The sequence below is a fragment of the Pseudomonas sp. TE3895 genome, assembly GCF_056278855.1.
On sequence record NZ_JBWBQE010000001.1, the window covers coordinates 2,500,794 to 2,615,146 of the forward strand.

At 62.0% G+C, this 114,353-nt stretch carries 105 protein-coding genes and 2 pseudogenes (2 of these 107 cut by a window edge); 83 read left to right on the forward strand and 24 right to left on the reverse strand.

The annotated features are described in order from the left end of the window. From ACZ889_RS11360 to ACZ889_RS11665, 62 genes and pseudogenes are all read left to right on the forward strand, one after another. A protein-coding gene (locus ACZ889_RS11360; protein WP_012051599.1) for a hypothetical protein crosses the window boundary here: on the forward strand, positions 1-39 show its end. It extends 150 nt beyond the left edge of the window; 39 of the gene's 189 nt are visible here — the last part of the coding sequence; the start codon falls outside the window, past its left edge; the stop codon is at positions 37-39. Positions 40-244: 205 nt separating this feature from the next. Beyond that, on the forward strand, positions 245-985 hold the full coding sequence (locus ACZ889_RS11365; protein ID WP_012051600.1) for a flagellar basal body rod protein FlgF: 741 nt from the start codon (positions 245-247) through the stop codon (positions 983-985). 48 nt (positions 986-1,033) lie between these two features. Continuing rightward, the gene (gene flgG, locus ACZ889_RS11370; protein ID WP_012051601.1) at positions 1,034-1,819 is read left to right on the forward strand and encodes a flagellar basal-body rod protein FlgG; all 786 of its coding nucleotides are present in this window, start codon (positions 1,034-1,036) and stop codon (positions 1,817-1,819) included. Positions 1,820-1,855: 36 nt separating this feature from the next. Continuing rightward, positions 1,856-2,551: a flagellar basal body L-ring protein FlgH gene (gene flgH / locus ACZ889_RS11375; protein WP_012051602.1), complete on the forward strand. Its 696-nt coding sequence runs from the start codon at positions 1,856-1,858 to the stop codon at positions 2,549-2,551. 12 nt (positions 2,552-2,563) lie between these two features. Then, positions 2,564-3,673 (forward strand): flagellar basal body P-ring protein FlgI, encoded by a 1,110-nt coding sequence (locus tag ACZ889_RS11380; protein ID WP_004575771.1) that lies wholly within the window; start codon positions 2,564-2,566, stop codon positions 3,671-3,673. Between the two features lie 11 nt (positions 3,674-3,684). Further along, positions 3,685-4,839, forward strand: coding sequence for a flagellar assembly peptidoglycan hydrolase FlgJ (flgJ, locus tag ACZ889_RS11385; RefSeq protein ID WP_476257381.1), 1,155 nt, complete (start codon positions 3,685-3,687; stop codon positions 4,837-4,839). 12 nt (positions 4,840-4,851) lie between these two features. Then, on the forward strand, positions 4,852-6,882 hold the full coding sequence (gene flgK, locus ACZ889_RS11390; RefSeq protein ID WP_180688652.1) for a flagellar hook-associated protein FlgK: 2,031 nt from the start codon (positions 4,852-4,854) through the stop codon (positions 6,880-6,882). Positions 6,883-6,895: 13 nt separating this feature from the next. Continuing rightward, positions 6,896-8,461: a flagellar hook-associated protein 3 gene (locus tag ACZ889_RS11395; RefSeq protein WP_180688651.1), complete on the forward strand. Its 1,566-nt coding sequence runs from the start codon at positions 6,896-6,898 to the stop codon at positions 8,459-8,461. Positions 8,462-8,588: 127 nt separating this feature from the next. Next, the gene (locus ACZ889_RS11400) at positions 8,589-12,167 is read left to right on the forward strand and encodes a glycosyltransferase (protein ID WP_180688650.1); all 3,579 of its coding nucleotides are present in this window, start codon (positions 8,589-8,591) and stop codon (positions 12,165-12,167) included. 52 nt (positions 12,168-12,219) lie between these two features. Then, entirely contained in the window at positions 12,220-14,937 is a 2,718-nt protein-coding gene (locus ACZ889_RS11405; protein ID WP_476257382.1) for a glycosyltransferase, read from the forward strand. 246 nt (positions 14,938-15,183) lie between these two features. After that, positions 15,184-15,954 carry a glucose-1-phosphate cytidylyltransferase gene (gene rfbF, locus ACZ889_RS11410; RefSeq protein ID WP_012051609.1) on the forward strand — a complete coding sequence of 257 codons (771 nt, stop codon included), beginning with the start codon at positions 15,184-15,186 and terminating at the stop codon, positions 15,952-15,954. Further along, entirely contained in the window at positions 15,936-17,012 is a 1,077-nt protein-coding gene (rfbG, locus tag ACZ889_RS11415; RefSeq protein ID WP_219341978.1) for a CDP-glucose 4,6-dehydratase, read from the forward strand. Before rfbF ends, rfbG begins: the two co-directional genes overlap by 19 nt. Continuing rightward, a complete protein-coding gene (gene rfbH, locus ACZ889_RS11420) occupies positions 17,005-18,327 on the forward strand; it encodes a lipopolysaccharide biosynthesis protein RfbH (RefSeq protein WP_180688647.1) in 1,323 nt (440 codons plus the stop codon). Before rfbG ends, rfbH begins: the two co-directional genes overlap by 8 nt. 100 nt (positions 18,328-18,427) lie before the next feature. Beyond that, positions 18,428-20,308, forward strand: a complete 1,881-nt coding sequence (locus tag ACZ889_RS11425) for a hypothetical protein (RefSeq protein WP_476257383.1) — start codon at positions 18,428-18,430, stop codon at positions 20,306-20,308. Next, a complete protein-coding gene (locus ACZ889_RS11430) occupies positions 20,271-21,911 on the forward strand; it encodes a glycosyltransferase (RefSeq protein ID WP_476257384.1) in 1,641 nt (546 codons plus the stop codon). The genes ACZ889_RS11425 and ACZ889_RS11430 overlap by 38 nt, the downstream gene beginning before the upstream one ends. A 154-nt stretch (positions 21,912-22,065) precedes the next feature. Then, positions 22,066-23,175, forward strand: a complete 1,110-nt coding sequence (locus tag ACZ889_RS11435) for an N-acetylneuraminate synthase family protein (RefSeq protein WP_012051613.1) — start codon at positions 22,066-22,068, stop codon at positions 23,173-23,175. 2 nt (positions 23,176-23,177) lie between these two features. After that, positions 23,178-25,007, forward strand: coding sequence for a thiamine pyrophosphate-binding protein (locus tag ACZ889_RS11440; protein WP_476257385.1), 1,830 nt, complete (start codon positions 23,178-23,180; stop codon positions 25,005-25,007). Then, complete coding sequence (locus tag ACZ889_RS11445) at positions 25,007-26,137, forward strand: FkbM family methyltransferase (RefSeq protein ID WP_180688644.1); 1,131 nt, start codon at positions 25,007-25,009, stop codon at positions 26,135-26,137. The genes ACZ889_RS11440 and ACZ889_RS11445 overlap by 1 nt, the downstream gene beginning before the upstream one ends. Next, on the forward strand, positions 26,137-27,090 hold the full coding sequence (locus ACZ889_RS11450; RefSeq protein WP_180688643.1) for an NAD-dependent epimerase/dehydratase family protein: 954 nt from the start codon (positions 26,137-26,139) through the stop codon (positions 27,088-27,090). The genes ACZ889_RS11445 and ACZ889_RS11450 overlap by 1 nt, the downstream gene beginning before the upstream one ends. Positions 27,091-27,160: 70 nt before the next feature. Beyond that, positions 27,161-27,757: a hypothetical protein gene (locus ACZ889_RS11455; RefSeq protein WP_476257386.1), complete on the forward strand. Its 597-nt coding sequence runs from the start codon at positions 27,161-27,163 to the stop codon at positions 27,755-27,757. Further along, positions 27,750-28,064 carry a methyltransferase domain-containing protein gene (locus ACZ889_RS11460; RefSeq protein ID WP_476257387.1) on the forward strand — a complete coding sequence of 105 codons (315 nt, stop codon included), beginning with the start codon at positions 27,750-27,752 and terminating at the stop codon, positions 28,062-28,064. The genes ACZ889_RS11455 and ACZ889_RS11460 overlap by 8 nt, the downstream gene beginning before the upstream one ends. Positions 28,065-28,279: 215 nt before the next feature. Next, positions 28,280-29,215 (forward strand): ketoacyl-ACP synthase III, encoded by a 936-nt coding sequence (locus ACZ889_RS11465; RefSeq protein WP_180690149.1) that lies wholly within the window; start codon positions 28,280-28,282, stop codon positions 29,213-29,215. 252 nt (positions 29,216-29,467) lie between these two features. Next, positions 29,468-30,319 carry a flagellin domain-containing protein gene (locus tag ACZ889_RS11470; RefSeq protein WP_012051619.1) on the forward strand — a complete coding sequence of 284 codons (852 nt, stop codon included), beginning with the start codon at positions 29,468-29,470 and terminating at the stop codon, positions 30,317-30,319. A 71-nt stretch (positions 30,320-30,390) separates the two neighbouring features. Further along, a complete protein-coding gene (locus tag ACZ889_RS11475) occupies positions 30,391-30,768 on the forward strand; it encodes a flagellar protein FlaG (RefSeq protein WP_180688642.1) in 378 nt (125 codons plus the stop codon). 81 nt (positions 30,769-30,849) lie between these two features. Next, complete coding sequence (gene fliD / locus ACZ889_RS11480; RefSeq protein ID WP_180688641.1) at positions 30,850-32,262, forward strand: flagellar filament capping protein FliD; 1,413 nt, start codon at positions 30,850-30,852, stop codon at positions 32,260-32,262. Between the two features lie 138 nt (positions 32,263-32,400). Continuing rightward, positions 32,401-32,796, forward strand: a complete 396-nt coding sequence (fliS, locus tag ACZ889_RS11485; protein ID WP_180688640.1) for a flagellar export chaperone FliS — start codon at positions 32,401-32,403, stop codon at positions 32,794-32,796. A 14-nt stretch (positions 32,797-32,810) separates the two neighbouring features. Continuing rightward, positions 32,811-33,107: a flagellar protein FliT gene (gene fliT / locus ACZ889_RS11490; protein WP_012051623.1), complete on the forward strand. Its 297-nt coding sequence runs from the start codon at positions 32,811-32,813 to the stop codon at positions 33,105-33,107. Positions 33,108-33,276: 169 nt separating this feature from the next. After that, positions 33,277-34,752: a transcriptional regulator FleQ gene (gene fleQ / locus ACZ889_RS11495; RefSeq protein WP_135198860.1), complete on the forward strand. Its 1,476-nt coding sequence runs from the start codon at positions 33,277-33,279 to the stop codon at positions 34,750-34,752. 164 nt (positions 34,753-34,916) lie between these two features. Beyond that, a pseudogene (locus ACZ889_RS11500) lies at positions 34,917-36,135 on the forward strand (sensor histidine kinase). Then, positions 36,135-37,490, forward strand: a complete 1,356-nt coding sequence (locus ACZ889_RS11505; protein ID WP_180688638.1) for a sigma-54-dependent transcriptional regulator — start codon at positions 36,135-36,137, stop codon at positions 37,488-37,490. Before ACZ889_RS11500 ends, ACZ889_RS11505 begins: the two are co-directional and overlap by 1 nt. A gap of 263 nt (positions 37,491-37,753) precedes the next feature. Further along, a complete protein-coding gene (fliE, locus tag ACZ889_RS11510) occupies positions 37,754-38,086 on the forward strand; it encodes a flagellar hook-basal body complex protein FliE (RefSeq protein ID WP_003254438.1) in 333 nt (110 codons plus the stop codon). Between the two features lie 15 nt (positions 38,087-38,101). After that, positions 38,102-39,880 carry a flagellar basal-body MS-ring/collar protein FliF gene (fliF, locus tag ACZ889_RS11515; RefSeq protein ID WP_004577671.1) on the forward strand — a complete coding sequence of 593 codons (1,779 nt, stop codon included), beginning with the start codon at positions 38,102-38,104 and terminating at the stop codon, positions 39,878-39,880. After that, positions 39,873-40,892, forward strand: coding sequence for a flagellar motor switch protein FliG (gene fliG, locus ACZ889_RS11520; RefSeq protein WP_003254434.1), 1,020 nt, complete (start codon positions 39,873-39,875; stop codon positions 40,890-40,892). Before fliF ends, fliG begins: the two co-directional genes overlap by 8 nt. A 162-nt stretch (positions 40,893-41,054) precedes the next feature. Then, positions 41,055-41,846, forward strand: coding sequence for a flagellar assembly protein FliH (fliH, locus tag ACZ889_RS11525; protein WP_180688637.1), 792 nt, complete (start codon positions 41,055-41,057; stop codon positions 41,844-41,846). Continuing rightward, a complete protein-coding gene (fliI, locus tag ACZ889_RS11530) occupies positions 41,836-43,191 on the forward strand; it encodes a flagellar protein export ATPase FliI (protein WP_012051628.1) in 1,356 nt (451 codons plus the stop codon). Before fliH ends, fliI begins: the two co-directional genes overlap by 11 nt. 6 nt (positions 43,192-43,197) lie before the next feature. Continuing rightward, positions 43,198-43,650, forward strand: coding sequence for a flagellar export protein FliJ (fliJ, locus tag ACZ889_RS11535; protein ID WP_003254427.1), 453 nt, complete (start codon positions 43,198-43,200; stop codon positions 43,648-43,650). Between the two features lie 307 nt (positions 43,651-43,957). Beyond that, positions 43,958-44,263, forward strand: a complete 306-nt coding sequence (locus ACZ889_RS11540) for an STAS domain-containing protein (RefSeq protein ID WP_003254426.1) — start codon at positions 43,958-43,960, stop codon at positions 44,261-44,263. 8 nt (positions 44,264-44,271) lie between these two features. Beyond that, entirely contained in the window at positions 44,272-45,963 is a 1,692-nt protein-coding gene (locus ACZ889_RS11545) for a fused response regulator/phosphatase (protein ID WP_180688636.1), read from the forward strand. 48 nt (positions 45,964-46,011) lie between these two features. Beyond that, positions 46,012-46,359, forward strand: a complete 348-nt coding sequence (locus ACZ889_RS11550; protein WP_004577674.1) for an Hpt domain-containing protein — start codon at positions 46,012-46,014, stop codon at positions 46,357-46,359. A gap of 69 nt (positions 46,360-46,428) precedes the next feature. After that, positions 46,429-47,694, forward strand: a complete 1,266-nt coding sequence (locus tag ACZ889_RS11555) for a flagellar hook-length control protein FliK (protein WP_476257388.1) — start codon at positions 46,429-46,431, stop codon at positions 47,692-47,694. Positions 47,695-47,913: 219 nt separating this feature from the next. Continuing rightward, positions 47,914-48,411, forward strand: coding sequence for a flagellar basal body-associated protein FliL (fliL, locus tag ACZ889_RS11560; RefSeq protein ID WP_054889678.1), 498 nt, complete (start codon positions 47,914-47,916; stop codon positions 48,409-48,411). Between the two features lie 9 nt (positions 48,412-48,420). Then, complete coding sequence (gene fliM / locus ACZ889_RS11565) at positions 48,421-49,389, forward strand: flagellar motor switch protein FliM (protein ID WP_003254418.1); 969 nt, start codon at positions 48,421-48,423, stop codon at positions 49,387-49,389. Between the two features lie 47 nt (positions 49,390-49,436). After that, on the forward strand, positions 49,437-49,901 hold the full coding sequence (gene fliN, locus ACZ889_RS11570; RefSeq protein ID WP_003254417.1) for a flagellar motor switch protein FliN: 465 nt from the start codon (positions 49,437-49,439) through the stop codon (positions 49,899-49,901). Beyond that, the gene (gene fliO, locus ACZ889_RS11575; protein ID WP_003254416.1) at positions 49,902-50,348 is read left to right on the forward strand and encodes a flagellar biosynthetic protein FliO; all 447 of its coding nucleotides are present in this window, start codon (positions 49,902-49,904) and stop codon (positions 50,346-50,348) included. It abuts the gene before it with no gap. Further along, positions 50,348-51,103 (forward strand): flagellar type III secretion system pore protein FliP, encoded by a 756-nt coding sequence (gene fliP, locus ACZ889_RS11580; protein WP_012051633.1) that lies wholly within the window; start codon positions 50,348-50,350, stop codon positions 51,101-51,103. Before fliO ends, fliP begins: the two co-directional genes overlap by 1 nt. A gap of 21 nt (positions 51,104-51,124) precedes the next feature. Continuing rightward, entirely contained in the window at positions 51,125-51,394 is a 270-nt protein-coding gene (gene fliQ / locus ACZ889_RS11585) for a flagellar biosynthesis protein FliQ (RefSeq protein ID WP_012051634.1), read from the forward strand. A gap of 7 nt (positions 51,395-51,401) precedes the next feature. Beyond that, positions 51,402-52,178, forward strand: coding sequence for a flagellar biosynthetic protein FliR (gene fliR, locus ACZ889_RS11590; protein WP_180688634.1), 777 nt, complete (start codon positions 51,402-51,404; stop codon positions 52,176-52,178). 2 nt (positions 52,179-52,180) lie between these two features. Further along, a complete protein-coding gene (gene flhB / locus ACZ889_RS11595; RefSeq protein WP_180688633.1) occupies positions 52,181-53,323 on the forward strand; it encodes a flagellar biosynthesis protein FlhB in 1,143 nt (380 codons plus the stop codon). Between the two features lie 521 nt (positions 53,324-53,844). Further along, positions 53,845-55,975, forward strand: a pseudogene (gene flhA / locus ACZ889_RS11600) (flagellar biosynthesis protein FlhA). A gap of 11 nt (positions 55,976-55,986) precedes the next feature. Then, positions 55,987-57,294 carry a flagellar biosynthesis protein FlhF gene (gene flhF / locus ACZ889_RS11605; RefSeq protein ID WP_003254409.1) on the forward strand — a complete coding sequence of 436 codons (1,308 nt, stop codon included), beginning with the start codon at positions 55,987-55,989 and terminating at the stop codon, positions 57,292-57,294. Between the two features lie 93 nt (positions 57,295-57,387). Continuing rightward, the gene (gene fleN, locus ACZ889_RS11610; RefSeq protein ID WP_003254408.1) at positions 57,388-58,221 is read left to right on the forward strand and encodes a flagellar synthesis regulator FleN; all 834 of its coding nucleotides are present in this window, start codon (positions 57,388-57,390) and stop codon (positions 58,219-58,221) included. Then, complete coding sequence (gene fliA / locus ACZ889_RS11615; protein ID WP_003254406.1) at positions 58,218-58,958, forward strand: RNA polymerase sigma factor FliA; 741 nt, start codon at positions 58,218-58,220, stop codon at positions 58,956-58,958. The genes fleN and fliA overlap by 4 nt, the downstream gene beginning before the upstream one ends. Before the next feature lie 107 nt (positions 58,959-59,065). Next, a complete protein-coding gene (locus tag ACZ889_RS11620; RefSeq protein ID WP_010955070.1) occupies positions 59,066-59,440 on the forward strand; it encodes a chemotaxis response regulator CheY in 375 nt (124 codons plus the stop codon). Positions 59,441-59,461: 21 nt separating this feature from the next. Further along, entirely contained in the window at positions 59,462-60,250 is a 789-nt protein-coding gene (locus ACZ889_RS11625; RefSeq protein WP_003254403.1) for a protein phosphatase CheZ, read from the forward strand. Positions 60,251-60,262: 12 nt separating this feature from the next. Further along, positions 60,263-62,506 carry a chemotaxis protein CheA gene (locus tag ACZ889_RS11630; protein WP_180688632.1) on the forward strand — a complete coding sequence of 748 codons (2,244 nt, stop codon included), beginning with the start codon at positions 60,263-60,265 and terminating at the stop codon, positions 62,504-62,506. A gap of 46 nt (positions 62,507-62,552) precedes the next feature. Then, entirely contained in the window at positions 62,553-63,665 is a 1,113-nt protein-coding gene (locus ACZ889_RS11635; RefSeq protein ID WP_003254400.1) for a protein-glutamate methylesterase/protein-glutamine glutaminase, read from the forward strand. Continuing rightward, positions 63,665-64,405 (forward strand): flagellar motor protein, encoded by a 741-nt coding sequence (locus ACZ889_RS11640; RefSeq protein WP_003254399.1) that lies wholly within the window; start codon positions 63,665-63,667, stop codon positions 64,403-64,405. The genes ACZ889_RS11635 and ACZ889_RS11640 overlap by 1 nt, the downstream gene beginning before the upstream one ends. A 3-nt stretch (positions 64,406-64,408) precedes the next feature. After that, positions 64,409-65,266, forward strand: a complete 858-nt coding sequence (gene motD / locus ACZ889_RS11645; protein WP_014755793.1) for a flagellar motor protein MotD — start codon at positions 64,409-64,411, stop codon at positions 65,264-65,266. A gap of 184 nt (positions 65,267-65,450) precedes the next feature. Beyond that, positions 65,451-66,239, forward strand: coding sequence for a ParA family protein (locus tag ACZ889_RS11650; RefSeq protein ID WP_180688631.1), 789 nt, complete (start codon positions 65,451-65,453; stop codon positions 66,237-66,239). Then, positions 66,239-67,135, forward strand: a complete 897-nt coding sequence (locus ACZ889_RS11655) for a CheW domain-containing protein (protein ID WP_012051648.1) — start codon at positions 66,239-66,241, stop codon at positions 67,133-67,135. Before ACZ889_RS11650 ends, ACZ889_RS11655 begins: the two co-directional genes overlap by 1 nt. 41 nt (positions 67,136-67,176) lie before the next feature. Continuing rightward, positions 67,177-67,656 carry a chemotaxis protein CheW gene (locus tag ACZ889_RS11660; RefSeq protein ID WP_003254393.1) on the forward strand — a complete coding sequence of 160 codons (480 nt, stop codon included), beginning with the start codon at positions 67,177-67,179 and terminating at the stop codon, positions 67,654-67,656. A 1-nt stretch (position 67,657) separates the two neighbouring features. Further along, positions 67,658-68,053: a DUF2802 domain-containing protein gene (locus tag ACZ889_RS11665; protein ID WP_003254391.1), complete on the forward strand. Its 396-nt coding sequence runs from the start codon at positions 67,658-67,660 to the stop codon at positions 68,051-68,053. Between the two features lie 113 nt (positions 68,054-68,166). On the opposite strand, the gene ACZ889_RS11670 is transcribed toward ACZ889_RS11665, so the two are convergent. From ACZ889_RS11670 to fliK, 3 genes are all read right to left on the reverse strand, one after another. Further along, on the reverse strand, positions 68,167-70,878 hold the full coding sequence (locus ACZ889_RS11670) for a dermonecrotic toxin domain-containing protein (RefSeq protein WP_476257389.1): 2,712 nt from the start codon (positions 70,876-70,878) through the stop codon (positions 68,167-68,169). 67 nt (positions 70,879-70,945) lie between these two features. Beyond that, entirely contained in the window at positions 70,946-71,284 is a 339-nt protein-coding gene (locus tag ACZ889_RS11675) for an EscU/YscU/HrcU family type III secretion system export apparatus switch protein (protein WP_180688629.1), read from the reverse strand. Continuing rightward, entirely contained in the window at positions 71,281-72,837 is a 1,557-nt protein-coding gene (gene fliK, locus ACZ889_RS11680; RefSeq protein ID WP_180688628.1) for a flagellar hook-length control protein FliK, read from the reverse strand. Before fliK ends, ACZ889_RS11675 begins: the two co-directional genes overlap by 4 nt. Before the next feature lie 170 nt (positions 72,838-73,007). Here fliK and ccmA point away from each other — a divergent pair, with 170 nt between their 5' ends. From ccmA to ACZ889_RS11730, 10 genes are read left to right on the forward strand one after another with little or no spacing between them, the layout of a single operon-like run. Next, a complete protein-coding gene (gene ccmA, locus ACZ889_RS11685) occupies positions 73,008-73,640 on the forward strand; it encodes a cytochrome c biogenesis heme-transporting ATPase CcmA (RefSeq protein WP_003254385.1) in 633 nt (210 codons plus the stop codon). Beyond that, positions 73,637-74,305, forward strand: a complete 669-nt coding sequence (ccmB, locus tag ACZ889_RS11690) for a heme exporter protein CcmB (protein WP_012051653.1) — start codon at positions 73,637-73,639, stop codon at positions 74,303-74,305. The genes ccmA and ccmB overlap by 4 nt, the downstream gene beginning before the upstream one ends. A gap of 46 nt (positions 74,306-74,351) precedes the next feature. After that, positions 74,352-75,119: a heme ABC transporter permease gene (locus ACZ889_RS11695; protein ID WP_012051654.1), complete on the forward strand. Its 768-nt coding sequence runs from the start codon at positions 74,352-74,354 to the stop codon at positions 75,117-75,119. Further along, positions 75,116-75,292 carry a heme exporter protein CcmD gene (gene ccmD / locus ACZ889_RS11700; RefSeq protein ID WP_003254380.1) on the forward strand — a complete coding sequence of 59 codons (177 nt, stop codon included), beginning with the start codon at positions 75,116-75,118 and terminating at the stop codon, positions 75,290-75,292. Before ACZ889_RS11695 ends, ccmD begins: the two co-directional genes overlap by 4 nt. Then, on the forward strand, positions 75,289-75,744 hold the full coding sequence (ccmE, locus tag ACZ889_RS11705) for a cytochrome c maturation protein CcmE (RefSeq protein ID WP_003254379.1): 456 nt from the start codon (positions 75,289-75,291) through the stop codon (positions 75,742-75,744). The genes ccmD and ccmE overlap by 4 nt, the downstream gene beginning before the upstream one ends. After that, a complete protein-coding gene (locus ACZ889_RS11710) occupies positions 75,741-77,729 on the forward strand; it encodes a heme lyase CcmF/NrfE family subunit (protein ID WP_003254378.1) in 1,989 nt (662 codons plus the stop codon). The genes ccmE and ACZ889_RS11710 overlap by 4 nt, the downstream gene beginning before the upstream one ends. Then, complete coding sequence (locus ACZ889_RS11715; protein WP_003254377.1) at positions 77,726-78,262, forward strand: DsbE family thiol:disulfide interchange protein; 537 nt, start codon at positions 77,726-77,728, stop codon at positions 78,260-78,262. The genes ACZ889_RS11710 and ACZ889_RS11715 overlap by 4 nt, the downstream gene beginning before the upstream one ends. Beyond that, a complete protein-coding gene (locus ACZ889_RS11720) occupies positions 78,259-78,735 on the forward strand; it encodes a cytochrome c-type biogenesis protein (RefSeq protein WP_003254376.1) in 477 nt (158 codons plus the stop codon). The genes ACZ889_RS11715 and ACZ889_RS11720 overlap by 4 nt, the downstream gene beginning before the upstream one ends. Beyond that, entirely contained in the window at positions 78,728-79,924 is a 1,197-nt protein-coding gene (gene ccmI, locus ACZ889_RS11725) for a c-type cytochrome biogenesis protein CcmI (RefSeq protein WP_476257390.1), read from the forward strand. Before ACZ889_RS11720 ends, ccmI begins: the two co-directional genes overlap by 8 nt. A 12-nt stretch (positions 79,925-79,936) precedes the next feature. Then, positions 79,937-80,353: a hypothetical protein gene (locus ACZ889_RS11730; RefSeq protein WP_003254373.1), complete on the forward strand. Its 417-nt coding sequence runs from the start codon at positions 79,937-79,939 to the stop codon at positions 80,351-80,353. 307 nt (positions 80,354-80,660) lie between these two features. On the opposite strand, the gene ACZ889_RS11735 is transcribed toward ACZ889_RS11730, so the two are convergent. Further along, positions 80,661-81,839, reverse strand: coding sequence for an integrase core domain-containing protein (locus ACZ889_RS11735; RefSeq protein ID WP_012053106.1), 1,179 nt, complete (start codon positions 81,837-81,839; stop codon positions 80,661-80,663). 656 nt (positions 81,840-82,495) lie between these two features. Here ACZ889_RS11735 and ACZ889_RS11740 point away from each other — a divergent pair. The 6 genes from ACZ889_RS11740 (at position 82,496) to ACZ889_RS11765 (ending at position 87,422) form a co-directional block, all read left to right on the forward strand. Beyond that, positions 82,496-83,434, forward strand: a complete 939-nt coding sequence (locus ACZ889_RS11740) for a 2-hydroxyacid dehydrogenase (RefSeq protein ID WP_476257391.1) — start codon at positions 82,496-82,498, stop codon at positions 83,432-83,434. A 51-nt stretch (positions 83,435-83,485) separates the two neighbouring features. Continuing rightward, entirely contained in the window at positions 83,486-84,274 is a 789-nt protein-coding gene (locus ACZ889_RS11745; protein WP_476257392.1) for a PhzF family phenazine biosynthesis protein, read from the forward strand. A 139-nt stretch (positions 84,275-84,413) separates the two neighbouring features. Beyond that, positions 84,414-84,821, forward strand: coding sequence for a GFA family protein (locus ACZ889_RS11750; RefSeq protein ID WP_161775440.1), 408 nt, complete (start codon positions 84,414-84,416; stop codon positions 84,819-84,821). A gap of 127 nt (positions 84,822-84,948) precedes the next feature. After that, a complete protein-coding gene (locus tag ACZ889_RS11755) occupies positions 84,949-85,287 on the forward strand; it encodes an FKBP-type peptidyl-prolyl cis-trans isomerase (RefSeq protein WP_003254365.1) in 339 nt (112 codons plus the stop codon). A gap of 234 nt (positions 85,288-85,521) precedes the next feature. Beyond that, complete coding sequence (locus ACZ889_RS11760) at positions 85,522-86,184, forward strand: hypothetical protein (RefSeq protein ID WP_012051663.1); 663 nt, start codon at positions 85,522-85,524, stop codon at positions 86,182-86,184. Positions 86,185-86,228: 44 nt separating this feature from the next. After that, the gene (locus ACZ889_RS11765) at positions 86,229-87,422 is read left to right on the forward strand and encodes a D-amino acid dehydrogenase (protein WP_476257393.1); all 1,194 of its coding nucleotides are present in this window, start codon (positions 86,229-86,231) and stop codon (positions 87,420-87,422) included. A gap of 118 nt (positions 87,423-87,540) precedes the next feature. Here the strand turns inward: ACZ889_RS11765 and ACZ889_RS11770 are convergent, their stop codons facing one another. From ACZ889_RS11770 to ACZ889_RS11780, 3 genes are all read right to left on the reverse strand, one after another. Beyond that, positions 87,541-88,269, reverse strand: coding sequence for an aspartate/glutamate racemase family protein (locus ACZ889_RS11770; RefSeq protein WP_476257394.1), 729 nt, complete (start codon positions 88,267-88,269; stop codon positions 87,541-87,543). 16 nt (positions 88,270-88,285) lie between these two features. Continuing rightward, complete coding sequence (locus ACZ889_RS11775; protein WP_476257395.1) at positions 88,286-89,818, reverse strand: NCS1 family nucleobase:cation symporter-1; 1,533 nt, start codon at positions 89,816-89,818, stop codon at positions 88,286-88,288. A 496-nt stretch (positions 89,819-90,314) separates the two neighbouring features. Continuing rightward, entirely contained in the window at positions 90,315-90,752 is a 438-nt protein-coding gene (locus ACZ889_RS11780) for an Lrp/AsnC family transcriptional regulator (protein WP_003254357.1), read from the reverse strand. A gap of 133 nt (positions 90,753-90,885) precedes the next feature. Here ACZ889_RS11780 and ACZ889_RS11785 point away from each other — a divergent pair, with 133 nt between their 5' ends. Then, the gene (locus ACZ889_RS11785; protein WP_010955046.1) at positions 90,886-91,809 is read left to right on the forward strand and encodes a DMT family transporter; all 924 of its coding nucleotides are present in this window, start codon (positions 90,886-90,888) and stop codon (positions 91,807-91,809) included. A gap of 31 nt (positions 91,810-91,840) precedes the next feature. Further along, positions 91,841-92,767 (forward strand): class I SAM-dependent methyltransferase, encoded by a 927-nt coding sequence (locus ACZ889_RS11790; RefSeq protein WP_375136177.1) that lies wholly within the window; start codon positions 91,841-91,843, stop codon positions 92,765-92,767. A gap of 13 nt (positions 92,768-92,780) precedes the next feature. On the opposite strand, the gene ACZ889_RS11795 is transcribed toward ACZ889_RS11790, so the two are convergent. The 8 genes from ACZ889_RS11795 to gcl all read right to left on the reverse strand — a co-directional run bounded on the left by ACZ889_RS11795 (position 92,781) and on the right by gcl (position 102,548). Then, positions 92,781-93,779, reverse strand: a complete 999-nt coding sequence (locus ACZ889_RS11795; protein ID WP_003254353.1) for a sulfate ABC transporter substrate-binding protein — start codon at positions 93,777-93,779, stop codon at positions 92,781-92,783. A gap of 209 nt (positions 93,780-93,988) precedes the next feature. Further along, positions 93,989-94,810, reverse strand: coding sequence for an ion transporter (locus tag ACZ889_RS11800; protein WP_012051670.1), 822 nt, complete (start codon positions 94,808-94,810; stop codon positions 93,989-93,991). Positions 94,811-94,855: 45 nt separating this feature from the next. Further along, on the reverse strand, positions 94,856-95,728 hold the full coding sequence (locus ACZ889_RS11805) for an urea transporter (RefSeq protein WP_012051671.1): 873 nt from the start codon (positions 95,726-95,728) through the stop codon (positions 94,856-94,858). A gap of 206 nt (positions 95,729-95,934) precedes the next feature. Then, complete coding sequence (pyk, locus tag ACZ889_RS11810; RefSeq protein WP_003254349.1) at positions 95,935-97,350, reverse strand: pyruvate kinase; 1,416 nt, start codon at positions 97,348-97,350, stop codon at positions 95,935-95,937. Beyond that, the gene (locus ACZ889_RS11815) at positions 97,347-98,621 is read right to left on the reverse strand and encodes a glycerate kinase type-2 family protein (RefSeq protein ID WP_003254348.1); all 1,275 of its coding nucleotides are present in this window, start codon (positions 98,619-98,621) and stop codon (positions 97,347-97,349) included. The genes pyk and ACZ889_RS11815 overlap by 4 nt, the downstream gene beginning before the upstream one ends. A gap of 240 nt (positions 98,622-98,861) precedes the next feature. After that, positions 98,862-99,755, reverse strand: coding sequence for a 2-hydroxy-3-oxopropionate reductase (locus ACZ889_RS11820; RefSeq protein WP_003254347.1), 894 nt, complete (start codon positions 99,753-99,755; stop codon positions 98,862-98,864). A 180-nt stretch (positions 99,756-99,935) separates the two neighbouring features. Beyond that, the gene (gene hyi, locus ACZ889_RS11825; RefSeq protein WP_476257396.1) at positions 99,936-100,718 is read right to left on the reverse strand and encodes a hydroxypyruvate isomerase; all 783 of its coding nucleotides are present in this window, start codon (positions 100,716-100,718) and stop codon (positions 99,936-99,938) included. Between the two features lie 54 nt (positions 100,719-100,772). Beyond that, a complete protein-coding gene (gene gcl / locus ACZ889_RS11830) occupies positions 100,773-102,548 on the reverse strand; it encodes a glyoxylate carboligase (RefSeq protein ID WP_003254345.1) in 1,776 nt (591 codons plus the stop codon). 257 nt (positions 102,549-102,805) lie between these two features. On the opposite strand from gcl, the gene ACZ889_RS11835 reads away from it, so the two are divergent. Next, positions 102,806-103,246 carry a GlcG/HbpS family heme-binding protein gene (locus ACZ889_RS11835; protein WP_010955037.1) on the forward strand — a complete coding sequence of 147 codons (441 nt, stop codon included), beginning with the start codon at positions 102,806-102,808 and terminating at the stop codon, positions 103,244-103,246. Between the two features lie 120 nt (positions 103,247-103,366). Here ACZ889_RS11835 and ACZ889_RS11840 read toward each other — a convergent pair whose 3' ends face one another. After that, on the reverse strand, positions 103,367-103,978 hold the full coding sequence (locus ACZ889_RS11840; protein WP_010955036.1) for a TetR/AcrR family transcriptional regulator: 612 nt from the start codon (positions 103,976-103,978) through the stop codon (positions 103,367-103,369). Between the two features lie 132 nt (positions 103,979-104,110). Between ACZ889_RS11840 and ACZ889_RS11845 the strand changes: the two genes are divergently transcribed. Further along, positions 104,111-105,025, forward strand: coding sequence for a DUF808 domain-containing protein (locus ACZ889_RS11845; protein WP_143494130.1), 915 nt, complete (start codon positions 104,111-104,113; stop codon positions 105,023-105,025). A gap of 139 nt (positions 105,026-105,164) precedes the next feature. Here the strand turns inward: ACZ889_RS11845 and ACZ889_RS11850 are convergent, their stop codons facing one another. The 7 genes from ACZ889_RS11850 to puuE form a co-directional block, all read right to left on the reverse strand. After that, complete coding sequence (locus ACZ889_RS11850) at positions 105,165-105,947, reverse strand: outer membrane protein OmpK (protein WP_003254339.1); 783 nt, start codon at positions 105,945-105,947, stop codon at positions 105,165-105,167. Between the two features lie 353 nt (positions 105,948-106,300). Beyond that, entirely contained in the window at positions 106,301-107,086 is a 786-nt protein-coding gene (locus tag ACZ889_RS11855; RefSeq protein WP_003254337.1) for an outer membrane protein OmpK, read from the reverse strand. 139 nt (positions 107,087-107,225) lie between these two features. After that, positions 107,226-108,581, reverse strand: coding sequence for a nucleobase:cation symporter-2 family protein (locus tag ACZ889_RS11860; RefSeq protein WP_003254336.1), 1,356 nt, complete (start codon positions 108,579-108,581; stop codon positions 107,226-107,228). Positions 108,582-108,766: 185 nt separating this feature from the next. Continuing rightward, positions 108,767-110,095 carry a urate hydroxylase PuuD gene (locus ACZ889_RS11865; protein ID WP_180688618.1) on the reverse strand — a complete coding sequence of 443 codons (1,329 nt, stop codon included), beginning with the start codon at positions 110,093-110,095 and terminating at the stop codon, positions 108,767-108,769. Between the two features lie 44 nt (positions 110,096-110,139). Next, the gene (locus ACZ889_RS11870; protein ID WP_003254333.1) at positions 110,140-110,643 is read right to left on the reverse strand and encodes an ureidoglycolate lyase; all 504 of its coding nucleotides are present in this window, start codon (positions 110,641-110,643) and stop codon (positions 110,140-110,142) included. Between the two features lie 49 nt (positions 110,644-110,692). Then, a complete protein-coding gene (uraD, locus tag ACZ889_RS11875; protein WP_004576924.1) occupies positions 110,693-111,208 on the reverse strand; it encodes a 2-oxo-4-hydroxy-4-carboxy-5-ureidoimidazoline decarboxylase in 516 nt (171 codons plus the stop codon). After that, positions 111,208-112,134, reverse strand: coding sequence for an allantoinase PuuE (gene puuE, locus ACZ889_RS11880; RefSeq protein ID WP_003254330.1), 927 nt, complete (start codon positions 112,132-112,134; stop codon positions 111,208-111,210). Before puuE ends, uraD begins: the two co-directional genes overlap by 1 nt. A 399-nt stretch (positions 112,135-112,533) precedes the next feature. On the opposite strand from puuE, the gene uraH reads away from it, so the two are divergent. Then, a complete protein-coding gene (gene uraH, locus ACZ889_RS11885) occupies positions 112,534-112,887 on the forward strand; it encodes a hydroxyisourate hydrolase (RefSeq protein ID WP_003254328.1) in 354 nt (117 codons plus the stop codon). A gap of 974 nt (positions 112,888-113,861) precedes the next feature. On the opposite strand, the gene ACZ889_RS11890 is transcribed toward uraH, so the two are convergent. Continuing rightward, a protein-coding gene (locus ACZ889_RS11890) for an NCS2 family permease (RefSeq protein ID WP_060546451.1) crosses the window boundary here: on the reverse strand, positions 113,862-114,353 show its 3' portion. 858 nt of this gene lie beyond the right edge of the window; 492 of the gene's 1,350 nt are visible here — the last part of the coding sequence; the start codon falls outside the window, past its right edge; its stop codon occupies positions 113,862-113,864.

The following is a 114,353-nucleotide window of genomic DNA, read 5'->3' on the forward strand; positions in this document are numbered from 1 at the left end:
GGGCCCTACAACAATGCGCGTTGCCGTGACCTGCCGTAGGCACAGGTTTGCCTGCAAATGAAACCTTTTTGCCGCCAGCGGCAAAACAGCGCCGGATAACCGGCGGCCGTCGCTGCATGGGCTTTCTCAACTGCCCGTATTCATGGGCTTTTTCCTGCTTTTAGCAAGTTGGTTCGGAACTTGCTTTAGCCCCTGTAGAGCAACGGCGAACGGCAAACGGCCGCCAGTGCAATGGAGGATGATTGTGGACAAGATGCTTTATGTGGCCATGACCGGGGCTAGCCAGAACGCGCTGGCGCAGAAGGCTCATGCCAACAACCTGGCCAACATTTCGACCAATGGTTTTCAGCGTGACCTGGAGCAGGCGCGCTCGATGCCGGTGTTCGGTGACAGCTTTCCGGCGCGTGCCTTTGCCATGACCGAGCGCCCAGGCACCGACTTCAGTGAAGGCCCGATGGTGGAAACCGGCCGTGACCTGGATGTGACTGTGAGCGGTAACGGTTTTATCGCCGTGCAGGCGCCAGATGGCAGCGAAGCGTATGTGCGTACCGGTAGTCTGAACATCGATGCTCTCGGGGTATTGCGTACTGGCAACGGTATGCCTGTGCTTGGCAACGGCGGCCCGATCGCCATCCCGCCCGAGCAGAAGGTCGAAGTCGGCTCCGATGGCACCATCAGCATCCGTTCCATGGGTGAAGACCCGCGCGTGATGGCGGAAGTCGACCGCATCAAGCTGGTCAACCCCGACACCAAAGGCCTGACCAAGGGCCAGGACGGGCTGATTCACACCTCGTCCGGCCAACCCGCGGATGCCGACGTCAACGTGCGGGTGGTTTCAGGTTTTCTGCAGGGCAGCAACGTCAATGCTGTCGAGGAAATGACCTCTGTACTGGCGCTGTCCCGCCAGTTCGAACTGCACGTCAAGATGATGAACGCAGCCAAGGAAGGCGACGAAGCCATGGCGCGTGTTTTGCAACTCGGCTAACCACATTTGAACGGGTGCCGTAATTCAGGCGCACGAGGAGAACACTAAATGCTTCCGGCTCTCTGGGTCGCTAAAACCGGCCTGTCCGCACAGGACACCAACCTGACGGTCATCTCCAACAACCTGGCCAACGTCTCGACCACCGGCTTCAAGCGTGATCGTGCCGAGTTCCAGGACCTGCTGTACCAGATCAAGCGTCAGCCAGGCGCGCAGTCTACCCAGGACAGCGAACTGCCGTCGGGCCTGCAGGTCGGTACCGGTGTGCGCATTGTCGGCACGCAGAAAAACTTCCAGACCGGTAGCTTGCAGACCACGGAAAACCCGCTGGATATGGCTGTCAATGGCCGTGGTTTCTTCCAGATCCTGCAGCCTGACGGCACCGTCTCCTACACCCGCGACGGTACGTTCCACCTGAACTCCGATGGCCAGATCGTCAACGCCGATGGTTTGGCGCTGGAGCCTGCCATCGTGGTCCCGAACGACGCCCAGACCTTCACCGTCGGGCAGGACGGCACCGTGTCGATCACCACCGCCGGCAACCCGGCTGCGCAGGTTATCGGCAACATTCAGACCGCCGACTTCATCAACCCGGCTGGCCTGCAGGCGATGGGTAACAACCTGTTCCTGGAAACCGCTGCCAGTGGTGCACCGCAGGTCGGCACTCCGGGCCTCAATGGCTTCGGCACTACCCTTCAGCAGACGCTGGAAAACTCCAACGTCAGCACGGTGGAAGAGCTGGTGAACATGATCACCACCCAGCGCGCCTACGAGATGAACTCCAAGGTCATCTCCACCGCCGACCAGATGCTGTCGTTCGTTACTCAGCAGCTCTAAGCCCTGTCGCTTTGTTACACCCGTGAGGTTTGCATCATGAATCGTCTGTTGTCCGTGTTCGCCCTGGGGGGGGCGGTGTTGCTGGCAGGTTGCGTCGCACCGACGCCCAAGCCCAACGACCCGTACTATGCGCCGGTGTTGCCGCGCACCCCGTTGCCGGCAGCGGCCAACAACGGTTCGATCTACCAGGCCGGTTTCGAGCAGAACCTGTACAGCGACCGCAAGGCGTTCCGGGTGGGTGACATCATCACCATCACGCTCAATGAGCGCACGTCCGCCAGCAAGAACGCGGGCTCGCAGATCGCCAAGACCAGCAAGACCGACATCGGCCTGACTTCGCTGTTTGGTACCACGCCCAACACCAATAATCCGTTCGGTGGCGGCGACCTTTCGCTGGAGGCCGGTTACAGCGGCGATCGCGCCACCAAGGGCGACAGCAAGGCTACCCAAGGCAACACGCTGACCGGTTCGATCACCGTCACCGTGGCCGAGGTGCTGCCCAACGGCATTATCGCCGTGCGCGGCGAGAAGTGGCTGACCCTGAACACCGGCGAAGAGCTGGTGCGCATTGCCGGCATGATCCGCGCTGACGATATCGCCACCGACAACACCGTGCCGTCCACCCGTGTGGCCGACGCGCGCATCACCTACTCCGGTACCGGTTCGTTCGCCGATGCCAGCCAACCCGGGTGGCTGGACCGCTTCTTCATCAGCCCGCTTTGGCCTTTCTGAGTACGGATGACCATGTTCAACGTAAGGCAGCTGATTGCCACAACCCTGCTTTTGTCCTGCGCCTTCGCTGCCCAGGCCGAGCGTCTGAAGGACATTGCCAGCATCTCTGGCGTACGTTCCAACCAGTTGATTGGTTACGGCCTGGTGGTGGGCCTCAATGGCACGGGTGACCAGACCACCCAGACGCCGTTCACCCTGCAAACCTTCAACAACATGCTGTCGCAATTCGGCATCAAGGTGCCGGCCGGTTCCGGCAACGTACAGCTGAAGAACGTTGCCGCAGTGTCGGTGCATGCCGACCTGCCACCGTTCGCCAAGCCGGGCCAGGTGGTGGACATCACCGTGTCGTCGATCGGTAACTCGAAAAGCCTGCGCGGCGGCAGCCTGTTGATGACCCCGCTCAAGGGTATCGACGGCAATGTCTACGCCATTGCCCAGGGCAACCTGGTCGTGGGCGGCTTTGATGCCGAAGGTCGTGACGGCTCGAAGATCACTGTCAACGTTCCGTCGGCCGGTCGTATTCCGGGTGGTGCCAGTGTCGAGCGTGCGGTGCCGAGTGGCTTCAACCAGGGCAATACCCTGACCCTGAACCTCAATCGCCCCGACTTCACGACCGCCAAGCGCATCGTGGACAAGGTCAACGACCTGCTCGGCCCCGGCGTGGCCCAGGCCGTGGATGGTGGTTCGGTGCGAGTCAGTGCGCCGATGGACCCAAGCCAGCGCGTGGATTATCTGTCGATCCTCGAAAACCTCGAAATCGACCCGGGCCAGGCGGTGGCCAAGGTCATCATCAACTCGCGTACCGGTACCATTGTCATCGGCCAGAACGTCAAGGTGTCGCCGGCGGCGGTAACCCACGGCAGCCTGACCGTGACCATCACCGAAGACCCGATCGTCAGCCAGCCGGGGGCCTTCTCCAATGGCCAGACTGCCGTGGTGCCACGCTCGCGGGTCAATGCCGAGCAGGAAGCCAAGCCGATGTTCAAGTTCGGCCCAGGCACCACGCTGGATGAAATCGTCCGCGCGGTGAACCAGGTGGGCGCAGCGCCCGGCGACCTGATGGCGATCCTCGAAGCCTTGAAGCAGGCCGGCGCCTTGCAGGCCGACCTGATCGTGATCTGAGGACGGCGCGGATGAACAGCAAAAGCCTGGTTTCCGGCAGTGCCGACAGCGGTGCCTACACCGATCTCAATCGCCTGAGTTCGCTCAAGCATGGCGACCGCGACAGCGATGCCAACGTGCGCAAGGTAGCCCAGGAGTTCGAGTCGCTGTTCATCAGCGAAATGCTCAAGGCCTCGCGCAAGGCAAGCGACGTACTGGCCGACGACAACCCGATGAACACCGAAACGGTCAAGCAGTACCGTGACATGTATGACCAGCAACTGGCTGTGAGCATGTCACGCGAAGGTGGTGGTATCGGGCTGCAGGATGTGCTGGTGCGCCAGCTGTCGAAGAACAAGGCCAGCCAGGCCAGCACCAGCCCGTTTCCACGTACCGAGGGCAACGCCCCGGCGCTGTGGGGCAACAAGGTGGCCGAGCCCGTGCATGCCACCCAGTCGACCGCCACCCGCAACGACGTCGCTGCACTCAACGCGCGTCGTCTGGCGCTGCCGAGCAAACTCACCGATCGCCTGCTGGCCGGCATCGTGCCATCGGCGGCCACTGCAAATACCGCCACTGTGCCTGCCCGTGACGGCCAGCAAGTGGCCAAGGCCTTCGCCGTGCCGGACAACGGCCTGCGCATTGTCGGCCGCGCCGTGGCCCAGCCGCCGCTTGCACCGAACAAGGCCTTTGGCGACAGCGATGAATTCGTCGCCACCATGCTGCCGATGGCCGAAGAGGCGGCCAAGCGCATTGGTATCGATCCACGCTACCTGGTGGCCCAGGCTGCACTGGAAACCGGGTGGGGCAAGTCGGTCATGCGCAACACCGATGGCAGCAGCAGCCACAACCTGTTCGGCATCAAAGCCACTGGCAACTGGGACGGCGGTGAGGCGAGGGCGATTACCAGCGAGTACCGTGATGGCCAGTTCGTCAAGGAGACGGCGGCGTTCCGTTCGTACGATTCCTACCAGGACAGCTTCCACGACCTGGTGAGCCTGTTGCAGAACAATTCGCGCTATCAAGATGCGGTGAAGGCCGCCGATAAACCAGAGCAGTTCGTGCAAGAGTTGCAAAAGGCCGGGTACGCCACCGACCCGAATTACGCCAGCAAGATCTCGCAGATCGCAAGACAGATGAAGTCGTACGAGCACTACGCAATGCTCGGTACTGCAACGAAACTTTAAGGGCATGGAACCATGGCGAGTCTGATCAACATTGGTATGTCGGGGCTGGGTGCCGCGCAATCGGGGATGTACACCCTCGGTAACAACATCGCCAACGCCGATGTCGAAAGCTACTCGCGCCAGCAGAACGTGCAGAAGACCAAGGGCGGCCAGCAGGTCGGTCAGGTTTTCATCGGCAGTGGCACCACCCTGGCGGACGTGCGCCGGGTGTACAACGCGTTCATCGAGAACCAGCTGCGCACGACCACCTCGCTGAGCAGTGAGGCGTCCTCGTACCTGGATCAGATCACGCCGCTGGATACCTCGCTGTCCAGTAGCGATACCGGTATTACCGCCGCGCTGCAGAGCTTTTTCACCTCCATGCAGGATGCGGCAGCCAAGCCAACCGAAGACGCTTCGCGCCAGCTGTTGCTGACCAGCGCACAGTCTCTGGCCAAGCGTTTCAATACCTTGTCGTCGCAGTTGAATCAGCAGTTGAGCAATATCAACAGCAACATGACGGCGATTACCGACCAGGTCAACAACCTGACCAAGACCATCGCCGGGTTGAACGAGCAAATCGCCCGCGTGGGTGCTGTTTCCGGCCAGCCCAACGACTTGCTGGACCAGCGTGACGGCGCAGTGCGTGAACTGAACAAGCTGATCGGCACGGACGTGGTCGAGCGTGACGGCACCTACGATGTCTACCTCAAGAACGGTCAGGCGCTGGTGCTGGGTAATACTACCCAGACGGTGGGCGTGGAGCCTACGGCGAGCGACCCGGGCCGTTTGAGCCTGGTGCTCAACCGTGGCTCGACCAAGATGGATATCACCAGCAGCGCTACCGGAGGCGAGCTGGGTGGGTTGATCCGTTACCGCAGCGAAACCCTCGACCCTGCGCTTAACGAGCTTGGGCGTGTGGCCTTGGTGGTGGCAGACCAGATCAATAGCCAGTTGGCCCAGGGTATCGACAAGGATGGCAATTTTGGCGCCACCCTGTTCGGTGACATCAACAGTGCCAAGGCCATGAGCGAGCGTAGCGTCGCCAAACTGGGCAACAGCATCGGCTCCGGTAACCTGGATGTCAGCATCAAGGACACCGGTAAACTGACCACCAGCGACTACCAGGTGACTTTCACCAGCGCGACCGGCTACAGCGTGCGCAAGTTGCCGGAAGGCACCGAAATGGGCAGTTATGACCTCAATGACACGCCACCGCCGGTCATCGATGGCTTTACCCTGTCGCTCAATGGCGGCGGTTTGAGTGCTGGTGACAGCTTCAAGATCACCCCCACTCGCAACGCGGCCGCCAATATCGAGACGGTCCTCACCGACCCCAAGCGCCTGGCGCTGGCGTCACCACTGACGGCCACCAATGGTGCCGGCAACAAGGGCACCGGGGTGATCACCCAGCCGACCCTGACCTCGCAACTGGATATCTACGACGCCACGCAGCGTTCGCAGCTGCAGGCAGGCCTGAAAAACTCCACCCCGGTCAAGCTGGTGTTCGGTGACGAAACCACTTCGCCCCAGGCTTACAAACTGTACGACGCCAAGGGTACGGAAATCGGCAGCGGCACCATCGTGCCGGGCCAGGCGAACAAGCTGCAGCTGTCGGTGCCGATGGTCGATGGCAGCGGCAATGCGACCGGTAGCAGCTTTACCTTCGAAATGAGCGTTTCCGGCGCGCCGCAGAACGGCGACAGCTACACCGTAGCGCTGACGGGGGCAGGCTCGGCCGATAACCGCAATGCCCAGTCGGTGATCGACCTTCAGACCAAATCCACGGTTGAAGTGGGGGCCAATGGCAAGGGCATCAGCTTTACCGATGCCTATGCCAAGCTGGTTTCAAACGTTGGCGGCAAGGCTGGCCAGGCGGAAATGGACAGTGATGCCACCAATGCGCTGCACAGTTCTGCGCTGGACAGCCGCAACAGCCTTTCCGGCGTGTCGGTCGATGAAGAGGTCGGCAACCTGGTCAAGTTCCAGCAGTACTACACCGCGTCGTCGCAGATTATCAAGGCGGCACAAGAAACCTTCACCACCTTGATCAATGCTCTTTAAGGAGGCGTAGACCATGCGCATTTCCACTTCGCAGTTCTACAACAGCAACAGCGCCAACTACCAGCGCAGCTTCTCCAACCTCGACAAGACTCGGCAAGAGGCTTCTGACGGCATTCGGGTGCGTCGGGGGGCTGACGACCCGGTAGGTGCGGCACGTCTGCTGCAACTCCAGCAGCAACAGAACATGCTCGACCAGTACACCCGCAACGTTACCAATGTGCGCAACGCCCTGGGCACCGCAGAAAGCACGCTGAATGCGATTGGCACCATCCTGCAGCGCGTCAATGAGCTGGCCATCAGTTCGGGCAACGCCGGTTTCACCGATGCAGACCGCAAGGCCAATGCGACCGAGCTGGCGTCGCTGGAGGATCAGCTGTTCTCGTTGATGAACAGCAAGGATGAAAGCGGTGCGTACCTGTTCTCGGGGTCCAAAGGTGATACACCGCCTTATGTGCGAAACGCTGATGGTACTTATACCTATCAGGGCGACCAGGGCAAACTGAACCTGCAAGTCGGTGACATGCTTACCCTGGCAGCTAACGAGACAGGCTACGATGCCTTCGAGCAAGCGCTCAATACAAGCCGTAGCGAAACCAGCCTGGTGTCGCCGGCCACCGACGATGGCCGGGTCAATTTGTCCAATGGCCAGGTGAGCGGTAGCGCGACGTATAACGACCGCTTCCGCAGCGGCGAGCCGTACACCATCGAGTTCACCAGCAGCACCCAGTTCAAGATCACCGATGCCGAAGGCAAGGACGTGACGCTGGAAGCCAGCCAGGGGGGCACCTTCGACCCCAATGGCAAGAACACTACGATCAATTTCCGAGGTGTTGACCTGCGCCTGGACATCACCCTCGAGGAGGGCGATGCAGCCGACCCTGATGCGGCCATTGCCGGTCATGTCTTTAGCCTGAGCTCGAAGGCAGATGAAATCAGCGGCACCCGTAGTGCAGGCAACAGCTCGTCGGCCCAAGTGACGGGCGCGACCATCACCGATGCGCAAAAGTACAAGTCCGCATTCCCTGAGGGTGCTGTACTGAAGTTTACCAGCGCTACCGAGTTCGAGCTTTACGCCTCCCCCGTGAGCGCCGACAGCAAACCGATTTCCAAGGGCACGCTCAGTGGCAACACGGCGACCGCCATGGGGGTCGAGTTCACGCTTTCGGACACGCCGAGCGCGGGCGACAGCTTTGGCATCAAGGTCGACACGCATCAAACTCAAAACGTCCTCGATACCATCAGCCAGTTGCGTGCGGCGCTGGCCACCCCGGTCGATAATGACCCTGCGGCTAGGCAGAGTTTCCTGGCATCGCTGGACTCGGCGATTGGCAACATCGCCAGCGCCACCAACCAGGTCAGTTCCTCAATATCGTCGATTGGCGGCCGTGGCCAGGCGATCGATGTACAGGTGGAAACCAATGAGGCACTGAGTGGCGAAAACGCCAAGACCCAGAGCTCGATTCGTGAGAGCGATCCGGCCGAGGTGATGATTCGTCTTCAGATGCAGTCCAACATGTTGCAGGCCTCGTTGCAGGCGTATGCCAAGATTGCCGGTCTCTCGCTGGTCAATTACATCTGATGTTCGCGGGCATTTGCCCGTCATGACGCAAGGACAGGCCGGCCAGGGCTGATAACGACCGGCCGGTTCGCCCTTCTGAACGCCTGCTTGTTCCCAAGCGCACCGCCCCTCCATCAAGGTCGTCATCGTGTCAGAGCAGCCACTCGTCAGCATCGCCATTCCTGCCTTCAATGCCGATTTCTTTCAAGCGACCTTGGTCAGTGCGCTTGGCCAAGACTACCCCAACCTGGAAGTCGTCATTTGCGATGACAGTGCTGGTATGGAAATCGAGGCAATCTGCCAGGCGCTCGGCAAGGGTACGGCGGTGCCCGTGCGCTATACCCGCAACCCTGTTCGGTTGGGTTTTGCACGTAACCTGCAAGCATGCTTGGAGCAGGCCAACGGGGCGTTGGTGAAGTTTCTGTGTGATGACGACCTGTTGCTCGACAGTTGCATCAGCCGGCAAGCACAAGTGCTGACGCAGTGGCCCCAGCTCAGCATGGTGATCGGGCAGCGCCTGCTCTGGTCTGCTGATGACATCCTCCTGCCTTCCCGTGCGCTCAACAGCGTGATTGCGCCGCAAAGTGCCGTGCTTGTGGGTACGGACTTGCTGGCCAGCATCGCCGAGAATGTCCCGAATCTGTTCGGCGGTATCAGCCATGTGCTGTTCCGTCGAGCCCAGGTGCTGGAGTACCTGCCGCAACTGGTCCAGGGTGGCCAGGGGTTCGCCGCACGACTGGACCTGGCCTTGTATGCATGTCTGTTGCGCCGCGGGCATCTGGCGAGCCTGGAGCGCATACTGAGTGTGGAGCGCATCCACCCAGGCCGGCTCAGTCATCACTCCAGCATGACCGAGGCCTACAGGCATGAAACCGAATGGCTGCAGCAGATGCTGGCGGCGCGCACCGGCGAGTCGGCGCCGGCCAATGGCTGGGTCCGTTACCTGCCGCTGGAGGCTTACGACCCTGAGGCCGACCAGGCCTGGGAGGAGTTGGACATCCGCCGCTTCCATGCCGGCCAGGTCGCCAATTTCTCGCAGCAGGTAGGCACTCACGCACTCAGCTTCACCGAGCTCTATGCCGAATGGCTGGCCTGCCGCAACCTGTCTGACGGGCAGTTGCGGTTGCTGCCAAAGCGGATCGAACAGTGGCCAGCACAGCCCGGCATCGTTCCGATCGTAACCTGTCGCGAGGGCGATGAAAGCGCACTGCGTGCCACCCTGGACTGCCTGGCTGCACAATCCTATGCCGCCAGCCAGGTGTTGGTGCTGGTGCCTGATTGCTTCGACAGGGTTGACGCGCCAGGCGTGCACTACCTGGCCTTGAGCGGTAGTGGGTACGCTCAACTCAACCAGTGGCTGGCAGATACGCGCGTAGCCGACTGGGTGCTGCTGTTGCGTGCCGGTGATCGCCTACGGCCGCATGCGCTGGTCGTCATGGCCGAGCGTATGGCGCTGCGCGCCGAGAGCATGTGCCTGTACACTGATGAAGATACCTTTGGAGCCCTGGCACCCGGCAACCCGATTTTCAAGCCGGACTTCAACCTCGATTTGATGCGCAGCGTGCCCTACGTGGGCCGTACCCTGGCATTCAAGCGTACGGCGCTGCTGGCACTGGAAGGGTTCGACACCCAGTTCGAGAGCCTGGCGCCACAGGACCTGCTATGGCGAATGGTCGAGGCTCATGGCTTGCACGTGGTAGAGCATGTCGCGCAGATGCTGGTGCAGTGCCAGTGGGGGTACACAGACTGGATGGGCGAGCCGGCAGGGCAGGCTGAGGCGGCGCGCGTGGTCGAGGCGCACTTGCGTCGCATAGGCGTCGACGCTTTGGTTGAGGGGGCTGCCGGCAGCTTGGTTACGCGTGTGACCTATCGGCATGAGCAGCAGGCTAGTGTTTCGATCCTGATCCCCGCAGGGGCCAACCTGAATGCGCTCAGGCGTTGCGTCGAGTCGCTGTTCCAGTACACCGAATACAGCCAGTTCGAAGTGCTGGTCATCGCCAATGGCGACGAGCCGCAGGCTGTCACCGAGTGGTTGGCGGCGATGCGTGGCCTGGGCAGTGACCAGTTGCGCGTCATCGATGTTCAGGCGCAGGGCAGGGCGGCGATCCTCAATCAGGCCAGTCAGCATGCTCATGGAGCTTACTTACTGTTGCTCGCACCGGAGTGTGCGCTGTTTGAACCGCGCTGGCTCACTACCTTGATGAGTCAGGCGCAGCGTCCCGAGGTCGGCCTGGTGGGGCCGGCGCTATGCGGCAGCAACGGCGAGCTGGTTTCTTCCGGCCTGGTGCTCGGTCTTGGCGGCGGTACAGCAGGTAGCCCATTCTCGGGCAGCTTCCTGACAGCCGAGGGTTACATGGGGCGCCAGCAACTGGTACAGAACTGGAGCGCACTGAGCCTGGACTGCCTGCTCATTCGCCGGACACTGTTCGAGGAGCTTGAGGGGCTGGACACCTCGGCCTTCCAGGTCGCGTTGTTTGACGTTGACCTCTGCCTGCGTGCGCGTGAAAAAGGCTTCCTGTCGGTGGGGACACCCTTTGCTCGCGTCATGAGGCTAGCGGGTGCTGCTGCTGTCGGGCTGGCTGACGAGCTTGCCAGAGCCGACCGGGACGTTGCTTACGACCGTTGGCTGAGCCGCATTGCCCGGGACCCGGCCTACAACGACAACCTGAGCCTCAAGTTCGCCAACTTCAACCTCGAGCCAGGCCTGCGCAGTGGCTGGGACCCCTTCATTGCCCGTGCCATGCCGTCAGTGCTGGCGTTGCCGATCAATACCACGGCAGTAGGGCATTACCGGGTAATCCAGCCATTCACCGAACTTGAGCGGGCGGGCTGGATTCAGGGGCGGGTCAACCATGTCTCCCCAGGCATTATCGAGCTTGAGCGCGAAAAACCCGATGTGATGATCCTGCAATGTCGTTACATGCCGGGCAACATCAGGGAAATGGCGCAGTTCAAACGCTTTTCGCACGCGCGGATGATCTACGAGCTGGACGACTACATCATCGATCCGCCGAAAAAGAACGACCATGCCCGCAACCTGCCCAGCAATCTTGCGGAGTTGGTGGCCCAAGGCATCGGGCAGTGTGATCGCTTGGTGTGTTCGACCGAGCCGCTGGCTGATGCGTTATCCAGCATGCATCAGGACATCCGCGTAGTGCCCAACATGTTGTCCGCCGCGCTTTGGGCTGGCCTTTCCAGTCAGCGTCAGACCAGTATCCGGCCGCGAGTCGGATGGGCGGGTGGCACTAGCCATCGTGGTGACCTGGAGTTGTTGCAAGAGGTAGTGAAGGCGCTTGCCAACGAGGTTGACTGGGTCTTCTTCGGCATGTGTCCGGACCCCTTGCGCCCCTATGTGAAAGAGTTTCACAAGGCGGTTCAATTGGCGGACTACCCGCGTAAGCTCGCCAGCCTCAACCTCGACCTGGCGTTGGCACCGTTGGAGCAGAACCTGTTCAACGACTGCAAGAGCAACCTGCGCTTGCTGGAGTACGGTGCGTGTGGTTTCCCGGTGATCTGCAGCGACACCAAGGCCTACGCCGGCTACCTGCCATGTACCCGGGTCAAGGACAACACCACCGAGCAATGGCTGGACGCGATTCGCATGCACCTGGCTGACCCGCAGGCCAGTTACCGTCAGGGTGATGCGCTGCGCGAGGAAGTGCTGCGTGACTACATGCTGATGCCGCACCATTTGCAGCATTGGGCCAACGCCTGGTTGGCAGACTGAACGTTGGCGTGGGGTGATGCCCGCGCCTGATTGACAATTGGACAGGTGCAATATGATCGATACCGCAATCGGCTCGCGCAATGATGTGACCGTTGTTTTGCTGGGCGAGGATCAGGCGCACAGCCGCGTCCGCGCGCAGCACTACTACCAGCAGGCTCAGGTGCCCTGTGTGGCGTTTGACTTGCCGCCTGGGTCGAGTTCGGCTGGGTTCGTTCAGGCCCTCGCGGAATGTCTGGCGGGGCTCGCCACGGCTTATGTGGTGCTGGCGCTGGATACCGACTTCGTGCTGGCCTCGTCTCTGGACACTGCAGCGGCGTGTCTGCACGCGCAACCTGGGGTGGTGGCTGCGCAAGGCCAGTTGTTGGGCTACAGGCCTGCGAGTGGCAAGGTCGAGTACTACCGGGTAGGTTCGGCATTTGCACCTGCCCTTGCCGAAACCGCTACAGCCAGGCTTTTGCAGTACGCCCAGTCTGGGCAGCAAGCCTGGCGTGCGGTCATGCGTGTGTCGACTTTGCAAGCCGTGTTGATGGCTTTGCCAGACAACCTGGATGCGCCTGCCGTGCGTGTGGCGATGTCCCTTGCAGTGTTGGCTCAAGGGCCGGTTGCACACCTGGCCCAGACCGATGTGGTGAGTGAGCATGAGCCCGCCGGCTACAGTCCGGTAGAGCGTGAAGAGCGCCTGACTCAGCTGGTACGCGGCCTACGCCAGTGGGACGCTGAGCTGTATCGGCTATGTGGTGACGAACAAGGCTTCACGGCCCTCAACCGGTTTGTGCGCAGCACCTACGATCTGAGTGCGGCGTCGTTGATCTTCACGTCCAGCTGGCGCAGTGTGATCGATGACCCTGAGCGGTTGTTCGAGCCACATCAGGACGTACAGCTGCCCTATTACAATGGCGCCCTGTTTGCACGGTTGACCGAGCTTGAGTTTCTCTGCCACGCATGGCCGACCAGCCCGCAGCAGCAACGTGCGCTGGAAGGGATCTGGGTGCAGCAGCGTGACTTGTTGCAGGCGCACCCCAACGATACTGCAGAAAGCTTGAGCCACCGCTATTGGCAGGCCTTGGCGTTGAGCCTGTTCAACAGCGAGGTCTGCCATCTGCTGTTGTCCATGCTGGACAGGGCAGTGGAAGCTGCGCATGTTCGTGAGCTGACGGATTGGCTTGTACGCCTCGAACAGATCCCGGGTATCCATGAGCAGTGCCGTTTGCAGGGTACCCCGTCGGGTCAGGTGATCGATGCCATCGCTGCCGCTACACCGGATGAGGCTGGGCGCCAGCGCGTGCTCCAGTACCTGGCAAAGCACCCGGCCGAGCAGATCGCCTTCGTGGTTCTCGATCTTGAAAACGACGATCAAGCGCTTCAGGCTACGTTCGACAGCCTGCTTGCCAGCGGCATACGCAATTTCAAGCTGCTAGTGCTCAAGGCTGGCAAGCCACCGGCCATCACCACCCCGCGCGACACGCTGCATTTCATTCAGGTCAGTGACAGCAATTGGGTGAATCACCTGAATCAGGCGGTGCGACAGTTGCCGAGTGCCTGGCTGATGCTGCTGAATGCCGGGGATGTGCTGCTTGCCGGCGGCCTGTTGCGTCTGTCGGTGGAGCTTGTCGATGCGCCGGCCTGCCATGCCATTGCCGCGAATGAAGTTCAGCGCGACAGTGAAGGGCGTTTGCACCGTGTTGAGCGCCCCGGTGCAGACCTCGATCTGCTGCGCAGCCAGCCAGGGTTGATGTCGCGGCATTGGCTGGTGCGTCGCCAGACGGTACTGGATCTGGGAGGGTACAGTGAAACCTGCCCAGAGGCGCTGGAGCTCGACCTGCTGCTGCGTCTGGTGGAGGCCCAGGGCTTGAGCAGCCTGGCGCACATGGCCGACTATCTGGTGATCGGACAGCAGGGCGGTAGTGTACTGGATGAGGCAGCCGCCAAAGTGGTTGGCCGACATCTGACGCAATTGGGTTATCGCGCGCAGGTGAAGATACAGGCAAATGAAGGGTTGTCTATCGACTACCGCCATTCGTCCACGCCGTTGGTAAGCGTGCTCGTCGCGAGTGAAGGCGATGCCTCGCAGCTGCAGGCTTGCCTGCGGAGCGTGCTGCAGCGTACCCGTTACCCACGCTATGAAGTGCTGGTGGTGTGTGCCGAGCATGAGGTTGCGGCGCTGCAGCAGTTCGCCGGCAAGGTGCATGTTCTGGTCGGTCAGCCGGGCGAGTCGCGCAGCCAATGGCTGAACCTGGCGGCGAGCCAGGCACGAGGGGCTTATCTGGTGCTGGTGTCTGAGCGCAGTCAGGTCATTACCCCTGCCTGGATCGAGGTACTGCTTAATGAGGCTCAGCGCCCGGAAGTGGGTGTGGTAGGTGCCTGCCTCGAGGGGGGGGATGCTGCTCTTCTGCATGCAGGTTATACCTTGCTGCAGGGGCCGCAGGTGGCTTCGCCCTGGCAGGGCCTGAAGCCGCAAGCCTGTGCTGAAGCCAGATGGCCATTGGCAGTGCGCGGTTGTCAGGCGGTCAGCGCCGACTGCCTGATGGTGAGTAAGGATGTGTTCGAGCATTGCGCGGGTTTGCAGGTTGCTCAAGGTGCCGATATCGATCTGTGCCGGGCCGTTGTCGAGGCCGGGCAATTGGTGGTGTGGACGCCGCAGGCCAGGCTGCTGCTCAGCGCCCTGCCTGAAGCGGATCATGCGTTGGCGCAGGCGTTGCTTGATCGCTGGCCCGCTGCCTTCAGCGAGCAGGCTGCGTCGACCTTGGGCTGGCTGGAACAGGTCGGATAGGCCGAGGCGGATTATTGACAGGGCTGCAAGCTCGCATGCAGCCCTGTCCTGCCTGTTTCGACAATACCCGCGAGCCGGGCCGATCAAGGCCGGCTCCACGCTTGAGCCATACATCCCGCTGCACCCGCATTTACCTTGCCCACTCAGGCTGATTGGCAATCTTTTTGCTAGATAACGGCAACGTACTGAATTGGTCAGTATTTTGTCAGCCCGCTATGGGCGTCAGCCTGTCAAGGTGTGTCGACAATGAAAGCAGTCATCCTGGCCGGTGGCCTGGGTACCCGTATCAGTGAAGAGTCGCATCTGCGCCCGAAACCGATGATCGAAATTGGTGGCAAGCCCATCATTTGGCACATCATGAAAATCTACTCCCACCACGGGATCAACGATTTCGTGATTTGCCTCGGTTACAAGGGCTATGTGATCAAGGAGTACTTCGCGAACTATTTCCTGCACATGTCAGATGTCACCTTCGACATGTCGGAAAACCAGATGCATATCCACAACCGTCATGCCGAGCCTTGGCGAGTCACGCTGGTGGACACTGGCGAGAATACGGCAACTGGCGGGCGCCTCAAGCGGGTACGCGATTACGTTGGCGACGAAACCTTCTGCCTGACTTACGGCGACGGCGTTGCCGATGTGGACCTGCCAGCCCTGATCGATTTCCACAACCGCCATGGCAAGCTGGCGACCGTGACTGCCGTTCAGCCGCCCGGGCGTTACGGTGCGCTGGATGTGCGGGGCGAGCAGGTGCATGGCTTCCAGGAAAAGCCACTGGGCGACGGTGGCTGGATCAATGGCGGCTTCTTCGTGCTCGAACCTGGGATCTTCGACTACATCGAGGGCGACGCCACCACATGGGAATACGAGCCCATGCGTGCCCTGGCGCAGGATGGCCAGCTGATGACCCACGTGCACCGTGGCTTCTGGCAGGCCATGGACACGCTGCGCGATCGCAGTTACCTGGAAGAGCGCTGGAAGGCCGATGAAGCACAATGGCGCATCTGGTCATGAGCCGTAGCTTCTGGTCGGGGCGTCGGGTTTTTCTGACAGGGCACAGCGGCTTCAAAGGCGGCTGGCTAGCCCTTTGCCTGCGCGAGATGGGCGCCGAAGTGTATGGCTACTCCCTGGCCCCCGATACCGCGCCCTCGCTTTATGACAGCGCCCGGCTAGCCGAGTGCGTGGCTGGCGAGTTTGCCGATATTCGTGATGCTGACCGATTGCTGCGCAGCGTTGCGGCATTTCGCCCAGAGGTTGTCTTGCACCTGGCCGCGCAGCCGCTGGTGCGCGAATCCTATCGCAGCCCGGCGCAAACGTACGCCACCAATGTTACCGGCACGCTCAACCTGCTTGAAGCGGTACGGCAGTGCGACACGGTGCGTGCCGTGCTGGTGGTCACCAGCGATAAATGCTACGAGAACCGCGAGTGGCAATGGCCATACCGTGAGCAGGATGCCTTGGGGGGGCATGACCCCTACAGCAGCAGCAAGGCGTGCGTCGAGCTGCTTTGTGCATCGTGGCGCGAGTCGTTCCTGCGCGAGCGCGGTGTGGCGCTTGCGACCGCGCGTGCGGGCAACGTGATCGGTGGCGGTGACTGGTCAGCAGACCGGTTGCTGCCCGATATCCTGCGCGCCTGGGAAGCCGGGGAGTCGGTGACCTTGCGCTATCCCGATGCCGTGCGCCCGTGGCAGCACGTACTCGACCCGCTTGAGGGCTACCTGCTGCTGGCCCAGGCGTTGATCGAGCGTGGTCAGGACGTGGCAGAGGCCTGGAATTTCGGCCCTGACAGCGGTGGGACGGCAACCGTGGGTGAGTTGGTCCATGCCATGGCGCAGTTGTGGCCAGGCGAAGCGGGTTGGTCTGTCGACCCGCACGTGCAGCCCCATGAAGCAGGCTTGTTGACCCTCGACTCCTCCAGAGCTCGCCAACGCTTGGGCTGGCGACCCAAGTGGGGCCTGAAGCAATCGTTGCGTCACACCCTTGAATGGCATCGCGCCTGGCGCGATGGCCAAGACATGCAGCAATACTGCCGCACGCAAATAGCGGCACACGAAGGTGAGTTCAATGACTGATCAAACGGCGCAGCAGTTGCGCCAGCAAATTACCGAGCTCGTTGGCCGTTATGCCGAGCTGGAACTGGCCGCGCCTGGTTTTGTACCTGGCCAGCATGCGGTTCCGCCCTCTGGCAAAGTCATTGGTGCACCCGAACTACAAGCCATGACGGAAGCTGTGCTGGACGGATGGTTGACCACCGGGCGCTTCAACCAGGCATTCGAAAAACGCCTGGCACGTTACCTGGGGCGGCGTGGCGTGCTCACCGCCAACTCCGGCTCTTCGGCGAACCTGTTGGCGTTTTCCGCCTTGACGTCGCCACGTCTGGGGGATCGTGCCATTCGCAAGGGGGACGAGGTGATTGGCGTGGCAGCGGGTTTTCCTACCACCGTCAACCCGATCCTGCAATTTGGTGCCGTGCCGGTCTTCGTCGATATCGAGATGGGTACGTATAACGTCGACCCGGCCTTGATCGAGGCGGCGATCAGCCCGCGGACCAAGGCGATCATGTTGGCCCACACGCTGGGTAACCCGTTCAACCTGGCCGTGGTGCGAGAACTGTGCGACCGCTACGGCTTGTGGCTGATCGAGGACTGCTGCGATGCGCTGGGTGCCACTTATGATGGCCGCCAGGTGGGCAGCTTCGGCGACCTGGGTACGCTCAGCTTCTATCCGGCCCACCATATCACCATGGGCGAGGGCGGGGCGGTTTTCACCGATTCTCCGCTGCTCAAGCGTATCGTCGAATCGTTCCGTGACTGGGGGCGTGACTGCTATTGCGGGCCAGGTGAAGACAATACCTGCAGCAAGCGTTTCTGCTGGCAGCTGGGCGACCTGCCGCAAGGTTACGACCACAAGTACACCTATTCCCACCTGGGGTACAACCTCAAGATCACCGACATGCAGGCGGCCTGTGCGTTGGCGCAGATGGACCGGGTGGATGACTTCATCGCTGCACGCAAGCGTAACTTTGCCTGGCTCAGTGAGCGCTTGTCCGGGTGTGTGGAGCAGCTGATCCTGCCACATGCCACCCCCAACAGCGACCCGTCCTGGTTCGGCTTCCCGCTGACGCTGCGTGATGGTTGTGGCGTCGAGCGGCTGGATCTTTTGCGTCATCTCGATGCGCAGAAGGTGGGTACTCGCCTGCTGTTCGCTGGCAACCTTACCCGACAGCCCTACATGAAAGACCAGCAATACCGGGTAGCCAGTGACCTGACGGTGACAGACAAGATCATGAAGGACACCTTCTGGGTCGGTCTGTGGCCCGGGCTTGGCGAAGACCATCTTGAGCATGTGGCCGACAGCATCGAAGCCTATGTACGGAGGCTGCGTTGATGGGCGTATTCGCGTGTGAACGGTTTACTGGGCGCGGCCGCAGGTTGTTCGCCCGAGCCAGCGTCGCACGCCCGTCGTTGCCACATCCAGGATGCAGCTCGTGAGTACTCAGCACTATCCGCCATTGCACGTTGTGTCGCCGCGCCCGTATTACATCGTTGCGCCCGCCTACCGGCATAACTCGGCCGGTATCCGGGTGATGCACATGTTGTGTCACCTGCTGAACCGGTGCGGCCAGGATGCCTACCTGTACAGCTCCACGACCAACCCGATGTGGCACACCCCGCTGCTCACCAATGAGCTGAGGCAGCAGCATGAGCAGGCCGGGCGCCAGCCTATCGTGGTGTACCCGGAGGTGGTCTCGGGGAACCCGACCAACGCACGGTCGGTAGTGCGTTACTTGCTCAACGTGCCAGGGTTGATCGCAGGGGATACGGAGTTTGCCGACTCGGAAATGATCTTTGCCTACGGTGAGCATCTGCTGCCCAAGGGGGCAGGGGCTGAGCGCATACTGTTTCTGCCGCCGATCGACACGTCGCTGTTCAACAACCATGGCAACCCCTATGACGGCCATCGCAAAGGTTGGCTGATCTATCCGGGGCGCCATACCCATGCACTTCAGGAACACCCCGAGCTGGCGGCGAGGTGCACGCTCATTACCAACGAATGGCCAGCCACCCCTCGGGAAATGGCTGAGCTGTTCCGGCGCAGTGAGGGCATTTATTGCTTCTCTTCCACCGCAACTGCGCTGGAAGCGATGTTGTGTGGTTGCCCGGCCGTGGTGCTCAAATCGCCCTTTTTCGATGGTACGCCGCTTGGTATTGGCGAGTTCGGCACACACGGGCTGGCCTTCGAAGACACGCCTGAGGCTATCGAGCATGCCCGATCGGGTTTGGCCATCGTTCAGCAAAAGTACGCGGACTTGCAGGGCCGGTTCTGGGAACAATTGGCCAGTTTCATCGAACAGACCCAGGCCATGCCTTGCACAGACCTGCAACCAGATGCCATGCAGGGGGCAGCAGGTCGGCCAGATGCACAGGTTGCCCAGTGGCTGCGGTCCCGTCGCCCTACTGATGCCCAGGCAGAGCTGATCGCCCGGCGTCTGGAAGACAGGCGCATGGATTTACCCTGGTTCGATTTCGTCATCATCCCGGACGGCCAGGCAGCTGCGGTCGAGGCGACGCGCAAAAGCCTGCAGGGGCAGATGTATCAGCAGGTCGCCGTCCACTTGCCAGCTGATTGCGAGCTTGCCACGCTTAACCAGTTGGTCCTGCAACAAGGGACCGGACAGTGGCTCTGCTTTGTGCGTGCGGGTACCACGTTCACACCGTTCGGGCTGTTGATGCTCGCGCTGGAGCTGCTCGAGGGCGACCAGGTGCGTGCGGTGTATGCCGATGAGCTGGTTACCACCCCACAGGGCACGCAACAGGCGCTGCTGCGCCCCGACTTCAATCTCGACATGCTGCTGGCCAGCCCGGCCCAACTGGCGCGGCATTGGTTCTATCGCCGCGAGGTATTCCTCGAGGCAGGCGGTTTCGACCTGGCCTGCGCGGGGGCGGCGGAGCTGGCGTTGCTATTGCACTTGATCGAAGATGCCGATGGCCTCGACGGGTTGGCTCATGTCAGCGAGCCTGTGTGCATTTCGCCGGGCGAGGCGCCTGTTCACAGCCCTCAGGAACAGGCGGTGCTGCTGCGCCATTTGCAACGGCGCGGCTACACCCAGGCGCAGGTGCGCATGCACCGGCCAGGCATTCATCGCATCGATTATGGTCACGCCGAGCAGCCATTGGTTTCGCTGGTTGTGCCATGCGGCGGGCGTCTCGATCACGTACAACGCTGCGTGCATGCGTTGCTTGAAAAGACCCGTTACCCCCACTTCGAGATTTTGCTGGGTAAACGATGGCAGCGGCAGCCCGGCTACCCGAGCCTGGCTGGCTGGCCTTATGGCGCGGGAGCAAAACCGTGTCAGCGTGCTGAGTGACGCGTCGGTACGTGACCATGCCACTGCCTGTAATCTGGCGGCCAGGCATGCGCGGGGCGAGTACTTGGTGCTGCTGCACGAGGATACCGTGATTGTGCATGATGACTGGCTGGATGCCTTGCTCAACCACGGCCAGCGCCCGGAAGTAGGCATCGTCGGCGCCAGGTTGATGCATCCCAATGGCACGGTCGAACAGGCTGTGCAGGTCCTGGGCTTGAACGGCCCTGGCAACTCGGCGTTTTCCGGGCTTGCGCAGGATGAGGGGTACATGCGCCGGCTTGAGCTGGATCAGAACCTGAGTGCCGTGTCTGGCGCTTGTCTGCTGATTCGCCGGGCGCTTTACCAGGATGTGGGTGGAATGGACGAGCGCCTGACGCAGCGCACGGGTGCCAGCCTCGATCTATGCCTGAAGGCGCGGCAGGCTGGTTATCTTACGGTGTGGACCCCCCATGCTGTGGTGGTGTGCGAAGGGCAGGGCGAGTGTCTGCCTGCCGAAGCGGTCGAGGCCGAACAGGAAGCGGTGTATGGCAGATGGCTGCCTGTCATCGCCCGCGATCCGGCCTACAACCGCAACCTGTCTTTGCAGGGGGCTGGTTTTGAGCTCGAGACTGACCCGGGCCTGTCATGGAACCCCCTGAGCTGGCGTCCGTTACCCGTGCTGTTGAGCATGCCGGGCGAACTTGCCGGCGCTGCTCGTAGCCGGATCGTCGATCCTGCCTTGTCCATGAGTATTGCCGGCCTGGCTGATGTCCGACTGGCCTTGCGGCCTTATCTGCCCGCCGAGGTGGAGCGGCTGCAGCCCGACAGTTGGGTCATGAGGCGGCCGGCAAACGACGCGCAAATTCAGGCGTTACGTTGCAACGCCCGGTTCTCCCGCGCATTCAAGGTGGGCGATGTGAATGCCGACTTGCCTGGCCTGGCTGAAGACGATATTGCAGGTGCGCTGCGGTGGTCTGTCGGCGTTGTGGACCGGCTGGTGGTGCCAACCCATGCATTGGCCGAAGCGCTGCAAGGCTTCTGCTCCGATATTCGTGTCATCCCGGATCGTCTGCACCCGTCCCGCTGGGGGGCGTTGGCCACTCGACGGCAGCCAGGTAGTCGCCCTCGTATAGGGTGGGTGGGTGATCAGTTCGACGCCAGCGTTCAGCGCCTGATGCTGGAGATCGTTCAGGCCTTGCGTACTGATGTGGACTGGGTCTGTCTGGGTGAATGCCCGCCCCAGTTGCAGCCCTACCTGCGCGAGTTACATGGCCCGGTGCCCTACGATGACTACCCGCAGAAGCTCATGTCGCTGGGGCTCGACCTGGCGCTGGCACCTCTAGGCGATGGCTGGCTTGACGCGTGTCGCAGCAATGTGCGGCTTCTGGAATATGCCGCGTGCGGCTATCCGCTGGTTTGCAGTGACGTGTTGCCCTATCAAGGTTTGCCCGTGACCCGGGTCAGGAACACGGCCGGCGACTGGGTCAGTGCTATCCAGTCGCACCTTGCCGAGCCTGCTGCCAGCGCAAGGGGCGCGCAAGCACTGCGCGAGCAGGTGCTGGCACGGCACATGCTGGATGAAGGCTATGCACGCCAATGGCTTGACGCCTGGCTGCCAGGTTGAGGGCAGAGCAGACACCGATAGCGAACAGTCAATCATTCCAATAGCCGCCGGGCACGTCCCAAGGCGGCGTGCACTGCCGGCATCAGCCGCACATAAAACACAGCATGCCTTGGGGTCAAATCGACCTGTCCCACGGCAACCAGGGGAGTATCCGGTGAAAACCATTAGTCAGCGTGACAAAGATCTGTTTGAAAACCTGTTCGTACTGGAGCTCGCCAACAATCATTGGGGCAAGCTGGAGCGCGGGCTGAAAATTGTCCGCGACCACGGAACGATCGCGCGTTACAACAACGTCAAGGCTGCCATCAAGCTGCAGTTCCGCGATGTCGATGAGTTCATTCATCCTGATTTCAAGGGTACTGCAGACCTTCGCTATGTGAAGAAGACCGAGGACACTCGCCTGACCAAGGCAGAGTTTGCCCGCATGGTGGAAGAAGTCCGCAACCTGAGCTGCATTCCCATGGCGACGCCATTCGACGAAGCCTCGGTTGACCTGTGCGTCGAATTCGACATGCCGATCATCAAGATTGCCAGTTCCGACATGAACGACTGGCCGCTTATCGAGAAAATCGCGTCCACCCGCCGGCCAACCATCATTTCCACGGGCGGCGCATCGGAAAAAGACCTGGACGATATCGTTCGCTACTTTGAAAAGCGTGATATCCCGCTGGCCATCAACCATTGTGTTTCGCTGTACCCCAGCGAGGACGACGAGCTGCAGCTCGACCAGATCGACTACCTGCGCAACCGTTACCCTGGGCATGTCATTGGCTTGTCTACCCATGAGTACCACGACTGGCACTCGTCCATGCTCATTTCCTACGGTAAAGGTGTACGTACCTGGGAAAGGCACATTGATATCCAATACCAAGGTGTGCCGGTTTCCAACTACTGCTCGCTCCCTGAGCAATGCGATACCTGGTACAAGGCCTTCCACAAGGCCAAGGAAATGTGCGGGGGTGTCAGCGGCACTCGACGCATCATTTCACGTAAAGAAACCGAGTACCTCAACGCACTCGTGCGCGGTGCCTATGCACGTCGGGACCTGTCGCCGGGCTACGTGCTGAACCGGGACGAGTTCGAAAAGGACTTCTACCTTGCAATCCCGCTGCACAAAGGGCAGCTGTCCTGCCGTGAAGTCATGAACGGTGAAACGCTGCTGCAGCCGATCAAGGCAAACGAACGCCTTACCATCGACCACATTGACGGGCCTTACAGTGAAACCCCGGCACTCAAAGAACTGATCCTGGGCCGGGGGCTGTGATGATGGCGACTGTATCCCAGCAAATTGCGCAATGGCTGGTTCAGCAAGGGGTCGAACAGGTTTTCACCGTCACCGGCGGCGGTGCCATGTTCCTCAACCAGGCCTTGGGTGGCCATGAGCAGCTGCGTTGCACGTTCATGCACCATGAGCAGGCTTGTGCCATGGCCGCCGAAGGTTATGCGCGCATCACCGGCAAGCCGGCCGTGGTGATGTTGACGACCGGTCCGGGCTCTATCAACGCGCTCAACGGCGTGCATGGGGCGTTCACCGACTCCATCCCCATGATCGTGCTGTCCGGCCAGATCAAGCGCGAAACCTGTGTGTCTTTCCAGGATGTGCCAGGCCTGCGTCAGCTGGGTGACCAGGAGGGGCCGACCATCGCCATGGCCAGCCCGGTCTGCAAGTACGCGCAGATCGTGCGTTCGGAGCAGGATGTGGAGGTCATGCTGCCCAAGGCGTTCGCCGAAGCAGTAGGCGGTCGCCCCGGGCCTGTCTGGCTGGATATCCCACTGGATATCCAGCAATCCAAAGCACAGCTCGATATCCCCGCGCCATCGCTGATCCAGCCGCCTCGAGCCGAGGGTTTGCGCGCCGCCTGCCGTGATATCGTCGGCAAGCTGTTGCAATCGCACCGCCCAGTGGTGCTGGGCGGCACTGGCGTGCGCCTTTCACGCACCGAGCAACGGCTGCTGGCGCTGGTGGAGCGCTACGGCATCCCCCTGGCGACCGCCTGGACCCATGATCTGATCGCGTCTGATCACCCATTGTTCGCCGGTCGCCCTGGCACTATCGGTACCCGTGCCGGCAACTTCTGCTTGCAGGCGGCTGACTTTGTGCTGGTGCTTGGGTCGCGTCTGAATGTGCGGCAGACCAGCTACAACTGGCAGGCATTCGCCAAGCACGCCTGGGTGGCTCAGGTCGATATCGACGCCGCCGAGCTGAACAAGCCCACCGTGCGCCCGGACTTCGGCGTTGCCGCCGACCTGGCAGACTTCCTCGATGTCTTCGAGCAAGAGCTGGCAAAGGCCACCCTGCAGAGTTTTGCACCGTGGGTGCAATGGTGCCAGCACATCGGGCGTACCTATCCGGCATCGGCGGAGCACACGCAAAAAGCCGATGGGCCTTTGAACCCATACCTGATGGTGCAACGCATCTTTGCGCAGATGCGTGCGGATGACATCGTGGTGTGTGGCAATGCGTCAGCCTGCATCCTGCCATTCCAGATCGGCGCCTTGCAGAAGGACCAGCGCCTGTTCAGCAACTCGGGCTCCGCGTCGATGGGCTATGACCTGCCTGCGGCTATTGGTGCGGCGACGGCAGCCAAAGCGGAAGGTGCACGCCGGGTGATCTGCTTTGCCGGTGACGGCAGCCTGCAGATGAACATTCAGGAACTGCAAACGCTCAAGACCATCGGCGTCAATGTGATCGTGATTGTGCTTAACAATCGAGGTTACCTCTCGATCTGGCAAACACACGAAAACTTCTTTGGCCGAGTGATCGGCGCCACGCCCGAATCAGGCGTGGAATTCCCGGACTTCACTGCCGTGGCCAGCGCTTATGGCCTGCGCGCCGAAAGCATCGCTACACAGGGCGACCTGGCACGGCTTGATGCACTTCTGGAAAGTGATGGCCCGATGTTGATCGACCTGCACGTCGACCCTCGGCAGGAGTTCGTGCCGCGTATCAAGTCGCGGGTCGATGCCAACGGTGCTTTCGTCACCCCGGAACTCGATGACATGCACCCGTTCCTCGAGCCTGAAACGATGGCGCAAATTCGGGCAGAAGCTGCAGGGCTACGTGCCGTCCCCAACACCGATAAAGGTGGTATGTAATGGCTGAGAAGAGAGATCGCTTTCAAGACTTCATTGCACTGCGTGACCGGGCAGCGGACGTTGTACCCGCTCGCATTGATCCAAAGCGGCCGTTGTGGATCTTCGGTGCGGGGAACTTCGGTCGTAGCCTGGCCACCGCCGCACAGCAGCAAGGTATTGCTGTTGCGGGCTTTGTAGAGACATCGCCACGCATCGATTCGGTCCTAGGGTTGCCAGTATTGAACTGGCACGCACTAGCCCTTCAGGCGCCCGAAGCGCAACTTGCACTCGGTATTTTCAACCGCGATGCGCCTTACGATGAGTTGTTGTCGATCGTTGCCGAGGCAGGCTTTGCCAAGCCATTGATGCCTTGGGAGTTGTACGAACAGTTCGCTTCGGCCCTGGGGTGGCGGTTCTGGCTGAGCAGCCGTAGTTACCTGTTGGACGCCATGGAGCGTATCGGGCGCGTGGCAGACAAGCTGGCCGATGACGAAAGCAAGCAGCTTCTTTATCGGATGTGTGCATTCCGGCTCGGGTTAGACCTGGAGTACGCCAGCTTCCTGTCGGAGGAGGAACGGTACATCAATGCGCTGACGTTGCCGGCCTTGCAGGGGCGCGATATCACGTACGTGGATTGTGGTGCTTACGACGGTGACAGCTACGAAGAGTTGATTGCCTGGCCCGAAATTTCCTGCAGCCGAGCATTTCTGCTTGAGCCTGACCCTGAAAACTTCGCTCGGTTGGTGCAGCGAGTGGGGGCTGAAGATACCCGCGCAATTTGTTTGCCATTGGCGGCCGCTGAGCATTACGGCATTCTCACTTTCAATGCTGGCCAGGGTGAAGCTTGCTCTATCAGCCAGCAAGGTGGGGGCATATCGATTGCAGCCGTTGCCCTGGATCAGATGCTGCCAAGTGCGCCGGTCGACCTGATCAAACTGGATGTCGAGGGCGCTGAAGCTCAGGTGTTGCGTGGTGCTGAACAGATTATTCGGCGTTGCCGCCCGGTACTGATCGTGTCGCTGTACCATAACCCTCAGGATGTGTGGGAACTGCCGGAGTTGCTGTTCGAGTTTTGCTCCGATTACCGGTTCCATATTCGGCAACACTGCCCGAACACGTTCGAGTCGGTTTTGTACGCAGTGCCGAACTGATGAACCTGCTATTGACCGGCGGTACCGGCTTTTTTGGCAAGGCGCTGTTGCGACACTGGCTGGAAATCGCCAATGCAGGTTTGCAGGTGCCGTCGGTCACGGTATTGAGCCGATCGCCAGAGGCGTTTCTGACCCGGCATCCTGAGTTTTCCGGCCTGGCGTGGCTGCGTCTGCACTGTGGGGACATTCTGCAGCCCGCGTCCTTTCCTGAAGCAGCTGGCTTCACTCATGTGTTGCATGCGGCAGCCGATTCGACTGCCGGCGCGCAGCTCACGCCATTGCAGCGCTATATCCAGATCGTCGATGGCACCCGTCATGTGCTGGATTATTCCGTCAGGCAACGTATCCCGCGCTTGTTGATGACCAGTTCCGGTGGCGTGTACGGCCCCCAGCCGCAGGGCATGGAGCAGATTCCCGAGGATTACCATGGCTTGCCCGACCCGTTGGAGCCTGCCCATGCCTATAGCGTTGCCAAGCGCTGCGCCGAGCATCTGGGCATTTTGTACCAGCAGCAGTTTGGCCTGGAGGTAGTCATCGCCCGCTGTTTCGCCTTCGTCGGCAGGGATCTGCCGCGCGATGTGCACTTCGCGATAGGCAATTTCATTCGCGACGCCCTTGAATCGAACGCCATACGCGTCAGCGGGGATGGAACGCCTGTGCGGTCTTACATGGACCAGCGTGACCTGGCCCACTGGCTGGATGTGATGCTGCGTCAAGGTCGCGCGGGCACTGCTTACAACGTCGGGTCGGATAAGGCGGTGACGATCGCTGAGCTCGCTCATCAGGTGCGTGACGTGCTGTCACCACAAAAACCTGTGCACATCGCAGCTGCACAGGCTGCCTTGGGGGGTTTCCGCAACCGGTATGTGCCGTGCATCGACAAGGCGCGCTCGGAGCTCGGGTTGCAGTTGCGTCATGGCTTGCAGCAGTCGATCAAGGACGCGGCGATTTAGAGGGCTGCCCGGTTGAACTGGCCGCGGCGCAATAACTCCATTTTTACCTGGACATGCTAGGTCTGACTTCATGATCAACGATGTGTTTCCCGCCGGTGCACGCGAACGCGTTGCTACCCAGTGCGTTTGCTGTGGGTCGGCGCAGTTGTCGCGGTCTCCTGCGGTGCTGATGCCTTTTGTGTCGCATCGAGCGCTTGGCTGGGCGCCTGCAGTCATCGACGACAGTTGGGGGTTGAACAGTATCCCTCAGGGAACGGCCTACTGCGTGTGCAATACCCTTCACTGCGCGCGGTGTGAGTTCCTGTTCCTGGATATCCGGTTTTCGGAGCGGGAGATGCAGCGCCTCTATGACGGTTACTACGGCAAGGCTTATGAAGATTTGCGAGAACACTATGAGCCAGGCTTCAGGGAGCGCAACAAAGCGCTGAGCGCGCCCAGCGAGCTGCTTGGCCTGACCCGTTCATACATTCTTCGGCATATCGCGCCCACGCAGGTTCTGGACTGGGGTGGAGGGGATGGCTCCAATACACCTTTCAAAGGGCAGGGCTATTCGACCGATATCTACGATATCGACAAAAAGCCCACCGTGCCCGGTACCAGCAGCGTGACCAAGGACGAGGTGCGAGGCGCGCACCTACGACTTGATCGTGTGCCGGCATGTGCTTGAGCATGTTCCTTATCCAACGGACACACTTGCGCAGATAAGCGCCTGCATGCACGACGATACGTTGCTGTACGTTGAGTTACCCCACGAGGTGTTGATGGTTGGCAACAATCAGGTTTCGGCCGAGCAAAAGCGGCACTGGCATGAACATATCAACTTCTTTTCGGTGGCAGCGCTTACCAATCTGTTCGCACTTGGCGGTTTCACCGTCCTGGATATTCAGTCAACCGCGTTTGCCAGCGATGCCAAGCTGGGTTCGGCAGGGCACCTGCTTCAGGCGGTTGTGAAAAAGGTACCTGGAGGCGTGTGACCTTAGGGGGGATGAGGCTCTCGGGCTGCGTGAAAACCATGCAAAAGCGGCCCCGGCATTGCGGCATTTGCAGCTTTGGTCGTATAACCGTGACTTGGCAGTCGAAACGTGCATCTTTAATCTATCAAGTCAGCGGGCAGCTACGTCGATGGCCTGACGAGGCCAGTTTTCAGGCCCGATCCCGCACTATCCGCCATGTCAACCGGGAAGCCACAATGATTGGCATTAAAAGCATCGCCAGTTACGTACCTGTGAATGGTGTAGACAACTACGCCCAAGGTGCGAAATTCGGCAAGGATCAAGAGTTCATTTTCGGCAAGATCGGTTCCACCTTCTTGCCGCGCAAGGATGCCAACCAGGAAACATCCGATCTTTGCGTCGAGGCAGCCAATGCATTGTTTGCCGCCAACCCGTCACTGAATCCAGCTGCCATTGACGCAGTGATAGTGGTCACTCAGAACGGCGATGCCGAAGGTCTGCCGCATACCGCGGCGATTGTTCAGCACAAGCTCGGGCTTTCGACCGCCGTTGCGGCCTTTGATATTTCACTGGGCTGCTCGGGCTATGTCTACGGCTTGTATGCGATGAAGGGTTTCATGGAGGCCGCGGGCCTCAAAAACGGCCTGCTGATCACTGCCGACCCTTACTCGAAGATTGTCGACCCGGAAGATCGCAATACCACCATGCTGTTTGGTGACGCCGCCACCGCCACCTGGATGGGTGAGGACGCTGCCTGGCAATTGGGCAAGTCGTTGTTCGGCAGCGATGGCGCGGGTGCCGAGCACTTGCGTACCACCGATGGCAAGTTCTTCATGAATGGTCGCCAAGTCTATAACTTTGCCTTGGTCAAGGTGCCAGCGCACTTGCAGCAGTTGCTTGAAGCCAGCTCACTCCAGGCCAACGATATCGACCTGTACTGCCTGCATCAGGGCAGCGCGGCGATCGTGGATGCCGTTTCGTCCCGCTTCGATGAAGGCGAGCACAAGCAGAAGTTCGTCAAGGATATGGTCGAGACGGGCAACACCGTGTCGTCAAGCATACCGCTGCTGCTGGAAAAGCACGTGCTTGGCTCCGGCTGCAAGCGCGTGGCGCTGAGTGGCTTCGGGGTGGGCTTGTCATGGGGTTCGGCCATTATCGAACGCTGCGACTGACCGTTCGTCGCCTTCAATAACGCCGTCATCGTCTGACGGCGTTTTACTTTCTATCCTGCAACAATGTGGCGCCTGTAAATTGGCGTCAACTCCTTGATTTCATTGGGCTGGCACGGTGCCAGCAATTTTTTTTGAAATTGCGCTAAAGCAAGACGCCCTGACGACGATAACTATTACGAAGGTTCTCTGTGCCACCTCCGGCGAATTGCCAAGGCCGGAAGCCGTAGTACCCAATCCAACGAGGAATTCGTCATGGCTTTGACTGTAAACACCAACACCACCTCCCTGGGCGTTCAGAAGAACCTGAACCGGGCTTCCGATGCACTGGGCACCTCGATGACCCGTCTGTCTTCCGGCCTGAAAATCAACAGCGCCAAAGACGACGCTGCCGGCCTGCAGATCGCTACCCGCATGACTTCGCAGATCCGTGGCCAGACCATGGCGATCAAAAACGCCAACGACGCCATCTCCATCGCCCAGACTGCTGAAGGCGCGATGCAAGAGCAGACCAACATCCTGCAACGTATGCGTGAATTGGCTGTTCAGTCGCGAAACGACAACAACAGCGAAGCAGACCGCGATGCACTGGATAAAGAATTCCAGTCGATGCTCAAAGAGATCGACCGTATCGCCGGTTCGACCCAGCTGAACGGCAAGAACCTGCTGGACGGTAGCGCCAGCGACATGACCTTCCAGGTTGGCTCCAACACCGGCAGCGACAACCAGATCACCATCAGCCTGAGCGATGCCATGAACACCACTGGCGCGCTGAGCGGCCTGAGTGGCCAGAGCATCACCGGTGCTGACAGCGCCGCTGCCGAAGCGACCTTCACCGCCGCCCTGAGCGCTATTGATGACGCGCTGAACGCGATCAACAGCACCCGTGCCGACCTGGGTGCCGTTCAGAACCGTCTGACCAGCACCATCAACAACCTGCAGAACATCAACGAAAACGCCGAAGCCGCCCGTGGCCGTGTACAGGACACCGACTTCGCCGCCGAAACTGCTCAGCTGACCAAGCAGCAGACCCTGCAGCAAGCTTCCACTTCGATTCTGGCCCAGGCCAACCAACTGCCATCCGCCGTACTGAAGCTGCTTCAGTAATTACTGATGGTGATCGGCGGGGGAGTGCATTCTAAGGCGCTTCCCCGCCTTTTCGTTATGAGGTGGTAGACATGGACATGAGCGTCAAGCTGAATCTGTCCTACCCGGCATCCCGCCCCGCCGAACAGGCTGGCGAAAAACCGGTTGCTCGCGCTGAGGAGGCTTCGCGCGGCGGCAGTGACACGCTGGTACCCAATGCCATCAGTGCTGCCGAGCACAGCAATGATGCCGAAAAAGTGAAAAGCGCTGTTTCGGAAATTGAAAAGTTTCTCAGCTCCACCCGACGCAACCTGGAATTCTCCACGGACGAAGAATCCGGAAAGATCGTAGTCAAGGTCATCGCCAGTGAAACCGGCGAGTTGATCCGCCAATTGCCTTCTGAAGAGGCATTGCGGATTGCGCATAACCTGAGCGATGTAAACAGTATTTTGTTCGACGCCAAGGTTTGATCGGCGGAGAATGTGCTAAAGCAGGAATCACGTCAGGCTTGCAGGAGCAGGCCCTGACGGTCAACAAAGAGGGATAACTGTATGGCGAGCACCCTGGTTTCCAGTATCGGTCAAGGTACGGGTCTGAATATCACCGAAATGGTCGCGGCGCTGGTCAATGCCGACACGGCGGCCAAGAAGGCGCAGATCACTCGGCAGACCAGCAACAATACCGCGATGATTTCCGGTGTGGGCTCGCTTCGCAGTGCCCTGACGGCGTTTCAGGACGCCATGGCAAAGCTGAACAGCTCCACCAGCCCCGCTTTCAATGCGTATGCCGCCAAGTCGGCCAATGAGTCAGTGGTCAAGGTGACGGCTGGCAACACGGCGGTGGCAGGCAGCTACGACATTGTGGTCAACAATCTGGCGACCGGCTCGAAAGTGGCCAGTGCCCCGATCGTCGGCGGTGCGGCTGCAACGGTGACGGGCGGTACGCTGACCATCGAGCAGAACGGCAACACCTATGAGCTCGAAGTTGAAGATGGCGCCTCGTTGCAGTCCGTGCGCGACCAGATCAACAAAGAGCTGGCCGTTCAAGGCATCTCCGCCAACATCGTGAACGGCAAGGACGGTGCGCGGCTGGTGTTCAGTTCAACCACCACCGGTGCCGATACCGACCTCATGGTCAGTGGCGTCCCTGAGCTTGAGATTGACGGTACTCAGCAGATGTCGGATACCGGCGCCGGGTTCATTACCGCCATGGCGCAGGATGCCGAGCTGACCATCGACGGCTTGGTGGTCACCAGCAAGAAGAACACCATTACCGACGCCATCAGTGGCATCACGCTGGAGTTGACGGGCGTCAGCGCCAGGTCGGGCGCCGACGGTGTGCCAACCAATGTCTCGGTGTCGCAGGACAATGATGGCCTGAGGAAGTCGGTTCAGTCGTTCGTCGATGCCTATAACACGTTGCAGAAAACCATTACTGCGCTGACAACGTCCACGCGTGATGAGGATGACAACCTTTCGCTCGGCCCGTTGAGCAACGACCCGACCACCCGTTCGCTGGTCAACGATATTCGCAAGGTGCTGTCGGAGGTTGGGGCGGGTGACCAGCTGACGACCCTGAGCCAGTTGGGTATCAACACCACGAAAGATGGCACCCTCGAGTTCAACTCGACCAAGTTCACCGCGGCGATGAACGACAAGAAGCTGGGCTCCGAAGTTCAGGAGTTGTTCACCGGTTCCAATGGGCTGATCGAGCGCATGAACAAGGCCATCGATCCTTACAACTCCACGGACGGCAGCCTGGCCACACGCAAGAGCAACCTGGATAAGGTGGCGAAGAACCTGGCAGACCAGCAGACTGCGCTGGATCGTCGCACCGAGGCTTTGACCGAGTCTCTGACCAAGAAGTGGGTGGCAATGGACACCGCCGTGGCCAAGCTGAATGCCCAGGCCGACCAGATCAAATCGGTTTTCGACGCTATCAACGCTCAGGCCAAGAACTCCTGATCGTTCTCGCCTTTTGCCATGTAAAAGCCCGGCAGCGACCCGTGTCGCTCCGGGCTTTTTTTGTTGGCACTAAAGTTTTTTGACGCTCAGGCGATACACAGGTACAAGCAACCTTTTTCGCTGCAACGAGGTAGATCCATGAACCCGATGTTGGCCCTTCGGCAATACCAGAAAGTCAACGGCGTGGCGCAGACGTCCGAAGCCAGTCCACACCGCCTGGTACAGATGCTTATGCAGGGCGGCCTTGATCGTATGGCCCAGGCCAAAGGTGCCATCGCGCGCAATGACATTGCGCAGCGAGGTATTCTGCTCGGCAAGGCCATCGACATCATCGGTGGGCTGCGTGAAGGGCTGGACCTGGAAAACCATGGTGACAACCTGGTTGAACTGGATAGCCTGTATATCTACATGAGTCGCCGCCTGACCGAAGCCAATCTCAAAGGCGACCCGACCATCATCGACGAGGTCGCGCGCCTGCTGATCACTGTAAAGGAAGGCTGGGACGCAATCGGCGATCAGTCGTCGGCCTCCTGATAAAGGAGCATGACATGAGCGAAGTAATCACCCGAATCGAACAGACCCGCGACATGCTGTTGGCGGCGCTGGCTGACCGTGACTGGGAGGCGGTGGGGGAGTTGGACCTGGAATGCCGTTTGCGCATCGGTGACATGGTGTCCGAAGCCAAAGGAAATGAGGCGGACGTGAGTGCCAGTCTCGAGGAATTGCTGGTCGTGTACCGTCAACTAATCGAGGTTGCAAGTGGCGAGCGTCAATCGTTGGTCAATGAAATGACGAAAATCCGTCAGGCGAAGAACGCGGCAAAGGTATACCATTTGTTCACCTGACCACCAATGTTGCAAAAAGCCGTGCGCCATTAATTTGACTGATCGGTGTTTTTTGACTTTACTAGTGGCTGTTTTCGAATTTCAGACGTCCGAACACTGACCATTCAGTCGGAATGATGTCGAGCACGCCCCTGCAGGGCGCCGATATGACTAGGGAAGTTGCTATTGCATGTGGCGTGAAACCAAGATTCTGCTGATCGATGACGACAGCGCGCGCCGCCGCGACCTTGCGGTGGTGCTGAACTTCCTCGGCGAAGAAAACCTCGCATGTGCCAGCCAAGACTGGCAGCAGGCGGTCGAGCCATTGTCCTCGAGCCGCGAAGTGCTGTGCGTGCTCATCGGCACCGTGAATGCTCCGGGCAATCTGCTTGGGCTGCTTAAGACAGTGGCTACCTGGGATGAGTTCCTTCCGGTTCTGCTTTTAGGTGAAATTTCTTCTGCCGAGCTGCCGGAAGACCTTCGCCGCCGGGTGCTGTCCAACCTGGAAATGCCGCCAAGCTACAGCCAGCTGCTGGATTCGCTGCACCGTGCTCAGGTTTACCGCGAAATGTATGACCAGGCGCGCGAGCGCGGTCGCCAGCGCGAGCCCAATCTGTTCCGTAGCCTGGTGGGCACCAGTCGTGCCATTCAGCACGTGCGGCAAATGATGCAGCAAGTGGCGGATACCGACGCCAGCGTGCTGATCCTGGGTGAGTCAGGCACCGGCAAGGAAGTGGTGGCGCGCAACCTGCATTACCACTCCAAGCGCCGTGAAGCGCCGTTCGTGCCGGTCAACTGTGGCGCGATCCCGGCCGAGCTGCTGGAAAGCGAACTGTTCGGCCACGAGAAGGGCGCCTTTACCGGGGCCATCACCAGCCGTGCCGGGCGTTTTGAGCTGGCCAACGGCGGTACCCTGTTCCTCGACGAAATCGGCGACATGCCGTTGCCGATGCAGGTCAAGCTGCTGCGTGTGCTGCAGGAGCGTACCTTCGAGCGCGTGGGCAGCAACAAGACCCAGAGCATCGACGTGCGCATCATCGCTGCGACGCACAAGAACCTCGAAACCATGATCGAGGACGGCACCTTTCGCGAAGACCTGTACTACCGCCTGAACGTGTTCCCTATCGAAATGGCGCCGCTGCGTGAGCGGGTGGAAGACATCCCGTTGCTGATGAACGAGCTGATTTCGCGCATGGAGCACGAGAAGCGCGGTTCCATTCGCTTCAATTCCGCCTCGATCATGTCGCTGTGTCGTCACGGCTGGCCGGGCAATGTGCGCGAGCTGGCCAACCTGGTCGAGCGCATGGCGATCATGCACCCGTACGGGGTCATTGGCGTGTCGGAACTGCCGAAGAAATTCCGCTATGTCGATGACGAAGACGAGCAGATGGTCGACAGCCTGCGCAGCGACCTGGAAGAGCGCGTGGCGATCAATGGCCACACGCCAAACTTCAGCAACCACGCCATGCTGCCGCCCGAAGGCCTGGACCTCAAGGACTACCTGGGTAGCCTGGAGCAGGGCCTGATCCAGCAGGCGCTGGACGATGCCAACGGTATCGTTGCGCGCGCGGCTGAACGTTTGCGTATTCGCCGTACCACCCTGGTGGAGAAAATGCGCAAGTACGGCATGAGCCGCCAAGGTGGCGAGGAACAGGCGGAAGATTGAAGCCTGGCGGTTGCCTGTGCGGGTCTCTTCGCGTCGGTGTGGGAGCGGGTTTACCCGCGAAGAGGCCCGCCCAGGCACCACAAAACCCCCATCTCCGGCACGGCTATTGCTACATCGCTGGCAACACACCGTTTTTATGACGGTCAGCCACGCGAGAGAGCACGATGCCCCAGGCCGCCCACGTATCCCGAGCCCCCGAACAGCAGGGGCAAACCCCGGTCGCGCAGGACAGCGGCCAGGGTATCGCGCAGGCCTTCGCCCTGTTCAATCAGGTGTCCAGCCAACTGAGCCAGTCCTACAGCCTGCTCGAAGCCCGGGTCAGTGAGCTCAAGGGGGAGCTGGCCGTGGTCAGCGCCCAGCGCATCGACGAACTGAGTGAAAAGGAACGCCTGGCCAACCGCCTGCAGAACTTGCTGGATTTGCTGCCCGGCGGGGTGATCGTGATCGATGGCCAGGGCCTTGTGCGCGAAGCCAACCCGGCTGCTTGCGAGTTGCTCGGTGAGCCTCTGATTGGCCAATTGTGGCGCCAGGTGATCGCCCGTAGCTTTGCCCCGCGCAAGGACGACGGCCACGAAGTCTCGCTGCGCGACGGTCGCCGCCTGTCAATCGCCACCCGCTCACTGGATGCCGAGCCTGGCCAGTTGGTGCTGCTCAACGACCTGACTGAAACCCGTCGCCTCCAGGACCAGCTGGCTCGCCACGAGCGGCTGTCGTCGTTGGGGCGCATGGTTGCCTCGCTGGCCCACCAGATCCGCACACCGCTGTCGGCAGCCATGCTGTATGCCGGCCACCTGGCCGACAACGAGCAAGCGCTGAGCGCGCAAACCCGACAGCGCTTCGCCGCGACCTTGAAGGAGCGCCTGCACGAACTGGAACACCAGGTGCGCGACATGCTGGTGTTTGCCCGTGGCGAGTTGCCGCTGGGGGATCGGGTGACCCCGAAAGCGCTGTTCCAGGCCCTGCAGCAGGGCGGCCCAGGCGCATGTGCAGGGGCACGCCGTGCGCTGGCAGTGCGACAGTCATCTGGGTGAGCTGCTGTGCAACCGCGACACCCTGGTCGGTGCCTTGCTCAACCTGATTGAAAATGCCCTGCAGGCCAGCGATGGTCCGGCACGGCTGAAGGTGCACCTGTACCGCCGCGCGCGTAGCTTGCACCTGTGCGTCAGCGATGCCGGCAGCGGCATCGATGCAGGCTTGCTCGGCCGTTTGGGCGAGCCGTTCCTCACCACCAAGGCCACCGGTACCGGCCTGGGCCTGGCCGTGGTCAAGGCAGTGGTGCGTGCGCACCAGGGCACGATCAACCTGCGCTCGAAGGTCGGCCGTGGTACCTGCGTGCGGGTAGAGCTGCCATTGATCGACGGGCAATTGGCGGAGGGGGTGTAATGGCAATCAAGGTGCTGCTGGTCGAGGATGACCGCGTATTGCGCCAGGCGCTGGGCGATACCCTGGAAATCGGCGGTTTCGCCTACCAGGCGGTGGGCAGTGCCGAAGAAGCGCTGGAGGCCGTACTGGATGACGCGTTCAGCCTGGTGGTCAGTGACGTCAACATGCCCGGTATGGACGGGCACCAGTTGCTCAGCCAGCTGCGCCGCCAGCAGCCACAGTTGCCGGTACTGTTGATGACGGCGCACGCTGCCGTCGAGCGTGCGGTCGAGGCCATGCGCCAAGGCGCCGTCGACTACCTGGTCAAACCGTTCGAGCCCAAGGCGCTGCTCAGCCTCGTGGAGCGACATGCCGCCGGGCGTGTGACCGGCGAAGAGGGGCCGGTGGCCTGCGAGCCGGCCAGCCGCCAGTTGCTGGAGCTGGCGGCCCGTGTGGCGCGCAGTGACTCGACCGTGCTGATTTCCGGCGAGTCCGGTACTGGCAAGGAAGTGCTGGCGCGCTACATTCACCAGCAGTCGCCGCGTGCGGCGCAGCCCTTCGTGGCGATCAACTGCGCGGCGATCCCCGACAACATGCTCGAGGCCACCCTGTTCGGCCACGAGAAGGGTGCCTTCACCGGCGCTATTGCGGCTCAAGCGGGCAAGTTCGAGCAGGCCGAAGGCGGCACCTTGCTGCTCGACGAAATCTCGGAAATGCCCATGGCCTTGCAGGCCAAGCTGCTGCGTGTGCTGCAGGAGCGCGAGGTGGAGCGGGTAGGCGGGCGCAAGCCGATCAGCCTGGACATTCGGGTGCTGGCCACCACCAACCGCGACCTGGCCGGCGAAGTGGCAGCCGGGCGCTTCCGCGAAGACCTGTACTACCGCCTGTCAGTGTTTCCGCTGGCCTGGCGCCCGCTGCGTGAGCGGCCGGGCGATATCCTGCAGCTGGCTGAGCGCTTGCTGGCGCGCCATGTGGCCAAGATGAAGCACGCCCCGGTGCGCCTCTCGCCAGCGGCTCGGGCCTGCCTGCAGGCACATGCCTGGCCGGGCAACGTGCGCGAGCTGGACAACGCCCTGCAGCGGGCGTTGATTCTGCAGCAGGGTGGCGTGATCGAGGCGGCGGATTTTTGTCTGGCAGGCGCCATTCCATTGTCAGCTGGCACCGAGCCATCTCTCGAGGTGGTTGCTGATGCCGGCGGCCTGGGGGATGACATGCGTCGCCACGAGTACCAGATGATCATCGACACCCTGCGCGCCGAGCGCGGCCGCCGCAAAGAGGCGGCCGAACGCCTGGGGATCAGTCCACGTACGTTACGCTACAAGCTGGCGCAGATGCGCGATGCCGGGTTTGACGTCGAGGCCAGCCTGTTCGGCTGACAGGCCAATCATCTGCAACTGGCGCGGACCTCCGTGGGAGCGGCCTTGCGTCGCGATAGGGCCGCAAAGCGGCCCCGGCGATCTTTGCGGCGGAGCTGAAGTCCTGGGGCCGCTTCGCGCCCCTATCGCGACGCAAGGCCGCTCCCACAGGAATTGTGTGATCCCTGGGAAATGAGTCGCGAAGGCTGGCACCTTTGTTGCTTTAGGTAGGTCATTCGCCGCATGAGTGTCAAAAAAATGCGGCCGCAGGAGAGAGAAGGGTCATGAGCCAAGGTGTTGAATTCAATCGTCTGATGTTGGACATGCGGGCCATGCAGGCCGATGCCATGTCGCTGCCCAAGGTAACTGCAGCCCCCGAGCTGGCGCCAGGGCAAAGCACCTTCGCCGACATGCTCGGCCAGGCCATCGGCAAGGTGCATGAGACGCAGCAGGCCTCGACCCAACTGGCCAACGCGTTCGAAATCGGCAAAAGCGGCGTCGACCTGACTGACGTGATGATCGCTTCGCAAAAGGCCAGCGTGTCGATGCAAGCCATGACCCAGGTACGCAACAAGCTGGTCCAGGCGTACCAGGACATCATGCAGATGCCGGTTTGAGGACGGATGTAACCCATGGCTGAAGCAGTCGTCGAAAACGCCCCCGCCAAAGCTGGCTCGCCAGCGGCCAAGCCGCCGCTGTTTGGCATGGCGTTTCTGGAAAACATCTCGCAGATGCCCATGCTGCGCCAGATCGGCCTCATGGTCGGCCTGGCGGCCAGCGTGGCCATCGGCTTTGCCGTGGTGCTGTGGTCGCAACAACCCGATTACCGTCCGTTGTACGGCAGCCTGTCGGGCATGGACACCAAGCAGGTCATGGACACCTTGGCCGCTGCTGACATCCCCTATAACGTGGAGCCCAACTCGGGGGCCCTGCTGGTCAAGGCCGACGACCTCTCCCGTGCGCGCCTGAAACTGGCAGCCGCCGGCGTGGCGCCGAGCGATGGCAATGTCGGCTTCGAGCTGCTCGACAAGGAGCAGGGCCTGGGCACCAGCCAGTTCATGGAAGCTACCCGCTACCGCCGCAGCCTTGAAGGCGAACTGGCCCGTACCGTTTCCAGCCTCAACAACGTCAAGGCCGCGCGCGTGCACCTGGCCATCCCGAAAAGTTCGGTGTTCGTGCGTGATGAACGCAAGCCCAGCGCCTCGGTACTGGTCGAGCTGTACCCAGGCCGTGCACTGGAAGCCGGGCAGGTGATGGCCATCGTCAACCTGGTCGCCACCAGCGTGCCGGAACTGGACAAATCCCAGGTCACCGTCGTCGACCAGAAAGGCAACCTGCTGTCCGAACAGATTCAGGATTCCGCGCTGACCCAGGCTGGCAAGCAGTTCGACTACAGCCGCCGGGTGGAAGGCATGCTCACCCAGCGTGTGCACAACATTCTGCAGCCGGTGTTGGGCAATGACCGCTACAAGGCCGAAGTGTCCGCCGACCTCGACTTCAGCGCGGTCGAGTCCACCTCCGAACAGTTCAACCCCGACCAGCCGGCGTTGCGCAGCGAGCAGTCGGTCGACGAACAACGTGCCAGCAGCCAAGGCCCGCAAGGCGTGCCTGGCGCGCTGAGCAACCAGCCGCCAGGCGCCGCTTCGGCACCGCAGACCACTGGTGGCGCGGCTACCCCGGCTGCTGCCATTCAGCCTGGGCAACCGCTGGTGGATGCCAACGGCCAGCAGATCATGGACCCGGCCACCGGTCAGCCGATGCTCGCGCCGTACCCGTCAGACAAACGTCAGCAAAGCACCAAGAACTTCGAGCTGGACCGTTCCATCAGCCACACCCGCCAGCAGCAGGGGCGCATGACCCGCCTGTCGGTAGCGGTGGTGGTGGACGACCAGGTCAAGATCGACCCGGCCACTGGCGATACCACGCGGGCGCCATGGGGTGCCGAGGACCTGGCGCGCTTTACCCGCCTGGTGCAGGACGCAGTCGGCTTCGATGCCAGCCGTGGCGACAGCGTGACGGTGATCAACGTGCCGTTCGCCGCCGACCGTGGCGAGGAAATCGCCGATATCGCCTTCTACCAGCAGCCGTGGTTCTGGGATATCGTCAAACAGGTGCTGGGCGTGGTGTTCATCCTGGTGCTGGTGTTCGGCGTGCTGCGGCCAGTGCTGAACAACATTACCGGGGGCGGCAAGCAGGCTGCCCCGGACAGCGACATGGAGCTGGGCGGCATGATGGGTCTGGATGGCGAACTGGCCAACGACCGCGTCAGCCTGGGTGGCCCGACAAGCATTCTGCTGCCTAGCCCGAGCGAGGGTTACGAGGCACAGCTCAACGCAATCAAAGGCCTGGTGGCCGAAGACCCGGGCCGTGTGGCTCAGGTCGTGAAAGACTGGATCAACGCCGATGAGTGATAACCGAGCCGTTACCGCCAAGCTGAGCCGCGTCGACAAGGCGGCGATCCTCCTGCTCTCGCTGGGTGAGACCGATGCGGCCCAGGTGCTGCGGCACATGGGCCCGAAGGAAGTGCAGCGGGTGGGGGTGGCCATGGCGCAGATGGGCAATGTGCACCGTGACCAGGTTGAACAGGTGATGAGCGAGTTCGTCGACATCGTCGGCGACCAGACCAGCCTGGGCGTCGGTTCTGATGCGTACATCCGCAAGATGCTCAACCAGGCCCTGGGCGAGGACAAGGCCAACGGCCTGGTCGACCGCATCCTGCTCGGCGGCAATACCAGTGGCCTGGACAGCCTCAAGTGGATGGAACCGCGTGCCGTGGCCGACGTGATCCGCTACGAGCACCCACAGATCCAGGCCATCGTGGTCGCCTACCTCGACCCGGACCAGGCCGGTGAAGTGCTGAGCAACTTCGACCACAAGGTGCGCCTGGACATCGTCCTGCGCGTGTCATCGCTGAACACCGTGCAACCCGCGGCGCTGAAGGAGCTGAACCAGATTCTCGAGAAGCAGTTCTCGGGCAACTCCAACGCCGCGCGTACCACCCTGGGTGGCATCAAGCGGGCGGCCGACATCATGAACTTCCTCGACAGCTCGGTGGAAGGCGCACTGATGGACGCGATCCGCGAAATCGACAGCGACCTGTCGGAGCAGATCGAAGACCTGATGTTCGTCTTCAACAACCTGGCCGACGTCGACGACCGGGGCATCCAGGCGCTGTTGCGCGAAGTGTCCTCCGACGTGTTGGTGGTGTCGCTCAAGGGCGCCGACGAGCGGGTCAAGGACAAGATCTTCAAGAACATGTCCAAACGTGCTTCGGAGCTGCTGCGCGACGATCTGGAGGCCAAAGGGCCGGTACGGGTCAGCGACGTGGAAACCGCGCAGAAAGAAATCCTCACCATTGCCCGGCGTATGGCCGAGGCCGGCGAGATCGTGCTCGGCGGCAAGGGCGCCGAGGAAATGATCTAAGGTATTCGCGATCCCATAGCCGACGCCGCCTTTTGTAGGCGCGGGTTTACCCGCGAAGGCGTCGGCCCTGGCAATCGAGGTTGTCGCTGCCGACGCATTCGCGGGTGAACCCGCTCCTACAAGGGACCGTGTCGGCCGAACATGGTTTGAGAACATGACAGCATGTCCAGCAAAGAACATCACCCCAGCGACTTGATCCGCGCCCGCGACCTCGAGGGCGTGGACGTGTGGACGCTTCCAAGCTTCGACCCGGAACCGGAGCCTGCGCCCGAGCCAGAGCCGGAACCCGAGGTCATCGAGGAAGTCGAGGAAGTGCCGCTGGAAGAAGTCCAGCCGTTGACCCTGGAAGAGCTCGAAGCCATCCGTCAGGAGGCTTACAACGAGGGCTTCGCCACCGGTGAGCGCGAAGGTTTCCACAGTACCCAGCTCAAGGTTCGCCAGGAGGCCGAAGAGGCCCTGAAGGCCAAGCTGGAAAGCCTCGAGCGGCTGATGGCCAACCTGATGGAGCCGATCGCCGAGCAGGACACGCAGATCGAGAAAAGCCTGGTGCACCTGATCGCGCACATGAGCCGCCAGGTGATCGGCCGCGAGCTGCGCAACGATTCCAGCCAGATCACTCAGGTGCTGCGCGAAGCGCTCAAGCTGCTGCCCATGGGCGCGGACAATATCCGCATCCACCTCAACCCGCAGGATTTCGAGCTGGCCAAGGCCCTGCGCGAGCGCCATGAGGAGAACTGGCGGCTGTTGGAAGACAGCGCGCTGCTACCGGGTGGTTGCCGCATCGAGACGGCCCACAGCCGTATCGATGCCACCATGGAAACGCGTATCGAAAAAGCGGTGGCGCAGCTGTTCGACCAGTTGCACGACCATTCCCTGCACCCGGCGGCGCCAGACATGACGATAGACCTGGACGCGCCGGCCGAGCGTGCCGTGGACCGCCCAGATGCACCTTGAGCGCACCAGTTTCGGCAAGCGCCTCGGCTCTTACGCTGAGGCCATCGCGCTACCGGCGCAGCCCATCGTCGAAGGCCGCTTGCTGCGTATGGTCGGCCTCACCCTGGAAGCCGAAGGCCTGCGCGCTGCGGTGGGCAGCCGCTGCCTGGTGATCAACGATGACAGTTATCACCCCGTGCAGGTCGAGGCCGAAGTCATGGGCTTTGCCGGGCCCAAGGTGTTTCTGATGCCGGTGGGCAGCATCGTTGGGATTGCCCCGGGGGCCCGGGTCGTGCCGCTGGATGACGGCGGCCGCCTGCCCATGGGCATGAGCATGCTGGGCCGGGTGCTCGACGGCGCCGGCCGTGCGCTGGATGGCAAGGGCGGGATGAAGGCCGAGGACTGGGTGCCGATGGACGGCCCGGTGATCAACCCGCTCAACCGCGACCCTATCAGCAAGCCGTTGGATGTGGGCATTCGCAGTATCAACGGCCTGCTTACCGTCGGCCGTGGACAGCGGCTAGGCCTGTTTGCCGGTACCGGTGTGGGTAAATCGGTATTGCTGGGCATGATGACCCGTTTCACCGAAGCCGAAATCATCGTGGTCGGCCTGATTGGGGAGCGGGGGCGCGAGGTGAAGGAATTCATCGAGCACATCCTCGGTGAAGAGGGCCTCAAGCGCTCGGTGGTGGTGGCTTCGCCGGCCGACGATGCGCCGCTGATGCGCCTGCGCGCCGCCATGTATTGCACACGCATTGCCGAGTACTTCCGCGACAAAGGCAAGAATGTGCTGTTGCTGATGGACTCGTTGACCCGTTTCGCCCAGGCCCAGCGGGAAATTGCCCTGGCCATCGGCGAGCCACCGGCCACCCGGGGTTACCCGCCATCGGTGTTCGCCAAGCTGCCCAAGCTGGTGGAGCGGGCAGGCAATGGCGAACCTGGCGGTGGTTCGATCACTGCGTTCTATACCGTGCTGTCTGAAGGCGACGATCAGCAAGACCCGATCGCCGACTCGGCGCGGGGCGTGCTTGACGGCCACTTTGTGCTGTCGCGTCGGCTGGCTGAGGAAGGCCATTACCCGGCCATCGACATCGAAGCGTCGATCAGCCGGGTCATGCCCCAAGTGGTCGATGCCGACCACTTGCGCCAGGCGCAGAAGTTCAAGCAACTGTGGTCGCGTCTGTCGCAAAGCCGCGACCTGATCAGCGTGGGGGCTTATGTGGCCGGCGGTGATCCGGAGACCGACCTGGCCATTGCCTTGCAATCGAAGCTGGTTGAGTTCCTGCGCCAAGGCCTGGGCGAGAATGTGGGCATGGCGCAGAGCCGCGAACAGCTGGGGGCGATTTTCACGCCCCCGGCAGGTTGATAAGCCATGGCGCTGCCCGGACGTGCTGCGCGCCTGGCGCCGGTGGTGGACATGGCCGAAGAGGCCGAGCGCAAGGCGGCTCAGCGCCTTGGTCATTTCCAGCAGCAGGTGGCCACGGCCCAGGCCAAGCTGGCCGAGCTGGAGCGCTTTCGCGAGGATTACCAGCTGCAGTGGATCAACCGCGGCGGGCAAGGGGTCAATGGCAGCTGGCTGGTCAATTATCAGCGTTTTCTGGGGCAGCTGGAAACGGCCATGACCCAGCAGCGGCAAAGCCTGGTCTGGCACCAGAACAACCTCAATAACGCCCGTGGTACCTGGCAGCAGGCCTATGCCCGGGTGGAAGGTTTGCGCAAGCTGGTACAGCGCTACCAGGACGAGGCCCGGCGCGCTGAAGACAAGCGCGAGCAGCGGTTGCTGGATGAGCTGTCGCAGCGCCTGCCGCGGCAAAACCATCTATAGGTGTTCGCCGCAGGCCTTGCAGCGGAATAATTGGCCCGAAACAAATGAGAGGTCTTGCCCGCGAATGCGGTGGCGGCTGCGACGGTGTATGACCGGGTATGTTGGCTGGCAGGTCCGGCCTATTCGCGGGTGAACCCGCTCCTACCACGGTATTGGGCGACACCACCGATTGATGTAGGAGCGGGTTTACCCGCGAAGAGGCCGTACAGGCCATCAAAGCCACGAGCCTGCATCCGCTTGCCACCCCCACCATCGCCTGCTAAACCTTAAAGCAGTTGCATCCGCCATCATCGAAGGAATCGCTAGCATGGCAGTCGAGACTGATTTTTCGCAGGACGGGAAAAAGCTGACCATCAAGATCAAGGGGCGCTTCGATTTCGGCAAGCATCAGGAGTTTCGCGACGCCTACGAACGCCAGCCCAGGCGCCCGGATTCGGTGGTCGTCGACCTGAAGGACACCACCTACCTCGACAGCTCCGCGCTGGGCATGCTGCTGTTGCTGCGCGACCACGCGGGCGGCGACGAGTCGGATGTGCGGGTAGTGCATGCCAGTTCCGACGTGCGCAAGATTCTCGCTATCTCCAATTTCGAAAAACTCTTCGATATCAGTTGAGCGCCGACATGCCGGCCGAACAGGCGTTGACCGTGCTGGTCGCCGAAGACAGTGCTGTCGATCGCCTTCTGCTTGCGCAGATCGTGCGCCGTCAGGGGCATCAGGTATTCACTGCGGAGAACGGCGAGCAGGCGGTAGCGCTGTACCTCGAGCGGCGCCCGCAACTGGTGCTGCTGGACGCCCTGATGCCGGTCATGGATGGCTTCGAGGCGGCGCGGCAGATCAAGGCATTGGCTGGCGAAGCGCTGGTGCCGATCATTTTCCTGACGTCGCTGAATGAAGAAGAAGGCCTGGTGCGTTGCCTGGAGGCGGGGGGCGATGATTTCATGGCCAAGCCCTACAGTGCGGTGATCCTCGCTGCCAAGATTCGCGCCATGGACCGCCTGCGTCGCTTGCAGGCAACGGTACTGGAACAGCGTGACCAGATCACGCGGCATCACCATCACCTGCTTAACGAGCAGCGGGTCGCCAAGGCGGTGTTCGACAAGGTGGCCCACTCTGGTTGCCTTTCTGCGCCCAACATTCGCTACCTGCAATCGCCTTACGCGCTGTTCAATGGCGACCTGATGCTGGCGGCATTTACCCCGGGCGGCGACATGCGTGTGCTGCTTGGCGATTTCACCGGTCACGGCCTGCCGGCGGCGGTCGGCGCCATGCCGATGGCTGAGGTGTTCTACGGCATGACCGCCAAGGGCTACGGCATGGCGCAGATCCTGCGCGAGATGAATGCCAAGCTCAAGCGCATCCTGCCGGTGGACATGTTCTGCTGTGCGCTGCTGCTCAATCTCAGCATGCAGCGCGGCTCGGTCGAGGTGTGGAATGGCGGTATGCCTGATGGCTATCGCCTGTCGGTGGATGGCCAAGTGCTGTCGGCACTGAGTTCGCGGCACCTGCCGCTGGGCATTCTGGCCGCTGAGCGTTTCGATGACAGCACGGAGGTGTTGCCACTGGCGCCGGGCGAGCGCCTGTTGCTGCTGTCAGACGGTGTGATCGATACTGCCGACGACCAGGAATGCCTGTTTGGCGTACAGCGCCTGCGAGCGGTGCTGGCCGACAACCGCGACCCTGTGCAGTTGTTCGATGAGCTGATGCTGGCCCTGGAGCGTTTTGGTGGGCAGCCACGCGATGACATCAGCTTGTGCGACATTCGCATGTTCACTGCCGAGGAGCGGGTGCCGGCACCGATGATCTACTCTGATAGTGGCCGCTCCAGCCCGCTGGACTGGTCGCTGAGCTTCGAAGTGCGGGGCGAAAGCCTCAAGCGCTTCAACCCTGTGCCTTACCTGGTGCAGTTGTTGCAAGAAATTCATGGCCTGCGCGCGCGTACCGGCAACTTGCACAGTGTGCTTAGCGAGTTGTATGCCAATGCGCTTGAGCATGGTGTGCTGGGCCTGGACTCACAGCTCAAGCGCGATGTGCAAGGCTTTACCGACTATTACCAGGAGCGCGCCCGGCGCCTGGGCTCGCTGACCGAAGGCTTTGTAAGCATCGATTTCAAGGTTGAACCGCATGGCGGCGGTGGGCGTCTGATGATCGAGGTGCGCGACAGCGGTGCCGGCTTCGACGTGCAGCAAGTGCTTGCGCGGCCTTCGCTGGATCAGGGGCTGAGCGGTCGCGGTCTGAATCTGGTGCGGCAGTTGGCCAGTGACGCGCGCTGGAGTGAAGGCGGGCGTTGCGCGCATGTGGAGTTCGTATGGTGAGCCACGGGTTGGCTCGGGCATAATCTGGCTTGATCAAGGAGTGAACAAGTGACTGACATGCATATTGACCACAAGGTACTCAGTGACCTGCGTGAGGTCATGGAAGATGGCTACCTGCAGTTGGTGCAGACTTTTCTCGACGACTCAGAGCGGCGTCTTGGCCAGCTGCACGCGGCCAAAAGCGCCGAGGAGCTTGGCGCGGCAGCCCACAGTTTCAAGGGCAGCAGCAGCAACATGGGCGCGGTGGCCTTGGCCAGCCTGTGCCAGCAGCTCGAAGAGCGCGCACGGCGGCCCCCGTTATATGGAATTGAAGACTTGATCAGCCGCATCGACATGGAATTCGTCGTGGTGCAGCACTTTTACCGTGGTGAGCAGCAACGTATTTCCGCAGGCTGATACGCGAGTTGGCGCGAGTCTTGCCTGTCTCTGCCCGATGATTTTTGTTTCTGGCGCGGAGACCGCTCGATGCCTGTCGCACCCAACCCTTTGTTGCAAGCCAATGCCATTGCCAAGACCTCGCGTTCGGCCACCGTGCAGGCGGACAAGCCGCTGCAGGCGCTGGGCGACAAGGGCGATGCCTTTGGCCAGGTGATGGCCAAGCAGGGCCGCGACAAGGTTACCGGGCAGGACGACAAGGTCGCTCAAGCCAAGCCCAAGGACAAACCTGATGCGGCAGCCGGCGGCAAGAAAGACCCGGCTGGCAAAGCTGCAGTTGCCGATGACGGCAACAAGTTGCCAGAAGAGGATTCGGCCCAGGCCGATACGGGTGTGCGTGATGCCAGCCTGGTGGCCGGTCAGGTCACTGATGCCCAGCCCGGCGCGCAACTGATCCAGGCGCAGGCCGAGGCGGTGGCGCCGGTGCTGCAGGCGGCCACGGCGCAAACCCAGGTCGCCGCGGCACTGCCTGAAGAGCCGTCCGCCGAGGAGGCCTTCGATCCGGATGCTGACCCCCTGGCCAACCTGCCAACCTTGCGCCTCGCGCTGGAGCACAGTGCCCAGGCCAAGGGTGGCACCTCGGCACATGCCCTTGATGCTGCCCAGGCTCAGGGCGAGGAAGGGCAGGCGGCCGTCAATACCTTGGCGAATTTGGTCGAGAATACCGATGGCGAAAGCGCCGAATCCGGTGACAAGGCCTTTGGCAGCTTGCTTGAGGACGGCCTGAAAGACACCAAGAGTGCCAGCAGCGACACCCGCATCGATGATTTTGCCAACCGCCTGGCCAGCCTGACCCAGGCGGCCACGGCCAAGACCGCCAATGCCGTGCCGGCCAATGCGAACCCGCTGCATCAGCCATTGCCAATGAACCAGAACGCTTGGGCAGAAGGCCTGGTCAACCGGGTCATGTACCTGTCCAGCCAGAACCTCAAGTCGGCTGATATCCAACTGGAGCCAGCAGAACTCGGTCGCCTCGACATTCGCGTCAATGTTGCGGCGGACCAGGCCACCCAGGTCACCTTCATCAGCGGCCACGCCGGCGTACGTGATGCCCTCGACAGCCAGGTGCATCGCCTGCGCGAACTGTTTGCCCAGCAGGGGTTGGCGCAGCCGGATGTCAACGTGGCTGACCAGTCGCGCGGGCAGCAACAACAGCAGGGGCAGGCGCAGGGCAGCAACCTTTCCGGGGTGGCGGCGCGCCGGGCCGAGCAGGGTGGGGGCGAGGCGGTCGATGGCGTCCGGCCTTTGGAACAGCAGGTGGTTGTCGGCGACAGTGCGGTCGATTACTACGCCTGATAACGGTTGGCCTGGGCTGGCTTCTTCACGGGCGAGCCCGCTCCCACAGGCATTTCGTTGATTTCGAACCCTGTGCGGTAGCGGTGGGAGCGGGCGTGGCCGCGAAGCAGCCAGCACCGCAAAACCTGCTGGAATCCATCCCCTGCAAAATCTGGCATAACACTTGCTCAAGCCAAGCCATCCTCCCTTGAACCCCCCGATGGACGACGGATTATTGGCATGGCGAAGAGCGAAGCAGTCAAAGACCCCGCCACTAAAGGCAAACTCAAGCTGATCCTGCTGGCCGTCGTAGGCCTGCTGCTGGCGATCGGCCTTTCGGTGGGCGCTACCTGGTTCATCATGCACAAGAGCGAGCCCGCTCCGGCCGCCGAAGCCGCGGCCGGCAACGTCAAGCCAGCGGCGATCTACGAGGCGCTGACCCCGGCCTTCGTGGTCAACTTCAACCAGAACGGCCGCCAGCGCTACATGCAGCTGAGCATCACCCTGCAGGCGCGTAACCAGGCCGACCTGGATGCCCTCAAGGTGCACATGCCGGTGATCCGCAACAACCTGGTGATGATGTTCTCCGGGCAAGGGTTCGACACCCTCGCCAGCAGCCCGGTAGGGCAGGAGATGCTGCGTCAGAAGGCCACCGCAGTGGTCCAGGAAGTGGCGCAGAAGGAAGTCGGCAAGCCGGTCATCGACCAGTTGCTGTTCACCAATTTCGTATTGCAGTAGGAGTCCGCAATGGCCGTACAGGACCTGCTGTCCCAGGATGAAATCGATGCCCTGTTGCACGGTGTCGACGACGGGCTGGTGCAGACCGAGAGTGCATCCGAGCCTGGCAGTATCAAAAGCTACGACCTGACCAGTCAGGACCGTATCGTGCGGGGTCGCATGCCGACCCTGGAAATGATCAACGAGCGCTTCGCCCGCTATACCCGTATCAGCATGTTCAACCTGCTACGCCGCTCCGCAGACGTGGCCGTGGGTGGCGTGCAGGTCATGAAGTTCGGCGAATACGTGCACTCGCTGTACGTGCCCACCAGCCTCAACCTGGTCAAGATCAAGCCGCTGCGCGGCACCTCGCTGTTCATCCTCGACGCCAAGCTGGTGTTCAAGCTGGTGGACAACTTTTTTGGCGGCGATGGCCGCCACGCCAAGATCGAAGGGCGTGAGTTCACCCCGACCGAACTGCGTGTGGTGCGCATGGTGCTGGACCAGTGTTTCGTCGACCTCAAGGAAGCCTGGCAGGCGATCATGCCGGTCAGCTTCGAGTACATGAACTCCGAGGTCAACCCGGCCATGGCCAACATTGTCGGCCCCAGCGAGGCGGTGGTGGTGTCCACCTTCCACATCGAACTGGACGGCGGCGGCGGCGATCTGCACGTGACTATGCCGTACTCGATGATCGAGCCGGTGCGGGAAATGCTCGACGCCGGTTTCCAGTCGGACCTGGACGACCAGGACGAGCGCTGGGTCAAGGCCCTGCGCGAGGACGTGCTGGACGTGGCCGTGCCAATGACCGCCACGGTCGCCCGACGCCAGCTGAAGCTGCGCGACATCCTGCACATGCAGCCGGGTGACGTGATCCCGGTGGAGCTGCCCGAGCACCTGGTGCTGCGCGCTAACGGGGTACCAGCGTTCAAGGCGCGGCTGGGCTCGCACAAGGGCAACCTGGCCCTGCAGATCATTGACCCGATCGAACGCCGCTGACGGTGTGCCGGTCGCTTACAACGAATTGAATGCCTGTCGAGGAAATCATGGCTAACGAAAACGAGATCACCTCCCCAGAGGACCAGGCACTGGCCGATGAGTGGGCCGCAGCGTTGGAAGAAACCGGTTCTGCCGGCCAGGCCGACATCGATGCACTGCTGGGCGGGGACACTGGCAGCAGCGGCCCGGGCCGCCTGCCGATGGAAGAATTCGCCAGCTCGCCGAAGCCGAACGAAAATGTCAGCCTCGAAGGCCCGAACCTGGACGTGATCCTGGACATCCCGGTGAACATTTCCATGGAGGTGGGCAGCACCGAGATCAACATCCGCAACCTGCTGCAGCTCAACCAGGGCTCGGTGATCGAGCTCGACCGCCTGGCCGGGGAGCCGCTCGACGTGCTGGTCAACGGTACGCTGATCGCCCATGGCGAAGTGGTCGTGGTCAACGAAAAGTTCGGCATCCGCCTGACCGACGTGATCAGCCCCAGCGAACGTATCAAGAAGCTGCGCTGAGTGAAGGGCACGATGCGCGCCATCGCCGTGGCAGCGGTGCTGTTCGCCAGCCACGCCTGCCTGGCTGCGGCCACGCCAGCGGCCACCCCGGCGGCTCAACCTGGCAGTCTCGGCGGGCAGCTGGCGCAGATGGTCTTGGGCCTGCTGCTGGTGGTGGGCCTGATCTTCTTCCTGGCCTGGCTGCTGCGGCGCCTGCAGAGCACCGCTGTGAAGGGTGGGCAGGTGATCGAGATTGTCGGCAGCCGTGCCATCGGCCCGCGTGACCGCCTGCTGCTGGTGCAGGTGGGCAAGGAGCAGATCCTGATCGGCCATACCCCCGGCACCATCGAGGCCCTGCACGTACTGGCCGAACCCGTGGAAGTGCCGGCAAGCGTCCGTCAGGCGACGCCGGAGTTTGCCCAGCGGCTGATGGAGCTGATGGGCAAGGACCCTAAGGACAATAAGTGATGAGCGGCGCGCTGCGTACGTTGTTGACTCTGGCGCTGCTGCTGGCTGCGCCGCTGGCCCTGGCCGCCGACCCGCTGTCGATCCCGGCCATCACCCTGTCCAACACCCCGGACGGGCAACAGGAATATTCGGTCAGCCTGCAAATCCTGCTGATCATGACCGCGCTGAGCTTCATCCCGGCGTTCGTCATTCTGATGACCAGCTTTACCCGCATCATCATCGTGTTTTCGATTTTGCGCCAGGCCCTGGGCCTGCAGCAGACGCCCTCGAACCAGTTGCTCAACGGCATGGCGCTTTTCCTGACGATGTTCATCATGGCCCCGGTGTTCGAGCGAGTGAACCAGGATGCCCTGCAGCCGTATCTGAAGGAGCAGATGACCGCCCAGCAGGCCATCGACAAAGCCCAGGGGCCGCTCAAAGACTTCATGCTGGCGCAAACCCGGCAAAGCGACCTCGACCTGTTCATGCGGCTGTCCAAGCGCACCGACATCGCCGGCCCCGACCAGGTGCCGCTGACCATCCTGGTGCCGGCGTTTGTCACCTCCGAGCTGAAGACCGCGTTCCAGATCGGCTTCATGATCTTCATCCCGTTCCTGATCATCGACATGGTGGTGGCCAGTGTGCTGATGGCCATGGGTATGATGATGTTGTCGCCGCTGATCATCTCGCTGCCGTTCAAGATCATGCTGTTCGTGCTGGTGGATGGCTGGGCGCTGATCATGGGCACCCTGGCCAGCAGTTTCGGCGGCGTCTGACGCCGTCAAGGAGAGCCGCCGATGACACCTGAAGTTGCTGTCGACCTGTTCCGTGACGCCCTGTGGCTGACCACCCTGCTGGTTGCCGTGCTGGTTGTGCCAAGCCTGTTGGTGGGCCTGGTGGTGGCGATGTTCCAGGCAGCCACGCAGATCAACGAGCAGACCCTGAGCTTTCTGCCGCGCCTGCTGGTGATGCTGATCACGCTGATCATTGCCGGGCCGTGGCTGGTGCAGAAGTTCATGGAGTACATCACCAGCCTATACACCAGCATCCCGCAGCTGATTGGTTGACGCGACGATGCTGGAACTGACCGATACGCAGATCGGCACCTGGGTCGCCACCTTCATCCTGCCGTTGTTCAGGGTTACTGCGGTGCTGATGACCATGCCAATTTTCGGTACCCGCATGTTGCCGGCGCGCGTGCGCCTCTACGTAGCAGTGGCGATTACCGTGGTGATCGTGCCTGCATTGCCACCGCTGCCTGAATTCGACCCGCTGAGCCTGCGCGGTTTGCTACTGTGCGCCGAGCAGATCATCGTTGGCGCGCTGTTTGGCCTGGCCTTGCAGTTGTTGTTCCAGGCTTTCGTGATTGCCGGGCAGATTGTTGCGGTGCAGATGGGCATGGCCTTCGCCTCGATGGTTGACCCCGCCAACGGGGTCAACGTCACGGTAATCAGCCAGTTCATGACCATGTTGGTGAGCGTGCTGTTCCTGTTGATGAACGGGCACCTGGTGGTGTTTGAGGTGCTGACCGAGAGCTTTACCACCTTGCCGGTGGGGAGTGCGCTGGTGGTCAATCACTTCTGGGAGCTGGCCGGGCGCATGGGTTGGGTGTTCGGTGCTGGGCTTTTGTTGATCCTGCCGGTAATCGCTGCGCTGCTGGTTGTGAACATCGCCTTTGGCGTGATGACCCGTGCGGCACCGCAGTTGAATATCTTCTCGATCGGTTTCCCGTTGACCCTGGTCATGGGCATGGCCATTTTCTGGGTCGGCCTGGCCGATATCCTCTCCCACTACCAGGCATTGGCCAGCGAAGCGCTGCAATGGCTGCGTGAATTGGCAAGGGCGCGCTGACCATGGCGGAAAGCGAGAGCGGTCAGGACAAGACAGAAGAGCCCACCGAGAAGCGCAAGCGCACTGCCCGCGAGAAGGGAGAGATCGCGCGCTCCAAAGAGTTGAACACCGTGGCGGTGACGTTGGCCGGCGCGGGTGGCTTGCTGGTGTTTGGTGGGCATCTGGCCGAGACCTTGCTTGCCATGATGCGCATGAATTTCAGCCTGACCCGCGACATCATCGTCGACGAGCGCGCCATGGGGGCCTTTCTTCTGGCTTCGGGCAAGATGGCCATCTGGGCGGTACAGCCGATACTGATCCTGTTGTTCGTGATCGCCTTTGTCGCACCCATCGCCCTGGGCGGTTTCCTGTTTTCCGGCAGCCTGTTGCAGCCGAAATTCAGCCGCATGAACCCGTTGTCGGGGATCAAGCGCATGTTCTCGATGAATGCCCTGACCGAGTTGTTGAAGGCGCTCGCCAAGTTTTTCGTGATTCTGGTAGTGGCGATAGTGGTGCTGGTCAACGACCGCCAGGCGTTGCTCTCCATTGCCAACGAGCCTTTGGATCAAGCGATCATACACAGTGTTCAGGTGGTTGGCTGGAGTGCGCTGTGGATGGCGGCAGGGTTGTTGCTGATTGCGGCGGCGGATGTACCATTCCAGCTGTGGCAGGCACACAACAAGCTGAAGATGACCAAGCAGGAGGTGCGAGACGAGTACAAGGACTCCGAAGGCAAACCCGAGGTCAAACAGCGTATTCGCCAGCTGCAGCGCGAGGCTTCGCAGCGGCGCATGATGGCGGCGGTGCCTGATGCAGACGTGATCATCACCAACCCGACGCATTATGCGGTGGCCTTGCAATACGACCCGGAGAAGGGTGGGGTGGCGCCTCTGTTGCTGGCCAAGGGCACCGACTTCATTGCCTTGAAGATCCGCGAGATTGGCGTGGAGCACAAGGTCCAGATTCTCGAGTCGCCAGCGCTGGCGCGGGCGATCTATTACTCCACCGAAATTGAGCAGGAAATCCCTGCTGGCCTGTACCTGGCGGTGGCCCAGGTGTTGGCGTATGTGTTCCAGATTCGCCAATACCGATCCGGCAAAGGCAAGCGCCCAGAGCCGCTGAAAGACGACCTGCCGATCCCGCCGGACCTGCGCCGCGACAGTTGACCTTGTATCACGGCTTCTGGCCCTTTCGCGGGTGCGCCGGCTCCCACACGGTGGTGGACACCTGTCGGTGGTTGGGCGCAGGCCGTCGTGTAGGAGCGGGTTCACCCGCGAAAGGGCCGGGCCTGCTGGCCAATTTCCACCCGCCGTCCACCGTTGCCGCCGCTACCGTATTCGGGGGTAAACCCGCTCCTACCACGGTGGTGGACACCTGTCGGTGGTTGGGCGCAGGCCGTCGTGTAGGAGCGGGTTCACCCGCGAAAGGGCCGGGCCTGCTGGCCAATTTCCACCGGCCGTCCACCGTTGCCGCCGCTACCGTATTCGCGGGTGAACCCGCTCCTACACCTGATCGGGAGTGGATACAGCTCGGTGTTTGGGCACAGGCCGTCGTAGGAGCGGGTTCACCCGCGAAAGGGCCGGTACCAGCAACATAAACCCCACGCCGAGCAAAGTTGGAAGGCTTCTTGCAAAGCCACGCCCAGGCGCCCCCTGGGCGTCAAAGTTTTGCATCAAGAGGACTCGCGGTGGATCGCACTCAGTTAATCAGCAACGCCCGCAACAACCTGGTCGGGCTCGGCCGGGGCAACCTGGGTGTGCCGCTGTTGCTGCTGGTGATGTTGGCAATGATGATGTTGCCGATACCGCCTTTCCTGCTCGACGTGTTCTTCACGTTCAACATCGCCCTGTCGATCGTGGTGCTGCTGGTCTGTGTATACGCCCTGCGCCCGCTCGACTTTGCCGCGTTCCCCACCATCCTGCTGGTGGCCACGTTGTTGCGCCTGGCCCTGAACGTGGCGTCCACCCGTGTGGTCATGCTGCATGGCCAGGAGGGCCATGGCGCTGCCGGTAAAGTGATCCAGGCCTTCGGTGAGGTGGTGATCGGCGGTAACTATGTGGTCGGTGCCGTGGTGTTCGCCATCCTCATGATCATCAACTTCGTGGTGGTGACCAAGGGTGCCGGGCGTATCTCGGAAGTGAGTGCGCGTTTCACCCTCGACGCCATGCCTGGCAAGCAGATGGCCATCGACGCCGACCTCAATGCCGGCCTGATCGACCAGGCCCAGGCCAAGCACCGCCGTGCCGAGGTGGCGCAGGAGGCCGAGTTCTACGGTTCGATGGACGGTGCCAGCAAGTTCGTGCGCGGCGACGCCATCGCCGGCTTGCTGATCCTGTTCATCAACCTGATCGGTGGCATGCTCATCGGCATGCTGCAGCACAATATGTCGTTCAGCGAGGCCGGCAAGGTCTATGCCCTGCTGACCATTGGTGACGGTTTGGTGGCGCAATTGCCATCACTGCTGCTGTCCACCGCCGCCGCGATCATGGTCACCCGTGCTTCAGGCTCTGAAGACATGGGCAAGTTGATCAACCGGCAGATGTTCGATTCGCCCAAGGCGCTGGCGGTGTCGGCGGGGCTGATGATTGTCATGGGCCTGGTGCCGGGCATGCCGCACATTGCCTTCCTCAGCCTCGGCCTGATGGCGGCCGGCGGCGCCTACCTGGTGTGGAAGAAGCAGCAACAGGCCAAGGTCAAAGCCCAGCAAGAGGCGCAGCGTCAGCAGGACCTGCTGCCCTCGCCACAGCGCGCGCTGGAAACCAAGGAGCTGGGTTGGGACGACGTCACCCCCATCGACATGATCGGCCTGGAGGTCGGCTATCGGCTGATCCCGCTGGTCGATCGCAACCAAGGCGGCCAGTTGCTGGCGCGGATCAAGGGCGTGCGCAAGAAGCTGTCGCAGGACCTGGGCTTCCTGATGCCCACCGTGCACATTCGTGACAACCTCGACCTGCAGCCCAGCGCCTATCGCCTGACCCTGATGGGGGTGATTCTGGCCGAGGCGGAGATCTACCCGGACCGCGAACTGGCGATCAACCCTGGGCAGGTGTTTGGCACCCTCAACGGTATTGCCGCGCGCGACCCGGCGTTTGGCCTGGAAGCGGTGTGGATCGACGTCGGCCAGCGCTCGCAGGCGCAGTCGCTGGGTTACACCGTGGTCGATGCCAGCACCGTGGTGGCCACCCACCTCAACCAGATCCTGCAGAAACATTGCCACGAGCTGATCGGCCACGAAGAGGTTCAGCAACTGCTGCAGGTGCTTGCCAAGGCATCGCCTAAACTTGCAGAAGAGCTGGTGCCGGGTGTCATTTCCTTGTCGGGGCTGCTCAAGGTGCTGCAAGCCCTGTTGTCGGAACAGGTGCCAGTGCGCGATATTCGCAGTATTGCCGAGGCTATCGCGAACAACGCCGGCAAGAGTCAAGATACCGCCGCACTGGTGGCGGTGGTGCGCGTCGGATTGTGTCGCGCCATCGTGCAAAGCATTGTCGGCGTTGAGTCGGAGCTGCCAGTGATTACCCTGGAGCCAAGGTTGGAACAGATTTTGCTGAATAGTCTGCAAAGGGCCCGGGCAGGGTCAGGAAGATGGTGTTCTTCTGGAGCCTAGCATGGCCGAGAAGCTGCAACGTTCGCTGATCGAGGCGGCCCAGCGCCAGGAAATGCAGGGTCAGCCGGCCATCCTGCTGGTCGCCGGCCCGATCCGCGCCATGTTGTCGCGTTTCGGTCGCCTGGCTGTACCGAATTTGCATGTTCTGGCGTATCAGGAAATACCGGACAACAAGCAAGTCACCATCGTTGCCACCGTGGGCCCTAACGGCTGAGGTAGGGGATAATGCAAGTTAAGCGATTTTTCGCCGCCGATATGCGTCAGGCCATGAAACTGGTCCGTGACGAGCTGGGCGCCGATGCCGCAATCATTGGCAACCGCCGCATTGCCGGTGGTGTCGAGCTGACGGCCGCGCTGGACTACAAGCTGTCCGCCCTGGCCCCGCGTGTGCCCAACGCCGAGCTGGAAGAAGAGCTGCGCAAGACCCACACGCGCATTGCCACTGCCCAGGCCGAGCTGGACCAGCGTCAGGACAGCAGCGACAACAACCGCCAATTGTTCGCCGGGCAATCTTTGACCGCTGCCGAACCGTTGATCGAGCCGCACGTCGATGCCCCTGAGGCCGCTGCCGTACCGGCTGCTGCGCCGGTTGACCCACGTCTGTTCGATGCCATGCGCTCGGAGCTGTCGGGCCTGCGCGAGCTGCTGGAAGTGCAACTCGGTTCGCTGGCCTGGAATCAGCTGCAGGGCAGCAAGCCGCAGCAGGCCAACCTTTGGCGCCGCCTGCAGCGCATCGGCCTGTCCGGGCCGATCGCCCGCGAGCTGCTGGACCTGACCGCCGAGATCGAGGAACCGCGCCAGGCCTGGCGCATGCTGCTGGCTCACTTGGCACGGATGATCGAAGTGCCTGAAATCGAGCCGATCGAAGAGGGCGGGGTGATCGCCATGGTCGGCCCGGCGGGCATGGGCAAGACCACCACCCTGGCCAAGCTGGCCGCGCGCTACGTGCTCAAGTACGGCGCGCAGAACCTGGCGCTGGTGAGCATGGACAGCTTCCGTATCGGCGCCCAGGAGCAGCTCAAGACCCTGGGCCGCATCCTCAACGTGCCGGTGACTTACGTCGACCCGGGCCAGTCGCTGGCAGCAGCGCTGGAGCCACTGCTGCGCAAGCGCGTGGTGCTGATCGATACTGCCGGCCTGCAGGCCAGCGACCCTGCGCTGCGCATGCAACTGGAAACCTTGGCCGGGCGTGGCATTGCCGCGAAGAACTACCTGGTGCTGGCCACCACCAGCCAGAAGCAGGTGCTGACCGCCGCCTACCACAGCTACAAGCGCTGTGGCCTGGCCGGCTGCATCCTGACCAAACTCGATGAAACGGCAAGCCTTGGCGATGTGTTGAGCCTTGCCATCAGTCATGAACTGCCAGTGGCCTATCTTACCGATGGCCCACGCATTCCTGACGACCTGCACCTGCCGCGGGGCCACCAGTTGGTCACGCGGGCGGTGAATGTGCAGCAGCAGGACGAGCCCAGCGAAGAGGCCATGGCCGACATGTTCGCTGATCTCTATCACAACCCACGGCGAGCGGGTTGACCATGAAGCGTGTGCAAAGTCGCTATGCCAAGGGGCACGCAGAATTGCCCTACGTGTGGCCTGAGTCCCAGCGAGACAAGGTAAAGAACAGACATGGGTAGCATGCATCCCGTACAGGTGATCGCCGTGACCGGTGGCAAAGGTGGCGTCGGCAAGACTAACGTTTCAGTGAACTTGTCCCTGGCGCTGGCCGAGCTTGGCCGCAGGGTCATGCTGCTGGACGCCGACCTGGGCCTGGCCAATGTCGACGTGTTGCTGGGCCTTACCCCCAAACGTACCCTCGCCGATGTGATTGAAGGGCGTTGCGAGCTGCGTGACGTGATGCTGCAGGGCCCCGGCGGTGTGCGTATCGTACCGGCAGCCTCGGGCACCCAGAGCATGGTGCATCTGGCCCCGGCCCAGCATGCCGGGCTGATCCAGGCGTTCAGCGAGATCGGCGACAACCTCGATGTGTTGGTGATCGATACCGCTGCGGGTATCGGTGACTCGGTGGTCAGCTTCGTTCGCGCCGCCCAGGAAGTGCTGCTGGTGGTGTGTGATGAACCTACCTCGATTACCGACGCCTACGCGTTGATCAAGCTGCTCAATCGCGACTATGGCATGAACCGTTTCCGTGTGTTGGCCAACATGGCGCAGAGCCCGCAGGAAGGGCGCAACCTGTTTGCCAAGCTGACCAAGGTCACCGACCGCTTCCTTGACGTTGCCCTGCAGTACGTGGGTGCCGTGCCGTACGACGAGTGCGTGCGCAAGGCGGTGCAGAAGCAGCGTGCCGTCTACGAAGCCTTCCCTCGCTCCAAGTGTGCGCTGGCCTTCAAGGCGATTGCCCAGAAGGTCGACAGCTGGCCGCTGCCGGCCAATCCGCGCGGCCATCTGGAGTTCTTTGTCGAGCGCTTGGTGCAACCCACCAGCGCGGGACCCGTACTATGAACGCCAGCGGCTTCAAGATGTACAGCCGGGCGGCGAAGGACGCCCAGTACGAGCTGATCGAACGCTACGCCCCGCTGGTCAAGCGCATCGCCTACCACCTGTTGGCGCGCTTGCCGGCCAACGTGCAGGTCGAGGACCTGATCCAGGCCGGCATGATCGGCCTGCTGGAAGTGGCCAACAAATACGACGCCAGCAAGGGCGCCAGCTTTGAGACCTACGCCGGCATCCGCATCCGCGGGGCCATGCTGGACGAAGTGCGCAAAGGCGATTGGGCACCGCGTTCGGTACACCGCAACACCCGTATGGTCAGTGATGCCATGCGTGCAGTTGAGGCCAGAACAGGCCGTGACGCTAAAGATCATGAAGTTGCTGCCGAACTCCAATTGAGTCTCGATGATTACTACGGGATCTTGAACGATACCCTGGGCAGCCGCCTGTTCAGCTTCGACGACCTGTTGCAGGACGGCGAGCACGAAGGGCTGCATGAGGATGGCGCCAGTGGCCAGGTCGAACCTGCGCGCGGCCTGGAGGAGGAGCGCTTCCAGGCTGCCCTGACCGAGGCTATTGCCAACCTGCCGGAGCGTGAGCGCCTGGTGCTGGCGCTGTACTACGACGAAGAGCTGAACCTCAAGGAAATCGGTGAGGTGCTGGGTGTCAGCGAGTCGCGGGTCAGCCAGTTGCACAGCCAATGTGCCGCGCGCCTGCGCAGCCGCCTGGGGGAATGGCGGGCGCGTTGAGCCCACTGTCGTTGCAGTCGTTTTCCACGTTGTACCGAATTGAATGAGTGCGTGCTCGGTAGGCCGAGCGCGTTTGAGACTGCTTGGAGGTCTAATTGGACAAGAACATGAAAATCCTCATCGTTGACGACTTTTCGACGATGCGGCGGATCATCAAGAACCTGTTGCGTGACCTGGGTTTCACCAACACCGACGAAGCCGATGACGGCACCACGGCGTTGCCGATGCTGGAAAACGGTCACTACGACTTCCTGGTGACCGACTGGAACATGCCGGGCATGTCCGGCATCGACCTGCTGCGTAAAGTGCGTGCCAGCGACAAGCTGAAAAGCATGCCGGTCTTGATGGTGACCGCTGAAGCCAAGCGCGACCAGATCATTGAAGCGGCACAGGCCGGCGTCAATGGTTACGTGGTCAAGCCGTTCACCGCTCAGGTGCTCAAAGAGAAGATCGAGAAGATCTTCGAACGCGTCAACGGCTGAGTCACGTCAGGGGGGCGCGTCATGGATTCATCACAAACGTCTTTGGGCGAGTTCGAGTCGACCCTGAAGAAGCATGCCCAGGAGTTGGTCGAAAGCCTGGAGCGGGGCCGTTTCGGCGAGGCGGTGCAGTTGATTCACGAACTGAACCAGACCCGCGACCGCGGCCTGTACCAGGAAGTCGGCAAGCTGACTCGCGAGCTGCACAGTGCCATCGTCAGTTTCCAGATCGACCCCACCATGCCGCAGGCAGAAGAGGTGTCGCAAATTACCGACGCCACCGAGCGCCTGTCGTATGTGGTCAAGCTGACCGAGGGCGCGGCCAACCGCACCATGGACCTGGTCGAGGAAAGCACACCGGTGCTCAATGAGCTGGCCAGCGAGGCCAAGGCCCTGAGCACCGACTGGCAGCGCTTTATGCGCCGCGAAGTGGCTGCGCCGGAATTCCGTGATCTGGTCAAGCGAGTCGACAGTTTCCTGACGCACAGCGCCGAGGGTAACCGCAAGGTTTCCGGGCACCTCAATGACATTTTGCTGGCCCAGGACTATCAGGACCTGACCGGCCAGGTGATCAAGCGCGTCACCGCACTGGTGACCGAGGTGGAAAGCAACCTGCTCAAGCTGGTGCTGATGGCCAGCCAGGTCGACCGCTTTGCCGGTATAAAACATGACCACGATCAATTGCGTGCAGAAAAAGATCGAGAAAAACATCCGACTCGGGGTGAAGGTCCGCAGATTCATGCCGATAAGCGTGAAGACGTCGTGTCCGGTCAGGACGATGTCGATGATCTGCTGTCCAGCCTTGGTTTTTAAGGAGCACGTTTGATGAGCTTCGGCGCCGATGAAGAAATCCTCCAGGATTTCCTGGTAGAAGCCGGCGAAATTCTTGAGCAATTGTCCGAGCAACTGGTCGAGCTGGAAAGCCGACCTGACGATGCCGACCTGCTCAATGCGATCTTTCGCGGTTTCCACACTGTAAAAGGGGGCGCCGGCTTCCTCCAGCTGAACGAGCTGGTGGAGTGCTGCCATATCGCCGAGAACGTGTTCGACGTCCTGCGCAAAGGTGAGCGCCGGGTCGATGCGGAACTGATGGATGTGGTGCTCGAGGCACTGGATACGGTCAACAGCATGTTTGGCCAGGTGCGCGAGCGTGCCGAAGTGACACCGGCCACCCCCGCACTGCTGGCAGCGTTGTCGCGCCTGGCCGAACCTGGCGCAGCCGAAACTGTTGCAGCGCCTGCACCGGCGCCGGTTGCCGACGTGTCGGTTGCCGCGCCGGCCGAGGCCGAGGAGCAACACCAGGACATCACTGACAGTGAATTCGAGCAGTTGCTCGATTCGCTCGATGCGATCAAGGCGCAAGCGGCGGCCGACGAGCAGATGCAGGGCGAGACTGTCAGCGGTGCGGGTGATGAAATCACCGACGCCGAGTTCGAATCGCTGCTCGACCAGTTGCACGGCAAGGGCCAGTTCAATGCCGAGGTTGCCGCGCCGCCGGTGGCCGTCAGCAGCGAAGCGGTCAGTGATGAGATCACCGACGCCGAATTCGAATCGCTGCTCGACCAGCTGCATGGCAAGGGCACCTTCCAGGCTGGCGCCTTGCCAGCCGCCCAGGCACCAGCGCCTGCCGCACCCGACAACAGTGCCGCCAGCGATGAAATCAGCGAGCACGAGTTCGAAGCCCTGCTGGACCAGTTGCACGGCAAGGGCAAGTTCGGTGGCGATGTTGCCGCTGTTGAGGCCCCGGCTGCTGTCCAGGCGCAAGCGCCGGCTGCCGCCAAGGCCGAAAGCCCGCCAGTGACCAAGCCCGCTGCCGCGCCAGCGCCTTCGCCGGCCAGCAAACCTGCCGCGGCGCCTCGCGCGCCGGCCCCGGCTGCTGAAAAGCATGCCGCCAGCGAAGCGGAAACCACGGTACGCGTCGATACCGCGCGCCTGGACGAGATCATGAACATGGTCGGCGAACTGGTGCTGGTGCGTAACCGTCTGGTGCGCCTGGGCCTGAACAGCGGCGACGAGGCCATGTCCAAGGCCGTGTCCAACCTTGACGTGGTCACCGCCGACCTGCAGACCGCGGTGATGAAAACCCGTATGCAGCCGATCAAGAAAGTCTTCGGCCGCTTCCCGCGCCTGGTCCGCGACCTGGCGCGCCAGTTGAAGAAAGAGATCAATCTGGAGCTGGTCGGCGAAGAGACCGACCTTGACAAGAACCTCGTAGAAGCCTTGGCCGACCCGCTGGTGCACTTGGTGCGCAATGCGGTCGACCACGGTATCGAGATGCCCGAGGAGCGTGAAACGTCTGGCAAGGCACGTACCGGCCGCGTAGTGCTGTCGGCCGAACAGGAAGGCGACCACATCCTGCTGTCGATCTCGGACGACGGCAAGGGCATGGACCCGAACATCCTGCGCGCCAAGGCCGTGGAAAAGGGCCTGATGGACAAGGACGCCGCCGAGCGCCTGAGCGAGTCGGACTGCTACAACCTGATCTTCGCCCCTGGCTTCTCGACCAAGACCGAGATTTCCGATGTGTCCGGGCGTGGCGTGGGCATGGACGTGGTGAAAACCAAGATCTCCCAGCTCAACGGCTCGATCAACATTTTCTCGGCCAAGGGCCAAGGCTCCAAGATCGTCATCAAGGTGCCGCTGACCCTGGCGATCATGCCCACCCTGATGGTGATGTTGGGCAACCAGGCGTTTGCCTTCCCGCTGGTCAACGTCAACGAGATCTTCCACCTCGACCTGTCGCGCACCAACGTGGTCGACGGCCAGGAAGTGGTGATCGTGCGCGACAAGGCGCTGCCGCTGTTCTACCTCAAGCGCTGGCTGGTCCAGGGCCAGGTGCACGAAGAGCAGCACGAAGGCCACGTGGTGATTCTGTCGGTCGGCACCCAGCGCATCGGTTTTGTCGTTGACCAACTGGTGGGCCAGGAAGAAGTGGTCATCAAGCCGCTGGGCAAGATGCTGCAAGGCACCCCGGGCATGTCCGGGGCCACCATTACCGGCGACGGTCGCATCGCGTTGATTCTCGACGTCCCGAGCATGCTCAAGCGTTACGCCGCGCGGCGTATTTGATTTCGGTGGCGCGCCCTGGCGGGTTGCGCCGCCTAATGGAGTGTTTATGGCAGTCAAGGTCCTGGTGGTGGATGATTCTGGTTTCTTCCGCCGCCGTGTCTCGGAAATCCTCTCGGCGGATCCAACGATCCAGGTAGTGGGTACCGCGACCAACGGCAAGGAAGCAATCGACCAGGCGCTGGCGCTCAAGCCCGATGTGATCACCATGGACTACGAAATGCCCATGATGGATGGCATTACCGCCGTGCGGCACATCATGCAGCGCTGCCCGACGCCCGTGTTGATGTTCTCGTCGCTGACCCATGAAGGCGCCCGCGTCACCCTCGACGCGCTGGATGCCGGCGCAGTGGACTACCTGCCGAAAAACTTCGAGGACATCTCGCGCAACCCTGACAAGGTCAAGCAGTTGCTGTGCGAGAAGGTGCACACCATTTCGCGCAGCAACCGCCGGATCGGCAGCTATGCCAGAACGGCGCCGGTCGCCGCGCCAGCGCCGGCCAGCACCTTCGCCAGCCAGGCGCAGACGCGCCCGGCAGCGCCTGCCCGTGCAGCGGCCCCGACACCGGCGGCCTCGCAGTCGCCGGCACCCAAGCGCAAACCCTACAAACTGGTGGCCATCGGTACCTCCACGGGGGGGCCGGTGGCGCTGCAGCGGGTACTGACCCAGCTGCCGGCCAATTTCCCGGCGCCGATCGTGTTGATCCAGCACATGCCGGCGGCCTTCACCAAAGCGTTTGCCGAACGCCTGGACAAGCTGTGCCGCATCAGCGTCAAGGAAGCCGAAGACGGCGACATGCTGCGCCCAGGCCTGGCCCTGCTGGCCCCCGGTGGCAAGCAGATGATGATCGATGGCCGTGGCACGGTGAAGATCCTGCCCGGCGACGAGCGCCTGAACTACAAACCGTGCGTGGACATCACCTTCGGTTCGGCGGCCAAGTCGTACGGTGACAAGGTGTTGTCGGTGGTGCTCACCGGCATGGGCGCCGATGGCCGCGAGGGCGCGCGCCTGCTCAAGCAGGGGGGCAGCACGGTGTGGGCCCAGGATGAAGCCAGCTGCGTGATTTATGGCATGCCCATGGCCATCGTCAAGGCGAACCTGGCGGATGCCGTGTACAGCCTGGACGAAATCGGCAAGCACCTGGTGGAGGCGTGCGTCTGATGGATGTCCTCAGCCTGATCGGTTTGATTCTGGCTTTCGTTGCCATCGTCGGTGGCAACTTCCTTGAAGGCGGTCATGTCGGTGCTCTGGTCAATGGCCCGGCGGCTCTGATCGTGCTGGGAGGCACCCTGGCGGCGGCGTTGTTGCAGTCGCCGCTGTCGTCGTTCAAGCGTGCCTTGCAGATTTTGCGTTGGATCCTGTTTCCACCGCGGGTCGATCTGGCGGGCGGCATCGACCGTGTGGTGAACTGGAGCCTGACCGCTCGCAAAGAAGGCCTGCTGGGCCTGGAAGGGGTAGCGGACAGCGAGCCCGACCCCTATGCGCGCAAGGGCCTGCAACTGCTGGTGGACGGCGCCGAGCCGGAAGCAATCCGCAGCATCCTTGAGGTCGACTTCCTTACCCAGGAAGGCCGTGACATCCAGGCAGCCAAGGTATTCGAAAGCATGGGCGGCTATGCGCCGACCATCGGCATCATCGGGGCGGTCATGGGCCTTATCCATGTGATGGGCAATCTGGCCGACCCGTCGCAACTGGGCAATGGCATTGCCGTGGCCTTTGTCGCCACCATTTACGGTGTGGCCAGTGCCAACCTTGTGCTATTGCCGGTCGCCAGCAAGCTCAAGGCCATCGTCATGCGCCAGTCGCGCTACCGTGAAATGCTGCTCGAAGGCCTGCTGTCGATTGCCGAAGGTGAAAACCCGCGCTCGATCGAGCTGAAGCTGCAAGGCTTCATGGAGTAACCCATGCGTCGCCGTCGTCATACCGAGGAACACGAAAACCACGAGCGCTGGCTGGTGTCGTACGCCGACTTCATCACGTTGCTGTTCGCCTTCTTCGTGGTGATGTATTCCATTTCCTCGATCAACGAGGGTAAGTACAAGGTTATTTCCCAGGCTTTGCTCGGGGTATTCAACGACCCCGAGCGCAGTATGAAGCCGATCCCGATTGGCGATGAGCAGCCGCTGAGCGTGCGCCCGGCCGAACCGCTGGTCAAAGACAGCGAGCAGACCGAAGCGGGCCTGGCGGCGACCAATGTCGACCCGTTGAAAACCATCAGCGATGACGTGCGCGATGCCTTCGGCGATCTGATCAACAGCGACCAGATGACCGTGCGCGGCAACGAGCTGTGGATCGAGATCGAGCTCAACTCGTCGCTGCTGTTTGGCAGTGGTGACGCGATGCCCAGTGACAAGGCGTTTGCGATCATCGAGAAGGTGGCCAACATCCTCAAGCCGTTTGCCAACCCGGTGCACGTCGAAGGCTTCACCGACAACCTGCCGATCCGCACCGCGCAGTACCCCACCAACTGGGAGTTGTCCTCGGCGCGCGCGGCCAGCATCGTGCGGCTGCTGGCCATGGAGGGCGTCAACCCGGCGCGCATGGCTTCGGTGGGCTATGGCGAGTACCAGCCGGTGGCCAGCAACGATACCGCCGAAGGGCGCGCACGCAACCGCCGGGTGGTACTGGTGATTTCCCGTAACCTGGAAGTGCGCCGCAGCCTGACAGGCTCGGGCAGCGCCAATGCCACACCGGATGCCGCATTGCGCCGCGCTGGCACACAAAGTGCACCGGCAATACAAGCAACGGTGGCGAGGCCGTGATACGTCAATTCCCCGTCGCCGCTGTCCCCTGCGGGCGCGGGTTTACCCGCGAGCCGGGCGACGCGGTGTATGGCACCGGTTGCACCGGTGTTCGCGGGTAAACCCGCTCCTACATTGATTGCGCGAGCTTTCGAATTTTGAGCAAGGCAGTGTCCCTGCCAAATCAATAGATAGAGTTTGCTTGATGAGAGTCTGGGCAGTAGCCAATCAAAAAGGTGGTGTCGGCAAGACCACCACTACCATTGCCCTGGCCGGCCTGCTGGCCGAGGCCGGCAAGCGCGTGGTTGTCGTCGACCTCGACCCGCACGGCTCGATGACCAGCTACTTCGGGCACAACCCGGACGCCCTGGAGCACAGCTGCTACGACCTGTTCCTGCACAAGGGCACGGTGCCCGAAGGCTTGCCCGGGCAACTGCTGCTGCCCACCAGCGATGAGCGCATCTCGCTGCTGCCGTCGAGTACCGCGCTGGCGGTGTTGGAGCGCCAGTCGCCAGGGCAGAATGGCCTGGGCCTGGTAATCGCCAAGAGTCTGGCGCAGCTGTGGCAGGATTTCGACTATGCCCTGATCGACAGCCCACCCTTGCTGGGTGTGCTGATGGTCAATGCCCTTGCAGCCAGCCAGCAGCTGGTGATCCCGGTGCAAACCGAATTCCTTGCGGTGAAGGGCCTGGAACGCATGGTCGGCACCCTGGCCATGGTCAACCGTTCGCGCAAGCAGGCGCTGCCGTACCAGATCGTGCCGACCCTGTTCGACCGTCGTACCCAGGCGTCGCTGGGCACCCTCAAGCTGCTGCGTGACACCTACGGGCAGCATGTGTGGCAGGGCTACATCCCGGTGGATACGCGCCTGCGCGATGCCAGTCGCAAGGGCGTCACGCCTTCGCAATTCGACAGCAAGAGCCGCGGGTTGATCGCCTACAGGGCGCTGCTCAAGCACCTGCTCACCTACAAGAACGCAGGGCAGGTGGCCTGATGACTCAAACCCGGCAAACCAGCACCCGGCCCCAGATGGCCCTGCAATCGTACCTGGACGGCCTGCTGCAGGAGGCCACCGAGGCCGAAGACCTGAGCGAGCAGCCGGCAGTGGCGGATGAGTTCGCCGAGGCGGTGCGCGAGGAGCAGGCACGCGATGCCCGGCAGCCAGCCCGGCCTGAGCCCGCCGAAGCCGCCGCCGCCAGCTTTGCCCCGCGGCCGTTCGCCGAACCCCGTCTGGCGGTACTGCCCAGCGTGATGCCGGTGGAAGCCCCGGTGGTGACGGTGGTCGAGCAGGAGGTCGTGGCCGAAGCCAGCATCCCGGTACTGGTCGAAGAACAAACCGTGGAACCGGCTGTGCCGCTGGTCGATGTGCATCTGCCGGCACCCAACCTGCCCGTACCCCCGGCCACTGTCGATGGTCGTCCGGTGTGGGCGGCCGAGCCGTTCGAATGCCTGCTGTTCGACGTTGCCGGCCTGACCCTGGCGGTGCCGTTGGTGTGCCTGGGCTCGATCTACACCCTGGCTGGCCAGGAGCTGACGCCACTGTTCGGCCAGCCCGACTGGTTCCTCGGCATCCTGACCTGCCAGGCCGGCAACCTGAAGGTGCTGGACACTGCGCGTTGGGTAATGCCCGACCGCTACCGCGATGATTTTCGCCAGGGCCTGCAATACGTGATTTCGGTACAGGGCTACGAATGGGGGCTGGCGGTGCATCAGGTCAGCCGCTCGCTGCGCCTGGACCCGTCGGAGATCAAGTGGCGCAGCCAGCGTGGCCAGCGCCCGTGGCTGGCCGGCACCGTAATCGAACACATGTGCGCACTGCTCGACGTCGCCGCACTGGCCGAGCTGATCGCCAGCGGTGCGGTCAAGCAAATGCACGCCAAACAGAAATGACACAGAACATACCGCCAACGGCGGATTTTGAGGGTAGGGGAATGAAAAAGTCGTCTGCACAAGGTTCCGAAGATCCGATCCTGCAGTGGGTTACCTTCCGTCTGGACAACGAGTCCTACGGCATCAATGTGATGCAGGTGCAGGAAGTCCTGCGCTACACCGAGATTGCCCCGGTGCCGGGTGCGCCGAGCTACGTGCTGGGCATCATCAACTTGCGCGGTAACGTGGTGACGGTGATCGACACGCGTCAGCGTTTTGGCCTGATGCCGACCGAAGTGACCGACAACACCCGTATCGTCATCATCGAAGCCGACAAGCAAGTGGTCGGCATTCTGGTCGACAGCGTGGCCGAAGTGGTTTACCTGCGCCAGTCCGAAATCGAGACCGCGCCGAACGTTGGTAACGAAGAGTCGGCCAAGTTCATTCAGGGCGTGTGCAACAAGAATGGCGAACTGCTGATCCTGGTCGAACTGGACAAGATGATGACCGAGGAAGAGTGGTCCGAGCTGGAGAACATCTGAGTTGATCCTAGAGGTTGCTGTCATCTTCCTGGCGCTGGCCTGGGCGCTGAGCCTGTGGTTTTTCCTCAACTACAGCAAGCGCCAGCGCGAGCTGGCTGCGCAGCAGGCCGAGGGCGATGCGCTGCGTGACCAGCGCATCAAGGACTTGGCCAAGCGTCTGGATGACTACCAGAACGGCACTGTGCGCATGGGTGAGGCCATCCATGAGCTGCGTGCGACGGTGGCTACCCTGCCAGACCGGCTGGAGCGCCTCGAGCAGCGCGACCCCAGCAACGTTACTTTTAGCCAGGCGGCCAAGCTGGTGGGGATGGGGGCGAGTGTCGATGAGTTGACCCAGAGCTGCGGCCTGACCCAGGCCGAGGCGGAGTTGATGAGCAAGGTGCACCGGGCTCCTTGACGGGGGCTGACAGGTAGCCTCGTTAGCAGGCTCGTCACCTGGGACATCGAGCGGCGCCCATGCGTCGCTCGATCTGAAGGGCGCCGCCAGGCCCGTTCAGTTCCCCATGCATTTCAGTTGCGAACCCAGGAGTGATTGCCGCCGACGCCGGCAAAACGGTTCAGGGGCAGCAATTGCTTCAGGGCAGCATTGGCCTGTGAGGCGTCGATGAATGGGTAGGTGTTGACGCGTGGCATGATGTGCAAGTTGATGATCTGGCGCAGGGTCCGCAGCCCGGGTAGATGGCGATCGACCATCTCGGTGAGCAGCGCCGGGCCGGTGAGGTAGCTGAGCTTGTTGGCATAGCGGTAGAAATTGCCAGGGTCCTGTTCCAGGCTCGGTCGGCTGTCGTAAAAGTTTGCATGGGTCTGGTAGCGTGCGAGCATTTCATCCGAGATCGCATCCAGCACCGGGTTGCCTGGGTGGCTACCTATGAGGCTGGTGTTGTACAGGCAATTCATGCTCATTTTTTCGTTGCACATCGGCGGTGGCAGCAGCAGCCCATCGGGCGGGGTGTGCAGCTCGACCTGGTCGATCGTTTCGCCCTTGCCGTCCGGCAGCAGGAAATCGTCTACGTCCATGTACAGCCCACCCTCATGGTGCAGCATTCGGTAGCGCAGCACATCCGTCGCCGACGCGTAATTGGTGGCGATGCCACCGTTGCCATCCAGTGCTGCATCGTACTGTGCGTAATAGCGGCTCTGGCGGAAGGCCCGGAAGAAACCTTGCTCTTCAAGCGGCAATACCTGAAGCCCTGGCGCCCGGGCTGCCAATAGCCTTGCGTTCTGTTCGTAGGCGGTAGGCGAAGCCTTCGACAGAAACAGGCGCATGCTGTATTCACTGTCGCTCAGGCGCGCTGCGTTGGCGGCAAGGTTGGCCAGCAATGGCTCGCCAAGGACGTTGTTGCCGACCCAGAGGCTGGATATGAGTTTTGGGATAGGTGCGCTGTCCGGCGCCCGTGTCGGTATTTGCACCGGCAGGGGCAGGTCGACACCCAAGGCGCGCAAAGTGCGCGTGCGCATGGCGTCGGTTACCGGCCGAGGCATGTCGAGCGCCACCAGGTCACGGCTGCCGGGGACTGCCACGTAGGCTTGCGGATCGACCTCGTTGACGTCGTCCTTGAGGATGAACGCATTCCGCTCCATGTCATAGACCACCCGCGCGTTGTAGGTTTCGATGCTGCATTCCAGGTCGTCCAGTTCGCCATCGTAGTGGGGCAACCGTATCACCGCGCCGGCAACCTCCGGGTCGCCGTCATCAAGGGGTGCAATGGGCTCGTGGTTGTGGAAGTACTCCGCGCCTTCTGGCTCTGGAAGCCGCGGTGGGCTGGTCGGGCTCAACGGATAGCCGAGCTGCCCGTTGACCTCGCGCGGCATGACAAAACCATCGCTTTTGAACTCGAACAGGGCCTTGATGCCTGCTGTGCCCTCCGTTGCCAGCGGTACGGCGTTGAACAGCCCCCAGGCGATGTCGCCCACCCCATCCTGTTTGGCTTTCAGGCTGTGGCCGTTGATCACCTGATCCAGGCCCAGGCCCAACTGGGCAATGCCACCGAGCGCCAGAAGGGGCGCCAGCCCCGGCACCACCAGGCACAGTGGCGCTAGCAGGTTGAGCGTATTGGTGAGGTAGCCTCGCCATTTGGCTTTGGTAACCTGGCTATCGGTTGTGATGACAAAATCGGCATCGTCGTAGCTGCGCTGGCGCTGGCGCTCGGTCAGGGCTGCGAACATATCCCCGGTCAGTTTGGGGTTGTATTTGCCAGGTTTGTAGTTCACGTAGGTTCTGGGGGGCCAGACGCCATCATCGTTGAAATAACCATGTTCAGGGGGCAGCCGGTGCCGGTCCGGATAGTCGCCAAGGCCCTCGAGCGCGGTGTCCAGGCCACTGAAATCGAGGCCCTGGGGGCGGTCGGCGAGCCTGAAGTGTTGCTTTAGCGCTTCGCGTCGGGCGGGGTCCTTGCACTGATCGCCCACCCAGTCCTTGAGCAGGTTCTCGCTTGCGAATTCGAGCAAGGGCGAGCTGTTACCTGGCATGTACAGCAGGGTCAGATCGCTGTGCGGGGCATTGATGTACAGCAGGTCTGTGGCCGCATAGCCATAGATGCTCAGCGTGCTGACCCGTATCTTGAAGCGCTGCGGCATCATGCCGGCGGCTTGCCATGCCAGCTCCCTGGCGGCATCACTCAGGCGCCCCTGGCTGACCTGGGCGTTGCAGGCGGCGATGAAATTGAGCTTGCTGGCCAGGCGGTGACTGTCCTGATGCTCCTGCCAGTACGTGTCGAGCATGGCTTTGAACGGCCTGTGAAAATCCAGCGCTTCTATGAAACGCTGGAAAGCTTCAGCCGGTACCTGAACGTGGGTCGAGGCATCGTAACGGGCAGGGGACGATCGCTGGAACAGGCCGTTGTACACTTCGAAGGCTGCGCCCTGATGGCCAAAGCCCAGCGCTGGCAGGCGATCGACCAGCTTCAACGGCCCTTGGGGGAAGGTGCCTGCCCAAGGGTTGGCGAACAGTGCGCCGATGAGGTTGTTATCGGACTCCCCTTGCCAGTTGCCCAGCAGCGCCTGGGTCATGCTCTGGGTCTGCTGGACCGCTGCCACATACCCTTGGTCATCCGGCCGGTAGTGCAGGGTGACCACATCGACGCGATCGGGGTCGATATGGACACCTTGCCCGGCAAGCCACTGCCGGATCAAGCGATGGGCTTCGCGGTCCGGGCGAGGGATGTTGGCCAGATGGTCTACTACGAACTGCACGCCTTGGGCGTTGATTCTGCTGTCGATCATGACGGTCACCTTGTACGTGGGAGGCCGACAAGGTTGGGCGCATGGAGGGGGAGGGGGTGGTAGATAGTTACTGGCCAGTGCCGGGCAGCAGGGGCAATGGTGGGGTGATATCGCGCTCTGCCGGGGGCGGATCATCGAAGCCGGCGGGTACCTTGCCGCGCAGTTGCCAGGCGAAGGCGATGATCTCGGCAATGGTCAGGTACAGCGCTTCGGGTATTTGATCGCCCAGCTCCAGCCGCGCCAGCAGGCGCACCAGCTCGGCGTTTTCGTAGATCGGCACTTCGTGTTCGCGGGCGAGCGCAATGATGGCCTCGGCCAGGTCCTCGTCGCCCTTGGCGGTGAGGGTCGGTGCCTGATGGCCGTCGTAGTTCAGCGCTATGGCTTGGCGTGGTGTCGTATCGTTCATGCGGTTTCGTCCACCCAGCGTTGTTCCATCCGTGTGCGTGGCCCCTGCGGCGGGATGCCCGGGTGGCACGCCAGGTCGCCGACCTCCAGGCCCCGGGCCACCAGGCGCGCGCGCAGCGCGCCAAGCTGGGCGTCGATCAACCGCGCGGTCTGCTCGCGCTCCGCCCATAGCTGCCCGCTCAGGCGGCCCTCGCTCAGTTGCGCCTGCACTTGCAGGGGGCCGAGCGGGGACAAGTCGAAGGCCAGCTCGATGCGCCACAGGGCTTGCCGAGGGTTTTGGGCTTCATGTTGGCGGTCGGCCTGTTGTTGTGGGGTTTCTTCGCGCTGCAGTTTGACTTGCAGCGGGATGAAGTCCTGGCCGTGGCGGATTGGCACTTCGGTTTGCCAGGTGGTCTGCAGGTTGCCGTTTTCCAGCGTGCCGGTTTGTTGCAGGCTGCTCATGGCGTGGCTCTGCAAACGTGAAATGGCAGCGGCAGCCAGGCGCAGCAGCTGTTGCAGGTCGCCTTCCTCTTCCAGGGCCTTGAGCAGGCGCGACGGTAATGGGAACGCGCCCGGCTGCGGCTTGGGGCTGACCCGCTCGAGCATGCCCAGTGCACTGCGCGCCAGTATCGGCATGGTCAGGGCCAGGTTGGCGGGGCTCAGAGTGGTGGCCCCTGCCGGGAGGGCAGGGGCCTGGGCCATCAGCCGCAGTAAATGTGCTTTGAGGTCGGTGTCGACGCTGGCGGTGGACCCACTCAGCAGCTTCGCTTCGAGAAAGCTGCCGCTGTTGTTCAGGGCCTGGGCCACTGCCTTGGCGTCGCCCAGTTGTCGGGCGTCCGGCAGGCCGGCCAGCAGGCGTTCGGCGCTGGCGCGCAGCTCGCCATCGACGCCTGGGTCGCGGGTGAGCTGTTGCAGGGCGTTGAGCAGGCCGGGCAGCGAGGCTTGACGGTTTTGCTGTGTCAGCAGCTGTTGGGCAATGCTGAGTTGGTCCTGCCTGCCGCTGAGCGGCACGAAGCGCAATGACTGATCACCCTGCACCAGGGCGCTGAGCAGGCTGCCAATGGCCAGCGGGCGCGGGCTGTCGATGCTCAGCGTGGCACCGGCCTGGGTGCTGTTGAGCAAGCTGACCAGCGCCCGGTACACGGCCGGTTGGCCGGGTGCCTGGGCCAGCGGCTGGTTGGTCAGGACCTTGCCTTGCAGCAAGGTGCCGACCGGCACCTTGCTGGTGTCCAGCTGGGTGAGGGTGGCGACCTGGCTGGCGCTGGCCTGTTGCAACATGATCGCCAGGCGATTGCTTTCGGTCTGGCTGACGGTGATCTGGCTGCCTTGGGGCAGCGGCTGGCTGGCGTTGGCCTGTAATTGGGTCTGCACGCCGTTGGCCTGCATCAGCCTTAGCACCAGCTGAAAGTCCTGGCCCGCCTGGCGCAACGATAAAACCTCGGCTTGCGCGGTTTCGCCGGGGGCCAGCAGCCCGGGCTGCGCCTGGATAAGGCGCAGCAGTTCGCCGGTCGTGCCCGCCTTCATGGCTTGGCTGTTGATCGCGGTTTGTGCGCCGAGACTATTGATTTCAGTCATGATTGTATACAACCTGTCGAGCCCGGCCTCTTGGCAGCGCGGCGGCGCGTGTAATAATGCCGAGCGCCCGTGGTTGCCAGTATAACGGCAGCGCGAGGGGCGACTTGAGACACAAGGGTTCTGGAGTGGTGTTGGCTGCTTCAAAGCCCTACTGAAGATAAGGCGAAACCGTGACCCTTCACCTCCAAGCCGCGGGCCTGGCCTGCGAGCGCGACTGGCGCCTGCTGTTCGAACAGCTCGATTTCGAGCTGGGTGCCGGTGACATGCTGCAGATCAGTGGCCCCAACGGCAGTGGCAAGACCAGCCTGTTGCGCCTGTTGGCCGGGCTGATGCAGCCGACGGCCGGGCAGATTCTGCTGGGTGGCAAGCCACTGGCAGAACAGCGTCATGCCCTGGCCAGCGCCCTGCTGTGGATTGGCCACGCCGCTGGCATCAAGGACTTGCTCACCGCCGAGGAGAATCTCACCTGGCTGTGCGCCCTGCACCAGCCGGCCAGCCGCGAGGCGATCTGGGCGGCGCTGGAGGCTGTCGGCCTGCGCGGTTTCGAAGACGTCCCCTGCCATACCCTGTCGGCCGGTCAGCAGCGCCGTGTGGCCCTGGCCCGGCTGCACCTGGCTTGCCCGCCGCTATGGATTCTCGACGAGCCGTTCACCGCGCTCGACAAGCAAGGCGTGGCGCAGCTTGAAGCGCACCTGGCAGCCCACTGCGAGCAGGGCGGCACGGTGGTGCTGACGACTCACCACACACTGGAACGCAAGCCCTCCGGTTACCGAGAACTGAACCTGGGGCAATGGGCTGCATGAGCGTATTCATTTTGTTACTGCGCCGCGAAGCGCGCCTGCTGTTCCGTCGCCCGGCCGAACTGGCCAACCCGTTGGTGTTCTTCGCCATTGTCGTGGCCATGTTCCCGCTGGCGGTCGGCCCGGAAAGCCAATTGTTGCAAACCTTGTCGCCGGGCCTGGTCTGGGTGGCAGCGTTGCTGGCCGTGTTGTTGTCGCTGGACGGCCTGTTCCGCAGCGATTTCGAAGACGGCTCGCTGGAGCAATGGGTGCTGTCGCCGCACCCACTGGCACTGCTGGTGCTGGCCAAGGTGCTGGCGCACTGGATCTTTTCCGGGCTGGCGCTGGTATTGTTGGCGCCACTGCTGGCACTGATGCTGGGGCTGCCAAGCCATTGCCTGCCGGTGCTGCTCGGTTCGCTGCTGCTGGGTACGCCGGTATTGAGCTTGCTGGGCGCGGTAGGTGCGGCACTGACAGTCGGCCTTAAACGCGGAGGTTTGTTACTGGCGTTGCTGATTCTGCCGTTGTATATCCCTGTATTGATCCTGGGCAGTGGTGCGTTGCAAGCGGCGTTGCAAAATATGCCGGCAACCGGCCATCTGCTCTGGCTCGCCAGCCTGACGGCCCTGGCCGTTACCCTGGCACCCTTTGCGATAGCGGCCGGCCTGAAGATCAGCGTCGGCGAATAACGAGTCCCGGGCTCTCAAGCCCGGCAAATACCCTGGATGTACCCTGATGAAAATAAGCTGGACGTGGTTCCACAAGCTGGGCTCCCCGAAATGGTTCTATGCCATCAGCGGCCGCATGCTGCCGTGGCTGGCCGGTGCTGCCGTGCTCCTGCTGCTGGTCGGCATCACCTGGGGCCTGGCCTTCGCCCCCCAGGACTACCAGCAAGGCAACAGCTTCCGCATCATCTATATCCATGTGCCGGCGGCGATGCTGGCGCAGTCCTGCTATGTGCTACTGGCGGTGGCCGGGGTGGTGGGGCTGGTGTGGAAGATGAAACTGGCCGACGTCGCCCTGCAATGTGCCGCGCCCATTGGCGCCTGGATGACCGCCGTGGCCCTGGTTACCGGCGCCATCTGGGGCAAGCCGACCTGGGGCAGCTGGTGGGTGTGGGATGCCCGCCTTACGTCCATGCTCATCCTGCTGTTCCTGTACTTCGGCATTATTGCGCTGGGCCAGGCGATCAGTAATCGTGACAGTGCAGCCAAGGCCTGTGCGGTGCTTGCGATTGTCGGTGTGGTGAATATCCCGATCATCAAGTATTCGGTGGAGTGGTGGAACACCCTGCACCAGGGGGCCACCTTCACCCTTACCGAAAAGCCGGCGATGCCGGCCGAAATGTGGCTGCCGCTGTTGTGCACGGCGCTGGGTTTCTACTGTTTCTTCGGCGCCGTACTGCTGCTGCGCATGCGCCTTGAAGTGCTCAAGCGCGAAGCACGCGCCAGTTGGGTCAGGGACGAAGTATTGAACAGCCTGGGGCGGAGGGCCACACAATGAGCTTTGCCACCTTCGGTGACTTTCTCGCCATGGGCCACCATGGCCTGTACGTGTGGTCGGCCTATGGCATCTGCCTGGCGGTGCTGGCGCTGAATGTCGGTGCGCCACTGCTGGCTCGTCGTCGCTATTTGCAAGAAGAGGCGCGCCGTTTGCGCCGGGAGAACAACCAGTGAATCCGCAGCGCAAGAAACGCCTGTTGCTCATCGTCGGCCTGCTGGTCGGCGTCGGGGTTGCCGTCGGCTTTGCCTTGAGCGCATTGCAGCAGAACATCAACCTGTTCTATACACCGACCCAGATCGCCAACGGCGAAGCCCCGCTGGACACGCGCATCCGCGCTGGCGGCATGGTGGAGAAAGGCTCGGTGCAGCGCTCGGCCGACTCGCTGGACGTGCGTTTCGTGGTAACCGACTTCAACAAGTCGGTACCCATCACCTACCGCGGCATCCTCCCCGACCTGTTCCGCGAAGGACAGGGCATCGTCGCCCTTGGCAAGCTCAATGCCGACGGTGTGGTGGTAGCCGATGAAGTGCTGGCCAAGCACGACGAGAAATACATGCCGCCCGAAGTCACCAAGGCCCTGAAGGAAAGCGGCCAGGCCGCTGCCGGCGGAGAGACGAAGCCATGAACGCAGCACTGGTAGTCCCCGAACTGGGCCAGTTGGCGATGATTCTGGCCATCTGCTTTGCCGTCGTACAGGCCAGTGTGCCGTTGCTTGGCGCGTGGCGTGGCGACAGCCTGTGGATGAGCCTGGCGCGGCCGGCAGCGTGGGGGCAGTTCGCCTTCCTGGCGTTTGCCTTTGCCTGCCTGACCCATGCCTTCATGACAGACAATTTCTCGGTCGCCTATGTGGCCAGCAACTCCAACAGCGCCTTGCCCTGGTACTACAAGTTCAGTGCGGTGTGGGGCGCCCATGAGGGTTCGTTGCTGCTTTGGGCGCTGATCCTCGGCGGCTGGACCTTTGCCGTGTCGGTGTTCTCCCGGCAGTTGCCGCAGGTGATGCTGGCCCGCGTGCTGGCGGTAATGGGCATGATCAGCGTGGGCTTCCTGAGCTTCCTGATCATTACTTCCAACCCGTTCCAGCGCCTGCTGCCGCAGGTGCCGACCGATGGCCGTGACCTCAACCCGCTGCTGCAGGACTTTGGCCTGATCGTTCACCCACCCATGCTCTACATGGGCTATGTGGGCTTCTCGGTGGCCTTCGCGTTCGCCATTGCCGCCTTGCTCGGCGGCCGGCTGGACGCTGCCTGGGCGCGCTGGTCGCGGCCGTGGACCATCGTCGCCTGGGCTTTCCTGGGTGTTGGCATCACCTTGGGGTCGTGGTGGGCCTACTACGAACTGGGCTGGGGTGGCTGGTGGTTCTGGGACCCGGTGGAAAACGCCTCGTTCATGCCTTGGCTGGTGGGCACCGCACTGATCCACTCGCTGGCGGTGACCGAGAAACGCGGGGTATTCAAGAGCTGGACGGTGCTGCTGGCAATTGCCGCATTCTCGCTGAGCCTGCTGGGTACCTTCCTGGTGCGTTCCGGGGTGCTGACCTCGGTGCACGCGTTTGCCGCCGACCCGTCGCGGGGTATTTTCATCCTGTTTTTCCTGCTGTTCGTGGTCGGCGGGTCGCTCACCCTGTTCGCCCTGCGCGCACCGGTGGTCAAGAGCCAGGTCGGTTTCGCCCTGTGGTCGCGTGAAACGCTGCTGCTGGCCAACAACCTGGTGCTGGTGGTCGCGGCGTCGATGATTCTGCTCGGTACCCTGTACCCATTGGTGCTCGATGCCCTGACCGGGGCCAAGCTGTCGGTCGGCCCGCCCTATTTCGACGCCTTGTTCCTGCCACTGATGGCGCTGCTGATGGTGGTGCTGAGCGTGGGCGTGGTGGTGCGCTGGAAGGACACCCCGGGCAAATGGTTGGTCAGCATGATGACCCCGGTATTGATCGGCAGTGCCATCCTTGCCCCGGTTGCCGGCTTTATCGTCGACGACTTCGACTGGCCGACGCTGACGGCCTTCGCCCTGGCCGCCTGGGTAGTGCTTGGCGGGCTGCGTGACATTTTCGACAAGACCCGCCACAAGGGCCTGGTCAAAGGCCTGCCGGGCCTGGGCCGCAGCTACTGGGGCATGCAACTGGCGCACCTGGGCCTGGCGGTGTGTGCGCTGGGCGTGGTGCTGTCCAGCAACAACAGCGCCGAGCGCGACCTGCGCATGGCGCCGGGCGAAAGCGTGGAGCTGGGTGGCTACCACTTCCTGTTCCAGGGCGCCAAGCACTTCGAGGGGCCGAACTTCATCTCTGACAAGGGCACCATCGTGGTCAGCCGCGATGGCCGTGAAGTGACCACACTGTACCCGGAGAAGCGCCTGTACACCGTGCAGCAGTCGATGATGACCGAAGCAGGTATCGACGCCGGCTTTACCCGCGACCTGTACGTCGCGCTTGGCGAGCCACTGGAGAATGGCGCCTGGGCTGTGCGCGTACATATTAAGCCTTACGTCCGCTGGATCTGGCTGGGCGGTCTGCTGACCGGCCTGGGCGGGTTGCTGGCGGCCCTCGACCGGCGCTACCGCGTCAAGGTCAAGACCCGGGTGCGTGATGTCCTGGGCGTGTCTGGAGCAGCTGCATGAAGCGTTGGATCATGGTAGTGCCCCTTGCAGTGTTCCTGCTGGTGGCGGTGTTCCTCTACAAGGGGCTTTTCCTCAAGCCCGACGAGCTGCCTTCGGCAATGATCGGCAAACCGTTCCCGGTGTTTTCCCTGGCGTCGACACAGGGGGACCGCACCCTGACTCAGGCCGACTTGCAGGGGCGCCCGGCACTGGTCAACGTGTGGGCCACCTGGTGCCCGTCGTGCAAGGTCGAGCACCCGTACCTGAACCAGCTGGCACAGCAGGGGGTGGTGATCCATGGGGTCAACTACAAGGATGACAACGCCGCCGCGCAGAAGTGGTTGGCCGAGTTCCACAACCCCTATCAGCTGGATATTCGTGACGAACAGGGCAGCCTGGGCCTGGACCTTGGGGTGTATGGGGCGCCGGAAACCTTCCTGATCGATGCCAAGGGCATCATCCGCTACAAGCACGTCGGCATCGTCGATGCCACGGTCTGGCGTGAACAGCTGGCGCCGTTGTACCAGGGCCTGATTGATGAGGCCAAGCCATGAGGCGTTGGCTGGCAGCTGCGGTGCTGGGCATGAGCCTGGCCGGTGTGGCCAAGGCGGCTATCGACACCTACCAGTTTCGCGACGAGGCAGAGCGCGAGCGTTACCAACAGTTGACCAAGGAACTGCGCTGCCCCAAGTGCCAGAACCAGGATATTGCCGACTCCAACGCGCCGATTGCTGCCGACCTGCGCCGAGAAATCTTCCGCATGCTTGGCGAAGGCCAGAGCAACCAGCAGATCATCGACTTCATGGTCGACCGCTATGGCGACTTCGTGCGCTACAAGCCGGCGCTCAGCGGGCGTACCTGGCTGCTGTGGTTTGGCCCGGGGATCTTGCTGGCCGGTGGCTTCGTGGTGCTGGCGGTGATCGTACGCCGGCGCCGTGCTACGGCCGTGCAGGGCGCCGATGAGTTGTCTGCCGAAGAACGCGAGCGTCTCGCCAAACTGCTGGAAAAAGAACAGACCCATGATTGAATTCTGGCTTAGCGCGGGCCTTCTGCTGCTCGCTGCCCTCAGCTTTTTGCTGCTCCCGATCTTGCGTGGCCGCCGTCGCCAGCAGGAAGAAGACCGCACGGCCTTGAACGTGGCCCTTTACCAGGAACGTGTCGCCGAGCTGGCGGCCCAACAAGCCGCCGGTGTGCTCGATGAGGCGCAGATGGCCAAGGGCCGGGACGAGGCTGCCCGCGAGCTGCTGGCCGATACCGAAGGCGCCGAGGCCCCGCGCCAGGGGCATTTGGGCAAGGCCCTGCCGCTGCTGGCTGCGGTACTGGTACCGCTGATGGCGCTGGGGCTGTACCTGCATTTTGGTGCGGCGGACAAGGTGGCGCTGACCCAGGAGTTTGCCGAGGCACCCAAGTCGATGGAGGAAATGACTACGCGCCTTGAACGCGTGGTGCAGGCCCAGCCGGATTCGGCCGAGGCCATGTATTTCCTTGGCCGGGCCTACATGGCCGAGCAGCGCCCGGCCGATGCCGCGCGTACGTTTGAACGGGCCGTGGCCTTGGCTGGTCGTCAGCCCGAGCTGCTGGGGCAGTGGGCGCAGTCGCTGTACTTTGCCGCCAACAAGCAGTGGAGCCCGCAATTGCAGGCGCTGACTGACGAAGCGCTGAAGGCGGACCCCAACGAGGTGACCAGCCTGGGCCTGCGCGGTATTGCTGCGTTTGAAGGCGAGCGTTATCAGGAAGCCATCGACTACTGGAAGCGCTTGCTGGCGCAGTTGCCAGAAGGTGATGCATCGCGAGCGGCCCTGCAGGGTGGTATCGACCGCGCCGCCGAGCGCCTGGGTGGGGTGCCAGCAGAGGCGACCGAGCCTGCACCTGTGGCGGCTCGCCTGAAAGTGCGGGTGGAACTGGCGGCTGCCTTGAAGGACAAGGTTCAGCCGGACGACACGGTGTTTATCTTCGCTCGCGCCAGCAATGGCCCGCCGATGCCACTGGCGGCCAAGCGGGTGACCGTGGCGCAGTTGCCGATCGAGGTGGAGTTGTCTGATGCTGATGCGATGATGCCGCAGATGAAACTGTCGCAGTATGCCGAAGTCCAACTGGTTGCACGTGTTTCACGCGCGGGTCAGCCTACCCAGGGTGAGTGGATTGGCCAGGGGGCGCCGTTGTCTAGCGCCACCCAGGCTACCCAGCGCCTGACTATCGACACTCCAGACCAGTAAGAGAGCAATGCCATGCACAGCACCGTCCGCCTGACCCTGATTACCCTGGCCCTGGGTTTGTCTGCGTGTACGGTGCATGAGCCGTACGAGCAGCCCGCGCCACCGATCGAGCGTGTGCCGCCGTCGGGGCCGGTGGTCAAGCCCTTGCCGGGCAGGCAGCCTGCCACTTCGCCGAGCAAGCCGGCGGCGATACCCAAGCCCATGCCGCGCACCTCGGCCAGCTTTGCGCCACCGCCTGGCGGGGCAAGTCACTGGGATCCCAAGCTGGGTGTATATGTGTTGGAGAAGCAGCCCAATACCTTCTACCGGCAGCGTACCTACTATCGGTTTGATAACGGCTGGAGCTGGTCGTTGAGCCCGAATGGGCCTTGGCAGGAAACTGACAGCAGTGGTGTACCCGGTGGGTTAGGGCGCGCGTTCGCGCAGTAACGCTGTTTCTGTATCTGCTTATTCTGCTTCTGCTTCTGCTTCTGCTTCTGCTTCTGCTTCTGCTTTTGCTTGTAAGCGCGCGGTAGTTCAGGCGACGCAGATTGCGACTTCAGGAGGCCGAGCGTAGGGCTTGCGAAGGGAGGTGACGGGCATGGATGCCCGTCAAGCGCTGAGGCCCCATGGATGGGGCCTGCAGCGCGTACTCCCGGGAGCAAGACCGTAGCGAGGGAACCCCGGAGCGTAGCGCAGGGGCCGGATGATAGGAGCCAGTGTACGGGTCACCCACATGGGTTACACAAAAGTTCACTCACATAGGTGACAACACCTTGAGTGTTACATAACCATCAGTGGCATCCCGCACATCGACTCTACCAAGGATGATGGGACCGAAAATAACATCCCAAATGCCATCTCCGACTTGCTCCAGCCCAATGGTCTGGTGCTTGAGCACGTAACCTACGTAGATCCTCAGGCCACGGCGGTTAATGATGCCGCAGCTATCCGCCGGTAAACTCTCGACATGGCTGGGGTAGGTCATCTCAGGAAGTTTTTCAGGGAATGGGCGTGGTGAGGGCTGGTAGCAAGACGCCGGTGTTTTCTGTTTCAGTGCTTCATGCAAGCGCTCGTAATTGTAGTGTTGTCGAAAGCGATCAAAATGCCGCTGTTGAGCTTCCCAGGCCACTGCCGGCGGTGATGGCAGCGTGCTTTTGAGTGTCCGATGCATGCGTTCGTGGCGGCCATTTTGCTCAGGCCTTCCAGGTGCAATGCGCTCAGGAATGATGCCTAGACGCAGCCACCAGATGGACAGCTGAGAAAGTCCTGCACGTCCTTTACTGGCAAACGGCACACCGTTATCGGTACGAATACGCTCAGGCAGGCCATTTTCCCGAAACACCTGGGTGAAAACGGCCTGCGTTTCCAGAAGGTTGGTATTAGGCATGCTGTGGCAGGCGAGCAGGAAGCGGCTGGCGTGATCCATGATCGTTAGTGGATAGCACCAGACGCCTGCGCCTGTCAGAAATTGGCCCTTGTAGTCAGCACTGAACAGCTGGTTAGGCGACTCTGCCTTCTCCAGTGGCTTGGGGTAGACCGCTACACGCTGACGTAAACGGCGTGGGTTGACCAACTCGGCCTTCTTGAGGATGTTGTAAATCGCTGTCTTAGAAGGCGGCGCCTGATCAGGGAAGCGCTCCTGCAGCGCAGCCTGGATCTTTTTCGGACCAGGTTCCGTTTCGCCTCGACTACGCAGTTCGATGATGGCTTCGCGAACTGCAGCGGGGACGACCCAGTTCTGCGTCAACCGGCGGCGGCTGCGTTCTTCCAGCCCCGAAGGCCCCTCTTTCTCATATCGCTCGACCCATTTGTAGCCGGTCTTACGGCTGATCTCGTAGGCCTGGCACAGGGCGCTGAAGCTGGGCGGCCCTTGCAGGTAATCCGCGATGAAAAGCATTTTCAGGTCCATAGGTTTCAGCTCTCGCCAAGGCATGGTCAGATCCTCGAAAACCGACCTTGCCAGTTAAAGACTGTTACCTATGTGCGTGAACTGATTTGTAACCTATGTGGGTGAGTCATACCGCCAGCGTTTTTTGGTTACTTTTTGTCGCGTTTGACAAAAAGTGACCCGCCGTAAGGGCGGAAAGGTGACTAAGCGCCACGTGCGCAAATGAATACCTACTCGATGTGAATGCCCACATCCAAGAAGCAAGAAGCAAGAAGCAAATTCGTCTGTTTTGACTCAGCGAACCGTCCGTTTGCGATGGCGACGCTGACTCACCTTTTCGCCCTTACGGCGAGTCACTTTTTGTCAAACGCGACAAAAAGTAACCAAAAAACGCTGCGCTCCCATCATCCGGCCCCTGCGCTGCGCTCCGGGGTTCCCTCTCTCCGGCCTCGCTCCCGGGAGGACCGCGCTGCAGGCCCCATCCTGGGGCCCAGCGCTTGACGGGCATCCATGCCCGTCACCTCCCTCCGCAAGGCCTGCGTTCGGCCTCCTGAAGTCGCGAAGATCAAGATCAAGATCAACAGCAACAGCAACAGCAACAGCAACAGCAGCAGCACAGTACAGTTTTGCCTTGTTATTTCCATTGACTGTACCGGCCGGTGACTCCGCATAATGACGCCTCGAATTCACCCGGAGGTGGCATGAGCAAGACAGTCCTGGTACTGGTGGAAACCGTCGACGATTACCTGCCCATGCTGGAGCAGGCCGGTTACCACCTGATCCGTGCCCCTTCGCCGCAACTGCGCGCCGATGCCATTCATCGCCACGCCGAAGAAATCGATGCGGTCCTCACCCGTGGGCCGCTGGGGTTATCCGCCGCCGAAATTGACGCATTACCCAGATTGCAGATCATCTGCGTGATCGGTGCCGGCTACGAGCAGGTCGACCTGGCCGCCGCCGCTGCCCGCGGCATAACCGTCACCAATGGCGCAGGGGCCAATGCCGCGGCCGTCGCCGACCACACCCTGGCCCTGCTGCTGGCGCTGCTGCGTGACATCCCCCGTGCCGATGCCAGCACGCGGCGCGGTGAATGGAACCGGGTTATCAGCCCCTCGGTGAGTGGCAAGCGCCTGGGCATTCTCGGCCTCGGCGCAGTAGGGCTGGCGATCGCCAAGCGGGCCCACTTGGGCTTCGACATGCACGTCAGCTACCACAGCCGCACAGCACGCCAGGGGGTGCCCTATGCCTGGTACGACAGCCCCCGACACTTGGCTGAAGCCGTCGACATCCTGGTGGTGGCCACCCCCGGTGGCGCCAGCACCCGGCATCTGGTCGATGCCCACGTCCTTCAGGCCCTGGGCGCTGAAGGCTATCTGGTGAACATCGCCCGTGCCAGCGTGGTCGACACGCAGGCCCTGATTGCCGTATTGCAGCGTGGCCAGCTGGCTGGCGCCGCGCTGGATGTTTTCGATGACGAGCCAGCAGTGCCCGATGCACTCAAGGCCTTGCCCAACACTGTGCTCACACCCCACGTGGCTGGCCAATCGCCAGAAGCCGCGCGCGACACGGTGGCCTTGGTGCTGCGCAACCTGCAGGCGTTCTTTGCCGGTGAGCCAGTTTTGACCCCGGTACGCCCGTAGCCCTTTTCCAGATATCTGCCTGGCAGCGCCCAGGTAACAAGGAGTGTGTGCATGCAACTCGAAATCTTCCAGGTCGATGCCTTTTCAACTGAACCGTTCGGTGGCAACCCGGCCGCAGTGATCCCGCTGGAAAGCTGGCTGCCGGACGATGTGCTGCAGCGCATCGCTGAAGAAAACAACCTGTCAGAAACAGCCTACTTCGTGCGCAAAGGCGAAACGTTCGACCTGCGTTGGTTCACCCCCACCGTGGAAGTCGACCTGTGCGGCCATGCTACCTTGGCCTCGGCTTACGTGCTGTTCGAGCAACTGGGTGAGCAGGCGCAAGTACTGCGCTTCAACACCCGCAGTGGCGAGCTGCGTGTCAGCCGCGGCACTGATGGCCTGCTGGCCATGGACTTCCCGGCCAAACAACCCGTAGCGGTGGACACGCCGGCGGGCCTGCTGCAGGCGCTGGGCTTGAGCCAGGCGAAGGCGGTGTACCGTAGCGACGATTATGTGGTGGTGATCGATGACGCCATGCTGCTCGAAACGTTGAAACCCGACTTTGTTGCGCTGTCGGCCTTCGACGTCCGTGGCATTGCCGTGACCGCGGCAGGGCGTGGCTTTGACTTCGTCACCCGCTGGTTCGGCCCGCGGGTTGGTGTGAATGAAGACCCGGTAACCGGCTCGGCACACACCTCGCTGGCGCCGTTATGGGCCCAAAGGCTGGGCAAGAACGTGCTGAGCTGCGAGCAGGGCGGGGCACGCAAAGGGCAGTTGCAGTGCGAAGTGCCGGGCAATGGCCGCGTAATCATCAGTGGGCGGGCGGCGTTGTACCTGCGTGGTACTGCGTACATCTAGCCGTGAGTGCGATGCCCTGTAGCAGACAGCCAGCCCTTTTGGGCTGCGCTGTCTCGCAGAGTACAAAAGCAGCAAGCAAGCTGCTTTCGCGGCGGGCTTCTATAATTGCAGGCCCATCTTTGCATTCGAGGAGCCACCCATGGCCCTGGAAACACAAGGCACCTGCCTGTGCGGCGACACGCGGCTGACGGTCACCGTCGACAATACCCATATCAGCGCTTGTCATTGCAGCATGTGCCGCAAGTGGACCGGCGGCCCGCTGCTGGTGGTGCACTGCAGCAAGCCTCCGCTGATCGAAGGGCGTGCGCCCAGCGTCTATGATTCGTCCGACTGGGCCCAGCGTGCTTTCTGTGGCCGCTGTGGTACGCACCTGTACTACCGGCTCAAGGCCAACGACTTCCATGCCGTGCCGGTCGGCCTGCTCGATGGCGACCAAGCCTGGGATTTCGACCTGCAGATCTTCGTCGAACAGAAGCCCGCGTGGTACTGCTTCGCCAATCAAACCAAGGAGCTGTCCGGTCAAGAGGTGTTCGAGCAGAACAGCTGATTCAACGTCATGTCTGTACGGAGGCATTCCGTCGGCGAATGCCTCCGGACATTTCTGCGTGAACTTGCCAAACCGGTGCATTCCTGAGAAAAGGGCGGTTTTGTTTTTCAGCGTTTGGAGTGTACCCGTGAGCCAAGAACTGCAGATCATCGACCTGGTCGAGGGTGACGGCAAAGCCGCCGTCAAAGGTGCCCTGATCACCACCCAGTACACCGGCTGGCTGGCCGATGGCAGCGAGTTCGACTCGTCCTGGTCGCGCGGTAAGCCGTTCCAGTGCGTGATCGGTACCGGCAGGGTAATCAAAGGCTGGGATCAAGGCCTGATGGGCATGCGCGTAGGTGGCAAGCGCAAGCTGCTGGTACCGGCGCACCTGGGGTATGGCGAACGCAGCGTGGGGGCGATCCCGCCGAATTCGGACCTGACCTTCGAGATTGAACTGCTGGAAGTGCTCACGCGGGATGATTGAGTGGGCACGTTGCAACCCGAGGTTCTTGCACCTTACACAATTGCGCAACACCCAGCCCCTAATCTAGGCCTTGCCTAGGGAACGGCATCCACCTCCAGGGAGGAACCAAACGGGTTCGGGGCACTCTGACCCTGACGCGTTGCCAGGGATGGCATTCACTACACGGGCGCCCTGCAACTGGCCGGGCGATGTGGCGGGTAAACCCGATTTTCTCTGCCACACGAGCCTGCCTTGATGAAGTTGCCAACATTCTTCCGTCGTCGCCGCCACTTGCTGCTGAGCCTGGTGCTCACAGCCGTCGCCGTACCATTGGCGCTGGAGGCTGTCGAAAGCCGGGCACGACCGGTGGATGGCACCCAGACCCTGGTGTTTCTGCGTCATGGCGAGAAGCCGGGCGAGGGGCTCGGGCAGTTGAACTGCCAGGGCCTCAACCGTGCGCTGGACCTGGCCACTGTACTGCCCGAGCGCTTCGGCAAGGCCGACTATGTGTTTGCGGCCAACCCCACGCGGCATGTCGAGGAAGGCAGCCGGGATGAAAGCTACAGCTACATCCGCCCATTGATGACCATCACCCCCAGTGCCATCCGCCTCGGCTTACCGGTGAATATCGACTACGGCGCCAACGACACCGCTGAACTGGCCGATGAGTTGTTGAGCAACAAATACCGCAATGCGACCATCTATACCGCCTGGTCCCACGGCTACCTGCCGGAACTGATCAACACGGTGGCCGGCAAGGCCCTGGGGGAGGAGCGGGTGATCACCGAGGACTGGAGCGGCGAAGACTTCGACACCCTCTACGTACTGACCCTGACCTGGCACGATGGCAAGGCCAGTCTGCTGAGCCGCAATGTGCGCCAGGGCCTGAATGACGGTGCGCATAGCTGCCCGACCTGATCCGCTGGTACTGTTTGGCAAGGAAGCCGGAACAGGGATGAGCGATGAAGCAGCGGGTAACGGTGATCGGTGGCGGAGTGGTGGGCCTGGCGACGGCCTACGCGCTGGTTCGGGAAGGGTGGTCGGTTGATCTGATCGAGGCCCGCGACAGCCTGGCGTCGGCCACCAGCTTTGCCAATGGCGGGCAATTGTCTTATCGCTATGTGGCGCCGCTGGCTGATGCCGGGGTGCCGTGGCAGGCGCTGGGCTGGCTGTTGCAGGGCGAGTCGCCATTGCGCTTGCGCTTGCGCATGGACCCGGCCCAGTGGCGCTGGCTGCTGGCATTCACCCTGGCTTGCAGGCGTAGCGTCAATCGCCGTAATGCCGGGCACTTGCTTGAGCTGGCGCTGTACAGCCAGGCCGTTTTGGCGCAGTGGCGCGAACACCAGAACCTGGGGGATTTCGCCTGGCGGCGCAATGGCAAGCTGGTGGCTTTTCGCAGTGAACGGGCCTTTGCCCAAGGCCGGGAACAGTTGACGGACCCGGCCAGTCAGCAGGTGCTGGCGGCTGCCGAGCTGCGCGGGCTGGAGCCTGCCCTGGATGGCGCACCGTTTGTGGGGGGCGTGTTCACGGCGGGCGAAGAGGTTGGCGATTGCCACGTGTTTTGCTTGCGGCTGGAGGCGCTGTTGCGCGCGTCGGGCCAGTGCCGTTTCCTGCTTGGCCGGCCAGTGACGCAATTGGTTCAGCGCCAGGGCCAGGTCGTGGCACTGCAACTGGGCGATCAGCAGCGGGACGTGGAGCAGTTGGTACTGTGTGCCGGGCATCGCGGCCCAGGCTTGGCATTACCGGGGGTGCAGATACCGGTTTACCCGCTGAAGGGCTACAGCCTGACCGCACCGATCAGCGCCGGGCACCTGCCCCCGGAGGTGAGCCTTACCGACTATGAGCGCAAGATCGTCTATGCACGCCTGGGGCAGCAGCTGCGGGTAGCGGCGATGGTGGACATTGTCGGCTTCGACGAGTCGGTGGACATGCGCCGTTTGCAGAGCATGCGGCGGCTGGCGCTGGAGACGCTGCCGAGGGCGGCGGATTATGGCCAGGCGGTGGAGTGGGCGGGGATGCGACCAGCGACACCTACCGGGGTGCCGATCATAGGTGGGACGGTGTACCGCAACCTGTGGCTGAACCTGGGGCATGGGGCGTTGGGGTTCACCTTGGCCTGTGGCAGTGCGCAGCGTTTGGCCAGGATGATGCGTTAAGCGGGCCGGCCTCTTCGCGGCTAAAGCCGCTCCTACGAGGACCCCACGGTATTCAGGCTGGTGGTGGTTCTGTAGGCGCGGCATCAGCCGCGAAGAGGCCGGTACAGGCGAAGGATGTCTAGCGGCCGAAGCGCATCGGCCAGCCCACCACTTTCTTCGCCCGTGGCGTCGCATAGGTGCGCACTTTGGACGTGCTCAAACCCATGCGCACCAGCGATTCGGCAATGGTCACCGCTGCACTCACACCATCCACCACTGGCACGCCGGTGCGTTGGCGAATCTGCTCGTCCAGCCCGGCCATGCCGCCACAACCCAGGCAAATCACCTCGGCCTTGTCGTCACGCACGGCGCGTTCGGCCTGCTCGACAATCGCCTCCACGGCCCGCAGCGGGTCGGCTTCCAGTTCCAGCACCGCCAGCCCGCTGGCTCGCACCGAGGCGCAGCGGTCATACAGGCCCGAGAGCTTCAGGCGGTCCTCGATCAATGGCACGGTGCGGTCAAGCGTGGTTACTACGGAATAGGCGTGGCCCAGGTACATTGCCGTGCTGGCGGCGGCATCAGTAATGTCCACCACAGGCACGTTGAGCAGTTCCTGCAGGCCTTCGCGGCCATGTTCGCCATAACCGGCCTGGATCACGGCATCGTAGGGCCCTTCAAAGGCCAGGACCCGGTCCATCACCGCGATGGCCGCCAGGTAGCTCTCGAAGTTGCCCTCCACCGATTCGCCGCCGAACCAGGGCGTGAGGCCGACGATTTCGGTACCGGGTGCGGCCACCGCACGGGCCTGCTCGGCAATGGCATGGGTGATGGCTTCGGTGGTGTTGACGTTGGCGATCAGAATGCGCATGGGCAGTCCTCCCTGACTAATGGCTGCTATGGTCGACGGCGATGCACTCGCCGCTGATGTCGTGGTAGTGGCGGTTGCGTGGCGCGATCAACAGATAGAGGGCGGCGGCGATGCCGGCACCGATCAGCCAGGAGAACGGCGCGATACCCTGGAAGTTGGGCACCAGGGCCAGCACGATGGCCAGCAGTGCGGCCGGCACGAAGGCGGCCACGGCGCGCAGGTTGATGCCCTTGCTGTAGTGATAGGCGCCGGCCGGGTGCTCGGTATACAGCTCTGGCACGTTGATGCAGCCTTTGCGCAGCAACCAGTAGTCGGACATGATCACGCCGTACAGCGGGCCGAGCAGGGCGCCCAGGCCCGACAGGAAGTACACGATGACCAGCGGGCTGTTGTACAGGTTCCAGGGCAGGATCAGCACCGCCAGGGTGGCACTGATCAGCCCGGCACGGCGGAAGTTCAGGTGGCGCGGTGCCAGGTTGCTGAGTACGAAGGCTGGGGCGACGAAGTTGGCCATGATGTTCACCGCCACGGTGACGATCAGGAAGGCCAGGCAGCCGAGCACCAGGAATGGCGTGCTGGGTATGGCGGCGACGATCTGCGTCGGGCTGTCGATGATCTGGCCGTTGATCTGGAATTGCGCGCCGCACAGCACCACGGTGATCACGGCGAATACCAGGATGTTTACCGGCAGGCCCCAGAAGTTGCCCACGCGGATGGTCTTGCGGCAAGGCGAGGAGCGGGCGAAGTCACAGAAGTTCAGCACCAGGGTGCCGTAGATCGCCAGCCACAGTGCGCCGCCGGCAAAGATGTTGCGCCACATCTCGTAGCCGGTCAGCGGGGTAGCCACCGACCAGGCAATGCGCGCGTCGGCCTTGAAGTACATGAACACCGCCAGGGCGGCGACGGTCAGCAGGATCACAGGCCCGGCAAAGGCCTCGTAACGGCGCACCATCTCCATGCCGTAGGCCAGGATCACCAGCTGCACCAGCCAGATCGACACGAAACACACCCAGCCCAGGCTCGACAGGCCGAGGATGCTGTCGTGGTCGTAGGCTGCCAGTTGCGGCCACACGGCGGTGAGCAGCACCCGCAGCACCACCGATGCCAGGTAGGTCTGGATGCCGAACCAGGCGATGGCGATGACGGCACGGATCAGCGCCGGGATCTGCGCGCCGTGGATGCCGAAGGCAATGCGGCTGATGACCGGGAACGGTACCCCGGTTTTCTGCCCCATGTAACCCGACAGGTTCATGAAGAAGTACACCAGTGCCGCGCCGATGGCCAGCGACAGCAGAATTTGCCAGCCACCCAGGCCGAGGGCGAACAAGCCCATGGCGAACGAATAGTTGGCGATATTGTGCACATCGTTGGTCCACAGCGCGAAGATGCTGTAGCCGCCCCAGCGACGGCCTTCCATACGCGTTGGCGCCAGGTCGCGGTTATGCAGGCGCGGGCTGAGAACAAGGTCCGGCTGGTGGCCGGCAAGCGTGGACGCGGGGTGTGTGCTGGCGACGGATTGTTCAGGGGCAAGGTCGAGGCTGCTACTCATTCCGGTGGGCTCCTGATGCACATGGACTGCGATGAGCGGGCATGCGCACGGGCTCGCCATCTCGTCGGTGCAGCGTTGGCATCACAGGGTTGTAGGCGCGGCGGCCGACATTGGGTCGGCGTCGCGGATTCTTGTGTATCTATGTTTTGTTTAAGTTGTATACAAAACACGAACACACAAAAGCGAGTTCCATGCCAAGGGAAGAGCAGGTTTCATCAGGCGATCATTTCGAACTTATCTTGTTAAAAGGTAAGTTAATGAAATACAGAGCATATAAGTTGACCAAATGAACAAGTTATATTTTTTGAAAGATTGATTAGTTGATCATTTGGTCAAAATAACGGGTGGAAAGTGTGTAACGAATTGGGGCGCTACTGAAGAAAGTGCACACAAAAATGGCACCTATGGTTACGTTTTTGTGTACAAAAAATAGTCAACTTTTCCTGTGCTGGCCTCTTCGCGGGCACGCCTGCGAGGAGGCCAGTACAGGGGCCAATCAATCCATTGGCGGCAACCGCCGCTTGACCGGGGTCTTCTTGATGATCGCGGTATTGGTCTCAGCCAGCACATTCATGAGGTCGAGCAGCGTGTCCAGCTGCTCCATCGAGCGCACATGCAGTCGGGCGACGAAGCAGTCTTCGCCAATGACCTTGTCGCATTCGGTGAACTCAGGGATGGCAATGATCTGGCGCTCCACCTCCTGCAGCTTCCCCGGTAGCGGACGGATGCGCACGATCGCCTGCAACTGGTAGCCAAAGGCGCGCGGGTCGACCTCCACGGTGTAGCCGCGCAGCACGCCACGCTCTTCCAGCCGTCGCAGGCGCTCGCTGACGCTAGGTGCGGACAGCCCGCTGACCTGCGCCAGCGCCTTGAGCGAGCGGCGCGAGTCCTCCATCAGTGCGTTGATCAATAATTGGTCGATGGCATCGGTCATACCCACCTCATTAGGTAATTCGTGTTATTTACCTTGATAGTAAAGGCAGGTTGGCGAAAATGCCTTGGTTATCCGCTGGATGGCCAGCCTGCAGCCTTTGCATACTGTTGCCATTATCAACGGGAGGTTTGAGATGGACAGTTCATTGCGCCGTGGCTCGCTGGAAATGGTCGCCGCCATGCTGATTTCCGGGACCATTGGCTGGTTCGTGCTGGTGTCCGGCCAGCCGGTGCTGGATGTGGTGTTCTGGCGCTGCGTGTTCGGTGCCGTGACCTTGCTGGCGATTTGCGCCGCGTTTGGTTTTCTGCGACCGGGCGTGATCAGCCGCACGGCATTTTTGCTGGCGATTGCCAGCGGGGTGGCCATTGTCGGCAACTGGCTGCTGTTGTTCGCTTCATACGCACGGGCGTCGATTGCCATCGGCACGGCGGTGTACAACGTGCAGCCGTTCATGCTGGTGGGGCTGGCGGCGCTGTTTCTGGGCGAAAAGATCACCTTGGCCAAGGTGACCTGGCTGAGTGTGGCGTTCCTCGGCATGCTGGCCATTGTCAGTGCCCATGGCGCTGGGCAAAGTAATGGCGAGGACTATCTGCTGGGGATTGCCCTGGCGCTGGGGGCGGCGTTTCTGTATGCGATCGCGGCCTTGATCATCAAGCGCCTGAGTGGCACGCCCCCGCACCTGATTGCGTTGATTCAGGTAACCACGGGTGTGTTGCTGCTGGCGCCATGGGTCACGCTTGGCGGGTTGCCGGTTGAAGTGCCCGCGTTGGCCAGCTTGTTGACACTGGGGATGGTGCACACCGGCCTGATGTATGTGCTGTTGTACAGCGCCATCCAGCGTTTGCCCACAGCCTTGACCGGTGCGCTGTCGTTCATTTACCCGATTGCGGCAATTCTGGTGGACTGGGTGGCGTTCGGGCACCGCCTGGCGCCGCTGCAGTGGCTGGGGGTGGGGTTGATCCTGTTGGCGGCGGCGGGGATGCAGCAGGGGTGGTGGTTCCGCTCGGCGCGGCATCCTGTAGGCGCGGGTTTACCCGCGAAGAGGCCCGCAAGGTAGAATGCCGCTTTTTGCCAGCCTGCGATCCGCCATGACCTCGCCCATAGACACCCTTGAGCAACACCTGCTTGCCGCCCTCGACCCTGCCCCACAGGAAACCCGCCGCCTGTTTCACGGCCGCGGCCGCTGCTGGCAGGGCCTGGAGCAGGTGACCGTCGACTGGCTGCAGGGCGTGCTGTCGGTCGCCTTGTTCCGTGAGCCGCCCGAAGGCCAGCTCGCCGAACTCGAAGCCATGCTGCGCAGCTTGGCCGAGCGCCCGCAGTGGACGGGTCAGGCAGTCATCATCCAGCACCGCTACCTGCCCGACAGCCCGGGCCAGTGGCTGCTGGGCGAGCCGTGCCAGCAACGCGAAGTGATCGAGGACGGCCTGACCTACCTGCTGGACTTGGGCGTGCGGCAAAACAATGGCCTGTTCCTCGACATGCGCTATGGCCGCCGTTGGGTGCGCGAGCAGGCGGCGGGCAAGCGCGTGCTGAACCTGTTCGCTTATACCTGCGGCTTTTCCGTGGCAGCGATTGCCGGTGGCGCTGAGCAGGTGGTGAACCTGGACATGGCCAAGTCGGCCCTGTCGCGGGGCCGGGACAACCATCGCCTCAATGGCCACGATGCATCACGGGTGGCGTACCTGGGGCATGAACTGTTCAAGTCGTGGGGCAAGGTGCGCAAGTACGGGCCTTATGACCTGATCATCATCGACCCGCCAACCTTCCAGCGTGGCAGCTTTGTGCTGACCCAGGATTACGCAAAGATCCTGCGGCGTTTGCCGGAGTTGTTGAATGCGGGGGGAACGGTGCTGGCGTGTGTCAACGATCCGGGCATCGGGCCGGAATTCCTGATCGAGGGGATGGCGGAGCAGGCGCCTTCGCTGGCGTTTGTCGAGCGGTTGGAAAACCCGCCGGAGTTTCCGGACGTTGACCCGGCGGGGGGCCTGAAGGCCTTGGTGTTCCGCCGGGTTTGATGTTGCTTGTGCGTTACTGACCGGTATAGATCTGGTCAAACACCCCACCGTCATTGAAGTGGGTCTTCTGCACGGTACGCCAGTCACCGAAGGTTTTCTCCACCGACAGGAAGTCCACTTTCGGGAAGCGGTCGGTGTACTTGGCCAGTACCGTTGCATCACGCGGGCGCAGGTAGTTGTTGGCGGCGATCTCCTGGGCTGCGGGTGACCACAGGTACTTCAGGTATTCCTCGGCCACGGCCTGGGTGCCTTTCCTGTCCACTACCTTGTCGACCACCGTCACCGGTGGCTCGGCTTCGGCCGATACGCTTGGGTAGACCACTTCGAACTGGTCGCGGCCGAACTCGCGGGCGATCATCTCGGCTTCGTTCTCGAAGGTGACCAGCACGTCACCGATCTGGTTGGTCATGAACGTGGTGGTGGCGGCACGGCCACCGGTGTCCAGCACGGGTGCCTGTTTGAACAGCTTGCCGACGAAGTCGCGGGCTTTGCTTTCATCGCCGCCTTGCTTGAGTACGTAGCCCCAGGCCGACAGGTAGGTATAGCGGCCATTACCCGAGGTTTTCGGGTTGGGCACGATCACCTGGACACCGTCCTTGAGCAGGTCGGGCCAGTCTTTCAGGGCTTTCGGGTTGCCCTTGCGCACGATGAACACAGTGGCCGAGGTGAACGGCGCGCTGTTGTTCGGCAGGCGGGTTACCCAGTTGTCGGGCACCAGCTTGCCGTTGTCTGCCAGGGCGTTGATGTCGGTGGCCATGTTCATGGTGATGACATCGGCCGGCAGGCCATCGATCACCGCACGGGCCTGCTTGCTCGAGCCGCCGAAGGACATCTGCACGTTGACCTTCTCGTTGTGCTCGGCTTCCCAGTGCTTCTGGAAGGCCGGGTTGTAGTCCTTGTAGAAGTCGCGCATCACGTCGTAGGAAACGTTGAGCAGGGTGGGGGCGGCCTGGGCGAGGTTGCCCAGGGCCAGGCCTGCGGCGAGCAGCGAGGCGGTGAAGAGTTTTTTCACGTTGCTTCCTTGTTCTTGAAGGGTGTTGGGGCAGATTGCCTGCGACTATAGCGGGTGGGTTTATACGGGTTAAAGAACAAAAAATGCTTTGGTTATGCTTCTGCCTGTGCCGGCCTCTTCGCGGGTAAACCCGCTCCTACGGGGACCGCGCACGGTCCGGGCCTGTTGTAGGGGCGGGTTTACCCGCGAAGAGGCCGGCGCAGGCGCTGTCACGCTTTGGGAAACAACCCATTCCCACAGCGAGAACAGAACGCTGCCCCATGCTCGTGGGTCTTCTTGTGGCAGGTCGGGCAATCATGCTGCAGCTGCTCCCCACGCATGGCATTGGCCAGCTCGGCGGTAAAGATGCCGGTCGGCACGGCAATGATCGAGTAACCGGTAATCATCACCAGCGACGACAGCACCTGCCCCAGCGGCGTCTTGGGCACGATGTCGCCAAAGCCCACGGTGGTCAGGGTAACGATGGCCCAGTAGATGCCTTTGGGGATGCTGGTAAAGCCATGCTCAGGCCCTTCGATCACGTACATCAGCGTGCCGAACACCGTTACCAGCGTCGATACTGTCACCAGGAACACGATGATCTTCTGCTTGCTGCCGCGTAGCGCCTCCATCAGGTAATGGGCCTGCTTGAGGTACGGGCTGAGCTTGAGTACACGGAAGATCCGCAGCATCCGGATGACCCGGATGATGAGCAGGTACTGGGCGTCGCTGTAGTACAGCGCGAGGATCCCCGGCACGATCGCCAGTAAATCGACCAGGCCGTAGAAACTGAAGGCATAGCGCAACGGCTTGGGCGAGCAGTACAGGCGGGTGATGTATTCGGCCAGGAAGATCGCGGTAAAGCCCCACTCGATGCCGGCCAGCAGGCCGGCGTAGCCTTGGTGCACCTCGTCGATGCTGTCGAGGATCACCGTGACCAGGCTGGCCAGGATGATCAGCAACAGGATCTTGTCGAAGCGGCGACCGGCTACGGTGTCGGTCTGGAAGACGATGACGAAGAGCCGCTCGCGCAGGCTCGCTGGGTTGTTCATTGGCTCGTTCCACAAAAGCGATGGGCTGAGCCTAGGGGTTGCGTATCAGCCGTGCAAGCGGCTGGCGTTGCGCTGCCTGGGTTGCGCCAGGTGACTGCCCAAGTGCATCAGCCAGCAGGCGGCAACGAAGGGGGCGGTCAAGCCAGGCACTGGCAGCAGCTTGAACAGCGGTTGCAACAGCAGGGCCAACGCTATCGCCAGCAGCGTCACCCAAGGTTTTTCACCTTGCCTGCTGAAGGCCAGTGCCGCCAGTGCGCCATTGAAACCGTAAAGACCTAACCAGGCGGCCTGCGCCTGGTCGGCGAGCAACGCCACGCCGCCACCAATGGCCGAGCCGATCACCGCCCACAGCGCCGCATAGGGGTTGGCGATGAACATGCCGACGATGATCAGCAACCCGGCCAAGGGCTGGTCGAGCAGGAAGATCTGGCCCACGCCGCGGGCCAACGCGTACAGCGGGTCAGCTTCGACGAAGCCGCTGGGTGAGGGGCTGACGACTAGCAGTGTGCCCCAGCCCAGCAGCACGAATGGCGCGGTGTAGGCGACCAGCAACTTGCCGCCGCGCTTGCGCCACTGGTGGGTGATGATGCTGGACAGGCCGCCGGCGGCGATGATCAGGGGGGGCAATATGACCGACCAGGGCAGCACGGCGCTGATCAGGATGCCGATCAGCACGCCGTTGTAGCAGTACAGCCCGGCCTGGCGGTCGGCACGGTCATAGCCGCGTGCCTGGGCGGTGAGCAGGCCGGCCAGGGCGCCAAGCAGGGCGCCGCCGACCAGGTTGGGTGCGGTCAGCAGGATAGCCAGCAGGCAGCACAGGCCGCACAGGGGGTTGCGCAGCAGCAGCACTTGGCTGAAGCCGTTGAGTAACGCCGTGGCCCAGTCGGGGCACGGGTTGACGAAATTTTTGGTGTACATGGGGCAGTCAGTGAGGTTGATGGGGGAGCGGTGGGCCTCTTTGGGCCTCGGTTTTCCGCGGTCGGGTAAAGCGGTATTCAGGGAGGGCTTTGCCCTCCAATCGCGACACGAGGCCGCTCCCACAGGGATCGCATTCCCTTGTGCCAGCGTGGCCCTGTGGGAGCGGCCTTGTGTCGCGAAAGGGGCGCAACGCGCCCCCGGCAATCTCAGATCAAAGTCTCGATCCGCAGCGTGTTAGTCGTACCCGGCTTGCCGAAAGGCACGCCAGCGGTGATCAGCAGCGTGTCGCCACGGCTGGCCATGCCTTGCGCCTGGGCAATCTCCAGGGCGGTGGAAACCACCTCGTCGACCTGACGCAGGCGGTCGTTGACCACCGAATGCACGCCCCAGGCCACGCTCAGGCGCCGTGCGGTGTTCAGGTTCGGCGTCAGGTTGAGGATCGGTGCCCGTGGCCGCTCACGTGCCGCGCGCAGGGTCGAGGCACCCGACTCGCTGTAGTTGACCAGCACCGCCACCGGCAGGATGCCGCTGATGCGGCGGATCGCGCAGCTGATGGCGTCCGACACGGTGGCCTCGGCCTTTGGCCGGCCGACGTCGAGCTGGGCCTGGTAGTCCGGGCCGTTCTCAACCTGGCGGATGATCTTGCTCATCATCTGCACGGCTTCCAGCGGGTAATCACCCGAGGCGGTTTCGGCCGACAGCATCACTGCATCGGCACCTTCGGCCACCGCGTTGGCCACGTCGGTGACTTCGGCACGGGTTGGCGCTGGCGAGAAACGCATCGACTCGAGCATCTGCGTGGCCACCACCACGGGTTTGCCCAGCTGGCGGCAGGTGCCGATGATGCGCTTCTGGATCTGCGGCACGCTCTCGGCCGGTACTTCCACGCCCAGGTCACCACGGGCCACCATGATCGCGTCTGCCAGCTCGGCGATGGCTTGCAGTTGCTCGACGGCCGATGGTTTCTCGATCTTGGCCATCAGGTAGGCGCGGTCGCCAATCAGCTGGCGCGCTTCGACGATGTCCTCAGGGCGCTGCACGAACGACAGGGCGACCCAGTCCACACCCAGCTCCAGGCCAAAGGCCAGGTCGCGGCGGTCTTTTTCGGTGAGTGGGGAGAGGTCGAGCACCGCTTGCGGTACGTTGACGCCCTTACGGTCGGAAAGCTCGCCACCGTTCAGCACCTCGGTGTCAATCGCGTCGCTGTGCTTGGCGGTCACGCGCAGGCGCAGTTTGCCGTCGTCCAGCAGCAGGTCCATGCCGGGCTCGAGGGCGGCGATGATTTCGGGGTGCGGCAGGTTGACCCGGCGGCTGTCGCCCGGGGTTTTGTCCAGGTCCAGGCGCAGGGCCTGCCCGCGTTGCAACTGCACTTTGCCTTCGGCGAAGCGGCCAACGCGCAGCTTCGGCCCTTGCAGGTCCATGAGGATGCCCAGCGGGTAGTTCAGTTGCTGCTCGACTTCGCGGATCCACTGGTAGCGCAGGGCGTGGTCGGCATGCTCGCCATGGCTGAAGTTGAGGCGAAAGATGTTCACCCCGGCTTCGACCAGCTGGCGGATATCGTCGATGCCGTTGATCGCAGGGCCAAGGGTGGCGAGGATCTTAACTTTTTTATCAGGCGTCATGATTGGGCAGTCTCGAGGATCAGGATGGCGCGGAAGTCGTTGACGTTGGTGCGAGTCGGTTCGGTGACGATCAGCGCATCCAGCGCGGCGAAGTAGCCGTAGCCGTTGTTGTTGTCCAGCTCGTCGCTGGCCGACAGGCCCAAGGCTTCGGCGCTGGCGTAGCTGGCCGGGGTCATGAAGGCACCGGCGTTTTCTTCCGAGCCATCGATGCCGTCGGTATCACCGGCCAGGGCGTACACGCCCGGCAGGCCTTTCAGGCTTTCGGTGAGGCTGAGCAGGAACTCGGCGTTGCGCCCGCCACGGCCATTGCCGCGCACGGTCACGGTGGTTTCGCCACCCGACAGGATCACGCAGGGTGCTTTGAGCGGCTGGCCGTGCTGAACGATTTGCCGGGCGATACCGGCATGCACCTTGGCCACTTCGCGCGATTCACCTTCTAGGTCGCCGAGGATCAGCGGGCTGAAACCGGCCTGACGGGCTTTGACCGCGGCGGCCTCCAGCGACTGCTGGGGTTTGGCGATCAACTGGAAGTGGCTGCGGGCCAGGGCCGGGTCATCGGCCTTGACGGTTTCCGAGGCCGGGTTGTTCAGCCAGTCGATGACCGCTTTGGGCGCTTCGATGTTGTAGCGTTTGAGGATGGCCAGGGCGTCGGCCGAGGTGCTCGGGTCGGCCACGGTGGGGCCGGAAGCGATGACCGTGGCGAGGTCGCCCGGTACATCGGAAATGGCATAGGTGTAGACCGTGGCCGGCCAGCAGGCCTTGGCCAGGCGCCCGCCCTTGATCGCCGAGAGGTGCTTGCGCACGCAGTTCATCTCGCCGATGGTGGCGCCGGATTTCAGCAGTGCCTTGTTGATCTGCTGCTTGTCGGCCAGGGTCAGGCCTTCGGCAGGCAGGGCCAGCAGCGCCGAGCCACCGCCAGACAGCAGGAAGATGACGCGATCTTCTTCGTTGAGGTTGCTGACCAGTTCCAGCACGCGCTTGGCTACCGCCAGGCCGGCAGCGTCCGGGACCGGGTGGGCGGCTTCGACCACCTCGATCTTCTGGCAGTTGGCGCCGTGGCCGTAACGGGTCACGACCAGGCCGGAGACTTCGCCCTGCCAGCTTTTCTCGACCACTTCGGCCATGGCGGCTGCGGCCTTGCCGGCGCCGATGACGATAACCCGGCCGCTGCGATCGGCGGGCAGGTAGGGTTCGAGGACTTGACGGGGGTGGGCGGCGGCGATGGCTGTGTCGAACAGTTCGCGGAGAAGTTTTTGCGGATCGACCGACATGGCAGGCTCCCAATTATTGTTGTTCTGCAGAATCAAAAACGCCCCTGGAACTGCCTCCGTGCAGGCCGAACCAGGGGCGGGTGTTGCTCGATGCCACCATTGGGCCTGTGGTCGCAGGTTCAACGGCGTTGGCTTCTTCGCGGACAAGCCCCGCTCCTACATGCACAGCTTTGAGCGATTGTGCGGTCTTTGGTAGGAGCGGGTTTACCCGCGAAGAGGCCAGTGAAGGCTAAAAACAACTTATTTGTCGTCGCGGATCGAGAAGTTGGCCATGTGCTCCAGGCCTTTGATCAGCGCCGAGTGGTCCCAGTTGCCGCCGCCCAGTGCCTGGCAGGTGTTGAACACTTGCTGGGCATTGGAGGTGTTGGGCAGGTTGATGCCCAGTTCCTTGGCGCCTTGCAGGGCCAGGTTCAGGTCCTTCTGGTGCAGGTTGATGCGGAAGCCTGGGTCGAAGGTGCCCTTGATCATGCGCTCGGCGTGCACTTCGAGGATTTTCGACGAAGCAAAGCCGCCCATCAGTGCTTCACGCACCTTGGCAGGGTCGGCGCCGTTCTTGGCGGCGAACAGCAGGGCTTCGGCCACGGCCTGGATGTTCAGGGCGACAATGATCTGGTTGGCGACCTTGGCGGTCTGGCCGTCACCGTTGCCACCGACGCGGGTAATGTTCTTGCCCATGGCTTCGAACAGCGGCAGGGTGCGCTCGAAGGCTTTCGGGCAGCCACCGACCATGATGCTCAGGGTCGCGGCCTTGGCGCCGACTTCACCACCGGACACTGGGGCGTCCAGGTAGGCGGCACCGGTAGCCTTGATTTTTTCGGCGAAGGCTTTGGTAGCGGTAGGGGAGATCGAGCTCATGTCGATCACCACCTTGTTCGGGCCAACGCCTTCGGCCACGCCGTTTTCACCGAACAGGACGCTTTCGACCTGCGGGGTGTCGGGAACCATGACGATGATGAATTCGGCTTCCTGGGCAACTTCTTTCGGGTTGGCCAGGGCCACGGCACCGGCGGCGATCAGGTCGGCTGGCGCGGCGTCGTGGTGGGTGGAAACGAAGATGCTGTGACCTGCTTTTTGCAGGTTCTGGGCCATGGGCTTGCCCATGATGCCGGTGCCGATGAAACCGATTTTAGCCATGAGAGATTACCTCGTTGTATTTGTTGAATCTCGATGGAGCAGGCTGCACAGGCCCATTGTTGGACACAGAATTCTGTGGGAGCGGGTTTACCCGCGAAAGCGGCAGTGAAGCCAACGTCGCATTCGCGGGTGAACCCGCTCCTACAGGGTCAGGCATGTGTCACAGGACCTCGATCAGCCTTAGATTGCGTTGTGGGTTTTCAGCCAGCCCAGGCCTGCTTCGGTAGTGGTCTTGGGCTTGTACTCCGCGCCCACCCAGCCCTGGTAGCCAATGCGGTCCAGGTGTTCGAACAGGAAGCGGTAGTTGATCTCGCCGGTGCCTGGTTCATTGCGGCCGGGGTTGTCGGCCAGCTGGATGTGGTTGATCAGTTTCAGGTTGGCTTCCATGGTGCGAGCCAGGTCACCTTCCATGATCTGCATGTGGTAGATGTCGTATTGCAGGAACAGGTTGTCGCTGCCCACCTCGGCCTGGATTTCCAGGGCCTGCTGGGTGGTGTTCAGGTAGAAGCCTGGGATGTCGCGGGTGTTGATCATTTCCATGACCAAGCGAATACCGGCGCCCTTGAGCTTGTCAGCGGCGTAGCGCAGGTTCTCGACGAAGGTCTTGCGCACGGTAGCGCAGTCCGGGCCTTTTGGGCGGATGCCGGCCAGGGCGTTGACCTGGGTGTTGCCCAGCACCTTGGCGTATTCGATGGCCTTGTCGACACCCGCGCGGAATTCCTCGACGCGGTCAGGGTGGCAGGTGATACCGCGCTCACCTTTGGCCCAGTCGCCGGCCGGCAGGTTGAACAGCACCTGGGTCAGGCCGTTGGCCTCCAGCTGCTGCTTGATTTCAGCTGCGCTGAAGTCATAGGGGAACAGGTATTCGACGCCGCTGAAACCAGCATCGGCGGCAGCCTTGAAGCGGGCCAGGAAGTCCTGTTCGGTGAACAGCATGGACAGGTTGGCAGCGAAGCGAGGCATGAGTTGTCTCCTTGCGATGAAGGCCCCCAGGGCGTGCCTGGGGGCGTCAGGCGATCAGTCCAGCAGCGAGATGGCGGTTGGCGCGTCGTTGCCGACCAGGGCCAGGTCTTCGAATTCGTTGACCGCGTTGATCTCGGTGCCCATGGAAATGTTGGTCACACGCTCGAGAATCACTTCAACCACCACCGGCACGCGGAACTCTTCGGCCATCTTCTGTGCCTTGATCAGGGCAGGGGCGATTTCTGCTGGCTCGAACACACGGATGGCCTTGCAACCCAGGCCTTCGACCACGGCGACGTGGTCGACACCGTAGGTGGCAGCGTCGGTCGAGTTGATGTTCTCGAACGCCAGTTGTACACAGTAATCCATGTCGAAGCCACGCTGCGCCTGACGGATCAGGCCCAGGTAGGCGTTGTTCACCAGTACGTGGACGTACGGCAGGTTGAACTGTGCGCCTACCGCCAGTTCTTCGATCATGAACTGGAAGTCGTAGTCACCCGACAGCGCCACAACCTTGCGCTTCGGATCGGCTTTGACCACGCCCAGCGCAGCAGGGATGGTCCAGCCCAGCGGGCCGGCCTGGCCGCAGTTGATCCAGTGGCGAGGCTTGTACACATGCAGGAACTGCGCGCCGGCAATCTGCGACAGGCCGATGGTGCTGACGTAGCAGGTGTCTTTGCCGAATACCTGGTTCATTTCTTCGTAGACGCGCTGCGGCTTGACCGGCACGTTGTCGAAGTGGGTCTTGCGCTGCAGGCTCGACTTGCGCTCCTGGCACTCTTCCAGCCAGGCCTTGCGGCACTTGAGCTTGCCGGCGGCTTTCCACTCGCGGGCCACTTCCAGGAACACGTCCAGTGCCTTGCCAGCATCGGAAACGATGCCCAGGTCCGGGGTGAACACGCGGCCGATCTGGGTCGGTTCGATGTCGACGTGTACGAACTTGCGGCCTTCGGTGTAGACATCGACGGAGCCGGTGTGGCGGTTGGCCCAGCGGTTACCGATACCGAATACCAGGTCGGACTTCAGCAGGGTTGCGTTGCCATAGCGGTGCGAGGTCTGCAGGCCGACCATGCCGACCATCTGTGCGTGGTCGTCCGGGATGGTGCCCCAGCCCATCAGGGTCGGGATCACCGGTACGCCGGTCAGTTCGGCGAATTCGACCAGCTTGTCGCTGGCGTCGGCGTTGATGATGCCGCCACCGGCTACCAGCAGTGGGCGCTCGGCGTCATTGAGCAGGGCCAGGGCTTTCTCGGCCTGTACGCGGGTGGCAGATGGCTTGTTGACTGCCAGTGGTTCGTAGGCGTCGATGTCGAATTCGATTTCGGCCATCTGCACGTCGAACGGCAGGTCGATCAGCACCGGGCCTGGGCGGCCGGTACGCATTTCATAGAAGGCCTTCTGGAAGGCGTAAGGCACCTGGCCTGGCTCCAGAACGGTGGTCGCCCACTTGGTCACTGGCTTGACGATGTTGGTGATGTCGACAGCCTGGAAGTCTTCCTTGTGCAGGCGGGCACGTGGCGCCTGGCCAGTGATGCACAGAATCGGGATGGAGTCGGCCGAGGCACTGTACAGGCCGGTGACCATGTCGGTGCCGGCAGGGCCGGAAGTGCCGATGCACACACCGATGTTGCCTGGGTTGGCGCGGGTGTAGCCCTCGGCCATGTGCGAGGCACCTTCGACGTGACGAGCGAGGACGTGATCGATGCCACCGACTTTCTTCAGGGCCGAATACAACGGGTTGATGGCAGCCCCCGGGATGCCGAACGCGGTATCTACACCTTCACGGCGCATGACCAGAACGGCTGCATCGATTGCTCTCATTTTGCTCATGGTTTGTGCCTCATCGATTTTGTAATTGTATACAACTTGCTTTGCGACAGAGTGTATTCACGCCTGATGGTTTAGGTCAATGGGTTTTCATCGGGTAAGTTGGCTTTCGTCAGAGCGCCCGTGAAAACGAGGGTTTGCGCCATCGCATACGATCTTTTCAAAATATTGTATACAAAAATATCTCTCGTTGTGTTCTATTTGTCCAATCGGTTTTCAACTGCCCTTAGGGCTTCTCACAACAAGAAGAGGACCTTTCCATGAACGTTCTTAACCTGAAAGTCGCCGTCAGCCTGGTGAATGCCGCGCTGGTGGCGGGCCGCAAGATCAATGCCGCGCCGCTGACCGTGGCGGTGCTGGATGCCGGCGGGCACCTGCTGGCGCTGCAGCGCGAGGATGGCGCGAGCCTGATTCGGCCTGAAGTGGCCACTGGCAAAGCCTGGGGTGCGATTGCCCTGGGCAAGGGGTCGCGCTTGCTGGCGCTGGATGCGCAGCAGCGGCCGGCTTTTTTTGCCGCGTTGAACGGGATGGGTGAGCGGCCGGTGGTGCCGGCGCCGGGTGGGGTGCTGATTCGTGATCAGGACGGCAAGGTGCTGGGTGCCGTGGGGATCAGCGGCGATACGTCGGATATCGACGAGCAGTGTGCGATCAGTGCGATCGAGGAGGTGGGGTTGCGGGCAGATGCTGGGGTAGCGGCCTAAATCTCTATTGCCTGTTCTGGCCCATTCGCGGGCAAGCCCGCTCCTACAGGGACTCCAAAACCTTCAGGCATGTGGATCCTCTGGGAGCGGGCTTGCCCGCGAATGGCCCTTCGAGATGGTTCAGGCTGCCTCAGGCTCACAACCTTTCAAGACCATACGAATGATGGTCTCGGCCGCCGCGTCATAATCACTGTCGGCCAGTTTGGCCTTGCCGGTCACCGCAGAAATCTGCCAGTCGAAGTCCGCATAGGTCTGGGTCGCCGCCCAGATGCTGAACATCAGGTGATGCGCGTCCACATGGGCGATCTGCCCGCGGTCGATCCAGCGCTGGATGCACTCGATGTTGTGTCGGGCCTGTTCGTTCAACTGCTCGACCTGGTTCGGTGACAGGTGCGGCGCACCATGCATGATCTCGCTGGCGAACACCTTGGACGCATGGGGCAGGTCACGCGAAATGCGAATTTTCGAACGAATGTACGCACTCAGCACTTCCTTCGGGTCGCCGTCTGCATTGAACGGCGTGGATGCCTGCATGATCGGCGCGATGATGCTTTCCAGGACCTCGCGGTAGAGATTGTCCTTGGACTTGAAGTAGTAATACACGTTCGGCTTGGGCAGGCCGGCCTTGGCCGCGATATCGCTGGTCTTGGTGGCGGCGAAGCCCTTGTCGGCGAATTCCTCGCTGGCCGCGCGCAGGATCAATTCCTTGTTGCGCTCGCGAATGGTGCTCATGGTCAGGGATCTTCCTCGTGTCTGGCCACCTCTAAGGGGGATCGGGCATGGTAGCACCGGCCTCGACGGGCGCTCAAGGCAGCGGCTTTGGGCTAGAATCCGGCACATTGACTTATTTGGATACAAGCAAACATGGCAGGAAGCAGTCTACTGGTACTGATCGACGATATCGCCACGCTGCTGGACGACGTCTCTCTGATGACCAAGGTGGCGGCAAAAAAAACCGCAGGCGTGCTGGGTGATGACCTGGCGCTGAATGCCCAGCAGGTCACCGGCGTGCGCGCCGATCGCGAACTTCCGGTCGTCTGGGCGGTGGCCAAGGGGTCGTTCGTCAACAAGGCGATCCTGGTACCGGCCGCGCTGCTGATCAGTGCGTTCATACCGTGGGCGGTTACGCCGTTGTTGATGTTGGGTGGCGCGTTCCTGTGCTTCGAGGGTTTCGAGAAGCTGGCGCACAAGTTCTTGCACAGCAAGGAAGAGGATGAGGCACAGCACGAGGCGCGCAAGGAGGCCGTTGCCGATGCCAGTGTTGACCTGGTGGCTTTTGAAAAAGCCAAGATCAAGGGGGCGGTGCGTACCGACTTCATCCTGTCGGCGGAAATCATCGCCATTACCTTGGGTATCGTGGCTGACTCGCCGCTGACCCAGCAGATCATCGTGCTGTCGGGCATTGCGGTGGTGATGACCATTGGTGTGTATGGGTTGGTAGGCGGGATCGTCAAGCTTGACGACCTTGGGCTGTGGATGGCCCGCAAAACCTCCAGGCTGACTCAGGCAGTGGGTAACGGCATCCTGCGGGCGGCGCCGTACATGATGAAAAGCCTGTCGGTGATTGGTACTGCGGCGATGTTTCTGGTGGGCGGTGGGATCCTGGTGCATGGCATCGAGCCGCTGCATCATGCCATCGAGGCGTTCAGCGAAGGGCGTGGCGGGGCGTTGACCGGCGCGTTGCTCAACGGCGGGGTCGGAGTCCTCGCAGGTGCTGTGGTGCTGGCGGTGGTAAGCGTTGCGGGGAAATTGTGGCGGGCGGTTCGGCCGGCCAATTGAGGCGCTTTGCCGGGGCTTTGCCCCGGTTCGCGGGTGAACCCGCTCCTACCAGGTACCGCGTTTGCCTTGAACCCGGCGCGTCCCCTGTAGGAGCGGGTTTACCCGCGAATGGGCCGCAAAGCGGCCCCGCTTACTCAGGTCAGAAGTGAACCTTGACCAAGAAGCTCATGGTGTTCTGGTCGGTAGTGAAGGCATCGCTGTCCTTGATGCCGTACTTGTTCTTCCAGTAATCGTACTCCACACCCACATACAACTGCTTCTCGCCCAGGTGCAGCGCCTTGCCCAGGTCATACTTGATCTGCGGGTTGAAGTGCAGGTTGGCCTGGTAGGTGCCGCGGCGGTTCTCGTCGTTGTCCACCACCCAGTCCATGAAGCCGTCGATCAGCACGTCGGAATCACCGACCGGAATGGTGTACGACCACACCGGGGTGATCTGCCACACGTTGTCGCCAGCGCGGCTGCCGTCGGTGGTGCGGTTGTAGAAGTTCAGCTGGAAGTAGTCGAAGCCCGGGATGGCCAGGTCGAAGCCCGGACCGATCAGGTAAGACTCGGTGTCACCCTCGCCAAACTCGTAGGTCATCGCCAGCAGCACGTCCTTGACCGGGCCAAACTCGATCTTCTGGTCGAAAATCTTGCCGAACGACAGGCGTGGGCTGATCTCACCGTAGTAGGTGTTCGGGCCGTTGCCGGCGTCTTTCTGGCCCTGGTAAAAGATCTTGTCGACGAAAATGAAGTTGTCGCCGTACTTCCAGCCATCGGCGTGCTCGAAGGTGACGGTTTGCTGAATCGCCGGGTTGACCTTGAAGTTCTTGCCCCACAGGTAGGTCAGGCTGTTGTTCTGCCATTGCAGCAGGTCGCCGCCGAAGGTGGTGCCGCAGGCCAGTAGGCCGCCGGCGAGGATCAGGCTCTTGATAGTACGCATTGCGAGTGTCGCTCCCTTGATTGATCTGTTGTCAGCGCTCGGTGTCGGCGCTTTTTTTGTCTTTTGAGTCAGCTTTTTTCGATAGGCCACAGCTGTTTGGCAAGGGTTGGGCCAACTTTTCCGGGTTGGCAAAACCTTCCTGCTCGACTTCGTTCTGAACGGATGAAAAGGGTATTTCAGGCTGGCAACACGTTGGCCAACCGCCCGAATTCATTGACTGAGCGGTCAGTAAACGCAGGCAGAATCCGTTCTGCCCTGATCGAGGGGGCGCGCAGATTACTGGCTTGCGCGCCGCGCCTCAAGTGCTCCGTCCTGGAGCGGGGTGATTCAAACTTGTGCGTTTGGTCAACTTCCTAGAAGTGCACCTTGATCAGCGCACTGGCCACGCTCTGGTTGCTGTCCAGGTTGCCACGGCTGTCAATGCCGTACTTGTCTTTCCAGTAGCTGTATTCAAAGCCGACGTAGAGCTGCTTGGCGCCCAGGTTCAGCGCCTTGCCCAGGTCGTATTTGACCTGCGGGTTGAAGTGCAGGTTGGCGTGATAGGTGCCACGGCGGGTCTGGTCGTTGTCGGTAACCCAGTCCATGTAACCGTCGATCAGAATGTCTGACCGGCCTACAGGGAGGGTGTACGACCAGCCGGGGGTGATCTGCCAGACGTTGTCACCGGGGCGGCTGCCTTCGGTGTTACGCACGTAGAAATTGAGGGTGAAATAGTTGAAGCCGGGGATGTTCAAGTCGAAGCCGGGGCCGATCAGGTAGGCCTCGTTGTCGCCTTCACCGCGCTCGTAGGTCATGGCCAGCAGCACGTCCTTGATCGGACCGAAGGCAAGCTTGCGGTCGAAGATCTTGCCCAATGACAGGCGTGGGCTGAACTCGCCGTAGTAGGTGGTCACACCTTTGCCGGGGTCGGCCTTGCCGTTGTAGAAGATCTTGTCGACGAACATGAAGGTGTCGCCGTACTTCCATTTGTTGGCGTGCTCGAAGGTGATGGTCTGCTGGATATCAGGGTTGACCTTGAAGTCCTTGCCGTACAGGTAGGTCAGGCTTTCGCCGTGCCATTGCAGCCATTCGCCTGCGTGCGAGGGTAGGGTGGCCAGCAGGCTGCTGCCCAACAACAGGGACGTGGTGATGCGCTTCATGTTGTGATTCCCGGACTTATTGTTTTTGTTGGCGGTTTTTTTGGCGCGCAGGCGCCCCGGGCGACCCATTCCGGCGGGTCGACGGCGTAGCGGTTACTGCAGAGGTGATGAGGGGCGGTCATGCACCGCCCCTTTTGGCTCAATGCTGGTGACAGACGTCGTTGTGCATTGCGCGGTCGGCACCGCCAAGGATGTTGAACAGAACGTTCAACACCAGGGCACAGACCGTGGCCATGGCGATACCGCTGTGGGTGATGGGTTCCATCCACTGTGGCATCTGGGCAAAGAACTCCGGACGCACCACGGGGATTAACCCGAAGCCGACGCTTACAGCAACCAACAGCTGGTTGCGGCGGTCGCCGATGTCCGCCTCCTGAAGAATCTTGATCCCGGTGGCGGTGACCATGCCGAACATGGCGATGGACGCGCCGCCCAGTACCGCAGGCGGGATCGAGGCAATCAGGAAGGCCGCCTTGGGCAGCAGGCTGAGCAGGATCAGCAGTGCACCGGCCACGATGGTGACATAGCGGCAGCGCACCCCAGTCATCTGCACCAGGCCGATGTTTTGGGCGAACGAGGAGTGGGTGAAGGTGTTGAAGAAGCCCGCAATGAACGACGCACCGGCATCGCACAGCAGGCCGCGACGCAGCATGCCAGGGGTGACTTCGCGATCGGTCACCTTGCCCAGGGCCAGGAACATGCCGGTGGACTCGACGAAGATGATCACCACTACCAGGCACATGGACAGGATCGGCGCCAGGCTGAAGGTCGGCATGCCAAAGTGCAGCGGGGTGACCACCTGCAACCACGGTGCTTCATTCAGACCCGACAGGTCGACCATGCCGATGGAGCCGGCCAGGATGTAGCCAAGGCCCATGCCCACCAGTACCGACACGTTGACCCAGAAACCGCGCATGAAGCGGTTGATCAGCAGGATAACGGCCAGTACCAGGCCGGCCACCAGCAGGTAGATCGGCGAGCCGAACGTTTGAGCGTCTTGGCCGCCACCGGCCCAGTTGACGGCCACCGGGAACAGCGACAGGCCAATCGAGGTGATCACCGTACCGGTGACCAGTGGGGGGAAGAAGCGGACAACCTTGGACATGAACGGCGCGATCAGCATGCCGAAGAACCCGGCAGCGATGGTCGCGCCGAAGATCCCCTGCAGGCCCACGCCGGGCATGCCGGCCATGGCCACCATGCTGCCGACGGCAGCGAAACTGGCACCCATCATCACCGGCATGCGGATGCCCACCGGGCCGATACCGAACGACTGGATGATGGTAGCGACGCCAGCGACCAGCAGGTCGGCGTTGATCAGGAAAGCGACTTCTTCACGGGACAACCCGGCAGCCTGGCCGATGATCAACGGCACGGCGATCGCGCCACCGTACATCAGCAGAACGTGTTGCAGGCCAACCAGGAACAGTTGGAACAGGGGCAAGGGTTCTCGCGGCGGCGCAATGGGGATATACGCCTTGCGTGACTCGGACATGCAGCACCTCGAGTTTTGTTTTTATTCTCGGATCCAAGCGGCAGGCCTCATGCCTGCGCGCTCGATGCTTGCTTGTTGCGTAACACATGGAGCTTGAGGCCGGGGCTTCCGGCCTCTTCGCGGGCAAGCCCGCTCCTACAGGGGAAGGTGATTCCCTTGGGGGCGGGTTGCCTGGCGAGGTGCTGTCAGTTGACCTGGGCGCCTTTGGCGATCCAGTCGCCGACGAGCTTGCGCTCTTCGGTGGTCATCTGGGTGATGTTGCCCAGCGGCATGATCTGGCTGGCAACCGCTTGCGCCTGAATGCGCGCGGCCTGGGCCTGGATCTGCTGCGGAGTGTCGAACATCACGCCGGCAGGGGCGGTGCTGAACAGTGGGCTGGTCGGCTTGGACGAGTGGCACACAGTGCAGCGTTCCTGGATGACATTGTGGATCTTGTCGAATTCGCCACCTCCGGCCTGGGCAGCGGCCTGGGCCGGTGCTTTCGCAGGTGCGGCGGGTGCTTCGGCAGCCTTGGCGGCGTCCTCGGCACGCTGCTCGGCAGCGGTCTTGCCGCCTACCGCAGTTGCCGGCAGCGGCTGGTACTCGATCTTCGCTGCGGCTTGCTCAGGGCTTACGGCCATCGGTTTCGGGCCGGTAACGTAAGCCAGGCAGATCATCGCCAAGGCGCCGACGGGCAGGGTCCAGGCGTACTTGTTGCTGTCGTGGCGGGTGTTGAAGTAGTGGCGGATCAGAACCGCGGCTACTGCGATACCGGCCAGGATCAGCCAGTTGTACTGGCTACCGTAGGTGCTCGGGAAATGGTTGCTGATCATGATGAACAGCACCGGCAGGGTGAAGTAGTTGTTGTGACGCGAGCGCAGCAGGCCCTTGGCCGGCAGTACCGGGTCGGGCGTCTGGTTGTTCTCGATCGCCGCCACCAGCTGGCGTTGGGCCGGCATGATGATGCGGAACACGTTACCGACCATGATGGTGCCGATGATCGCGCCGGTGTGCAGGTAGGCACCACGGCCGCTGAACACCAGGCTGAAGCCCCAGCAGGCTGCGATGATCAGCACGAACAGCACACCACCGAGCAGCGCTGGCTTCTTGCCCAAGGGCGAGTCGCACAGGAAGTCGTAGATGAACCAGCCAGCGATCAGCGAACCGATACCGATAGCCACGCCTTCGGCACCGCTCAGGGTGCTGCCAGGTGCCAGCAGGTACAGGGTCGGGTTCCAGTAGAACACCACGCACAGCAGGGCGATACCGGACATCCAGGTGAAGTAGGCTTCCCATTTGAACCAGTGCAGGTTCTCGGGCATTTTCGGGGGGGCGAGCTTGTATTTCTCCAGGTGGTAGATACCACCGCCGTGAATCGCCCAGAGATCACCCGACAACCCATCGCGCGGGTTGCTTCGGTTCAGGTGGTTCTCCAGCCAGACGAAGTAGAACGATGCACCGATCCAGGCAACGCCGGTGATCATGTGAACCCAGCGAATGCTCAGGTTCAGCCATTCGTGAAGGTGTGCTTCCACAGTATGTACCTCTGCCAGTCACCGAGAAGATGACTGACCTTTTCTTATTGGTGGGGATTGAGGATCAGCATCTGTTCCTCGGTGAAGTAATGCTCATCGCAGTTGTTGCCAGAACCACTGCGATCAACCACCAGGAAATCATCCCGCTTTTCGATCGTCAGCACCGGGTGGTGCCAGACGCCGCGATGGTAATTAACGCCCTGCCTGCCATTACTGCGGAAGGCTCGGACCAAGCCTGATACAGGTGCATCGCCAACGGGCGCGACCACGATCAGAAAAGGGTTGCCGAGCAGCGGGATGAAAGCCTGGCTGCCCAGCGGATGGCGTTCCAGCATGCGCACGGTCAGCGGCATGTCCTGCGCGTCGGCGCGGAAGATGCTGATGATCGCCTTGTCTTCAGGCTCGGCGGTTTCGACCGTGGCGAGCTTGTGAAAACGCATGGTCGAGCCGTTGTTGATCATGAAGTGGTCGCTGCCGTCGGTTTCGATCACGTCTCCGAACTGGGCGAAGGCTTCTTTGGTCAAGGGCTCGATCATCAGGGTGCGCATGCGGTTATCTCTTCTATTGTTCGTTTTCTGAATAAGGTTCGGCTGTTGCTTACAGCTGCAGCAGGCGGAACAGGGCGATCAGGTTGATCTGCGCCAGGGCTTCCTTGAATTCGGCATCGGCATCGTTGTGGATGCGTTTTTCAAAGGCGGCGAGAATCTGGTGCCGGTTACTGCCCTTCACCGCCATGATGAACGGGAACTGAAACTTGGCCTTATAGGCATCGTTCAGTTCGGTGAACCGAGCGAACTCTTCGGCGGTGCACTGGTGGATACCGGCACCGGCCTGTTCGTTGGTGCTCGATTCGGTCAGTTCGCCCTGGATGGCGGCCTTGCCTGCCAGGTCCGGGTGAGCATTGATCAGCGCCAGCTGGTCAGCGTGGTTGGCGCTGAGCAGGATGTCGCTCATGCGCTGGTGCAGCGCCTCGATCTCGTCCAGCTCGCCCAGTTGGCCCAGGTCATAGGCTTTTTCGGCAACCCACGGCGAGTGCTCGTAGATGTCGGCGAAGGCCTTGACGAAGGCGTCGCGGTCCAGGGCGGATGGTTTGAGGGTATTGAAGGCGGTCATCAGGCGTTCTCTTTCTTGTACGGGTGGGTGGTGTGCCAGTGGCGGGCGATATCCACGCGACGGGCGAACCAGACCTGGTCATGACTTTTTGCGTAATCGACGAAGCGCTTGAGTGCAGCCAGGCGTGCCGGGCGGCCGACCAGGCGGCAGTGCAGGCCGATGGAAAGCATTTTCGGTGCTTCGGCGCCTTCGGCGTACAGCACATCAAAGGCGTCTTTCAGGTACTGGAAGAACTGCTCGCCGCAGTTGAAGCCCTGTACCTGGGTGAAGCGCATGTCGTTGGTGTCCAGGGTGTAGGGGATCACCAGGTGCGGCTTGCCGGTGGGGTTGTTCGGCTCCCAGTAGGGCAGGTCGTCGTCGTAGGTGTCGCTGTCATAGAGGAAGCCACCTTCCTCCATCACCAGGCGGCGGGTGTTCGGGCCGGTACGGCCGGTGTACCAGCCCAGCGGGCGCTCGCCGGTGAGTTCGGTGAGGATACGGATGGCTTCGAGCATGTGCTCGCGCTCCTGGGCCTCGTCCATGTTCTGGTAGTCGATCCAGCGGTAGCCGTGGCTGCAGATCTCGTGGCCGGCTTCGACCATGGCGCGGATCACGTCGGGGTGGCGCTGGGCGGCCATGGCCACGGCGAAGACGGTGAGTGGCACGCCGCTGTCCTTGAACAGCTTCAGCAGGCGCCACACACCGGCACGGCTGCCGTATTCATACAGCGACTCCATGCTCATGTTGCGCTGGCCCTGCAGGGGTTGGGCAGCGACCATCTCGGACAGGAAGGCTTCGGATTCCTTGTCACCGTGCAGGATGTTGCGTTCGCCACCTTCCTCGTAATTGAGGACGAAAGACAGCGCGATGCGGGCGTTACCCGGCCATTGCGGGTGAGGAGGGTTGTTGCCGTAACCGATCAGGTCGCGAGGGTAATCAGCGCTCACTGCAGTCTTCCTTCTTGTGCGTTAGTGCGGGGGGTGGGCGGGCCGCGTCGGTATGTCGCACCACCGGATGGGCTGATTGTATACAACTTCTGAAATCTTTTGTAAGCCTGTTTTTCCGCATTTCTTCCCTTTTGTCGCCTGACAGCGACCTGGAAATACAGTGCAAGAAACCTGCCTGTTTGGTCAGCTAATGAGGTTGGCATCGTTATGGTGCGTGTATTTGCGACCGATGGGTCGTTTATGGGCAGCAAAGGGAGGGTGTGACAGAGGGGATCAAAAAATTGTGTACAATCCTTTGGTGGAATGTCTTAATAACGTCATTCCCGCCTGCCGCAGGCGCTAAGCTGGTGCGATGGCTGAGTATTTTTTGCCCACAGATTGAACAAGAGGCGACACGCAATGGGACGTTTGACCACACACGTACTGGATGCCGCGCATGGCTGCCCGGGTAGCTCGATCAAGGTCGAGCTGTACCGCGTCGAAGGCCAGCAGCTGGAGCTGGTGAACACCGCCCTGACCAACAGCGATGGCCGCGTCGACGCGCCGCTGCTGCAGGGGGACGATTACCGTACTGGCGTTTACCAGTTGCAGTTCAGCGCTGGGGATTACTACCGCGCCCGTGGCGTGCAATTGCCGGCCCAGGCGTTTCTGGATGTCGTCGTGCTGCGCTTTGGCATCGACGAGTCGCAGGAGCACTACCATGTGCCGCTGCTGATTTCGCCGTACAGCTATTCGACCTATCGTGGAAGCTAGTTGGTCGCTAGAAGAATCTTCGTAGGTCCTTTGGCCCGCTCTCACACTGGCGGGCTTTTTTTCGTCTGCTGTTTTTGTGTGGCCTGTGCCGGCCTCTTCGCGGGTGAACCCGCTCCTACGACGGGCTGTGTCCAACTGTCCACCCCGTGGTAGGAGCGGGTTTACCCGCGAATGCGCTGGTGGCGGCAACGGTGAACGGCGGGGGGAAATTGGCCAGCAGGGCCGGCCTCTTCGCGGGTGAACCCGCTCCTACGGCGGGCTGTGTCCAACTGTCCACCCCGTGGTAGGAGCGGGTTTACCCGCGAATACGGTGGCGGCAGCAACGGTGAACGGCGGGGGGAGATTGGCCAGCAGGGCCGGCCTCTTCGCGGGTGAACCCGCTCCTACGGCGGGCTGTGTCCAACTGTCCACCCCGTGGTAGGAGCGGGTTTACCCGCGAATGCGCTGGTGGCGGCAACGGTGAACGGCGGGGGGGAGATTGGCCAGCAGGGCCGGCCTCTTCGCGGGTGAACCCGCTCCTACGACGGGCTGTATCCAACTGTCCACCCCCGTGGTAGGAGCGGGTTTACCCGCGAATACGGTGGCGGCAGCAACGGTGAACGGCGGGTGGAGATTGGCCAGCAGGGCCGGCCTCTTCGCGGGTAAACCTGCTCCTACAGCGGGCTGTATCCAACTGTCCACCACCGTTGTAGGAGCGGGTTTACCCGCGAATACGGTGGCGGCAGCAACGGTGAACGGCGGGTGGAGATTGGCCAGCAGGGCCGGCCTCTTCGCGGGTAAACCTGCTCCTACAGCGGGCTGTATCCAACTGTCCACCACCGTTGTAGGAGCGGGTTTACCCGCGAATACGGTGGCGGCAGCAACGGTGAACGGCGGGTGGGGATTGGCCAGCAGGGCCGGCCTCTTCGCGGGTGAACCCGCTCCTACGACGGGCTGTATCCAACTGTCCACCCCCGGGGTAGAAGCGCTCTCGGTCAGAGGAACACGAACTTGGCAATGAAGATCGCGCACAGCACCCACAGGCTGGCCGAGATTTCCTTGTATTTGCCGGTACCCGCCTTCAGTGCCACATAGCTGATGAAGCCCAGGGCAATACCATCGGCGACCGAGAACGTCAGCGGCATCATGATCACCGTGACGATCGCCGGAATGCTGTCGGTGGCCTCATCCCAATGGATGTGCGCCATGCTGCCCATCATCAGCATTGCCACGTAGATCAGTGCGCCTGCTGTCGCGTAGGCCGGGATCATCCCCGCCAGCGGGGCGAAGAACATCGCTGCGACGAACAGCAAGCCGACCACCACGGCCGTCAAACCGGTACGGCCACCTGCGGCGACACCTGCGGCACTCTCCACATAACTGGTCACTGGGGGCACGCCGACCACAGCACCGAATACGCTGGAAGCACTGTCGGCCTTCAAGGCGCGTGACAGGCCTTCGATACGCCCGTCCGGCGCTACCAGGTT

Excerpts from the sequence above, each read along its gene's own strand:
- ACZ889_RS11850 (WP_003254339.1), bottom strand. The coding sequence starts at position 105,947 with ATGCGTACTATCAAGAGCCTGATCCTCGCCGGCGGCCTACTGGCCTGC.
- motD (WP_014755793.1), top strand. The coding sequence starts at position 64,409 with ATGCGTCGCCGTCGTCATACCGAGGAACACGAAAACCACGAGCGCTGG.
- gcl (WP_003254345.1), bottom strand. The coding sequence starts at position 102,548 with ATGAGCAAAATGAGAGCAATCGATGCAGCCGTTCTGGTCATGCGCCGT.
- fliQ (WP_012051634.1), top strand. The coding sequence starts at position 51,125 with ATGACACCTGAAGTTGCTGTCGACCTGTTCCGTGACGCCCTGTGGCTG.
- ACZ889_RS11860 (WP_003254336.1), bottom strand. The coding sequence starts at position 108,581 with ATGTCCGAGTCACGCAAGGCGTATATCCCCATTGCGCCGCCGCGAGAA.
- uraH (WP_003254328.1), top strand. The coding sequence starts at position 112,534 with ATGGGACGTTTGACCACACACGTACTGGATGCCGCGCATGGCTGCCCG.
- ACZ889_RS11395 (WP_180688651.1), top strand. The coding sequence starts at position 6,896 with ATGCGCATTTCCACTTCGCAGTTCTACAACAGCAACAGCGCCAACTAC.
- ACZ889_RS11845 (WP_143494130.1), top strand. The coding sequence starts at position 104,111 with ATGGCAGGAAGCAGTCTACTGGTACTGATCGACGATATCGCCACGCTG.
- fliF (WP_004577671.1), top strand. The coding sequence starts at position 38,102 with ATGGCTGAAGCAGTCGTCGAAAACGCCCCCGCCAAAGCTGGCTCGCCA.
- ACZ889_RS11780 (WP_003254357.1), bottom strand. The coding sequence starts at position 90,752 with ATGACCGATGCCATCGACCAATTATTGATCAACGCACTGATGGAGGAC.
- hyi (WP_476257396.1), bottom strand. The coding sequence starts at position 100,718 with ATGCCTCGCTTCGCTGCCAACCTGTCCATGCTGTTCACCGAACAGGAC.
- ACZ889_RS11650 (WP_180688631.1), top strand. The coding sequence starts at position 65,451 with ATGAGAGTCTGGGCAGTAGCCAATCAAAAAGGTGGTGTCGGCAAGACC.
- flhF (WP_003254409.1), top strand. The coding sequence starts at position 55,987 with ATGCAAGTTAAGCGATTTTTCGCCGCCGATATGCGTCAGGCCATGAAA.
- ACZ889_RS11475 (WP_180688642.1), top strand. The coding sequence starts at position 30,391 with ATGGACATGAGCGTCAAGCTGAATCTGTCCTACCCGGCATCCCGCCCC.
- ACZ889_RS11380 (WP_004575771.1), top strand. The coding sequence starts at position 2,564 with ATGTTCAACGTAAGGCAGCTGATTGCCACAACCCTGCTTTTGTCCTGC.
- rfbF (WP_012051609.1), top strand. The coding sequence starts at position 15,184 with ATGAAAGCAGTCATCCTGGCCGGTGGCCTGGGTACCCGTATCAGTGAA.
- ACZ889_RS11450 (WP_180688643.1), top strand. The coding sequence starts at position 26,137 with ATGAACCTGCTATTGACCGGCGGTACCGGCTTTTTTGGCAAGGCGCTG.
- uraD (WP_004576924.1), bottom strand. The coding sequence starts at position 111,208 with ATGACCGCCTTCAATACCCTCAAACCATCCGCCCTGGACCGCGACGCC.
- ACZ889_RS11640 (WP_003254399.1), top strand. The coding sequence starts at position 63,665 with ATGGATGTCCTCAGCCTGATCGGTTTGATTCTGGCTTTCGTTGCCATC.
- ACZ889_RS11710 (WP_003254378.1), top strand. The coding sequence starts at position 75,741 with ATGAACGCAGCACTGGTAGTCCCCGAACTGGGCCAGTTGGCGATGATT.
- pyk (WP_003254349.1), bottom strand. The coding sequence starts at position 97,350 with ATGACGCCTGATAAAAAAGTTAAGATCCTCGCCACCCTTGGCCCTGCG.
- ccmD (WP_003254380.1), top strand. The coding sequence starts at position 75,116 with ATGAGCTTTGCCACCTTCGGTGACTTTCTCGCCATGGGCCACCATGGC.
- ACZ889_RS11505 (WP_180688638.1), top strand. The coding sequence starts at position 36,135 with ATGGCAATCAAGGTGCTGCTGGTCGAGGATGACCGCGTATTGCGCCAG.
- ACZ889_RS11730 (WP_003254373.1), top strand. The coding sequence starts at position 79,937 with ATGCACAGCACCGTCCGCCTGACCCTGATTACCCTGGCCCTGGGTTTG.
- fliT (WP_012051623.1), top strand. The coding sequence starts at position 32,811 with ATGAGCGAAGTAATCACCCGAATCGAACAGACCCGCGACATGCTGTTG.
- ACZ889_RS11785 (WP_010955046.1), top strand. The coding sequence starts at position 90,886 with ATGGACAGTTCATTGCGCCGTGGCTCGCTGGAAATGGTCGCCGCCATG.
- flgH (WP_012051602.1), top strand. The coding sequence starts at position 1,856 with ATGAATCGTCTGTTGTCCGTGTTCGCCCTGGGGGGGGCGGTGTTGCTG.
- fliR (WP_180688634.1), top strand. The coding sequence starts at position 51,402 with ATGCTGGAACTGACCGATACGCAGATCGGCACCTGGGTCGCCACCTTC.
- fliE (WP_003254438.1), top strand. The coding sequence starts at position 37,754 with ATGAGCCAAGGTGTTGAATTCAATCGTCTGATGTTGGACATGCGGGCC.
- ACZ889_RS11870 (WP_003254333.1), bottom strand. The coding sequence starts at position 110,643 with ATGCGCACCCTGATGATCGAGCCCTTGACCAAAGAAGCCTTCGCCCAG.
- ACZ889_RS11465 (WP_180690149.1), top strand. The coding sequence starts at position 28,280 with ATGATTGGCATTAAAAGCATCGCCAGTTACGTACCTGTGAATGGTGTA.
- ACZ889_RS11630 (WP_180688632.1), top strand. The coding sequence starts at position 60,263 with ATGAGCTTCGGCGCCGATGAAGAAATCCTCCAGGATTTCCTGGTAGAA.
- ACZ889_RS11820 (WP_003254347.1), bottom strand. The coding sequence starts at position 99,755 with ATGGCTAAAATCGGTTTCATCGGCACCGGCATCATGGGCAAGCCCATG.
- ACZ889_RS11430 (WP_476257384.1), top strand. The coding sequence starts at position 20,271 with ATGGCGCGGGAGCAAAACCGTGTCAGCGTGCTGAGTGACGCGTCGGTA.
- fliD (WP_180688641.1), top strand. The coding sequence starts at position 30,850 with ATGGCGAGCACCCTGGTTTCCAGTATCGGTCAAGGTACGGGTCTGAAT.
- ACZ889_RS11440 (WP_476257385.1), top strand. The coding sequence starts at position 23,178 with ATGGCGACTGTATCCCAGCAAATTGCGCAATGGCTGGTTCAGCAAGGG.
- ACZ889_RS11635 (WP_003254400.1), top strand. The coding sequence starts at position 62,553 with ATGGCAGTCAAGGTCCTGGTGGTGGATGATTCTGGTTTCTTCCGCCGC.
- ccmI (WP_476257390.1), top strand. The coding sequence starts at position 78,728 with ATGATTGAATTCTGGCTTAGCGCGGGCCTTCTGCTGCTCGCTGCCCTC.
- flgK (WP_180688652.1), top strand. The coding sequence starts at position 4,852 with ATGGCGAGTCTGATCAACATTGGTATGTCGGGGCTGGGTGCCGCGCAA.
- ACZ889_RS11655 (WP_012051648.1), top strand. The coding sequence starts at position 66,239 with ATGACTCAAACCCGGCAAACCAGCACCCGGCCCCAGATGGCCCTGCAA.
- ACZ889_RS11695 (WP_012051654.1), top strand. The coding sequence starts at position 74,352 with ATGAAAATAAGCTGGACGTGGTTCCACAAGCTGGGCTCCCCGAAATGG.
- ACZ889_RS11765 (WP_476257393.1), top strand. The coding sequence starts at position 86,229 with ATGAAGCAGCGGGTAACGGTGATCGGTGGCGGAGTGGTGGGCCTGGCG.
- ACZ889_RS11835 (WP_010955037.1), top strand. The coding sequence starts at position 102,806 with ATGAACGTTCTTAACCTGAAAGTCGCCGTCAGCCTGGTGAATGCCGCG.
- ACZ889_RS11815 (WP_003254348.1), bottom strand. The coding sequence starts at position 98,621 with ATGTCGGTCGATCCGCAAAAACTTCTCCGCGAACTGTTCGACACAGCC.
- fliN (WP_003254417.1), top strand. The coding sequence starts at position 49,437 with ATGGCTAACGAAAACGAGATCACCTCCCCAGAGGACCAGGCACTGGCC.
- ACZ889_RS11760 (WP_012051663.1), top strand. The coding sequence starts at position 85,522 with ATGAAGTTGCCAACATTCTTCCGTCGTCGCCGCCACTTGCTGCTGAGC.
- ACZ889_RS11540 (WP_003254426.1), top strand. The coding sequence starts at position 43,958 with ATGGCAGTCGAGACTGATTTTTCGCAGGACGGGAAAAAGCTGACCATC.
- ACZ889_RS11740 (WP_476257391.1), top strand. The coding sequence starts at position 82,496 with ATGAGCAAGACAGTCCTGGTACTGGTGGAAACCGTCGACGATTACCTG.
- ACZ889_RS11445 (WP_180688644.1), top strand. The coding sequence starts at position 25,007 with ATGGCTGAGAAGAGAGATCGCTTTCAAGACTTCATTGCACTGCGTGAC.
- ccmB (WP_012051653.1), top strand. The coding sequence starts at position 73,637 with ATGAGCGTATTCATTTTGTTACTGCGCCGCGAAGCGCGCCTGCTGTTC.
- ACZ889_RS11720 (WP_003254376.1), top strand. The coding sequence starts at position 78,259 with ATGAGGCGTTGGCTGGCAGCTGCGGTGCTGGGCATGAGCCTGGCCGGT.
- ACZ889_RS11545 (WP_180688636.1), top strand. The coding sequence starts at position 44,272 with ATGCCGGCCGAACAGGCGTTGACCGTGCTGGTCGCCGAAGACAGTGCT.
- fliL (WP_054889678.1), top strand. The coding sequence starts at position 47,914 with ATGGCGAAGAGCGAAGCAGTCAAAGACCCCGCCACTAAAGGCAAACTC.
- ACZ889_RS11715 (WP_003254377.1), top strand. The coding sequence starts at position 77,726 with ATGAAGCGTTGGATCATGGTAGTGCCCCTTGCAGTGTTCCTGCTGGTG.
- ACZ889_RS11750 (WP_161775440.1), top strand. The coding sequence starts at position 84,414 with ATGGCCCTGGAAACACAAGGCACCTGCCTGTGCGGCGACACGCGGCTG.
- ACZ889_RS11455 (WP_476257386.1), top strand. The coding sequence starts at position 27,161 with ATGATCAACGATGTGTTTCCCGCCGGTGCACGCGAACGCGTTGCTACC.
- fliP (WP_012051633.1), top strand. The coding sequence starts at position 50,348 with ATGAGCGGCGCGCTGCGTACGTTGTTGACTCTGGCGCTGCTGCTGGCT.
- flgG (WP_012051601.1), top strand. The coding sequence starts at position 1,034 with ATGCTTCCGGCTCTCTGGGTCGCTAAAACCGGCCTGTCCGCACAGGAC.
- fleQ (WP_135198860.1), top strand. The coding sequence starts at position 33,277 with ATGTGGCGTGAAACCAAGATTCTGCTGATCGATGACGACAGCGCGCGC.
- fliS (WP_180688640.1), top strand. The coding sequence starts at position 32,401 with ATGAACCCGATGTTGGCCCTTCGGCAATACCAGAAAGTCAACGGCGTG.
- rfbH (WP_180688647.1), top strand. The coding sequence starts at position 17,005 with ATGACTGATCAAACGGCGCAGCAGTTGCGCCAGCAAATTACCGAGCTC.
- ACZ889_RS11805 (WP_012051671.1), bottom strand. The coding sequence starts at position 95,728 with ATGTACACCAAAAATTTCGTCAACCCGTGCCCCGACTGGGCCACGGCG.
- ACZ889_RS11745 (WP_476257392.1), top strand. The coding sequence starts at position 83,486 with ATGCAACTCGAAATCTTCCAGGTCGATGCCTTTTCAACTGAACCGTTC.
- ACZ889_RS11855 (WP_003254337.1), bottom strand. The coding sequence starts at position 107,086 with ATGAAGCGCATCACCACGTCCCTGTTGTTGGGCAGCAGCCTGCTGGCC.
- fliI (WP_012051628.1), top strand. The coding sequence starts at position 41,836 with ATGCACCTTGAGCGCACCAGTTTCGGCAAGCGCCTCGGCTCTTACGCT.
- ACZ889_RS11470 (WP_012051619.1), top strand. The coding sequence starts at position 29,468 with ATGGCTTTGACTGTAAACACCAACACCACCTCCCTGGGCGTTCAGAAG.
- fliM (WP_003254418.1), top strand. The coding sequence starts at position 48,421 with ATGGCCGTACAGGACCTGCTGTCCCAGGATGAAATCGATGCCCTGTTG.
- ACZ889_RS11840 (WP_010955036.1), bottom strand. The coding sequence starts at position 103,978 with ATGAGCACCATTCGCGAGCGCAACAAGGAATTGATCCTGCGCGCGGCC.
- fliG (WP_003254434.1), top strand. The coding sequence starts at position 39,873 with ATGAGTGATAACCGAGCCGTTACCGCCAAGCTGAGCCGCGTCGACAAG.
- fliJ (WP_003254427.1), top strand. The coding sequence starts at position 43,198 with ATGGCGCTGCCCGGACGTGCTGCGCGCCTGGCGCCGGTGGTGGACATG.
- fleN (WP_003254408.1), top strand. The coding sequence starts at position 57,388 with ATGGGTAGCATGCATCCCGTACAGGTGATCGCCGTGACCGGTGGCAAA.
- ACZ889_RS11660 (WP_003254393.1), top strand. The coding sequence starts at position 67,177 with ATGAAAAAGTCGTCTGCACAAGGTTCCGAAGATCCGATCCTGCAGTGG.
- fliK (WP_180688628.1), bottom strand. The coding sequence starts at position 72,837 with ATGACTGAAATCAATAGTCTCGGCGCACAAACCGCGATCAACAGCCAA.
- ACZ889_RS11735 (WP_012053106.1), bottom strand. The coding sequence starts at position 81,839 with ATGCCTTGGCGAGAGCTGAAACCTATGGACCTGAAAATGCTTTTCATC.
- flgJ (WP_476257381.1), top strand. The coding sequence starts at position 3,685 with ATGAACAGCAAAAGCCTGGTTTCCGGCAGTGCCGACAGCGGTGCCTAC.
- ACZ889_RS11620 (WP_010955070.1), top strand. The coding sequence starts at position 59,066 with ATGAAAATCCTCATCGTTGACGACTTTTCGACGATGCGGCGGATCATC.
- ACZ889_RS11555 (WP_476257388.1), top strand. The coding sequence starts at position 46,429 with ATGCCTGTCGCACCCAACCCTTTGTTGCAAGCCAATGCCATTGCCAAG.
- ACZ889_RS11405 (WP_476257382.1), top strand. The coding sequence starts at position 12,220 with ATGATCGATACCGCAATCGGCTCGCGCAATGATGTGACCGTTGTTTTG.
- ACZ889_RS11800 (WP_012051670.1), bottom strand. The coding sequence starts at position 94,810 with ATGAACAACCCAGCGAGCCTGCGCGAGCGGCTCTTCGTCATCGTCTTC.
- fliH (WP_180688637.1), top strand. The coding sequence starts at position 41,055 with ATGTCCAGCAAAGAACATCACCCCAGCGACTTGATCCGCGCCCGCGAC.
- ACZ889_RS11790 (WP_375136177.1), top strand. The coding sequence starts at position 91,841 with ATGACCTCGCCCATAGACACCCTTGAGCAACACCTGCTTGCCGCCCTC.
- ACZ889_RS11670 (WP_476257389.1), bottom strand. The coding sequence starts at position 70,878 with ATGATCGACAGCAGAATCAACGCCCAAGGCGTGCAGTTCGTAGTAGAC.
- ACZ889_RS11675 (WP_180688629.1), bottom strand. The coding sequence starts at position 71,284 with ATGAACGATACGACACCACGCCAAGCCATAGCGCTGAACTACGACGGC.
- ACZ889_RS11625 (WP_003254403.1), top strand. The coding sequence starts at position 59,462 with ATGGATTCATCACAAACGTCTTTGGGCGAGTTCGAGTCGACCCTGAAG.
- ACZ889_RS11770 (WP_476257394.1), bottom strand. The coding sequence starts at position 88,269 with ATGCGCATTCTGATCGCCAACGTCAACACCACCGAAGCCATCACCCAT.
- rfbG (WP_219341978.1), top strand. The coding sequence starts at position 15,936 with ATGGCGCATCTGGTCATGAGCCGTAGCTTCTGGTCGGGGCGTCGGGTT.
- fliA (WP_003254406.1), top strand. The coding sequence starts at position 58,218 with ATGAACGCCAGCGGCTTCAAGATGTACAGCCGGGCGGCGAAGGACGCC.
- flhB (WP_180688633.1), top strand. The coding sequence starts at position 52,181 with ATGGCGGAAAGCGAGAGCGGTCAGGACAAGACAGAAGAGCCCACCGAG.
- ACZ889_RS11775 (WP_476257395.1), bottom strand. The coding sequence starts at position 89,818 with ATGAGTAGCAGCCTCGACCTTGCCCCTGAACAATCCGTCGCCAGCACA.